We start from the raw sequence: 110,031 nt of genomic DNA, 5'->3' as shown, positions 1-110,031 counted from the left end.
GCCGCAGCGTGGCGCCGTCGCCGCGCAGCGTCACGCGCGCGCCCGGCCCGGCGGGCGCGTCGGCGCGCAGCCACAGGCGGTAGCCGTCGTCGGCGCGCGCCGACGCGGTGCTGGCGAGGAGCAGCGCCAGAGCCGCAAAAGCGTGATTGATCCCTCGCTGACCCACCCTGAACACTCCCCGGAGCCACTTAACAGCCGCGGCGATCCGCGTCTGACTGGCATCGTCATAAAACGTAAGAATAGGATTGCCAGACCAAAAACTAATTACCGACTTGACGATAGAGCCTCAACGACATACCAAGATGATGATAGCGCTAACGGCGCTACTCAGCCTGCCGGCTCGAAGCAGGCGTGATCAAATTGGAGGAGAGGCTTCGTGTCAGTGCGTCGTCGCCACAAGAATCGCGTGCAGCTGCTGGTAGCTGCCGCTGGATTGGCTCTCGTTGCCGCCGAAGCCCAGGCGCAGAACACCGCGCAACCCGGACCTGGTGGCCAACAGCCCTCTCCCGCGACGCAGGTCGACACCGCCGCCAGCCCGAACGCGCAGGTTCCACCTGCCGCCGTGCAGAGCGTCGAGCAGGTCACTGAGAGCGGGCAGCCCGGCGCGGACATCGTCGTCACCGGCATCCGCGCCTCGCTTCAGAGTGCGACCAACGCCAAACGTAACTCGGTCGCGTTCGGTGACTCGATCTTCGCCGAGGACATCGGCAAGCTGCCCGCCACCAACCTCGCCGAGACACTTAATCGCATCCCGGGCGTGCGCCTCAACCGCGATATCAGCGGCGAGGGCACGCAGGTCTCGATCCGCGGACTTGGTCCCAGCTTCTCCAAGGTGCTGCTCAACGGCACGCAGTTCGCGGTAGCATCGGACGGCGGGACCAACGGGTCGGGCGGCGGCAACCGTGAGGTCGACCTGGACTTCTTCCCGTCCGAGCTGTTCACCCGCCTCGACGTCGCCAAGACGCCGACTGCCTCGACGCTGGAGGGCGGCATCGCCGGCACAGTCAATCTGCGCAACGCCCGGCCGTTCGACAAGCCGGGCACGCACATCACCGTGGTCGCGCAGGGTGCCTATACCGACAGTAACGACAAGGTCGGGCCGCGCGGCGCGCTGGTTGCCAGCCACACCTTCGGCGACACGTTCGGCGTACTGCTCGGCGTGGCGGGCGTCCGCCAGAAGACCCGCGTGGACGGCTATGACACGGTCGGCTTCACCGATGCCAACCTCGCCTGCGGCACCGGCTGCAACGTCTCGCCGCCCGAGAGCAACGGTTTCAGCTTCGCCTCGATCACGCCCGCCAACGTCGGGCGCGGACTGGTCGCCGGAACGCCGGTCGATCTCGCGGCGACATCGGGCTTGACGCTGTCCCAGCTCTCCAAGGCGATCATCCCGCGGCTGGGCCGACCGGTGCTGACCGAGGGCACGCGCGAGCGCATCTCGGTGGTCGGCGCGGTCGAATGGCGCCCGTCCGACGCGCTACACTTCGCGCTCGACGGGATCTGGGCGCGATCGAAGCGCGATTACCTGCGCTCGAACATGAACTGGCAGGTGCGCAACTCGGGGCCGGGTACGTCGCCGCAGTCGACCGGCGGCATGGTGCCGTTCGACATCGAGGTCGACTCGAACAACGTCGTCACGTCGGGCGTGTTCGCCAATTCCTCCTTCTTCTCTGAGAACAGCATCTTCAACCAGGACACCAAGTTCTGGAACGTGACGCCGAGCGCGTCGTGGAAGCCGAGCGAGACGGTCAAGGTCGACCTGTCGGCCAACTTCGGCAAGAGCACCTTCTTCCGGGAGCAGCCGACCTTCGCCTTCCAAACGGCGCCGAACTCGGGCGTCGAGGTCGCCTACGACAACACCAACGGCAACCCACAGCCGATCATCGGCGCCAACGTCGACCTCGGAGACCCAAACCTCGGCTGGCAATGGTACCGCGTCAACGTCCAGAACGTGCGTCGCGAGACTGAGACGCGCGGCGCGCACCTCGACATCTATGTCGGCGACGACGCGCTCAACGTGAAGTTCGGTGCGGCCTACGACCAGGCCAAGCGCAGCGTCCGGGCCTACGACAACACCAACCCGTTCCAGCTGTCGGTGTGCGGCAGTCCGTGCACCGGCAACACCGGCAGCGTCCCCACCAGCGCGATCCCGCAATATCTGATGCGCACCGCCGCGACCAACTTCGGCCACCTGTCGCGCGGCTCGTTCGGCGTGACGAGCTTCATCGTCCCCGACCTCGATCGCCTGAAGGAAGTGACCAACTATGCGCAGTTCCGCGACACCGCGCCGGAGACGCGCGGTGCCGTGACGGGCGGGTCCACCGGAGACATCGACGAGAAGGTGTACGGCGGGTACGCCGAGATCAACGGCACGTCCGAGCTGTTCGGCCGCGAGCTGCGCGCGAACGCGGGCTTCCGCTACACCTATACCAAGCAGCACGTCGTCGGCCCCAGCCAGATCGGCACCGCCATCGTCGATATCGTCGCCGACTCGAACTACGAGGAGGTCTTGCCGTCGGCGAACCTCAGCTACGACGTGCTCGACAACCTGAAGCTGCGCTTCGCCGTGTCCAAGTCGCTGACGCGGCCCGACGCGGGCTCGATCCTGCCCGGCGTCACCTTCTCCGACCCGAGCGCGCAGATCGCCACGGCGGGCAACCCCGCGCTCCAGCCCTACACCTCCGACAACATCGACGTCGGAGGCGAGTTCTACACGGGTGGCGCGGGCTACATCGGCGTGGCGCTCTTCCGGAAGAGCATCAACGGATTCACGGCCACGATCCAGCAGGCGACGCCCTTCTCCGAGCTCAACATCCCGGTCGACGCGCTGCAGGCGACGCAGCGCCAGGCGCTGCTCGACCGTGCCGCCGCCTCGGGCGTCGCGGTGTCCGCGGTGCCGATCACGGTCAACCTACCGGTCAATCTCAACAACCTCGTGATCAAGGGAGTCGAGGGCACATGGAACCAGCCCCTCGACTTCGTCGTCAAGGGGCTCGGCTTCCAGGCAAACGGCACGCACATCACGCAGAAGTCCGACAGCGGGCTCGTGGCCGCGGGCGTTCCGCGCTGGCAGTACAACCTCCAGGGCTATTACGAGAACTATGGCCTCTCGCTGAGCCTCAACTACGTCTGGCAGGGCGGGGTGATCGCGGCCAACGCGCCGCAGAACAACCTGCCGCTGGGCCTGCTGGCGGACGCGCGCGGCCAGCTAGACCTGTCGGCGGGCTATCAGCTGCCCTTCATGAACAAGGCAGTGCGGCTCACACTCGACATGCTCAACCTGACCAATGCGCCGATCCGCACGACCTTCGGCTACGACAATGCCGCGTACAGCGTCTACTATCCCGGGCGGCAGGTCCTCTTCGGCCTGCGCGCAAGCTTCTAAGCGGTTGCGGCGCGTCTCGACTCCTTCTCCGAGACTCGCCGTTGCTAGGCCGGCCTCCCACAAGAGGCCGGCCCCTTTGTTGATTTGCGAGACCCACTTAGGGAGCTGCGATGTCCAGCCTGTTCTCCGTCACCCGAATAATCCTGACTGGCGTCGCCTTGCTCGTAGGCACGGTTGCCCAGGCGCAGTCCGCGGGCGCACCGCACCTTGAGCGGCGCGGCAAGGCAACGCAGCTGATCGTCGACGGCAAACCCTTCCTGGTGCTGGGCGGCGAACTCCACAATTCGAGCAGTAACGACCTCGCCTACATGGCGCCGATCTGGCCCAGGCTGAAGGCGATGAACCTCAACACGGTGCTCGCACCCGTCGCGTGGGAGACGATCGAGCCGCAGGAGGGCCGTTTCGACTTCAGCAATGTCGACGGCTTGCTGAAGGGCGCGCGCGCGCAGAACCTTCGGCTGGTCCTCCTCTGGTTCGGAGCCTGGAAGAATACGTATTCGAGCTATGTGCCCGCATGGGTGAAGCGCGATCAGACGCGGTTCGCGCGCGCGCAGACCAGCGACGGACGTGGAACCGAGCGACTGTCGCCGTTCTCGACGACCACTAGGGGCGCGGATGCGCGCGCGTTCGGCGAACTGATGCGGCACCTTCGTGCCGTCGACGCGGCGCAGCACACCGTTTTGATGGTCCAGGTCGAGAATGAGGTGGGCGTCATTCCGGAGTCGCGCGACCATTCGGCGGCCGCCGGTGCAGCGCTGGCCGCACCGGTGCCCGAGCCGCTCTTGCGCTACCTCGCGGCGAACCGGTCCACGTTGCATCCGACGTTGCGCACCGCTTGGGAAACTGCTGGCGCCCGCACTGCGGGATCGTGGCGCGAGGTTTTCGGCGATCAGTCGATGACCGACTCGCTGTTCATGTCATGGGCTTACGCGACCTTCATTGAAGGCGTCGCTTCGGCGGGGAAGGCGCAGTACCAGCTTCCCATGTTCACCAACGCGGCACTGATCCGGCCCAATTACGAGCCAGGCCAGTACAATTCTGGCGGTCCGCTGCCCTTTGCCATTGATGTCTATAAGGCGGGCGCACCATCGCTCGACTTCCTGGCACCTGACATCTACTTCGAGGATTACGCCAGCTGGGCGTCGCAATACACGCGACCCGATAACCCCCTGTTCGTGCCGGAAGCTCGCGGCGGTCCGGTCGGGGCGGCGAACGCGCTCTATAGCTTCGGTACGTTGGGCGCCGTCGGCTTCTCGCCATTCGGGATCGATGGGGAGGGCGTCGTGTTGCAGGGAGACGCGAGTATCGGGCTCAGTGCGGCGGGCGAGGGCGACCCCGCGATGACGGCGCTCTACGGCCAGCTTGCTCCTCTCGCGCCCACGATCCTGCAGAAGCAGGTGGAAGGTGGGCTCACGACCGTGCTGATGGAAGGCGGAGCGCAGCGCGCGGGACGCGGCCGCATCGGCGACTACATCGTCAACATGACTCGCGCCGGCGGGGCAAAGGGCGACGTCGATCAGACCAGTCGGGTGGCAGCGATGTTCCTGCAGACCGCCCCGGACGAGTTCCTGGTCGTGGGCAGCGGCGATGTGCAGCTCAGTTTCACCACGGATCGCCCCGGCCTTCCGATCGTCGGCGTCGACAGCATCGACGAGCAGCTCTTCCAAGACGGCCAGTTCGTCACCGGTCGGCGGCTGAATGGTGATGAGACGGGCCAAGGACAGTCTCTGCGATTGTTCTCAAAGGATGCTGGCGACAGGAAGGTTTATCGTCTTCGGCTCTACCGCTATCGCTGAGGCGGCCGCCATCCTGCATCGATGTGGGCGGCGAGTGGCCCGCCTACGTGCTGCGAGGTCTCGAAGCCGACGCGCGCGCGCTTGTTGCAGCTACGATGCAAGGGCTTGATCGTGGGAGCTTTCCGCGTCGTTCGTAGATGATCGGGCGCGACCAATCAAGTGCGCTCCCCTGATCCGCTCGCTGCGGGCGGATCCCTCGGATGCTGAAAGTGCGTGGGCTCCGCGAGCGATCCCATCCTATGCCGGCATGGTCATTCTGCCGGCTCGGCCACTCCCGCGCGCCGCGCGAAAACGTGACGACGTTCGTCCATCTTCAGTCTCGCTCGCTCGCGGGCATCGTGCTCTGTCGCGCGGTAGAGACTTTCCGTGACGCGTGTCAGGTGAGCCTGCATTGCCTCACGAGCTCCATCCGGATCGTGAGCCCGTAGCGCGGCGAGGATGCGCCGATGGTCGTCCACCGGCGGCTGGATTCCAATCTGCCTCGCGAGCGAAAAGAGATAGACGCACAACGGCGAGCTATACCTCTTGTCCCAAAGCGATTGTACTACACTGACGATGGCCTCGTTGTGCGTCGATCGAGCTAAGGTCAGATGGAAATCGCGATCTGCTCGCTCGCGTATCGTGGGGTCTAATCCATCGTCTGCCATCTGCGACAACAGGCCCTCCAGTTCAGTCAGCTCGGCCTCGCTGATCGTACCGGCGGCCAAGGCCGCAGTCTCACCTTCGAATAGGCGTCGTGCCTCAGTTACCTCGAAGGGGCCCACATTGTCCGTCAGGTCGGGAGTCGTCGTCTCCGGCTCCGCTGCGATGACGTAGACGCCTGTGCTGTGACGCATCTCAACCACGCCGCGCAACTCGAGAACGATGATAGCTTCACGGACCGTCGGTCGGCTAACGCCGAGGAGATCCGCGAGCTCGCGCTCAGAGGGCAGCCGACTGTTCACCGGGTAGTGACCCAAGCGGATCGACTGCTGCAGGCGACGTGCGACTTGCATGTATAGTCGCTCGGGAACAATCTTCGATCCTTCCGCTGTCAAAGTCTCTTTGTCCCATTCGCTACGGAGTGGCGTGCTCCGGATGTCAGCTTCACGCGCGCTGTTATCCGCCATTTGCCTGCCTTACCACGTCGTCCGACAATCTCTAAGCCGCTTTGAGTTGCAGGCATGCCGCTTTGCTCCCGTTTGCCGCGTGAGAGTCGCTTGCGCAGTGGATGCGAACGCGTCCGAACGGCGGGCCTCTGCAAAACGCAAGCCGGACTTGCAGCGCTACAAGCGGGCGGTACCTTGCCGGCCGGTGAGAACGAGTGTCCTAGGAGAGTAGCGGATGCGGCTAGGTAGTTGGCGATCGGGCGGGCTGCTGCTTGCGGCTTTGCTTCTCCCGGCGGCCGGTGACGCACCAACGGCGGCCGAGCAGGACCATCAGGGCATGATGCGACAACTGGGCATCGTGCAATTGCGACCGGGCCCCAGCGGCGACCCGGAGGCGGCGAACGCGGCCAACTACGATCCTCTTAAGGCGAACCCCTATCCGGTCTGGCCAGATCTCATGACGATGGCGGATGGGCGCCCGGTGACCAGCGCGGCCATGTGGAAGCGTGAGCGCCGCCCTGAGCTGGTGGAACTGTTCGAGCGTGAGGTCTACGGTCGCGTTCCCGCCGCTGCGCCAACGGTCACTTGGCGCGTCGACAGCACCGATCGTGAGTTCATCGGAGGCCGGCCAGCGCTCGCGCAACAGCTGGTCGGCCACCTCGACAACCGAGGGGCGCCGCAGATCGCCGTTAATTTGAGGGTCACGCTCGTCCTGCCAGCCAACGCAAAAGGGCGTGTACCCTTGCTCATCATGTTCGCGCCGGCTCGTTACCCGGCGCCCTCGCAGCCCGACGCGCGCGACGCCGCTCGCCTGGACGGGGCGATGAAGGCGCTGCTGCTCCAGCGGGATCCATCGCTCGGCGCGATCTTTGCCGCGCATCCTGGGCTGGCGTTCGTGGAGCCTGGCAACTTCCCGCCGATGCCACCCCGCGACGATCGGGTGGCCAAGCTCATAGCGGATGGTTGGAGTGTCGCTCTGCTCGACACCGCAAGCATCCAGGCCGACGATGGCGCCGGCTTGCGCGAAGGCGTGATCGGCCTTGCTAATCAGGGGCGCGCTCGGACGCCGGAGCAATGGGGCGCGTTGCGGGCTTGGGGCTGGGGCGCAAGTCGGCTCCTCGATTACCTGACCATACGGCCGGAGATCGACGCGGCGCACGTCGGCGTCGAGGGCGTGTCGCGGTGGGGTAAAGCAGCGCTGGTCGCAGCGGCCTTCGATGAGCGGTTCGAGATGGTCCTGATCGGCTCCTCAGGCGAGGGTGGCGTGAAGCCACATCGCCGCAACCTGGGCGAGCAGGTCGAGAACCTCACCGGGGCCGGCAGCTACCACTGGATGGCTGGCAACTTCCTCAAATACGGAACGGAGCAGGGGCAGCTTGGTCGGAAGACGGCGGCGGACATTCCGGTCGACGCACATGAATTGCTCGCGCTCGTCGCCCCGCGCCTCGCGTTCGTGAGCTACGGCATTCCCGCGCAAGGCGACGCAGAGTGGCTCGACCAGCAAGGCAGCTACATGGCGACGATCGCTGCCGGGCGTGCCTGGACCCTGCTTGGCAAGCGGGATCTCGGCCGCGGAAATGACTATAGGGCGGCCGTTATCCCGCCTCCAACCACCGAGCTGATCGATGGCGAACTCGCTTGGCGCCAGCACGAGGGCGGGCATACGGACGCACCGAACATGGAGTCCTTCCTGCGGTGGGCTGACCGAAAGATCGGGCGGCGGTGACTTTTGCGTCCGCAAGCGCCCGAAGCGGATGCCGAGGAGGAGGAGAGCTAATGCGAAGTCACCCGCCAAACTACCTCTAGCTGCCGACTACAAGGCCAAACGGACGCCGTCACGGACGCTCAGTAGCGTCGATCGTACAAATGAACGAGCGACCGGAGTTGGGGATTGGTTGGGGCGCCGGGAATGACCGCTATCGGGTCTCCGCTCGGCATCGAAGCAGAACCAGGAATGGCGCCAGAGCTGCAGTCCGTCGCTGGAGGGCTCGACCTCGGTCTACTGGCTTAGCTACGAGGTCGGCCTCAAGAACCGGTCGGCAATCAGTGCGCGGCGACCCGGTCGGCGCTTGGGCGCGGTCCGACAGGAAAGCCGTGCTCGACCGATCGCAACGCGATACTGAGAGCGAGCATAACAAGTACGGCGACCGCGTACGGAAAGGATGAGACGCCCGCCCACTCGAGCAGGAGGCCGCCGGTGACACTGCCACCAGCGATGGCCAGGTTCCAGGCGACCACGTTCATCGACAGCGCGATCTCTGCTCCCGCTCCTGCGGCATCGGCGAGCGCGGTTTGCAGCAGCGTCGCGGCTCCGCCGAAGCTCAAGCCCCAGATCGCGACGCCGGCAATGACCCATGCTGGCGACTTGGCCGCAACCGCGAAACCGAGCGCGACCAGCGTGAACACCGCCAGGCTAACGATTACGGTATGACGCAGCGCGCGGTCGACGAGCCTGCTGCTCAGCCAGATGCCGCCGAGCGACGCCACCCCAAATACCAGCAGCACAAGATCGACCCGCTCTCCCAGCCCGGCCTGTGCGACGAGGGGAGCGATGTAGGTGTAGATGATGTTGTGGCCCAGCATCCAGGCGAGCACGACGAGCAGGATTGGCCGCACGCCGGGATGAAGTAGAGTTCGGAGCAGCGCGGGCCGCTGACCGCGCGGCTGACCCGGGAAGCTCGGCACCACACAGAGGATCCATATCGCGAGGACTGCCGCAATCGCGGACATGATCGTGAAGGCATGTCGCCAGCCAAAGCTCGATCCTAGCCACGTCCCCAGCGGCACCCCGATCGACAAGGCGATCGGAGTGCCGATCATTGCCACGGCGACGGCTTTGCCCTGCAAGGACGACACGACCATGCGCCTCGCATAGGCCGCGATGAGACTCCACGCGAGGCCTGCCGCGCATCCTGCCAGAAAGCGAGCGACGAGGATGATGGCGATGTTCGATGACAGCGCCGTCACGGAGTTAAAAAGCAGGAAGCCGGCGACGGTAAGGAGCAGCGCTCGCCGTCGCGGCCAGGTCGCGGTCGCGAGTGTCAGCGGGATGGCGGTCATGAGTGAACCGAGGGCGTAGGCCGTGACCGTCTGACCGGCGAGCGCAGGTGACAGGTCGAGGTCGCTCGTCATCTGAGGGAGCAGTCCGGCGGGCAGCGTCTCCGTGGCGATGCAGAGGAAGCCTGTCAGCGCCAACGCGAGCAGCGCAGGTAGTGGAAGCTTCGCGACGCGGCCGTCGCCGTCGGGAAGGGAATGGGACATCGAACCCTCACATATGGACCGTTGGGTCTGTAATTGCGGCCGATGGCGTGCCATTGTCAACGACTTGTAGACCGCCTATTCTAAAAGGGAGGAGATCAGGCTATGCCGCGCACCGGCCGTCCGCGTGAATATGACCGGGATGCGGCGCTGCGCGCCGCGACACATCTGTTCTGGGAGCATGGTTTCGACGCTGTCTCGCTTGAGCAGCTGCTCAAGGCCATGGGTGGCCTATCGAAAGCGAGCTTCTACGCGGCGTTCAAGTCGAAGGAGCAGCTGTACCGGGACGCTGTCGCTTATTACCTCGTCGAGCACGGTCGCGTGTCCGACGATCTCGTCAACCCCGCACTACCACCACGAAAGCGGCTTGAGGTCGCGCTGCGACGAACGGCGGCGATGCAGTGCGATCCGTCGCATCCAAGCGGCTGCCTCATCGGTCTGTCTGCGATGACGGCGGCTACAGGGGGGTTAAACGCGCTGACCGCTGACGAGCGCGCCCGCAACCGGGCGCTGATAGGCCAATGTGTCCGGGAGGCGCTCGCCAGTGGCGAGCTTAAGCCGGGGGTCGAGCCGGACGGTGTCGCCGCGCTGCTTGACGGCTTGCTCCTGGGTATTTCGATCATGGCACGCGATGGCGTGCCAAGAGACACGATCGATGCGGCGATCTCCAGCGGGTTCTCGGACTGGCGATCAGACCTATAGGATTTATCCAGCACGCTCAAAGGTTGGCGAAATCAGGCGCGACGGGCGTCGCGCGTGCATTGGTGAGCGGGCCCACAAGGCTGCGGGCCCGTCTGGTTGCCCTAGCTCGCCTGTGACCAGGCGACCGCGTCGGCACCTGCCGGCAAGTGCGCGCGTCCCCCCTTCTCGGTCACCGCGCGCCAAATTGCATCGGCGACGTCCTCAGATGAGGTGGTCGGCCCCGTGTCCTGCTGCCAGCCAGCCATCACCTGTTCTACCAGCGGCAGATACGGTTCGGGGAAGCCGCCGGGCATGGCGGCGCGGGCATTATCACCAAAGCGCGTCGTCGGCGCACGGCCTGGCAGCACGACGCGAACGCGAACGTTGAACGGCTCGAGCTCCAGCGCGACGCTGTCGGAGAAAGCGTTCACCGCCGCCTTGCTCGCGGCGTAGACCGACAATAGCGGCAGCGCGCGATAGGTCACCGACGAGGTCACGTTGACGATCACGCCGTCGCGCCGTTCTCGCATCTGCGGCAGCACCGCCTGCATCATCGCGATCGTGCCGAGCGTGTTGGTCTCGAAGATCTGACGCGCAACCTCGATCGGCGTGCCTTCCAGCGCGTTGAGGAAGCCGATGCCGGCATTGTTGACGAGAGCGTCGATCGGACCCGCCTCGGCGATCGCACCCGCGATGCTGGCGGCATCCGTCACGTCGAGCGGCAGCACGCGAAGGCGCCCTGACGGGGGCAGCACATCCTCCCGCGGATGCCGCATCGTCGCGATCACGTCCCAGTCGCGCGCCGCGAAGTGGCGGGCGACTTCCAGCCCGAAGCCCGAAGAGCACCCGGTGATCAATATGGTCGGCATCAAAGCTCCTGTCGTTATGCACTGCACCAGATGGCGTTCACGCACGGATCTGCTACGTTTGTGCGTCCGCATCTGTTTGGCGAGCGTCCGAAGTTGACTGATCCTCTCACGCAGGTCGTCGGCCTGCTCCAGCCCGACCTGTCGTTCGCCAAGCTCGTCGAGGCGGCAGGGACGTGGCGGATCCGCAGGGCGGCGGACGGCCGCGCCTTTTTCTTCGCCGCGCTCGAAGGCGCCGTGCGGCTCGACATCTCAGGGCATGCGCCGCTCCTGATCGAGAGCGGCGACTTCGTGCTGATCCCCGCCGCCTATGACTTTACCTCGTCCAGCGTGAGCGACCTGCCCTCGACGGCCCGCGACAGCCTGCCAGTGGAGATCCGGCCTAACGTCTTCCGCCTCGGCGACCAGCTTGATGAGCCCAGCGTTCGCATGTTGGTCGGCTCGTGCGGCTTCGGGTCACCAGATGCCGGGTTGCTCGTTTCGCTCCTCCCCTCATTGATCCACGCGCGCGGCGAGCCGCGCCTCACCACCCTGATACAAATGGCGGTTGAGGAATCGAGGGGCGGGAGGGCAGGGCGTGACGTTGTGCTCGCTCGGCTCATGGAAGTGTTGTTCATCGAGGCGCTCCGCTCCTCCGGTCCGCATCACCCTTCGGGCATCCTGCGTGGACTGAGTGATGAGAAGGTCGCGGGAGCGATCCGTGCGATCCATGAACAACCGAGCGCCACGTGGGACGTGCCCCGGCTAGCCAAGACCGCAGCGATGTCGCGTTCGGCCTTTTTCGAGCGCTTTCGGCACACCGTAGGCATGGCGCCGATGGAATATCTGCTGCACTGGCGGATGGTGCTCGCGAAGCGATCGCTCGAGGAGGGTAAGCTCGCCGTCGCCGAGATCGCCCGGAAGGTCGGCTATAGCTCCGCCAGCACCTTCAGTGTCGCCTTCTCGCGGCATGTCGGTGCAACGCCGACCATGTACGCGCGACGACAGCTGTTCGAGAACGAGCCTGCGGGTGACCCGCAGCGTCATCATGAACCAGCGTCCGCTTTCGGTTAGCGATCTAGGAGCGCGGAACGGCGGCTATTGGGTCTCACTCAGCTGTGGTCCTTTGAAGGCATGCTAAAATCAATGTGCGGATTGTTGGAAGCTGGCTGGCGCGGTCGACCATCCTGAAGGTGGGTGCGAGGCTCGAGAGTTTGAGTTTCGTGCGGAACCTGCATCCAACCTTGCGACGCGGAGATGCCCGGCAAAGATCGCGGGCGTGTCGTTGCCCTATTAGCATTCCACGCTGGCTTTATCGAATGCGATCGATGCCGAGAGCGTCAGCCCTGTCGCGTAGGTATTACAACGCTTGCATGCGCGGTTATGCATGGTTGGTGCACGATATGCAATACTACCTGTTCGGGGGGCACGAATAGCCCTGCGTTGGCATGGCTCGAACCAGCCTTTTAGAGCCTGCCTCGCATGGTGTTGCACGATAATGCCTGATCTATCTTGCGCAAGAGCTTGCTGGCGTTAGATCAGGAGCATGCCAAGCGACCTGCCTTTAGCCCGCCGTGATGCGATCGCAGCCCGCCTTGCCGCCGGTCAGCAGGTGAGCTCGATCGCGCTCGCCACTGAGTTCAACGTATCCGAAGATGCGATCCGGCGGGATCTGCGTGCCTTAGCCGCAGCCGGGTTATGTCGCCGGGTCTACGGAGGTGCTCTCCCGCTTGCCCCCGGAACCACGCCGATGAAGGATCGCGTCCAGAGCGATCTGGCGCAGAAGCGCGCCCTCGCCAAGGCGGCTGCGCCTCTCGTCGCGCCAGGCAGCTTCGTTTTCCTGGATAACGGCAGCACCAGCCTCATCATCGCCGACGAATTGCCCCGTGACTCCGACCTGATCGTCGCCACCAGTTCGATCGAGATAGCCTCAAGGCTCGCGGCGCGGGGTGATGTTCACATCCACATGGTAGGCGGCCAGGTCGATGCGGTGATCGGTGGAGCCATCGACGGCATCGCGCTGGAAGCGGTCGCGCGGCTGAACATCGACACGTGCTTCCTGGGCGTATGCTCCCTGTCCGCTGCGGGCGGGGTGAGTGCGCTCGATCCAGCCGACGCTACGTTCAAGCGAGCGCTAGTATCACGAAGTCGCCGCACCCTCATCCTGGCGACGACCGACAAGATGACAGCCCGTGCGCCGCACCGTGTCGCCGAGTTAAGCGCTGTCGGTAGCATCATCGTCGAGCATGACGCGCCAGCCGAGGCCGTCGAAGACCTCCGCCTGGCTGGCGGCAAGGTTGTGCGAGCCGAGTCACACGCCAGCCCGAGTATCTGACAGACTGGAAGCCTCCGTGACAAAGCAAGCCGCCGGATCGCGCCTCGCGACGCGCATAGCCTTTTTCGTCTCCGGCTTCGGCCTGGCGTGTTGGGCGCCGCTGGTCCCAGTCGCCAAGTCGCGCCTCGGCATCAGCGATGCGTCGCTCGGGCTGCTGCTTCTCTGCCTGGGCCTCGGATCCGTCGTCGCGATGCAACTCGCAGGTCCGCTGACGTCTCGGCTCGGCGCTAAGCCTGCCGTCCTGGCAGGAGGCGTCGGGATGACGGTCGCCCTGCCATTCCTCTCGCTCGCGCCGAGCATCTGGATCATGGGCGCGGTCCTGCTCGTCTTCGGTGCCTCTCTCGGCGTGATCGAGGTCGGCATGAACGTCCATGCCGTGGAGGTTGAGAAGCGAGCCGGCAGGCCGCTGATGTCGGGTTTTCACGGGCTCTTCAGCGTAGGTGGTTTCGTCGGCGCCACGCTCATGACGCTCGCGCTCTCGGCCAGGGTAGGGGCTGTTCTGGGTACTGTTCTGGCCTCGGCTCTGATGCTCGCCGCGTTGCTGTTTGCCGCATCGCGGCTGATCGTCACCCCGAAGGTCGATGACGCGCCGGCGTTCGTCGTGCCTCGAGGCATCGTGGTGCTGCTGGCGCTGCTTACCGCGATCACCTTTCTCACCGAAGGAGCGATACTCGACTGGGGAGCGCTGCTGCTGACCAGCCAAAATCTCGTCGAACCGGCTCAAGCCGGCTTCGGTTACAGCGTCTTCGCCGTCGCCATGACCGCCGGCCGTCTCACCGGCGATGCCGTTGTCTCGCGCCTTGGCGATCGGAAAACGATGCTCGTCGGTGGTGTCCTCGCGATCGTCGGCTACCTTGTCCTACTCACCGCGCCGATCGCGCCGATCGCCCTTCTAGGCTTTCTCCTGATCGGACTAGGAGCCTCCAACACCGTACCTGTGCTGTTCCGACAGGCCGGCGCGCAAAGCGCGATGCCGCCTAGCCTCGCGGTCGCCTCCGTGACGACGATCGGCTACGCCGGCATCCTCGCTGGACCTGCCGGGATCGGCTTCGTGGCAGAGGCGGTCGGCTTGCCTGGAGCGTTCTGGATGTTGGCCGGCCTCGTCTGCCTCGTGCCTCTGAGTGCCGCTGCCGCGACCCGTTCGTCAGATCGTGCAGGCTGACCCATGAGCTTCATCGACATGAACTGATGGCCTGAGTTAGGCTCCGAGCAGTTGGCTCCGGATGGCCGACATTGGGTCTCCCTGATCTGAGCTCATACCAATGCGTTCGAGCGAATTAGCTTTCATGGCGCCGTTGCGGGGACGATAGCGTGTGAGAGCACACGGCAGCCGGCGTTGACATCGATCAAGCCGTGCAACACCACGCCAACGTGATGATGGCATGATGCGCCTGCGACATATTGAGGTATTCCACGCGGTCTACTCGGCCGGGTCGGTCAGCGCGGCGGCTCGCGCGCTCCACGTGTCGCAGCCATCCGTCACTAAGGTGCTGCAACACGCCGAGCAGGTGCTCGGCTTTCCGCTGTTCGAGCGGATCAAGGGCAAGATGGTGCCCACTGCCGACGCGCACGCGCTGTTCGACGATGCAGCCGCGATCCAGGAAGGCGTCCATCTGATGCAGCAGCGCGCGCACAATCTGCGACGCGGCCGCGACACCACGCTGCGACTGTCGACCTTGCCCTCGCTCGGGCTAGGCGCGGTCCCGCGAGCGGTGGCGCGCTTCCTCGAGCGCCATCGCGAGGTGCGCTTCGAGCTCCACACCATCCACACTGCCGATATCGCGCGCAACCTGCTCGAGGCCGAGAGCGATATCGTGATCAGCTATCACCGCCCGCGCGGTGCGGCGTTGCAGAGCCTGCGAGTCGGCCGCGGCGAGATGGTGCTCCTCTACCGCGCCGGAGCGCTGCGCGACCCGCCCGCGCGCGTGCCACTCGACCGGCTCAGCGGCCTGCCCTTCGTCTCGACCGTCGACAGCGGTCCGCAGGGACAGATGCTGCTCGCAGCCCTGGAGCAGCACGACGTGCAGCTCGACGAGGTCGCCGCGGCGCGCACCTTCTTCGTCGCCGCCGCGCTCGTCGAGGCAGGCGTCGGCGTGACCGTGGTAGACAGCTACACTGCGCGCACCGCGGTGGCGCAGGGGCTGGAGAGCCGTCCGCTCGATCCCCCAGTCGCGTTCGACGTCTACGCCCTCTATCCCGAGAACCGACCGCCTGGCGCGTTGGCGGCGACCTTCCTTGACCATCTGGTTGCCAGCCTCGCGACAGACCTAGGCCTATAGCGCGCGGCTATGGCGTGCGACCAGGAAAACATCGGACAATAGTCTTTCCCTTTCGACCCGATCGACGCAAGAACGTGTCACACAGATCGGGAGCGGTGACAGATAAGCTCGTCCGAGCATCTCGCGATGCGGTCGGGCACGCCGTCACCATGCCCGGCCGCGCGCCGCCACGCGGCCGCACCGCCCGCCACCGGGCTTTCCGCAGGGAGAACGACGACGCGCCGCGCAAGCGGCCACGCGAAGGGGTTTGTTGATGTTGTACGTGAATTTGTTCCGCCGCGCGCTCGCGGCGGGCGGCAGCGCGTTCGCGCTGTCCGCCACGCTTGTCGCGCCGGCTCTCGGGCAATCGGCCGTTCCGGCGGCGACCGCCGGCGATGCCGGTATCGATCCGGCCGCCACCTCGGCCACCGCCACGCCCGACCAGGCGAGCGCGCTTGACCAGCGTGATGCCGCCGGGCAGGACGTGGTCGTCACCGGTTCGCGCATCGATCGCGCCGGCTATGACGCGCCCACGCCCACGCTGCGGGTCACCGCGACCGACCTGAGCGTCGGCGGCCGGCCCAACGTCGCGGCAGCGCTCAACGACCTGCCGCAGTTCCGCGCCACCACCTCGGCGCAGACCACCGGCACCAACACCGGCGCGGGCACCGCCCCGGTCGACCTGCGCGGCCTCGGTACCAGCCGCACCTTGGTGCTGCTCGACGGGCGCCGCTTCGCCAGCGACAACGACCTCAACACGATCCCGACAGTGCTGATCAAGAGCGTCGACGTGGTCACCGGCGGCGCCTCGGCTGCCTGGGGCTCCGGCGCGGTCGCGGGCGTGGTCAACGTCAGCATCGACGATCGTTTCAACGGGTTGCGGCTCGGCGCGCAGGCGGGCATCTCCTCGTTCAACGACGCCGCCGAGCGCCGCTTCGAGGGCGCGTTTGGCGCCGCGTTCGCGGGCGGGCGCGGCCACGTGCTGGTCGGCGGCGAGTATCTCGACAATGACGGCGTGGTGCCCAAGGTCAGCCGGCCGCGGATCGGCCGCTGGGCCACCGTGGCCGACGGCGCCGGGCGCTTCGTGCTCGCGCCCGACGTCGGCTTCTCGAACGCCGCCTATGGCGGGCTGATCATGTCGGGCGTGCTCGCCGGCAACGCCTTCAACCCGGACGGCACGCTGCGCCGCTTCGACGGCGGCACCGTGCGCGGCACCAACTCCATCGGCGGCGAGGGGCCGTCCAACGACGACCTCAGCCCGCTGGTGACGCCGCAGCGCCGCTACAATGGCCTGGCGCGCGTCAGCTACGAGCTATCGGACGCGGTAAAGGCCACCGCCGAGGTGCGCCACTCGCGCATGTACAACGACTATATTTGGTTCGGTGATCACAACCGTAGCAGTGCCACCAGCGGGCTGCGGATCGGCAGGGACAACGCCTTCCTCCCGGCGGCGGTGCGCGAGCAGATGGCCGCGGCGGGGCAGACGAGCTTCTTCCTCGGTCGCTTCAACAACGACTTCGCCTACTCGACCATCGACTTCGAGCGGGAGACCACGCAGGCGACGCTGGCCCTGGACGGTACGATCGGCACCCGGCTGCGCTGGAGCGCCTATTACACCCACGGCGCGTTCCAGAACAACATCGACACGCCCGGCTTCATCCTGACGCAGAACTATGCTCAGTCCGTCGACTCGATTGTCAGCCCGACCACGGGCCAGGCGATCTGCCGCGTCGCGCTGACCGACCCGGGCACCGCCTGCGTGCCGATCAACCTGTTTGGCGAGGGCGCGCCGTCCGCCGCGGCGACGGCCTATGTCACAGGCACGCCGATGTCGCGCTCGACCACCAAGCTCGACGTCACCGGCTTCTCGCTGCGCGGCGAGCCGTTCGCGCTGCCCGCGGGGGACGTCTCGTTCGCCGCCGGGTTCGAGGCGCGCAAGGAGCAGATCGACACGCGCGTCGGCGCGCTCGACCTGGCGCGCGCCTTCACCTCGTTCAGCTTCTCGCCGCTGGCGGGCGCGTTCACGGTGAAGGAGGCGTTCGGCGAGCTGCTGGTGCCGCTGATCCACAACACGCCGCTGCTGCGCCGGCTCGAGCTCAACGGCGCGGTGCGCGTCAGCGACTATAGCACCACCGGCTCGATCTGGTCGTACAAGCTGGGCGGCACCAACGAGTTCTTCCCCGGGCTGCGCGGACGCGCGACCTACTCGCGCGACATCCGCTCGGCCAGCCTCTCCGAGCTCTTCACCCAGTCGACGATCGGCTACAACAACCTGACCGACCCGCAGACCGGGCAGAGCGTCTACGTCCAGAACGTCGGCGGCGGGAACGTCGCGCTGCGCCCGGAGGTGGCGAATACCTTCACCGGCGGCGTGACCTGGTCGCCCGCGTCGGTCGCCGGGCTCAACCTGACGGTCGACTATTACGACATCAGCATCGACGACGTGATCACCACGATCGCGCCGCAGGACCTGGTGACGCGCTGCTTCGCCGGCAACCTCGACCTGTGCTCGCGTATCGACCGCGACGCCGCGGGCACGTTGGTCCGTACCCGCTCCACCTTCGTCAACCTGTCGCAGTACCAGACCAATGGGATCGACGCCGAGCTGTCGTACCTGCTGCCGCTCAGCCGGCTAGGGGTCGACAGCGGCGGGCGGCTGCGCTTCCGCCTGCTCGGCACCTGGGTGGACGGGCTCAGCACCGACGACGGTGTCAGCCAGATCGAGTATGTCCGCTCGCAGGGCTATTCGTTCGGGCTGGGCGTGCCGAAATGGCGGGTCAACGGCGCGATCGGCTATGACGACAAGACCTATTCGGCCGAGCTGCGCGCGCGCTACATCTCGCCGGGCGAGTATAATCTGACGCAGGACATTACCAACGGCCATATCGGCGCCTACACCTATGTCGACCTGCAGCTCGCCGCGCGCATACCGGTGACGAGCGGGCCGTCGCTCGAGGTCTACGCCAATGCGAGCAACCTGTTCGACAAGGCACCACCGGTGGGCTCGCTCTACTCGCCTTACTATGACGTGATCGGCCGCTACGTCACGGTCGGCGCTCGCGTCCGCTTCTGATCCCCTAACCGTCGCCGTGCTCGGCGGCGACGGTCCTCTTCCTGGAGACCTGCCATGCGGCCGCTGCGCCCAGTCCTATCCGCCACCTCGCTCCTCCTCCCGCTCGCAGCCGCCGCGCAGGCGGGCGATCCCGGCGCGATCCCCGCCGCCACCCTGGCCAAGCCGGCGGCGATCGTCGCGGACGGTGTCCCCGCCATCCCGGTTGCGCTCGCCGACGCAACCCGCCCCTATCTCCAGTCGCGCCGCGCGCAGTTCCTCGGCTGGAACGACGCCGACCGCTCGATGCTGATCCGCACCCGCTTCGGTAGCACCGATCAGGTGCACCGCGTCGCCGCGCCGCTCGCGTCGCGGCACCAGCTGAGCTTCGAGGATGAGCCGGTTCTCGCCGCCACGCTGGCGCCAGGCCGCGCCGACGCGCTGGTTGTGCAGAAGGACGTAGGCGGGGGAGAGTTCTACCAGCTCTACCGCCTCGCCGACGGCCGGCTCGAGCTACTGACCGACGGCAAGAGCCGCAACTGGTTCGGTGCGTGGAGTCGCGATGGCGCGCTGGTCGGCTATTCCTCGACGCGGCGCAACGGCGTCGACAGCGACCTCTACGTCATCGACCCACGCGACCGCGCCAGCGACCGCCGCGTCGCGCAGGTACGCGGCGGCGGCTGGAACATCGCCGATTTCTCGAGCGACGGGGGCCGCGCGCTGGTGCTCAACCGCCAGTCGATCAACAAGGCCGATTTGTACGAGCTCGACCTCGCCTCGGGCGCCCTCCGCGCGCTTACCGACGTCAAGGCGCAGGTGTCGTACGAGCATCCGCGCTACGGCGCGAACGGCACCATCTGGGTCGTGTCCGATGCCGGCGGTGCCGACTTCCTGCGGCTCGGCCGGCTCGACGCGCGCGGCCGCTTCACAGCGGTGTCGCGCGAGCCGCGCTGGGACGTGAGTGACTATGCGCTGTCACCCGATGGCGCGACGATCGCCTACGCCGTCAACGAGGCGGGAATTAGTCGGCTGCGCATGCTCGACGTCGCCGGCGGGACGGTGCGGCCGGTGACCGACCTGCCCGAGGGCGTCATCCCGTACAGCATTGGCCCGGCGCTAGAGATCTCCCCCTGGGGCGTGATCGGGCTGAGCATCGGGTCGGCGCGCGTGCCCGGCGACGCCTTCGCGGTGGATGCGAAAACGCTGGCCGTTACACGCTGGACCGACAGCGAGGCGGGCGGGCTTGATCCAGCCAACAACGCGGCGCCGCAGCTGGTCGAAGTTAAGAGCTTTGACGGCCAGACCGTGTCGGGATTCCTTTACCGGCCCGACGCACGTCGGTTCCCGGGCAAGCGGCCGCTGGTGGTGGACATTCACGGCGGCCCCGAGGGCCAGACTCGGCCCGACTTCCTGGGCGCCGACAATTACCTGCTCAACGAGCTCGGCGTGGCGCTGTTCTACCCCAACGTGCGCGGCTCGACGGGCTTCGGCAAGCGCTTCGTCAATCTCGACAACGGCCCGGACCTGCGCGAGAATTCGGTGCGCGATGTCGGCGCCTTCCTCGACGCGCTCGAGCGTGACCCGGCGCTGGACCCGGCGCGCTTCGCGGTGACCGGCGTTTCGTACGGCGGCTATATGTGCTACGCCAGCGCGATCCGCTACGCGGCGCGGTTCAAGGGCGCGAACTGCTACGTCGCGATTTCAAACTTCGTCACCTTCCTCGAGAATACGCAAAGCTATCGCCGCGACCTGCGCCGCGTCGAATATGGCGACGAGCGCGACCCGCGCCAGCGCGCCAAGCTTACCGCGATCTCGCCGCTCACCAGCGTCGACAAGATCACCATGCCGCTGCTGGTGGCCACCGGCGGCAACGACCCGCGCGTACCGAAGTCGGAGGCCGATCAGATGATCGCGGCGGTGCGCGGCCGCGGCGGCACGGCCTGGCACCTGATCGCGCAGAACGAAGGACACGGCTTTCGCAAGAAGGAGAACAGCGACTATTACTTCAACGCGTCAATGTTGTTCTGGCAGACAACTTTACTTGCAGGGGCTGCCGATCTGACACGTTAAGATGCACCTGCGCGATAGCGCCTGACTGTCCGGCCGCCCTTCCAGGTCTCAGGCATGAAGGCGAGAGTGCAGGGAGCGACCAAAGTATCTCAGGGCGCGAGCGTGAACTCCTATTCCAGTATCACGCCTCACATGAACACGGAGGAGGCAGCCGTGGCATTTTGCCGGTCGGCAAAGCGCCACGAGTGCTCAAACGGCGTCGGATCGAAGAAGGGGATTCACTCGCGAGTCCGACTGTTCTTGTAAAGTTCCATGTTCCAGCACGAGCTGTTCCCGTCCGAGCGGTGCGACGAGCAAGCCAAGGGTAGCGCCTCCCGCCCACTACTTGACCTACCCGCAATCCTCGAGCGATTGACCGAGTCTTGCGAGCGGCCGCGCTACAGCTTCATGGTTCTGAACCTATCGCTCAGGCGGGCGCGCGCAGCGGCTCGGCGGGACCGCACATCCGCGAAGGCGATACGATCATCCCGATCTGCGACTGGCTTCGCGACGCCTTGTTGCCAGTCGCGCAGCGCGATCCTCGGCGGCTCGCTCTCTCCCAGATGGTGCGTCGCGAGCTTGAGGCCGAGCGGGTTCTCCCGGCCGGACCGGAGCTTGCGCAACGCCTCGTGGACGAGAAAGTGGGCGAACGTCTCCGTCGGTCAGGCCGTACCAACGTCAGTCGCGCCGTGTCAGAGCTCGTCCGCGCCGGCCTCGTCACGCGGCACTATCAGGGGTACCGTGTCGATCATCGAAACCGCGGCGCTAAGCGGCAGGCGGTCTACACGGTCGTTCCAGAGGTACGGCGCGCGCTCGGATCTGGCAAGTGATCGAGCAGCGATCGATTGGCCGGAAGAATCGGCGTCCGCTTCCCTTGTTGAATCAGTGCCAGAGGGTGGCCACTCACGCCGAAGCACGACTGTTGCAAGCCGGCTGAACGAATGGCGGGAACTGGAAGCCGGGTAGTTGACGCTGAGTGACCGATAATGGGTCCTCGGGACGAGAGGGCAGAGGGCGGCAAGCGCCCAAAATTAGCCATTTGGTTGGTTCGTCGCTCGACCGAAAGCCGATGTTCGTTCATCTACCTGCGCAAGCGGCCGCTGCGGATCGATGTGAGCCGCAAGACGAGCCTTCTCAGATCTTGGCCCGTCCGTTTGCCGAAGCTAAGGCAGATTGGGCGATGCCATTTGTGAGCAGACTTGCTACACCCAAATCGTACATGGCAGGTTTCCTTCAGCACGCGTTCGGAGCTCAGATCCCATGACCGCTCCACGCGGATGCCGAATCTCTATCGTAGCAGCAGCCACGATAATTATAAGCGGTTGCTCCGGGCCAACATGGCCAAGTGATCAAATCCCCGCCGGAATGGAGATCAAGCGGACGCTTTTTACAGCAGGCGGCTCTGGACTAGATGAATGCATTGCCTTGGTAGTAGAGCTTACAAATGCATCGATGACTCGCCTGGAAACGGCTAAGAGAACCGAAAACGGCTTCGAACGTACGCCTCCAAGTGGAGGATGGCGTATGACTCCCGTTCGTGAGGTCCCTGGCATTCACGGTTACGAGCTCGCCTTCAACGGCTGCGGCGAAAGAGGAGATCGCGAGATTCCGCCGGGGGACATGGGTGGAGCGTTAACTCGGCCTGGAAATTTCTACAAAGTGCTACGCGGTGACGACGCTATTCTGATCGTTGCCCCTCGAGCGAAGCTCGCAGGGTACTTCGCTATAGGGTAAGTTGGCGAGCCTGCTCTTTGCGAGAGGCTTTTATGGGTGTATCTGCCAGCCTCGCCTACGAAGATATGACAGGCTTCTCGCTCGATAGCGGACCAGCAGCTTTCCTGCCAATCGGGCCAGCCGGACAGCGGCGCGAACGTCCGGGAGGCCCGACTGGCGAGATGAACAAGCGACCGGAGTTGGGAGGGCGCCAGGTGGCCCTGAGTGACCGGCATTGGGTCCTTGCCACGTGTGAGCAGAGGCACCTTCGCGATTGTGACGCTGCCTCCCATCATCGCGCCCGCTCAACAAGGGAGTAATCGAAGGCTTTTGAAGGCGGCATTTGACCCGGCGGCGTTCGTGCATGCTCATCCTTTCCTAACCGGAATCGTGACAAGCGGGCGAAGGCAAGAGGGATGGTCATGAACCGGGTCAGATGGTGGGGGTTCGCTTACTGCTTCGGCTTCATGCTCGTGGTCGCGATCGGCTACGTGCCAGGCTTCCATGATGCGGATGGCAACCTGTTTGGATTGTTCAAGCTCGACCTGTATGATGACAGCCTTCACTTCTTCTCCGGGCTCTGGGCCGGCGTCGCTGCATGGTGGTCGTACGGCGCTGCACGAAGCTACTTCAAGCTGTTCGGCCCGCTCTACTTCGCCGATGGCGTCATGGGATTGTTCCTCGGTAGCGGCTATCTGGACGGTGGCATCTTCCTCTATGGACCGATCCGCCAGTCGCTTTACGCGCATGTCTTCGCCAATCTGCCTCACCTCATCATCGGCGGAGCCGCGATCTGGGTGGGATATCGCCTGGCGCGATCGCCTGGGCTGGCTGGTGCCGAGGCGTGAAGCGGCGTTGGCGGCTTCTCATCGCGGCGGGGGCGCTGCTTGTTGCCGGGGTGCTCGTTCCTATGGCCGGTATCGAGCTCGGGTGTCGTTCGCCTGTTGACGGGTATTCACCCGACGCGGCTTACCGTCGACTACTGCCGATCGGCGAAGGAAGGCCTGAAACCAGAACCTGGCTGACCTATCCCGAGTGGCACATCGTCTACTCAGCTGAGAGCCTCGGCCGTCATCTTTCCGCCGGACGACCGCCGAGCGCTTACCCGTACGGTGGCGACATAACCGGCTTCTGGCGCAGCTTCTGCGCCATCAATCGAGTGAGCAGGGGCCGATCCGGGGCATCGGACGCGAAGGTCATGATCTACACCATCGGTGTGAGCTTCACCGCCGAGATGGCGATCAAAGCGGCCTATGAGCGAACGATAGGCCGGCTGTCGGAGTGGATAGGTGGTTGGCGAAGCGCGGACGACCGCTACGCTGCCACCGTGCAGCAGCGCTACGCCACCTTCATGCATGAGACGCCCTGGTACCGCTTCCCGTTCAACGAGGCGTTACGCGGTGAGTGGCGAACGAGGGATCGCGGCATCCGTCACCTCGAACGCCGTTTCGCAACGACTGCCGAATATGGCATGAAGGGGATCTATGCGAAGCTGATCGGCGCTGCCGGCGCGGCGGCGATGCAGCCCGACCAGGTTCGCATGCGCTTCGTGGCCCGCTCGACGCCTGACGAGATCGTCGTCATCGATCCGCGTTTGCGCGTCGTGCGCTCCGCCGGGGGCGGACTGACCGTGGTCGACACTCCGCGGTACGCGCAGTTCACCGATCTTGTCGCGAAGATGGCGTCCGCGCGCTTGCAGCTGGTCGAGATCGCGGGGAACGACGACGTGTTCGTGACCCTGCTGGCGCCCGATGGCGCACGGTGGCAGGGCACCACCCTCATGACGATGAGGCTGGCGGAGCGGTCAGGCTGGTCGCGCTATGGCGTCGCGGTGAAGGTGCCTGAGCTCCTGCCGATGGTAGCAGCCGCGCGAGCGCACGGAGCGGCTCTCGAGCATGTCTACGACTACTAGGGCCGCCGTTCGCGTGGCGCTGGTCCTGCTGCTCTGGAGCTTTGTCATGCTCGCGATGCCGTTCATAGGTCCGGCGGGCCGGCAGGTCGCGGTCGTCGGTGATGCCAGCATGGCGGTGCGTGCCATCGCCGCCGCTGGTGGTCAGGTCGTGGAGGTGCGCCGCGGCGCAACGCTGGCGCGCGCCCGCGATCCTGGATTTGTCCGGCGCCTCTACGCTAACGGAGCTTGGGCAGTAGTCGAGGGCCGGATTGCGGGGGGCTGCTTCGCGAAAGCCGGGGCATAGCGTGCATACCAGGTGTTGCTGAGGAGCTCCTGCGGATCCCACTGGCGCTTGGCTGCGAAGAAGCTGCCGATCTCCGGATAGGAGCGCGCGAGCTGCTCGGGACTGTAGTGGAGCTGGTATGGCAGGAAGAAGCGTCCGCCCTGTCGGGCCGTAAGATCGATCAGGTCGCTCGTGAGCTGCCGCATCGCCTCGGTGCCCTTAGGTGTCGTTGGCTGGTTGAGGTAGAGTACGACGGAGAAGGCAGGTGCGGGTGCATAGCTGAGTGCGTTGTCCTCGCGGCCCACCGCCCGGATGGACGCGTTGACGAGATTTGCTCCTTCGCGCTGGAAGATCTCGCGCATGCCGTCGATGAAGGAAGTGATGCGCCCGCGAGGTACGAAATACTCGTGGAGGATGTCGGTTTCGGCCGGCAGGTCGTTGAACAGGTAGGCGACGGAGTCGTGCATCGGATCGTTGCGCGCGACCAGGCAGGCCTCGCCGGATCCCTGGGCCTGGCTGCGGGTGATGGTGCAGCTCTCGAAGCGATGCTCCAGGTGCTTCTCGCTCCACCATTTCACGCGCTTGAACGTGTCGTTCCGCTTGGCGAGGTTGACGGTGAGGCGGCGGATCTTGGTCGAGGCGACCTCGCCGAGTGCCGCGCGGCTTAGCCCCTGGTCCTCAGCATGTTTCGCATACGTGTAGACGAGCGCCTCCCGCAGCAGGCTGTCAGGTGAGGTGGAGAGATGAACGTAGCTGAGGCCGATGCTCGGGTCGGCTGTGATCCGCTCGAAGGTCGCCGGAAAGGCTTGGTAGTCGATGATCTCGCGCCCGGAGCGATAGACGTCGTTAGGCACCACATCGAGAGTTGCCGAGAGGATCACGCCGAACAAACCATAGCCGCCGACCACGTGCCGAAAAAGGTTAGCATTCTCGTTCCGCGAGGCGGTCACGATCTTGCCGTCCGCGAGCATGAGCCGGAGGCTCCTGAGAGAACCCATGACCGCGCCAGCCTGGTGATCCATCCCATGTGCATTGACGCTGATAGAGCCGCCTACCGAAAAGATGTCGGTCGACTGCATGGCTTTCACCGCGAAACGAGGGTGAAGGGCCATCTGGATCTGGTGCCACGTAGCGCCCGCGCCCACCTCGACAGTGCGAGCCTTCGGATCGAGCCGGATCGCATCCATGCTTCGCATGTCGAGAACGACGCCGCCACGCTTGAACGCTTGGCCGCCCATCGAGTGCTTCACGCCCGCGGCCGACACGGTCAGCCCATGTGCGCTGGCGTATCGTAGCGCAGTCTCGACATCAGCGTCGGTTCGTACCCGCACAACGCCCGCCACGGATGTCCGGCTGAGGCAGCTCGCATCGTTGACGTGCCCTCCACGCTGAGCCCAGTTCGGTTCGGGCGCGTCAGCTGCCCGCGAGTGTGCGTCTGGCAGCTCAGGCAGGATCGAGGCGCAGTCCTTCGGACCTCTCGGGTCAGCTGCGAGCGGCGCGACGTAGGCGGTTGCTCCAGCGGCGACGAGCGCCAGCAGCGAGGCCCCAACCAACAAGTGCTTGCGCGTCACTGGGCAGGCTCCTCAAGCGCGGCGTCCAGCGCCGGTAGGAAGTGGGTCGGGTCTTCGATATGAGGCACATGCCCCACGCCCGGCAGTCGTGTGATCGGCGCGCGCAACAGCCTCGCCAGCGCGAGCCCCTGCAAGATCGGGGTGACGTTGTCGGAATCTCCCCAAATTAGCCGTACGGCGGGCTTCAAGCCGAGCAGCGCTTTGGTACGGCGGCTTGGCGCGCCATCATCGGCTGCCAGCAAAGAGGGCAACCATGCTGCGTACGCCGCAGTGGTGCCGGGGCGGCGCATGGGAGCGCGCAGGGCCTCTCGCCATTCCGCGGCCGCCTCCTCGCGCGCGAGCATCGACCGGGACAGCGGGCCAATCGCATGCGGATTGGTGAGCGTTGCCGCGACAAGTGGCTGCGCGATAAAAGGCAGCCAAACCAATGCGTTGCCGCCTGACCCGGTGGGATCAAGCTCGCCGAGTGCGCCGTCGATAAGTACCAGACGGGCGACCCTCTTTGGATCGTCGAGGGCGAGTTCGGTCGCGGGCCCGGCTCCGAAGCTGTGCGCCACCACGATAGCTGGCATCGGAGACGTCGCCGCCAGAACCGCTCGCAGGCGTGCAGCCTGTGATCTTCGGTCGTATCGGGCGCGAGCATCGTGCTTCGAGTAGCCAAACGGCGGCAGATCCAGCGCCACCACGTGGTAGCCGCGTGCGACCAGATGCGCGGTCACGTTCCTCCAGAAGCCGCTCCAGCCGGCGGTGCCAGGTACTATCAGGACGGTTCGACCAGATTGAGGACCTTGTTCGTCGACTGCTACTTGGCCGAGCGGTGTATCTATCATCCGAAGTCCGGCGGGAACGTGCGGGTCACGCTCCCGTACCCAAGCAGCTGCGCGGACAACGGCCAGGACGCTCGCTGCCGTTAGCAGCAGAAGCAGCGACCATCGAAGAACAGTGCGGAGTAACACCCGACAGGTCCTAATTCGATTATCTTACTGAGCCGCTACCGGCACGACAGCCACCTAGAAGAGGTGCACGTCCGCCGCATCAAGCCGCCCTGGAGACGCTCCAGCGCGTTGCCGGCGGTCCTCAGCTGCGAGCAGGATCTCCCGGGGCGTCCAAACCGAGCTAAAGCGACCGCTAGGCTTCCACTCAAGCCATCTGGTACCTACGCGAGGCGCTCGGGAAGGCTTGAACACCGAGATGAACAAGTGCCCGAAGGTGGGACGGCGCCAGGTGCTCCTGAGTGACAGCTTCTGGGTCCTCGCCACGAGCGGGGAAGGGGTGCGTTCGCCCACTTTCAGACTCTCGCCAAATCATGCAGAGTGAGCTCATGGACGCGCAAAGCCCATGCTGCTGCCGCGAGGTAGGCGATCTTGTGGTGATCGGCATGGGCGATCCAGACGGGCTTGATGTCCGCGTCTTCGCTACTCTCGATCGTATCCGAATGCATGGCGGCCAACGATGGTGGCTGTACGCGTCCACGTGCAACGCGTGCGGACAAGATTGGCTGATCGCGCAGGAAGAGCGCATCCATGATAATTATGTGCTAAAACGCGTTGACCCCATCACCATGGAAAATATCGCCAAGGCCTCAGACTGGTCGGGCGATTTCTTGACCTTCGAGCGGGTACTCCGCCTTGAGCGGGAATCTGGAAAGATAGCTCGGTTTGTGGACCCTTGCAGCCCGGCGCTTGTCGAGACCGTTGTCGATCTACGGCGCGAACGCGCTGACATATCGATCGACGATATCGCGTTGGCCCTCGCGATATCGACGGAATCAGCAGCGCGTATCGCTCGACTGTAAGATCCGTTCGCGCTCAAAAGCAGCCGTCACGCTGATCTCCCACCCGTGATCATAGGGGTTCGATCCGGATATCTTCAAGATCGGGGTAGTGGATCAGTCCCGCCTGATCATCCCTGACCAGGATACCCATCCCAAGAAAATCTGCCCAATCGTCGACAGCATATTCTTCGTCAAACTGACGGTCGGCAACGATGCCAATCAAGGTCGCTAGATACCCATCGATAAGATACCGGCCGCCCACGCGGATGTCTGTCACTGGTTAGATCCATTCCCAAGCCGGGCAGTGTAGTCAGCTTCGCGACCAACGCCAATGGAAAGCTGTCCTCCGCCAACTTACAGTCAGGGCAGCGGGACAGCTGGGAGCAATACGCGGACGGTCTCAGCGGCGAGGTGAATAGCAGCCGGAGATGTGGGGGGCGGCAGGTCGCCCTGAGTGGCCGATCTTGGGTCTCGGCGCCATAGGGGAGGAGGCCGCAAGCGCCCGATTGCGGACGATGCCTTTGCGTGCGAGCGTGATGGCATGAGCGATGGCGAAATCGTGGTAGTGACCGCAGAGGGCGATAGCGGGTTCAAACGTTGGCGCTTGCTCCTGAGGCCGCACGGCTTTTTTCTCTTCGAAGAAGTGACGTTGCAGGATGAGATCTATCGTGTGAATCATGGCGGCAAAGAAGAAGTAACCGTCGCTGAAGCTTATTGGATGCCGACGCACGTATCCGGCCTGTTTAAAACGAGAGAGGCAGCCCGCCAGGACGCTCTCGCCTCGCTACCTTGGCTGCGCGAGGCTTTAACGAAGGGCAGCTAACCTGCCAGACCCGATCAGGGCAACGGCTTTGCAGCGCGTCATGCGTGTCGGCTGCAGAGATGAATGGGTGTCTGAAGTTGGGAGCCGGGCGGGGCGCCGGGAGTGACCGTTTCTGGGTCGTCGGCACGAGAGGTCAGGGCCGCAATGCGCCCATCCATGCCTCAGCACCGGTCGTCGCGGAGATGTAACGATTGTTGCGCATGTTCCCGGATCGAACTTTCGAGGCTGCGGGAGGCGTGTACGGATGCCGGTACTGGTGGGACTAGGCATGGCCTTGGCGGCGCAGGCCAGTGTCGAGGCATCTATCCTGGAGCCCGTCGGAAGATGGTCCCTCGACTACGGGGAAAGTGGCTGCTTGCTGGCCCGAACGTACGCAGCCGGGAGCAGCAAGGTCCTGGTCGGATGGCGCGGGATCCCGTTCGACGACAACTACGAGCTGGTCATTCAAAGCGCCGCCAAGGAGGAAGAACTGAGGCGGGGCGTCGTCACGGTCTCCGTCGACCGCGGCCGCCGCAGCGAGGCACTCTATCGGACTTTTCCGCTTCGCGGGCAGTCGCAGCGCAGGCTTGAGGCTCGTCTGGAGAGCGCCCTCTTCGACGGCGTCGAGGACGGTGCGATCATGTCTATCGCGCCCTCAAGCGATCCGGCGGTCTCGATACGAATGCTGAAGGCGAAGGACGCGTTTGCCGCACTCAGACGCTGCGGCGACGAGACCCTCGTCAGGTGGGGCATGGATCCATCCGAGCGCGCCAGAGTGGCGTTCGCGCCTGTCTGGCTGAACATGGGCGATGTCATGAAGACCGACTCGTACCCGCGCGGTGCGATCGAGGGCGGAGCGGTCGGCTCCGCGACGGTGCTGCTCGCAGTCGACGCGGCCGGGAAGGTAGCCAGCTGTCGCGTCGTGCTCTCGAGCGGTACCGCTTCGCTCGATGCCGTCGCTTGCAAGCATATGCCGAGGGCGCGCTTCAGTCCCGCTAGAGATGCTCTGGGTCGTAGTATCGCCTCCCACTTCTCTACCAGGATCAACTGGGAGATGGGAGGATGGCACGACGATGGCCCTTACCGGACGCTCTCGGCGGAGAAGGAGAGGGAATACCAGGCCAGGAGGAGGACGTCTGTCAGGTAGCTGCGAACGGCCCGCTCAACCAGGAGAAGCAAGCAGCGCTGGCGACATTCGCTGCCGAACAAAGCGACTAGGCAGCGGCGGTGAAGCGACGGTGACAGTTGCGCGGCATGTCGGTGACAATCGCCAACAACGGCCTATTGAGCTTGTTGCTGGAATTGAACACTGAGGCGTTATCTGCTGGCACTGCCCACACGCCCCATCCGCGATCACCAAGCCGTCATCATCTCGTAAGCTGACCGACGCCAAGTCGTCATCAAGCCACCCTAGCTGCTCCCGTGCAATCCGGGGAGCACCGATGAGAACTCGAACGAGGGGCGTTTCGCCGCTGGCTCTGCTGCTGTGCAGCGTGGCCACGATAGAGCCTGCCGCCGGGCAGGATTTGACTTCGCGCGATGCGACACCGGGTGAGCCGCAGCTGGAGGCCGACGCAGATATCGTCGTGACCGGCCAACGACGTGCGCAGCGAGAGTCGATCGCGACCAAGCGGGACTCGTTCGCCGTCGTCGATGCGATCTCGTCGGACGACATCGGCAAGCTGCCGGACCACAATACCGCTGCGGCGCTCCGCCGCATTCCCGGCGTGTCGGTCCAGGAGGATCAGGGAGAACCGCGCTTCCCAGTGCTGCGCGGGTTGCGCTCGACGTACAACCGAACGACGGTGGATGGTGCGATCGTCGCAGGCGTGGACGAAGAGGGGCGCACGGTGCCGCTCGACATCATTCCGTCGGTGATGGCCGGACGCGTCGAGGTCATCAAGACCGTGACGCCGGAGAACGATGCCAACGCGATCGGCGGCATCATCAACATCGAGACGCGCAGCGCCTTCACCGCCAAGCGGCCGTTCTTCAACGGACTGGCTTCCTACGGTGTCTACGAGCAGCATGGCGACGTGCGGAACGACCGTCCCTCGCTGCGTCTCGCCTTCGCGACCGGCCGGACGTTCGGCGCTTCCGACGAGTGGGGCGTCGTCGTAGGCGGCAGCTACGAGCAGCTCGACTATGATATCCCGCAGGTCGAGGTGGCCTCACCGTCGGTGCGCGAGTACACCGCGGCAGGTGCCCCGGTGGACTCGGGTAGCCCGCGCGGCAACGGGATCCAGGTGCCCACGCAGCTGCGCCTCTTCTGGTACAACAACAGCAAGAAGCGGTACGGCGCCAACGCCAAGCTCGAGTATCGCGTCGCCGACGCCTTCCACTGGGAGCTGAGCGGCATCTACGCCAAGACCCAGGACGACGAGGAGCGCATCGAGTTTCGCACCGAGCCGCTCGGCAACGTCTCCGGCCAGACGCCCACCAGCGGCAGCTTCGCGCGCGGTCGCAACATCATCCAGCTCAATCAGCCGATCACCAACCGCGAGATCGTCGTGGGGCGCACCGCCTTCGACTGGAAGGCCGCCGATGCATGGACGCTCGACGGTGACGCCATCTACTCGCAGGGGCGGCTCTACACGCCGAACACGTCGGTCGAGTTCCGAACCCGGGATGCGCAGGGATCCAGCTACGCCTTCAGGTACGACACCTCCGACTTCTATCCGATCTTCACGCCGGCGGACGCGACGCAGAACCGAAATCCGGCGAACTTCTACCTGCAGCAGCAGCGCGATGCTTCGGTGCGGACGCTCGAGAAGAGCGGTCAATTGCGGCTGAACGCGACCTATGACGACGGCGCAGGCGTAAGGGTGAAGGCGGGCGGCGTGGCCCGGACGACGCGGCGCAGCTATCGCAACAGCCAGACCAACTACACGGCCGCGAGCGGCTTTACCTACACGCTGGACGAGGTGGACGCGGAGGGTCCCGACAAGCTGATCCGCGACCGCTACCTGCTCACGCCCCGGATCGACGCGGATAGGGCGATGGACTTCTTCGCGGCCAATCGCGACCGCTTCGTCACCTCGGTTGCGCTGCCGACCGGCGACTACCGTGTGCAGGAAGACGTGTATGCCGGCTACTTCCAGGCCAGCTACAAGCTCGACACGCTGACCCTGCTTGCGGGGCTGCGCTACGAGCGCACCGACGTGTCCTCGCTCGCCGTTCGAGCAGTCGGGCAGGCCCTCACGCCGGTCATGAACGAGGGCGGCTACGGCAACTGGCTCCCTGGCGTGCATCTGCGCTGGGACGCGCTGCCGGACGTCGTCGTCCGTGCCGCCTACACGAATACCATCGGTCGCCCCGACTATGCACAACTGGCGGCCAGCGAGAACCTGACGTTCGACGGCAGCCAGCCGACGCTGACTCGCGGCAATCCCGATCTGCGACCGCGCAAGAGCCGCGGCTTCGACGGCTCGCTCGAGTGGTACCCGCGCGACGGCGTGGTCTCGATCGCGCTCTTCTCGAAGGACATCAACGACGAGATCTTCTCGCTCACGAGCGTGGAGACGCTCGATGTCGGCCGGGGCGCCGAGCCGGTGATCGTCACCGCGCCGCGGAACGCGAACACGGCCAGGATCCGCGGCGTCGAGCTAAACCTGCAGCAGGCGCTGACCTTCCTGCCGGGTGCGCTGTCGGGCCTCGGGATCGCCGCGAACGCCACTTTCCTGGACACGCGATTCACCTTCCTGACCACAGCCGGACCACGCGAGACGGGGCTCTACCTTCAGCCGGACGCGACGGCGAACGCGACGGTCTACTATCAGCGAGGACGCTTCGAGGGACGCGTCTCGTGGAACTACATCGGCGGTTTCCTCGAGACGATCAACGACACGATCCCCAACGCCGACCAGTACTGGAAGGAGCGCTCCACCTTCGATGCGAACGTAAGCTTCCGCATCACGCCAAGGCTGACGCTCTACGCCGAAGGGCAGAACCTCTCGAACGCAGGACGGCGCGAGCTGACCGGTCCCGGTCGGTCGTACCTCCAGGAGTCGGCCGAGTATGGGCGGACCTTCTGGGCCGGCGTGACGGCGAGCTTCTGATGCGCCTCTTTCTACTGCTCGCAGCTGCAACGACAACCATTGGCGGCAGCGCCGAGACCGTGCGCAGGCTGCCCGCACCCGAGGCCCGCCAGGGCGCCGCTGTCGGGCCGCGGGACCTGTATGCGATCGCGAACTACCGGATCGCGCGCTACGACAAGCGCACCGGCGAGAAGCGCGCGAGCTGGGAAGGGGACAAGGCGCGCTTTCCCCATCTCAACAGCTGCGCGGTGATCGGCCGCGATCTCGTCTGTGCGCTGTCGAACTTCCCGGGCGTGCCGCAGTGGAGCTCCGTCGAGTTCTTCGATCCCGTCACGCTCGCTCACCGACGAACGGTTTCGCTTGGTCAGGGTATCGGCTCGCTGACATGGGTCGATCGTCATGCCGGTGCCTGGTGGGCGATGTTCGCGAACTACGACGGCAAGGGCGCGGAGCCTGGTCGTGATCACCGCCACACCATTCTCGTCCGCTTCGACGACGGTTGGCGACGCACGCAGAGCTGGGCTCTACCGGCCTCGATCCTGGAGCGGATCGCACCGATGAGCATCTCGGGAGGCGGCTGGGGCCCTGACGGGCGCTTGTACCTGACAGGTCATGATCGGCGGGAACTCTACGCTGTGCAGCTACCGAAGGGCGGCGCAGTGCTCGACCATGTCGAAACGATCGGCATTGAAGCAGCCGGGCAAGCCTTTGACTGGGACGAGTCCGCACTCGGGACACTCTACGGGATCGATCGAGGAGGAAGCAGCATCCTCCAGATGAAGGTAATCGGTAACGCGAAATGATTGTAGGATCGGTCCGCCGCAAAGACTATTGTTCTGAACAAGCGTCTGCATTTGGGAGCTGGGCGCGACCCTCTGAATGGCTGCTTTTGGGTCCACGGGTCGACGCCGAGAGTAGGTCGGGCTAGCGTCAGCCGCATGCTCGGAACCCTCTGCCGCTCCGCTGACCTCACCCTCAACGATGACGGAGCCCAACTGTTCGCACAAGTTTTGGACGAAGCTGCGTGCGGTCGCCTAGAGATTGCCCTGTCTGCGCTTCCGGCAAGCAGGCCGGGAGTGCGGATTGAGGAAGGGCGGCAATCGCTGTCCTTCCTTGATCGCTCGGGACCTATCGGCGCGATCGCGGCATCCGTGCTCGGAGGAGATGTTAGGCCCGTTCGTGCGATCCTGTTCGACAAGACCGCAGAGCGGAACTGGGCGCTCGGCTGGCATCAGGACCGTACAATCGTGGTCAAGGAGCGAGTGAACACCGACGGGTACGGGCCGTGGACCGTCAAGTCCGGGCTGATCCAGGTGGAGCCGCCTTTCGAGATCGTCGAGCGCATGGTGACGCTGCGCGTGCACCTGGATCCGGTCGACGAGACCAACGCGCCGCTGCGCATCGTCCCCGGCTCGCATAGGCTGGGCCGCCTGCCCGAAGCCGAGATCGAGCGCGTCGTGGCGACCATCGGCGAGCGGCTATGTCTCGCCGAGCGCGGTGACATTTGGCTATACGCCACGTCGATCATCCACGCCTCGCTCGCCGCTGATCCGCCGCGCCGGCGCCGCGTCCTCCAGGTCGACTTCTCAGCCGATGCCGCGCCAGGTCCACTCGCCTGGCGCGGCCTGTAGGGGCTAAGGTTGAAGCGCCCCCGCGTACAGACGGTGCTGTTCGTGTGCAGCCAGAACAAGCTGCGCAGCCCTACGGCCGAGCAGGTGTTCTCGCGCCGGCCGGACCTGGAGGTGGACTCCGCCGGCACCAACCACGATGCCGAAAATCCGCTTACGGCCGAGCTCGTCACGTGGGCCGATGTGATCTTCGTCATGGAGAAGGCGCACCGCAGCAAGTTGCAGCGGCGCTTCCGAGCGGTTCTTGGGGGCAGGCGCGTGGTCTGCCTCGACATACCAGACGACTACGCCTTTATGCAGCCCGAACTGATCCAGCTACTGGAGGCCAAGGTGAGCCGTCACCTGCCTGCATCGCCACCGACGCAAGAGCCAGACGCGTGATCGACCGGCTCGAAATCGCGAGTGAGCTGCCTCGATCCTCGCCCAACGAATGACCGATGTGAGCGGACGGGACGGGCAGGCTGAACGGCCGAAAGTAGGTCCTCGGCACGGGAGGTAAGAGGGTCGCAACCGCACTTCTCGGCCATGTGAGGTACGCGGCCATGCTGATTGCCGCCTATCGCTCAGGTGCTAGAATGCGTGGAGTGCGGGAGAGTAGTGGCGATGATAGGCGTCCTTCTAGCTGCGGCAGCGTCAGCAGCTTCTTGTCCCATCGAGCGAGCAAGGTATGTGTTCCGGAACGACCCAAGCGTGACTGCCTACTTCCGCCCGGTCGAGAGCGGGCCGGATTGGCCGAGCCGCATCGCTCTAGCAGTGCATTACAAGAAGACGGGCCGAACATGTTGGTGGCTCCCATGGAATGGTGGATCGGACAGTCTGCAAAACGTAGCGTCGACGGAGGATGTTACGGCAAGGGGCTGGACGGCTCCGAGCGCTGACGGCGGTCCTCGCCCATTTGGCAACAGGCAGTACATCGCAACCGATGCGGCCTATAACATTGCAGATCACGTGCCTGTGCGAGGAGATCCTGCACCAAGCCATATGCTTTTCCCTGACTCGGCGAGATCCGGAGATACGGCGTTCTTAAATAGACAATTCTTCGATTTCGTCGGGTGCCGTAAAGCCGGCGAGTGACAGTATCGGTTTGAGGCCGGTTACCGCAGAGTTTGCGGTGCCCCTTCCTCCCACAAGGCGGACTTACGTCTTCCCTTCCAATCTGGTCCGCCGGACAGCTGCCCGGTTCGCTGCGAAGGCTCGCGCGGCGAGATGAACGAGCGTGCGAAGTTGAGCGGCTGACAGGCGGCCCTGAGTGACCGTTTCTGGGTCTTTGCCGATGTCGGGATATTATGCTCAGGTCCGCTCGTCTCGAGCTATCGGGAAAATCAGCAGTGTCGAGGTGGCGGTAGCGCAGAGTCTGCCTTTCACGTCTACCAACTTGGCCTCCGAGAAGCCGACACGCCGGCCGAGCGACACGATGGTGCCCTCTGCGCGGACCGGCCCGCTCGTCTCGCTCAGCGCCCAGTGGTAGGCGATCTTGAGTTCGAGCGTCGTGTAGCCCAGGCCCGCGGCGAGCGCGGAATGCACCGCGCAACCGCATGCGCTGTCGAGCAGGGTCGCAGCATAGCCACCGTGCACCGAACCGATCGGATTGAAGACGCGGCGTGTCGGATTGCCTTCGAATAGCACTCGTCCACGCTCCAGCTCGACGAGATAGAATCCGAGCGTCTCGCCGATCGGCGGATGCCGGTCCGCCGCCATCAGCGCGGCGAGCTGGCCATGCCCGTCGAGTGTCGCCAGTTCTTCGCTGATGTTCATACCACCGATCCCGTTGCTTCGGCGAGCCAGGCCCGCGTTTCTGCCAGTATTTCGTCGGACAGGGGCGTGTCGGGGATCGCCCGCGACAGGATGAGCGCCCCTACCATCGCCGACCATCGACCGATCGCGGCGCGTCGTCGCTCGGCGTCGCTGCCCTCGGGCATCAGCGACGACAGACGCTCGATCTGCGCCGCCAGCCCCTCCGCCATCGCCTGCTGCGCGGCCGATTGCTGCGCGGGCAGCAGGCCCGCCAGCGCCGCCGTCGGGCAACCGCTTGCCGCCGTATCGCGGTGGCGGGGGGCCAGATAGGCGTCCAGAAACGAGGCGAAGGCGTCGGTGCCGCCAGAGTCGTGCCGGACCATCGCATGCGCGATAGTGGCGGCGATCAGCGCGTCCTTGGAGGCGAAATGACCGTAGAAGCCGCCATGCGTCATGCCGGCGGCCTTCATCACGTCAGCGACGGTGACGCCCTCGAACCCGCGCTCGCGAAACAGGCGACCGGCCTCATCCAGGATGCGAGCGCGGTTGGACGACATCTGTTCGCGGGAGACGCGCATGGTGGCCTTTCATACCGGTTGACTCATATCATGACGATCATCATATATCTAATGATGACAAACGTCATGTAAATTCGATACGAAAGATTGTCCATGTCCAAGCCCAGGGTTCTCGTCACCGGCGCTTCCTCCGGGATCGGCGCGGTCTATGCCGATCGTTTCGCGCGGCGGGGGCACGATCTGGTCATCGTCGCGCGCGATGCGTCGCGGCTCGATGCCCTGGCGGCACGCCTGACTGCCGAAACGGGCGTTGCGGTCGACGTGCTGCGCGCTGACCTTGCCGAAGATGCAGACGTAGCACGGGTGGAAGCGCGGCTGCGCGACGACGCGGCGATCGGCATTCTCGTCAACAATGCGGGCGTCTCCTATGCGGGCGCCTTCGCCGATCAGGCGCCGGCGGATCTTGCCCGGCTGGTCGCGGTCAATGCGACGGCGGTGATGCGGCTTGCCCATGCGGTAGCGCCGCGGTTGGCAGCCGCGGGCGAGGGTGCGATCGTCAATATCGGATCGGTGGTCGGGCTGGTGCCCGAGTTCGGCCAGACCGTGTACGGCGCGACCAAGGCATTCGTCCTGTTCCTGTCGCAGGGACTGGCGCACGAGCTTGGCCCGAAGGGCGTCTATGTCCAGGCGGTCCTTCCTGCCGCGACCGCGACCGAAATCTGGAGCCGCGCCGGTGCGAATACCGATCAGCTCCCGCCGATGATGGCGGTAGATGCGCTCGTCGATGCCGCGCTCGCTGGCTTCGACCGGCGCGAGGGCGTGACGATCCCGCCGCTGCACGACGGCGCTTTGTGGGACGCATATCAGCTCGACCGCGTCGCGATGATCCCCAGCTTCGGCGCGAGCGTGCCGGCCCCGCGTTACACGGAGACCGCGCGGTGAAAGCCTATGTCCTCGATCGCTATGGCAAAGGCCAGCCGCTTCGCCTGACGGACGTGCCGGACCCCTTGATCGGCAGCCGCGACGTGCTCGTTGCGGTCGGGGCGACGGCGCTCAACCAGCTCGACAGCAAGATCCGCGACGGCGAGTTCAAGGCGCTGCTGCGCTACAAACCGCCCTTCGTCCTAGGCCATGATGTCGCCGGCAGGGTGATCGCGGTAGGGCAGGGTGTCCGCCGTTTCCGGCCGGGCGATGCGGTCCATGGCCGCCCCCGTGACGGCCGGATCGGCACGTTCGCGGAGAGGATCGCGATCGACGAGGCCGATCTTGCGCACAAACCTGCTGGCCTCGACATGGCAGAGGCGGCGTCGCTGCCGCTGGTCGCGCTCACCGCGTGGCAGGCGCTGGTCGAGGTGGCGGCACTGCGCGCTGGCCAGAAAGTGTTGATCCACGCCGGTTCCGGCGGGGTCGGGACGATCGCCATTCAGCTGGCCACACATCTGGGCGCGACAGTCGCGACCACGACCAGCGGCGCCAACGCCGATCTGGTCCGCAGCCTCGGCGCCGATATCGTCATCGACTACCGGACGCAGGATTTTGCCGAGCAGCTGTCGGGCTATGACCTCGTTCTCGCCAGCCTCGATGCGAAGACCCTCGAGCGGTCGCTGACGGTCCTCAAGCCCGGCGGACGGCTGATCTCGATCTCGGGACCGCCCGACCCTGCCTTTGCCAAGGCGCAGCGGTTGAACCCGATCCTCCGGCTCGCGATGCGCGTGCTGAGCGCCGGCATTCGCCGGAAAGCGAAGCGTGCGGGCGTCGCCTATTCCTTCCTGTTCATGCGCGCCGACGGTGACCAGCTTGCCGAGGTCGATGCGCTGATCGAGCAGGGTGCGATCCGGCCGGTGATCGACCGGACCTTTCGCTTTGGTCAGCTCAACGACGCGCTCGCATATGTCGACAGCGGCCGTGCCAAGGGGAAGGTAGTCGTAAAGCTGACCTGAAGCCGGTGGCGGATCGCCGATCGCCCACTTGTGAGGCAAACGTCGGAGGTGCACGAGGACCGGCACTCAGGAGGAAATCTATGTCGGTCAAGGTCGTCGCATTCGTCAGCGTCAAGCCGGGGCAGGAGGACGCATTCGCCGCCGCCGCGCGCGACTGCGTCGCCGCTTCGCGCGCCGAGCCGGGGGTGCTTCGCTACGATCTTTGGCGGGAATCCGAGGGTGAGCGGCGCTTCATATTCGACGAGCTCTACGTCGACGACGCCGCCGTCCAAGCCCATATGTCGTCCAACCACTTCAAGGCGTTTGGCATGGCGGCGCGCGACCTGGCGGCGGCGCGGCCGAACATCGCCGTCGCCCATGGCGTCGCGGTGGCCGACTGAGATGACGCCGCGGGTACTCGCCTTCGACGTGTTCGGGACAGTGGTCGACTGGCGGACCGGGATCGCGCACGGGTCTAAACCCTTCCTTGCCACGATCGGGCGGCCCGACATCGAGCCCGCCGGCTTCGCGGACGCATGGCGTGCGCTATACCTGCCGGCGATGGCGGTGGTCCGCGATCGGATGCGGCCGTTCGTTGCCCTGGACGTCCTCCATCGCGAGATGCTGAGTCGGCGCTGACCGCTCACGGTGTCGATGTCGCTGCGCTCGATCCGCAGATGCTGGAAGACTGGACCTACGCCTGGCATCGGCTCGATCCGTGGCCGGATGCGGTCGAGGGGTTGACCCGCCTCAAGGCGCTTTCCGATCGTGACACTGTCGAACGGCAACATCGCGCTGATGCTCGCGATGGCGCGGCGCGGCGGGCTGCCTTGGGACGCGATCCTGGGCGCCGAGGTAACCCGCGCCTACAAGCCCGCGCCCGAGGCGTATCTGGCGACGGCGCGCAGCCTCGGCATCGCGCCGGGCGAACCTTGCCTGGTGGCGGCGCACCATAGTGACCTTGCCGCCGCCCGGCGTTCGGGCCTGCTTACCGCCTATGTCGATCGGCCGATGGAGCGCGGCGGCCCGGCGGCGTCGGACCGCGATCAACGCGAGGAATGGAATTGGTCCTCCGATAGTCTGACCGACTTGGCCAAACAGCTTGGTTGCTAGCTCTCGCGCCAGTCTTTGCATCAACAACGGCGCTTCGACCTCTTCCTGGAGCCGCAACGGCAGGATTGGTTACGGCCGAGCTTAACGGGCGTACGTGTCGCTGCGACAGCAACGAGGCCGCCTTTCGCGCACGGGTGGCTGACCGAGCATACTTCAGAATACCGCAAAGATGAACGAGTGGCCGCTATCAGAGGGTGGCGGAGCATCTCAAAGCGTCCGTATCTGGGTCCATGCGGCGATTGAGCGCCCGACTGCGATGAAATCGGTTTTGGCCGTATACTATGCGGACCGCGTTCCCGAAACGCGCCGCCGGGGACGAGCGCACCTTCCCCGTTTCGCCACCTTAACCCGGCGGTTTCGGGAGGATGCAATCGGGAGCAGGTCTGGGGAAAGCGAACCTCGCGGGCTGCCGCCAGCACGATCGGCGCGGCCGGCTTCCCGTCGCTAATTCCTCAACGTGAAGCGCCTCCGCGATGGAACTTGGGTAGCCCGCGTTGTCTTGGAATCATCGCGCCCGTAGCACTTTAGTATATTGCAGCAAGGGACCGCTCGATATGAAACGTCGAGAGCTGATCGAGACAATCGCCGGCATCATGGCTGTAAGCGCCTGTGCGCCGGCGGCCTTGGCCGAGGCCGGCCATTCCGGCACGCTTTTGGCCATCAACGGCAGGCAGCTTTGGGTCGACGACAGCGGGCCACGCGATGCACCCGCGCTCCTCTATGTCCATGGCGGGCCGGGCATCGGCGCGTTCGACTTCGAACACTACATGAAAGGCCCGCTTCAGGGGCGGTTGCGGTTGATCAGTGTCGATCAACGCGGCGTCTTGCGATCCTCCCCGCTGCCTGCAGACACAAAGGTGACGGTGGACGACCTCATCGCCGACTTCGAGGCGATCCGGTCCGCGTTGGCGATCCCCCGTTGGCAGATCCTGGGGCACAGCTTTGGTGGTATGGTCGCGCTTCGCTATGGCCTCGCCCATCCGCAGCGGGTGGAGCGGCTGATACTGGAAAGCCCTGCGATCGATCTGGCCAGCTCGTTTCGCTGGCTCTGCGCGGCAGCGGCGCAATCGCTCAACGGTCGCGATATCGCCGCGGCCATTCAGGCGGCACGACTGGCCGATCCGGCAATCCCGTTCGACGACACGTTCATCGAGACGATGGATCGAACGCTGGGAGCGTTGGGCGAGCGTCGCCAGGACCTTTACGTTCGCGCCGCCAAAAATCGCGACATCTTCTCCCGCTTGGCTGAGACCGCAGGTCTGCCGGAAGCCCGCTGGTCGCAAGGCGCTATTCCGGGCAAGGCTTTGCTGGCCGAACCATCGAGCCGGAAGCCGATGCTGTCGTCCATCGTCCAATGGAAGAAACCGCTGCTTCTAGTGCGGGGAGACGGCGACCACGTGACGAGTCCTCAGGAACTAGGGGCGGTCGAGCGGGCTGGAGGCAAGATCGTCACCGTACCGGAAGCCGGTCATTTCGTGCATGTCGAACAGCCCGTCGTCCTGGCCGACCTGATCGTGGCCGGTTATCGCTAATCCAGCGGAAGGCCGGAAGCGGCTTTCCCGAAAGTCGATCGGTTTTGAGAATGCCCGTGCCATCTCGATAGTCGTTACCAATCGAGAATGCGTCGCGCGGTCACGGCGGCGCACTGATCGGTGAGCTCTCGGACATTGGCGAATCTCATAGCCGCCGTGATCGTGGGGTAATCTCGTTGGGAGTAAGCACGTCCTAGAGCTGGCACCGCCACGCAGGACCGGCGGTGGCCCGGCATTTTCCGAATTAGCCGTACCCGGCGTGCTGAAGAAGACTTTTCTTGGCCTGGTTTACCTGTCGGCCGCTGTGGCGACGATCGGATCCACCTCATCGGATCGAACAGGCGAGCGTGCGCGAATGATCGGCTCGATCAAGGTAGCGGCTGCTGACATCCCAGCATCGCGAGATGATCCTTACTTTCGAGCAGCGGTTGCGGTGGAGGCAAGGCTGCCACGCGAAGTCTTCGTGCCCCGCGCTGCCAAGCCGCAAGCCTATTTTGGGGCGCCATTGGAAATCGGGTGGCAGCAGACGATTTCCGATCCTTACGTCATGGCGATCATGACGGCCGCGGTGCGAGTGCAGCGCGGGTCCCGCGTGCTGGAGATCGGGACGGGCTCCGGCTATCAGGCCGCGATCCTCGCCGAGTTGGGTGCAGCGGTATCCACGATCGAAATCGTCCCACAGCTGGCGCGCCAAGCGGTCAGGGCGTTGCGCCGGCGCGGCTATCGGAAGGTCCATGCCCGCGTCGGGGACGGCTTTGCCGGCTGGCCCGAGCGCGCGCCGTTCGACGCGGTGATCGTAACCGCGGGCTCTGCAAGCGTTCCAGCCCCGCTGCTCGATCAGTCGGGATCGGCGGACGCTTGGTGATGCCGATCGGCCCCTCCACAGCGACGGAGCGGCTGCAGGTTTTCACGAAACAACCTGACGGTAACGTCGTCGCATGTTCCCTAGGCTGGGCAATGTTCGTGCCCCTCACGGGCCGTGGATATGCACCCGATCGTCCGGGGATCGCCGATCACGGCAAGCCATGGTGTTTCGGCGAGTCGGTGACCTGATCGTTGGCGGAGGACAGACGGAGACCGATCCGCACACACAAGCCCTCTGTGCCGTCGGGGATGGTGCACTTCGCCTGATGGAGGCCGGCGATGGCTGATACCAGCGCCAAGCCAAGACCCGCGCCTTCCGTGCTGCGACTGGCATCCCGTCGGTAGAAGCGTCGAAACACCTTCTCACGTTCATCGGAGGGGATGCCGGGACCGTTGTCGCATATCTCCGCCACGGCTTCGGTGCCGATGGTGCGCAGGCGGGAAACGATGCGCGTTCCACTCGGGGTGTGGACGATCGCGTTCTCGATCAGGTTGGTGAATAGCTGCGCGAGAAGGTCGGGGTCGCCGATGACGGTGACCCCTCCGCTATGGTTGGCAATGAATGTCTGCCCACAGTCCTCGACCACAGGCACATAGGCCGCATGGATACGGTCTAGCAGTTCGGACAGGTCGACGGGACCGAACCGACGTCGCCCGACACCTCCCTCGATCGACCCGATCCGCAGCAGGGCCTCGAACGTCGCGAGCAGTCCGTTGGTCTGCTCCACGGCCGCATCGATACTGTCGGGATCGCCGGCACCTGCCACCTGCAGTCGTTCGAGCCGCTGATGGAGCCGGGTAAGTGGCGTGCGCAGATCATGCGCGATATCCGTCGACACCTGCCGCAGAGCCTCCATCGCCGCGTCCTTCCGCTCGAGCATGCGATTGAGGTTGCGCGTTAGGTCGTCGAACTCAGGACCGAACCCGATCATCGGCAGCCGTTCCGCGCCGTCCCCATCGATGATCCGGTCGATGGAGCGATTGACCGTTGCGAGCCGACGCAGGAAGACGCGCCCCACCAGATACCCGCCGATCAATGCAAAGGCGGCGATGGCGATGCCGCTCCAAATCGTGAAGCGTCCGAGCCGGTAACGTAACTGCTGAACGTCGAAACTGTCGGTGGCTACGACGAGCAGCAACCCGCCGGGCAGCTGCGTTACTTGCGTTGCGAGACGTTCGACGTGTCGCGAGCCGTCGAGATCCTCGGGCACCGCAACGCTTCCTTGACCGATCCTGGCGGCTTGCAGCGGCAGGTCGCCGGATAGACGGTGTCCCGTTCTGTCGATCAGGAGATATCGATAGGGGGGATCCGCGTCGCTCCCCCGATGCCGCGCGATAGCATCCGTCAGTCCCGAGAGACCCAGTTCAGCATATTCCGCGGCCAGAACCGACGATTCTGCCCGCAGCATCCCATCGCTGGCTTCTCGGGCGTAATAACCGACCTGCTGCTCCACGGTGAACAACAGGGCGCCTGCGCCGAGGGCCACGACGACCGCCAGCATCAGGGCGAAGCGAAAGGCCGCGCTTCCGAATGCGGCCGGCTTGAGCGACCTAACCCGCATCGATCCGGTATCCAGCGCCCCGAACCGTATGGATCAGTTCACGTCCGAAACCCCGATCGATCTTGGCGCGCAACCGGCTCATGTGGCTCTCGATGATGTTGGTCTTGGGATCGAAGTGAAACGACCAGACATTCTCAAGGAGCATCGTACGCGTCACCACCTCGCCCGCGTGCAGCATCAGATATTCGAGCAGCTTCAATTCCTGCGCCTGCAAATCCACTCGCTGACCTGCACGCGTCACGTGGCGGCGGATACGGTCGAGGACAAGGTCGCCAACGGCAATCGTGGCGGCGACATCCGAGATCGGAGGACGCCGTGCGAGCGCATTGATCCGGGCAAGCAGCTCGATCGCCGCGAACGGCTTCGCCAGGTAGTCGTCGGCTCCGGCCTCAAGCCCTTCGACGCGGTCCTCGACGCCGTTCATGGCCGTCAGGAAGAGCGCCGGGGTTCGTATTCCCGCCGCCCGGATGGCCTTGAGCGCAGGCAGGCCAGCAATGCCAGGCACCATTCGATCGAGGATCAGAACGGCATATTCGCTGGAAGACGCCAGGAAGATCGCGTCCTGCCCGGTCGTACAGGCGTCGACGACATGGCCGGCGCTGCTCAGGACACGCTCTAGGTCCTCACGCGTCCCGGAATCGTCTTCAAGCAACAAGAGCTTCATTGACCGATGATCCGGTTTCGAGCCTGAGACGGCAAGTTGGGCATAATCAATCTTGTCCTCACCCGCGGCCAAGGTTGCCGCACCTAGAAGGGCACCGTGTAACCTGCCTCTAGGAGTGTGTGTCATGAAAGACGTGCGATTGATGCTGGGTCCGCTGTCCGTCGTAGCGATGAGCGGGACAGCCGCCGCGGCACCAACGAAACTGAAAGGACACCATTATGCCGCTGAGGCGAAAGTCTCTCTCGCCACGGCGCGGCAGGCCGCGCTCAAGGCGCGCCCCGGCACGATTACCGACCAGGAATTGGAAAAAGAAAAGGGCGGCAGCGGGCTGCGCTATTCCTTCGACATCACCAGCCACGGCAAGCCTTATGAGGTCGGTATCGACGCGCGAAGCGGCGTGATCCTCGAGAATGTCGCTGAGAGCAAAAATCCGGACTGACCACCATCGAGAGGCCAGCGTGATGACCAGCGTCACCGCCGGGAGGCGTGACAGAAGCATGCAGATCAGGGGGATCAGGAAGGGCGTTCAGCCTATTTTACTCGCAGCGTTGCTGGCGGGCTGCGCGCATTACGCCCCCCTCCCGCTCACGCGAGACATACCGCTCGCGCCGTCTGTTGGCGCACTGCGGGGTGCCGTCGAGGATCAAGAAGCGCTGTCGGTCGGAGACGTCGTGACGTTGGCGCTCGTCAACAACCCGGACCTGCGCGCGGCACGCCTGAAGCGGGGCATCGCCGAGGGCCAGGCGACGCAAGCCTCGATCCTCGCCAATCCGTCCCTGTCGGGCGCTTTCCTGCCTCTGCTTTCGGGAGCGGGCACTGTCCCGGCCTGGAATCTAGGACTGGCACAGGACATCAAGAACCTCGTCACCTATCGTGCCCGACGCCGCGCTGCCACTGCGAGCACCCGGCAGGTCGCGGCCGATCTCGTCTGGCAGGAATGGCAGGTCGCCGGACAGGCGCGCCAGCTTGCCACCGACATCATCGTCGGCACGCGCAGCCGCCCGACCTATGTCGCGGCCTACGATCTCCTGTCCGACCGGAACGGCAAGCTCGAGCGCGCGCTGGCGGCGCGAACCGTGACGCTCGTCACCGTCGCCCCGGACCGTGTCGCCCTTCAGGCGGCGCGGACATCGCTCAACACGCTCGACCAGACTTTGCTCTCACAGCGTCACCAGCTGAACGCCCTGCTGGGCCTGACGCCGGACGCGGTCGTGCCGCTCGCAACCGCGCCCGACCTGCCGCCGTTCGACCTTACCGCGATCCGTGCCGGGCTTGCGACCCTCCCTGATCGCCGGCCCGACCTGCTCGCGCTGCGCCTCGGCTATGCCGCCGCGGACGAGCAACTGCGTGTCGCGATCCTGTCGCAGTTTCCTGACCTGGTTCTCGGCGGTTCCGCGTCGAGCGACAGTTCGAAGGTCAGAAACGGAGGGCCGAACGTGCAGGTCGGCCTGCCCATCTTCGACCGCAACCAGGGCAATGTCGCGGTCGCGCGGGCGACGCGGGCACAGCTCCAAGCCGATTATGTGGCGCGGCTAGCGGCCGCTACCGGAGCGGTCGGCGCGCTGCTGCGGGAATATGAACAGCTTGCGGCGCAACTAGCGGTCGCGCGCCGCGATCTGCCTGCCGCCCGCATCGCCGCGGCCCGGGCGCAGGCGGCGTTCGGCGCCTCCAACATCGACGAGCGCGGCTATGTCGACCTCGTCTCCAACCGCTTCGCCAAGGAAGAGGAGATCATGACCCTGGAACTGGCGCTGTTCGATCGTCAGATCGCCATCCAGACGCTGGTCGGCGACGGCCTGCCGACGGCCGACCTGCCGCCCGAGCAAACGGGGACGGTCCGATGACCTCAATACTCAAGAGGATCTCCGCTGCCCTTCTTCTACTGCCGGTTGCAGCGTGCAGTCGAACGTCCACCACGCCCGATCCCAGCGCCACACCGACACCGAGCGTCCTCGTCGGCACCGTCGCACCTCGCCAGGGTGCGTTGCCAGCGGTCGTCACCGCCTACGGTTCCGTGGCACCGTCCGAGATCGGCACCCGCACCTTCAACGAGGCGCAACCGGGCCAGGTCACGCAGCTGTTCGTCGCGCCCGGCAGCACGGTGCAGGCCGGTCAGCCCTTGGCGACCTTCGTCACCGCGCCGACCGCGCGCAGCGCCTATGAGCAGGCGGTGAGCGCCCTCGGGGCTGCGCAGAAGGCACGCGCCAGCACCGTGCAACTGCTTACCCAGCAGCTCGCGACGACGGATCAGCTGGTGCAGGCGGACAAGGCGGTGTCTGACGCTCGCACGGCGCTCGCCGCGCTGCGGGCAGAGGGCGCCGGGGCGCCGGTCCATACCATCACGGCGCCGTTTGCCGGCGTCGTCACCGCCGTGGCCGTGGCGCAAGGGGACCGCACTGCTGCAGGCGCCACGATCCTGACCGTCGCGCGGTCGGGCGGGATCGTCGTGACCGTGGGAATCGATCCTTCGCAGCGTGGAGGCGTCGCCGTCGGCGAAGGTGCGTCGTTGAAGCGCCTGTCCGGGGGCGGCACGCTCGAGGGTCGTATCGTCCGGGTCGACGGCGCGTTGAACGCCGTGACCAAGATGGTCGACGTCGACCTGTCCTTTCCGGCGGGAGCGCTCCTGCCGGGCGAGCCGATGCAGGTCGACATCCGCACCGGCGAGGTCGGCGGATGGGTCGTGCCGCACGCGGCGGTGGTCACCGCGGGCGGTCGCCCGCGCATCTTCCAGATCCGGGGCGGCAAGGCCAAGGCGGTTCCGGTCGCCGTCCGGCTCTCGTCGGACGCCGGCGACGTGGTCGACGGCGCCCTCTCACCGCGCCTCCCGATGATCGTCGCAGGCGCCTATCAGGTCACTGACGGCGACGCGGTCCGGAGCCGATAATGCTCGAGCGTCTCCTGCGCACCCAGTCGCGCGCATTCGTCCTTTTCGGCCTGGCGCTGGCGCTCGCGGGGATCGTCGCAGCCTTATCGTTGCCGATCGGCCTTTTCCCGCAGGTGTCGTTTCCAAGGGTCGTCGTCGATCTCGATTCCGGGAGCCGCCCCGCCGATCAGACCGCGCTGACCGTCACCCGCCCCGTCGAAGAGGCGATCCGCGCCATCCCCGGCGTAAACAACGTCCGTTCCGAGACGGCGCGCGGGACGGCGCAGATCTCGATCGACTTCGGTTGGGGGCGCGAGATGATCGCGAGCACGCTGCTGGTCGACACCGCGGTCGGCCGTATCCTGCCATCCTTGCCTGCTGGCACGCAGTACAATGTCCGCCGGATGGACCCGACCGTTTTCCCGATCATCTCCTATGCCCTGGTGTCCGATACAGCGGATTCGGCCCAGCTCCAGGACTTCGCGCGACTTCAGATCACCCCGCTGCTGTCCTCGATCACCGGTCTCGCCAAGGTCGGTGTGCAGGGTGGCGACACCGCGGAGGTCGAGGTACTCGCGGACCCGCAACGGCTCGCAAGCTACGGCCTGGCGATGGCGGACCTTGCGACCGCTATCCGCAATGGCAACGTGTTGAGTGCGGTCGGGCAGGTCCAGGATCGTGGTCGGCTCTCGCTTGTCATTGCCGATCGCAGTGTTGCCAGCGCCGCGCAGGTTGGTGACATCGTCGTCAAGGCGGCCCCGGCAGGGGTTGTTCGGGTGCGGGATGTCGCGACTGTGCAGACCGGTGCCGTGCCCGTCTGGCAGCGGATCGTCGAGGACGGGAAACCCGCGGTACTGTTCAACATTTACGAGCAGCCAGACGGCAACGCGGTCCAGATCGCAAGGCAAGTGCAGGAAAAGCTGGCGGGCGTGAAGCTGCCGGCCGGGGTGAAGCTGGTCAACTGGTACGATCAGAGCGAGCTGGTGACCCAATCGGTCGCGAGCGTTCGTGACGCTGTGCTGATCGGCCTCGTGCTCGCCGCGCTGGTGCTCCTCCTGTTCCTGCGCAGCTGGCGCGTGACGCTCGTCGCCATCATCGTCGTACCGGCCACACTGGCGACCACGATGCTGGTGCTGAGCATCCTTGGCATGAGCTTCAACATCATGACCCTCGGCGGCATCGCGGCCGCGGTCGGGCTGCTGATCGACGACGTCATCGTGATGGTCGAGCATATCGCCCGACGCGCGGGCGAGATGAATTCGGGCGGAGACGTCGCTGGCAACGCTGCGGTCATCCCGGCCGCGCGCGAGTTCATGGCACCGCTGACGGGATCGAGCCTGGCGACGCTGATCGTGTTCCTGCCGCTGTCATTCCTGACCGGTGTGACCGGCGCGTTCTCCAAGGCGCTGTCAGTGACGATGGCGGCCGCGCTCGCCATTTCCTGGGCGATGACCGCTTTCGTCGTACCGGTCCTCGTGCGGTGGCTGGTGGACTTCCGCACATGGCGAGACCCCGGGGTCCCCGGCGAGGGGAGCCTGGCCGTCATTCACGACAAAGGCCTTGATCGCCTGTCGGCCCGACCGTGGCTGCTCCTTGTCATCCTCGTCCCGCTCCTGGCGGTCGGCTATATCGGCTATTCCAAGGTGCCGACGGGCTTCATGCCGAAGGTCGACGAAGGCGGCTTCGTCATGGATTACTACACCGCTCCCGGCACCTCGCTTGACGAAAGCGGGCGTCAGGTCGGTCAGATCGACCAGCTGCTTCGTGCCAATCCGGAGGTGCTGACCTTCTCGCGGCGGCTCGGCACCGGCCTCGGTGGCGATCTCGGCCAGAGCTATCACGGCGACTATTTCGTCCGGCTGAAGCCGGACCACAGCCGCCCGACCGAGGACGTGGCCGCCAGCGTCGCCGACGAAATCGGGGTCAAGGTGCCAGGCGTCCAAGTCGAGGTCGCACAACTCATCGAGGATCTGATCGGCGATCTCACGGCCGTCCCACAACCGATCGAAGTCAAGCTCTACTCGGCCGATCCGACCGTGCTCGATGCCCAGGCGAAGAAGGTCGCTGCCCTGATCGAAAGGATCGATGGCGTCGTCGAGGTGAAGGACGGCGTTCAACTGGCAGGTGACGCACTCGATGTCCGCGTCGACCCGGTCCGCGCCGGCGTGGAAGGGGTCGCGCCGTCAGACGTCGAGGCACAGCTGTCGACCGCCCTGAGCGGCACTGTCGCCACAACCCTTGCCCGGCCCGATAAGGCCATCGACGTGCGCGTCCGGCTTCCGCAGGCGATGACGATCAGCCAGTTCGGGCTCGCCCAACTGCCCATCCGTGCCACCGACGGCCATGTGTTTCCGCTGTCGCGCGTCGCATCCATCGAGGCGGTCGTCGGACAACCGCAGATCGCCCGCGAGAACCTGGAACCGATGGTGGCCGTGACCGGTCGCATTCAGGGACGCGGGATAGGTGCTGCCATCGGCGACGTGACCAAGGCCCTCAACCAGCCAGGCGTACTGGCACCCGGCATCCGCTACGAGCTGGGCGGCCTCTACCAGCAGCAGCAGATCGCCTTTGCCGGCCTCATGAAGGTGTTCGGCGCAGCCCTCGTCGCCGAGCTGGTGTTGCTCCTTGTGCTTTACCGGCGGTTCTGGTTGCCCATCATCATCATCGGCTGCTCGCTGCTGTCGACCACGGCAGTATTCACCGCCCTGTGGCTCGCAGGCGTCGACCTCAACATAACAGCGCTGATGGGCATGACGATGATCATCGGCATCGGCACCGAGATGGCGATCTTCTACGTCTCCGAATTCGAGGAGCTCTGCCACACCATGCCGCCCGTCGTCGCGACGCGCGAGGCAAGCCGCAACCGCTTGCGTCCGATCACGATGACCACGCTGGCGGCAATCCTGACGCTCCTGCCTCTCGCTCTGGCGATCGGTCAGGGCTCAGGCATCCAGCAGCCGCTCGCGATCGCGATCATCGCCGGCCTGCTGCTGCAATATCCGCTCGTTCTCTTGGCGATGCCGGTTCTCGTTCGGCTGACCCTACCCCGTTCCGACCATGGTCCTGCCATTCCAGAACAGGGAACTGCACGATGAAGAGCGTACTGACGACTGCCATCTTGGCGCTGACATCCTTCGCCGCGGCGGGGGCTGCCCCGCCGATGCCAGCGTATCGCGTCGCGGCTACGATCTCCGGTCCGGACGGCGGGGGATGGGATTACGCCCGCGTCGATTCCGTCGATCACCGCCTCTACATTGCCCGGTCGGCGTCGGTCACCGTCATTGACACCAGAGGTGAGCGGGCAGTCGGATCGATCAGCACGATCGCGCACGGTCATGCGGTCGTACCGCTTCCCGGCGGGCGCATCGTGGCAACGAGCGGCGACGATGCCTCGGTTCGCTTTTTTTCGACCTCGGATGGTCGCGAGCTGGGCCGTGTCGCCATCGGCGAAAAACCCGACGCTGCGATCGTCTCGGCTGATGGCAGGACCGGCTTTGTCATGAATGCCAAGGAAGGCGCGGTATCGATCATCGACACGACAGCGATGCGGACATTGCGCACGGTGCAGCTCAAGCCCGGCCTTGAATATGCCGCACTGACGCCGAACGGCACGCTGTTCGTCAATGACGAGGACGCAAACGAGATCGAGGTCGTCGACATCCGTCGCGGCACGGCCGCTGCGCCGATCGCCTTGCCAGGGTGCACCGAGCCATCTGGCCTCGCCTACGACGCCAAAACGGATCGCCTCATCGCCGCGTGTGCCAACGGTAAGGCGGCCATCGTCACCGGCTCGAACCGCAAACTTTCGCAGCTGGTCGACATCGCCACAGGCCCCGATGCCGTCATTCTAGATCCGCAGCGTCGCTTGGCGTTCATTCCCTGCGGCAGGGACGGAGTGCTGGACGTGTTGTCTCTCGAAGGCCCCATCGTGACGCGCGTGGGGCGTATCAAGACTGCCGCGGGTGCCCGGACGGGTGCGCTCGATCCAGACAGCGGTGCCATCTACCTGCCGACGGCGTCGTTTACCCTGCCAGCCCAACCCGGCGCCCGCCCGGTCGCAACGCCCGGCACATTCAGGGTCTTGGTCGTGAAGCCGGCGTGACGGTGAGCCGGGCAAAGGCGGCTACGCGGATTTTTGCCGCAGGCGCTCTGTTCGCATTTGGCGGAGCGCTTCTACTCGTCGTGGCGGCGTTCTTCGCGACAGGCCGGATGACGGGCTTCGACCCGGCCATCCTCCTGTGGATGCGCGAGCGCACCGGCGATCATGGTCCGCTGATCGCCATCGCCCGCGATGTGACCATGATGGGTAACAATTCGACCTTGTGGATCATGACCGCGATCGGGCTTGGGTATCTAGCGATCAGGCAACGCTGGCGGCTGTGCGCCTATCTTGCGAGCACGACCGCAGGTGGGGCCATTATCATCAGCGTTCTGAAGGCAATCGTAGACCGGCCCGGGCCGATGATTGTCGCGCATCTTGTTGATGTTCGAACGGCAGCTTCCCGAGCGGGCACGCCATGAACTCCGCTCTCGTCTATGGCTCTTTGGCGATCGTCCTGGCGGCGGAGGCTGGTGGCGGTCGTCGTGCGTTTGTCCCAACCGCCGTTGCCATGATGCTGATTTCCGCGATCGGCGCTTCACGGATCATTCTTGGCGTCCACTGGCCGACGGACGTGGCGGCTGGCTGGGCAAGCGGTCTGGGCCGGACAGCCATCGTGACGCGGGTTTTCGCTTCGACCGATGACATGATCCCGCGCCAAGCGGTTGGCCGTCCATCCGCTGGCCCATGATCAAAGACCCGACGCTGGCCGGTCATTCCAGGCGGCCAACGAGCGTGTGCACGCATTCGCGCAAGAAGACTGACGCGTCGAGGACATCAAAAATGAATGGGCTAAGCAATCTCATCGCGACGCTGGCGGGCTGGATCGTCGCCGCGATCGCTGCGACCGGATATACCGGTATCATCGGCTTGATGGCTCTCGAAAGCGCCTGCATCCCGCTGCCGTCTGAAATCATCATGCCGTTCAGCGGCTATCTGGTCTCGACCGGTCGCCTCGACCTGTGGCTGGTAGCGATTGCGGGGGCGATCGGCTGCAATCTCGGGTCGGCCCTTGCTTATGAGGCGGGGCGCCGCGGCGGCCGTCCCATGGTCGCGCGTTACGGACGCTGGCTCCTGCTCACATCCGAGGATCTCGACCGATCGGAACGGTTCTTCGACCGCTTTGGCGGTGCGGCCGTTCTGATCGGTCGGATGTTGCCAGGCATCCGCTCGTTCATCGCGCTGCCTGCGGGGATCGCCCAGATGCCAGTGCTGCGCTTTCACCTCTACACGTTCATAGGATCACTGCCCTGGTGCCTGGGATTGGCCTGTGCCTGCCAAGTGCTCGGGAGCCGCTGGAACACGGACCCGCGATTGTCGGCCTTGTTTCACAAGATTGACCTGTTCCTGCTGGGCGCGGTCGTGCTGGCAGCAATATGGTTCGTGCGGCGTCACCTGACGGGGGTGCGAGCTTCACGCGTCGCAAAAACCGAATAGAAGTCGGGGATGACCTTGGGGCCCCTCGTCTTCGATCAGAGCGGGGTGCCGCTACATTGGGACTTTGTATAATCGGCTCCAGTAGCGCCCATTCTTTGGTGACTAAGCGGTCATGATGCGCCAGACCATGCTCCTGATCCCGATGCTGCTTGCCGGTTGCGGCGGGAAGACCGCGAAGCCTCCCAAGGACGTGAAGGTCGACACGACCATCTTCCGGCCGGCTACCTTCATCGAACGCTCGATCGATAATCTCACCCGCGCGCTGATGATCGGCTGCGCGCTGGTGGCGGCGGTGCTGTTCCTGGTCACCCGTGACTGGCGGCAGGCGACAATCAGCCTCGACGCGATTCCGCTGTCGCTGCTCGGCGCGGGTCTGATGCTGCTCTGGTCGGGCGCGACGATCAACGTCATGATTATCGCCGGTCTTGTCATTGCGCTGGGCGAAGTGGTCGACGATGCGATCATCGACGTCGAGAACATCGCGCGCCGGCTGCGTCTGAACCACGAGGCGGCCGATCCGAAGCCGGCGTTCGCAGTGGTGCTGGCCGCCTCACTGGAGGTGCGCTCGGCGGTCGTCTTCGCCTCGCTGATCGTGATGCTGGTGTTCGTGCCGATCTTCTTCCTCGGCGGGGTCGCCGGCACCTTCTTCCAGCCCCTCGCCATCGCCTATGTGCTGGCGATCGGCATGTCGCTGCTGGTCGCGCTGACCGTCACGCCGGCGATGTGCCTGCTCCTGCTCCCCAACACGCCGCTGAAGGCGGAACGCGACACCCGCTTCGTCGCGGCGATGAAGCGCCGCTACGTCCGCTTCCTGCCGCGCGTAGTCGCGCGGCCGGCGATGGTGGTCGGGATCGTCGCGGGCGGGCTGCTGCTCGCCGGTTTCGGCTATGCGACGTTCAAGGACCAGTTCCTGCCCGACTTCCGCGAAGCCGACTTCTTGATGCACTTCGTGGAGAGGCCGGGCACGTCGATCGAGGCGATGGACCGGATCACGATCCGCGCGTCGAAGGAACTGCGCGCGATCCCCGGCGTCCGCAGTTTTCGGCGCGCATATCGGCCGCGCGGAACAGGCCGACGAGGTGGTCGGTCCCAACTTCACAGAACTCTGGATCAGCCTCGACGAGAATGTCGACTACGATGCTTCGGTCGCACGCATCAAGGAGGTGGGCGAGGGCTATCCCGGCCTCTACCGCGACGTGCTCACTATCGGCATCGCTTTGCCAGCGCCGCGATGCGCGATCGGTTCGCCCGCTGGCTCCATACCGGCGACAACTTCCATGCGCTCGAGGGCCTCGTGCATCTCGCCTACAGTCAGGGAAGGCACTCGGCCTTGAGCTTGATCGGCTGGCGGCCGCTCCGGCCGCCGCGGCGCAGCGGCGCATGCGTCGCACACTGACGGCAGCGTGACGCCGCTTGCTTCCTCCTCGCCCGACCTACATCGGGCGAGGATAGCGGCTTCGCTGGGAGAAGGCTTCTATTGCTTGCATCTTGTTTGGCGTATTTTGCTGTAGCTGCACAGGCATCGGTATGTCGTCGATTACGTGCGATCAGCGGTGCTCGTAATGGTCCTCGTCTTGTTCAAGTGAAAGCGCGTTCTGCAGCGGCCAGATCCTGTCCCCGCAACCACCTCTGCCGACATTCGAGTCATATTCGAGTGTCAGCTAAGATCAGAAGCACGTCTCGAAACGCTCGTGAGCGCCGCTCCGGACGTTTTGTCGTTCTCCAACCTGTGCCGCGCTTCGAGTCAGGCGAGGATCGCGCCAAATTCGCCGCGCGGCGTCGGCTTCATCTCGCCGCGTCGCTTGCCAAACCGGAGCGTCACGCGCTCGATCAGGCCGCGCGGGCGTCGGGGGCCTCGTCGCGTTCCTCCAGCTGATCCAGCGACTCGGCAAGCCGCGCGACCTTGCGCCGGTAGATATCGGCGATGTTCGGGCGAACGTCGGGCGTGTCGGTCGGCAGCGCGGCGAGGCGTGTCCGGACAGCATCTCCTTTCATCTCTAGCGCCGGGAGACGGTTGAGCAGCGCCTCCGTGCCCTTACCCTCCTCAGCCAGATCGAGGATGCCGGAGATCGCCGTGTCGATGTTCGCCAGCTCGGCGCGGTCCCCGCCCTGCGACGCGCGGCGCACATGGTTGAGCCGGTTGCTTTCGTCGACATAGGCCCGGATCGCTCCCGCCGCGACCTGGGGCGCTATCAGCTGGTCGCGCGGGCGGTCCAGCACCCGTGCTTCCGGCTTCCCGCGGCGAGGCCGCACTGGGGCTGCTCGATCGCGCGCACGACGAGATCGATCGCGTCTTCACCGACGTGATCATGCAGGGGATCAGCGGGCTCGACCTGGCGCGCGGGGTGCGCTCACGCCGGCCCGCGCTGCCCGTAACGTTGATGATCGGATACAGCCACGCGGTCGTCGCGGACAAGGACCATGGCTTCGCCCTGTTGCGCGAGCCCTACTCGCTCGAGGAGTTCGCGGCGTCCTCGCCTGACGCTGGCGCGCGTCCCAAAGGGTTAACCGCTCGTAGCCGTTGACGCTCGTCGACGCGCGGCGCAGCTTGCGCGTTCCTCTTACTCGATCGCTACGGGACATGCGCGCACCAGCCCAGCTACGACGAATCGAGCCATGTCCGCGGCGGCGACTCGTCGACGCGGTCCTGTCCGCCGCCTCGGTGGTCGCGCCGCGCGATGCGGGAGTAGGCAGGTGATCATCCGCTTCGATCCGTCTCGCGGCGCGGCGCGGGGAGCACCCCGGACGATGGTCGTTCGGGCGGGCGAGTGGACGATCGCGATCATGCGGCGCGAGTCGGTGCCGGACCGGCGCGCGGCGCGATGGGTGATCGTCGAGGCGTTCGGCTATCTCGCCGGTGACGAGGGACTCGCGTTCGCCACGCTGTTCCATGCGAGATGCTGGTTCATCTGCCGCCTCGCGCAGTCGGGGCGGTCGCTGTTGCGCGGCCAAGCCGTTTCGCGCTTGCCGGACTCGTCCGGCAGCGGGGTACGCGCGCTGCACTAGCCTTACCTTCATTCGTTGCTCTACTACTTTCGGAGTACGGCTCTCATCAAAGTAGTAAGCTACAATGTTTAGGCAGAGGCGCGCGCAGTCGAATGCTGATCTGCGCGATCGCCAAACAAGAATTGGTATCGCTTACAGCGCGGCGCTTGGATTACTCCGCCTGTCCTGATTTGGGTCAATTGTAACTTTGCCACCATTCACTTGGCAATGATCAAATTATATCACGTCGAACAGGGCGCGACAGTACATACAACGATCGTGGGGGCGGTGCGGGAGACACCGGACGATCGGCTCATAGGGGGAGCAGATGAGCGGACGTATCGGCCTGTTGATCGTATCGCCGAATGAGATCGAGGGCGAGGGACTGCGGCGACTGCTCGGGGGAGAGCGGTTCGACGTGATCGCGGTGGCACGCAGCTGCGCGGCAGCATGCGATGCCGCCGTGCCGGACCTCGTCCTGCTGCGCGCGCCGCCGGGCGAGGCGACCGCCATGTGTCGTGACGCCCGGGCGCGCTGGCCGCAGGTCCGTCTCGCCGTGATGGCGCGCGCGTGCGAGAGCGCGGCAGTCGCGGAGGCGATCCAGGCGGGAGCGGACGGCTATCTCAGCATCGAGACCTCGGTCGCGGGATTGACCGAGATGCTCAAGCTGATCGTGCTCGGCGAGAAGCTGGTGCCGTCGCAGGTCGTCAACGAGCTCGCCTCGCTGCGGCTCGAGGCCGGCACGGCGGAGCCCGAGATCGACCTGGGTGACGTCAACGTGTCCGAGCGCGAGCTCGAGATCCTGCAGGGCCTCATCCAGGGCGAACCCAATAAGGTGATCTCGCGCCGGCTCTCGATCACCGAGGCGACCGTCAAGGTCCACGTCAAGTCGATCCTGCGCAAGCTGCACGTGCTCAACCGCACCCAGGCCGCGGTCTGGGCGCTGAGCCGCGGGCTGGCCCAGCCGAGCGACGGCAACGTGTCGTCGCGCGTCGCCGCGGCGGCCGAACCGCGGACGCGCGATCGCGCGCCGACACACGAGATACGGCTCTAAGCAGCCGAAGGGGGCTCCGATGCGCGAACTCAGCACGCCCGGCGCGTCGCCGGCGGTCATGCGTCACGGCGAGATCGATCCCGGTGGGAGGGGTTGGAGCGAGCGCGACGGGGCGGACCCGCGCTCGGCGCATCCTGGCACTCGATCGGGCTATCTCAATCTCGCCTCCGTGGTGCGCATCCTCTACCGGCGCGCCGCGCTGATCGCGCTGGTGGTGCTGCTCGGCGTCGCGGCGGCGCTGTTCGTCGTGCTGCGGACCACGCCGGTGTACAGCGCGACCGCGACCATCATCGTCAAGCCGGACGACGCCAGCACCAACGTCGCCGCGTTGCCGACCGCGATCGTGAGTCCCAGCCAGGAGACCGCGATCGAGACCAAGGTCGAGCTGCTCCAGTCGCGCAACCTGGCGCGCGAGGTCGCGGCGACGCTGCGCCTCGCGGGTGATCCCGAGTTCGCGCCGCCGCGCGACGCGCGGCCGGGCCTGCTCGACCGGCTGCTCGGCTGGCTCAACCCACCGGCCGTCACCGCGGCGACCACGCCGCAGGCGATCGAGCGCGCGCGCAACGAGGCGGTGGTCGATCGGCTGATCGAGCGCCTCGACGTCAGCCGCGTGGCGCGATCGAGCATGATCAACATCACCGCCTCCTCCCCCGATCCGCGCAAGGCGGCGCTGATCGCCAACCGCGTCGCGGACACGTACATCAAGTCGCAGATGGCCGAGTCGACCGACTCGCGAGTCGCGACGATCGACGATCTCAGCGCGCGGTTGGCGCAGTCGCGCGACGCGGCGGTCGCGGCGGACCGCGCGGCCGCGGCCTTCCGCACGTCGCACGGCCTGCTGGTGTCGCAACCCGAGCTCGGCGCCGCGGCGAGCGCGTCACAGCTCGCCGGACTGGTCGGGCAGACCCGCGCCGACGGTATCGCAGAGGCGCGCCGCGCGCAGGCGGGAGGCTCGGCCACCTCGCCGCTGCTTGCCGGCCTGCGCGAGCAGGAGGCGACGCTGGCGCGGCGCCAGAGCGAGCTCACCGGCTTCTACGGGCCGGGCTATCCCGAGGTCGCCAAGGTCAACGCCGAGATCGCGGCGCTGCGCACCCGGATCGACCAGGAGAGCGCGCGCATCCGTACCGACCTCGCCGCCCAGGCAGGGGCGAGCCAGGCGCGTGCCGCGGCGATGGCGGCGAGCGCGTCGGGTATTCGCGGTGCCGCGCTGGCGCAGGGCGCGGCCGCGGTGCAGCTGCGCGAGCTGGAGCGCCGGGCGGAGACCGCCAACGCGCTGTACAGCTCGGTCGCGGCACTGCTCAACGGCAAGCTCAGCCTCGACCCGCAGACCAAGGCCGACATCGCGGTGGTGTCGCGCGCGCCGATCCCCGACTCGCCGAGCTCGCCCTTGCCCAAGCAGGCGCTCGGCATCGCGCTGCTCGCCTCGGCGGCGCTCGGCGCGGTGCTGGCGCTGGTGGTCGAGATGATGGACATCAAGCTGCGCACCGCCGAGCAGGTCGAGCGGCTGCTCGGCGTGCGCACGCTGGCGATGGTGCCGGACACGCGGCTGGAGGATGGTTCGGGCGCGGCGAGCCACGATCTCGTCAACCAGCGGCCGCGCTCGCGCTTCGCCGAGGCGATGCGCAACCTGCTGATCGAGCTGGAGGGGCGCCGCACCAGCCAGTCGCACGTGGTGGTGATCACCTCGCCGCTGGAGGCGGAGGGCAAGAACACGATCGCCAAGAGCCTCGCCGCCACCGCGACGCGCGTCGACCAGCGTGTGGTGGTGGTCGACTTCGACCTGCGCCGTCCCGAGCTCGCGCTCGGCAGCGCCGCGCCGGGCGAGGTGCCGCAGACCGGCGTGGTCGCCTATCTCGCGGGCGACGCCTCGTTCGACCAGCTCAGCGTCTCGCACGAGGGGCAGCCGTTCGCCTCGCTCGGCGCGGGACAGGCGCCGCTCGACCCCGGCGCGCTGCTGAGCTCGCCGCGACTGCCGCGCCTGATCGCGCAGCTGCGCGAGCATTACAGCCTGGTGATCCTCAACGCCCCGCCGATCCTGCCGGTGCGCGACGCCAAGATGCTCGCCGACGTGGCGGACTCGACGTTGCTGGTGCTGCGCTGGGGCAAGACCGATCCCGAAGCGGCGCGGGTCGCGGTGCAGGTGTTCGGCCGCTCGATCACCGGCGCGGTGATCAACATGGTCGATATCGCCGCGCACGCCGGTCGGCGCTACGGCGACATGATCCACCATGTCGCTCGCTCGTCGAGCTACTACGACCGCGCCATGCCGCGGCGCGGCTGGCGTCGCGTGAGCGGCGGCGCACGCCGGATCGCGGCCAGCGCGGCGACGACGCTGCATCTGAACTGATCTCGCGGCCAGGGAGGAGAGGGCTGCCTCAACCTGGGACCGGCCCGGCTCAGAAGCCTTCGGGCAGGTCGATCGCGCCGACCACCTCGCGGTAGCGCGCGATCGCGTAGCGATCGGTCATGCCGGCGATGAAGTCCGCGATGTGGCGGGTGAGCCCGGGCTCGTCCTCGGGCAGCCGGGCACGCCATTCCTCCGGCAGCCGCGCCGGCTCGTCGCGATATGCGGCGAACAGGCCTGCCACCACCTGCGCCGCCGCTCCGGCCGCGGCGAGCTGGCGTGGGTGATGGTAGAGGTTGGCGTACATGAAACGCTTCAGCGCGCGCTCGGCGGTCGCCATCGCCGGCGAGAAAGCGATGAGCGGCTGCCCCGCGGCGCGTACCTCCTCCACGTTCGTCACGCCAGCGGCGTCGATGCGGCGCCGCGACTCAGCGATGAGATCGTTGACCATCGCGCCGATCTGGCTGCGGATCAGCTCGCCGGCGAGGCGCGCGCGGGGCACGTCCGCGAAGCGCGCGGCGACCCGGTCCCACCCCTCGGCGACCAGCGGCACCGCCATGATCTGGTCGAGCGTCAGCAGCCCGGCGCGCAGCCCGTCGTCGATGTCGTGATTGTCATAGGCGATGTCGTCGGCCAGCGCGGCGACCTGCGCCTCGAGCGAGGCGTGCGTGTCGAGCGCGAGGGCAGCCTCGGCGTCCGCCTCGGCCAGCGCCCAGCCCGGGCGGCGCACCGGGCCGTTGTGCTTGGCCAGCCCCTCCAGTGTCTCCCACGTCAGATTGAGACCGGGCCAGCGCGGATAGGGGCGCTCGATCCGCATCAGCGTCCGCAGCGTGTGGCCGTTATGGTCGAAGCCGCCGTGCGCGTGCGTCGCCGCGCGTAGCGCGTCCTCGCCGGCGTGGCCGAACGGCGGGTGGCCGATGTCGTGCGCGAGGCACAGTGCCTCGGTGAGGTCCTCGTTGAGCCCGAGCGTGCGGGCGATCGTGCGGCCGATCTGCGCCACCTCCAGGCTGTGAGTCAGCCGCACACGGAAATGGTCGCCGTCGGGCGCGAGGAAGACCTGAGTCTTGTGGCGCAGCCGGCGGAAGCTGATCGAGTGGATGATGCGGTCGCGGTCGCGCTGGAAGGCGTCGCGCGGCCCGCGGTCGCCCGAGTCCTCGCGGTGAAGCCGGCCGCGGCTGCGCGCCGGGTCGGACGCCCAGGGCGCGCGGTGAGGGGAGTCGCTCACTGGTCGTCGAGCCGGGATACCTTCTGGCCCGCCTCGCTGGTGAAGGTGAAGGCGGAGAGCCCCTGCTTGGCCAGCGTGTTGACCATCGCGCGTGCCTCGGCCTGGGTCTTGAAGGGGCCGGTGACGACGCGGTGGGTGGCGCGCAGCGGCGCCGTATAGGCGCGCTTGCCCGCCAGCGCCGGGGCCTTGCCCTGCGCCGTCTTCCACGCCTTGCCGAGATCGCCGGGGTTGGCGCCGCCGGCGACCTGGACCCAGATCCGCGCCGGCTCCTCGCGCTCGACCTTGGGGGCGCTTCTGGTGGCGGCCTTGGCGCCGGTCTTGCCCGCTTTGGCGGCGGAGGCGTCCTCCTCGCCATTCTTCGTGATGGGCAATTTCCTGTCGCTCGCCCCCTTCTTGGCGGCCTTGCCCTTGACCGACGGTTCGTCGTCGACCGCGACGCGGCCGCGGGCACCCTTCCTGGCGACGGGTGCTTCCTCCTCCTCCACGCGGCCGCGCGTGCCCTTCCTGGTGACGGGGGCCTCTTCCTCCTCGACGGCCCGCGCCTTTCGCTTGTCGGCGGCGGCGAGCTGTCGACCGCGCGCGCGCGCGGGCTCGGCGGGGTCCTCGGCGGCGACCTCGCGCGTGGTCACCCGCTTCGCCGCGGCGAGCCGCTGACTCTTCTGCTCGTCCGCGGCGGCGTTGCGCTCGGCCGCCTGCGCCGCCTCGTCGAGCGAGGCGCTGACGGTGGTGGAGGCGGGGGCGGGCGGGGCAACGACCGCGACGACCCGCTGGGTGCCCGGCATCGGCGCCACGCCGAGCTCGGCACCGGGCACCGAGATGCCCGCGACGATGCGCGCCAGGATCGAGTCCTCGCCCAGCCGCGGGGGCGCCGGCCGCGCGGCGGCTAACGCGGGCGTGGGCGAGGGCGCGGCGGCGGGTGCCGCGGCGGCCGCCGGCCGCGCGTGCGTCGGCGCGGCCGTGGCGACCTGCACGCCGGCGGACGAGGTCGAGGCGCTCGGCGTCGGTGCCGTCGTCGGCGTCGCGGCCGCGCTCGACATTGCGGCTGGGGGCGTACGGGTGATCGAGGGCGCGACGCTGGCGGTGCTGAGCGGCCTCGCTAGCGGGGACGTCGTCGGCGCGCTCGCCATGCTGGCGGGCGCGGCCGAGGCCAGCTGAGTCGTGCTCGCTGTCTCGGGCGTTGGCAGCGTCGGCAGCGTCGCGGCGGCGACCTGCCGAGGTGGCGTCGGCGCCGGCATCGTGGCGACGACGGGCCGCGCGGCGATCTGCCGACCGGCGGGCGTGGCGCGCGCGGCGAGCTGGCGCTGGCGCTCCGCCTCCTTGAGTCGACGGCGCTGCTCGCCGCGCGACAGCGGCTTCTCTGCTACCGCCGTCGGCATAACGGCGGCGACCTCGACGCGGCGCGGCGCGTTCGGGTCGGCGCCGAGCACGGGCAGCACCGGGACCACGCGCGCATCAGCGAGCCGCGCCGGGGTCGGCGCCACCTCGCCGAAATGCACCGCGAAGGCGCGGTCGGCGGCGTTCAGGGTTGGCAACCGCTGGAAGAAAGCGGCGAGGCCCTGCGCCATGCCGGATGGCATCATCCCCGTGGCGATGCGGTTGGCGCCCGAGACGTCGCCCCCCATCGCCAGGATGAAGGCGCGCGCGCGCCACGCGCCGCGATCAGAGCGACGCAGCAGCGCGTCGATCTCGGCCAATGCCTCCTGCTGCCGTCCCGAGATGCCGAGCGACAGCGCGTAACGGCGGCGCAGCTCGTCGAGCTCGTCGCCCTGCGCGCCGCCTTGAGCGAGCGCCAGCCGATAGTCGCGCTGGGCGCGCTCCTGCTCGCCGATCAGGTCATAGGCGAGTCCGCGATCGTCCGCGTAGCGCGCCATCACCGCGCCGTAACGCTGCGCCTCGTCGAAATAGCGCAGCGCCTCGCCGGGCCGCTCGCCGTTGACCAGGATCCGCGCGATGCCGCCCTTCACGCGCGCGTTGCGCGGATCGATCGCCTCGGCGCGCTTGTACAGCGCCGCGGCCGCGGTGGCGTCACCCAGCCTGAACGACAGCTCGCCGGCCTCGACCAGCGCGGAGAGGTCGCGCGGTGAGGCGCCGATGCGGCGCACCAGCTCCGCGAGCCGGTCGGCCTCCGGGTTGGCAGCAGGCATGATCGCCTGCGCGCGCGCCGCCGTCACGGGCGCGGCGGCGAGCGCGACGGCGAGCGCCAGCGGCGCAAGGGCGATGGCGAGCGTGCGTCCCGGTCGCGGGCGAGGGACGTCGGTCATGCGAACTTCTCCCCGCCCGCGATGCGGCGTGCGGACTGGCTGAGGCCCGTCGCCGGGCCGGGGCGCCGTCTAGACCGGGTGGCGGCTGAACCGGCAATGACGCCGTCAGCGGTGCTGCGATAAAGCGCGCCGGCCCGGCGACGAGCCGAGCCGGACGCGACGCTCAGATCTTCTCGGCCGCGGCGAGATAGTCCCACATCTGCTTGCTACCCTCGCTCGTGAGCCGCAGCAGCACGCGGCGGCGATCGACGGGATCGGCATCGCGGCACACCAGCCCGCGCTCGACCAGCATCGTGATCTGGCGCAGCGCGGTGGTGAGCGGCGCTCCGGACGCGACCGCCGCGCTGGTAGTATAGGTCTGGCGGTTCGCCAATTCCTGGACGAACAGGTCGAGCAGCAGGTCGAAGGCGGGCTCGCCGAACATCTCGCCCTGGAAAAAATGCGAGCGCAGCCGCCGCTTGGCGAGGATCCGCTCGGCCGCGACGCGGAGGAGCCGGCGCTGGTCCTCGATCCGCGGGGCCTCCAGCACCTCGACCGTGGCGAGCTGGCGCAGCTTGGTACCGGTATGGAACAGGCTGACGTGGTTGGTCACCCAGATAGCGCTACCGTCAGCAGCGATGTACCTCTTGGTGATCGCATAAGGGTCGCCGCCGGCGAGCAGCGCGTCCGAGCGCTGGCGATTGATGGTGCGATCGTCCTGGTGGGTGAACTCGAGGACGCTGCGACCGACGAGCATGTCACGCCCGAAACCCAGCATCGCGACATAATCGTCGTCGGCGTCGACGACTCGCATGTGCTCGTCGACGAGACAACTCATCAGGCTACGCGACGCCGCGCGATCCATCGCGTCCATCCCCGTGTTCGTGCCGCGGTCGCGGGCTGATGCACATCGCTAACATGAATGATGCGGGAATGGAGCGAAGAAGATTTACTATGGATCAAATTCAGGAGCTTAGCCTATGTTAGCGGCGCTCCCGCGGCGTCCTCACAGCCGCCGCTGTCCGGGGTAGGCGAAGAGCAGGTCGGCGTCGTTCGACGCGTGCAGCTGCTCATACCCCGTGACGGTGACGCACTCGCCGGCCTTCCACTCGACGCCGGCGACCACGCCCTCGCCGCGGATCGGGACGAGCCAGCCGGTCGCCCCCTCGGGCAGCGCGATCTCGCGCGCGCCGCCGGTCCAGCGCTCCAGCACGAACTTGGGTCCCTCGACGAGGATGGTGCGCCCGGGCGCGACCTCGCCGGGGGAGGGATAATCGACATAGGGCTCGAGGTCGGCGACCGCGACGCCGTCGTCGAGGTGCAGCTCGCGCGGCCGACCGTAATCGAACAGGCGATAGGTGGTGTCGGAGTTCTGCTGCACCTCGATCAGCGTCAGCCCGGCGCCGATCGCGTGGATCACGCCCGAGTGCGAGTAGAAGAAGTCCCCCGCCTTCACCGGCTTCCAGTCGAGCTTGTGCTCGAGGCTGCCGTCCTCGGCGCTGGCGCGCAGCTCCTCGCGCGTGATCGGCTGGAGCGGGCCGAGCGCGATCGTCGAGTCGGGTTCGGCGGCGAGGATGGTCCAGCACTCGTCCTTGCCGCGCGGCAGGCCGCGCTTCTGCGCCTCCTCGTCGGAGGGATGGTCCTGCACCGACAGTTTCTCGCTGGTGAAGAGATACTTGATCAGCAGCTCCGACTGTTCCGGATGGGGCGACTGGAACCAGATCTCGCCGATCGGCTCGGCATCGGGTGCGGGATCGGGGAAGCCGGGGAACAGGTGATGCCGGCCCCAGGGTTTCTCGACGCGCTTGGTGGCGAGCAGGGTGGCGGGCATGCGGACTCCTTGGGTGCGAGCAGATCGAGCGGCGAGAACGTGCCGTGCGCGCGGCGCGTTGCGTCCGCGTGAAAGCCGTTGTTCGTCGCGACCTCCTTAAGCTAAGAGCCGGGTCGATGCGTACCCCCCTTTTCCGCTCCCCCTCCGTCCGGCCGCTCGCGCTCGGGCTCGTCGCCGCGCTGGCGCTCCCGGTCGCGGGATGCGCGGGCAAATCCAACCGGGCCGATCTGCCCTATGTCGCACGCGACGTGGGCACGCTCTACTCGGCCGCGAAGCAGCGGCTCGACCAGGGGCGGTACAAGGAGGCCGCGGCGCTGTTCGACGAGGTCGAGCGCCAGCATCCTTACTCCGTGTGGGCGCGGCGCGCGCAGCTGATGGGCGCGTTCAGTTACTATCTCAACCGCGACTACACCCAGGCGATCCAGGGCGCGCAGCGCTTCCTCTCGGTCCATCCCGGCAACCGCGACGCGCCCTACGCTTATTACCTCGTCGCGATGAGCTATTACGAGCAGATCAACGACGTCACGCGCGACCAGAAGATCACCTCGCAGGCGCAGGACGCGCTGGGTGAGCTGACGCGGCGCTATCCCAACACGCGCTACGCCGCCGACGCGCGGCTCAAGATCGACCTGGTGCGCGACCATCTCGCCGGCAAGGAGATGGAGATCGGCCGCTTCTACGAGCGGCGCCGGCAGTGGCTCTCCGCCACGCTGCGCTTCCGTCGCGTCGTCGACGAATATCAGACCACCACTCACGCGCCCGAGGCGCTGATGCGGCTTACCGAGACCTATCTCGCGCTCGGCGTCCGCCCGGAAGCGGAGAAGGCCGCCGCGGTGCTCGGCGCCAATTACCCCGGCAGCGAATGGTATCAGCGCGCCTACAAGCTGATGCGGGAATATCCGGCCAAGCCGCTGACCCCGCTCGCGCCGGGCGAGCTGGTCGTGCCGGTGGCGACTCGACCCAGCGTGCCCGGCGAGGCGACCGCCGCGCCGCCCCGTGCGGAGGCGCCCGCGCCGACGACGCCGACCACTACCGGCGGCGACAATCCCTCGGGCAGCACCGCCCCCGGCGCGGTCACCGACACGCCCGCGACCACGCCGAGCGGTCCGCAATAAGCGGTCGTTGCGGAACAGAAGGGGTAAACAGGCGCACGTTTCGCCGCTAAGGAGCGCAGGCCGATGCTGACCGCGCTATCCATCCGTGACGTCGTGCTGATCGAGGCGCTCGAGCTGGAGTTCGGCGCGGGCCTCGGCGTGCTCACCGGCGAGACCGGCGCGGGCAAGTCGATCCTGCTCGACGCGCTCGGGCTGGCGCTCGGCCGCCGCGGCGAGAGCGGGCTGGTGCGCAGCGGCGCGACCCAGGCGGTGGTGACCGCCAGCTTCGACGCGCCGCCCGCGGCGGCGGCGCTGCTCGCCGACAATGGCCTGGAACTCGAACCCGGCGAGCCGCTGATCATCCGCCGCATCGTCAAGGCGGACGGCGGCAGCCGGGCCTTCGTCAACGACCAGCCCGCGTCGGCGGCGCTGCTGCGCGAGCTCGGCGCACTGCTGGTCGAGATCCACGGTCAGCACGACGATCGCGGCCTTCTCGCCGCGGCGGGTCATCGCGCCCTGCTCGACGCCTACGCCCGCGGCAACACGCGCGCGGTGGCCGAGGCGCATGCGACGTGGCGCACCGCCGAGCGCGCGCTGGCAGAGGCCCGCGACGGCATCGCCGCGGCGCAGCGAGACCGCGAGTGGCTCGAACATTCGGTCGCCGAACTCGTCGCGCTCGCGCCCGAGCCGGGCGAGGAGGAGACGCTGGCCGAGCGCCGCCGCTCGATGCAGCGCGCCGAGAAGGTCGCGGACGACCTGGGCGCGGTGACCGATCATCTCGACGGCGGCGACGGCGCGCTGACTCATCTGCGCCAGGCCGCGCGCGTGCTGGAGCGCATCGCCGAGGACCATCCCGCGCTCGCCGACGCGCTGGCGGCGGTGGATCGCGCGCTGATCGAGGGCAGTGCCGCCGAGGAGCGGCTGCGCGAGGCCGCCGCGGCGCTGCTGTACGACCCGCGCCGGCTCGAGGACGACGAGGCGCGGCTGTTCGAGCTGCGCGCGATGGCGCGCAAGCATCGCGTCCAGCCCGACGAGCTCGCCGCGCTGGCGGGCGACCTGGCCGCGCAGCTCGAGCGGCTCAACGCCGGGGAGGAAGGGCTGACCGGCCTGGAGCGGGCGGTGACGTCGGCGCGGGGGCGCTACGAGGCCGCCGCCGCCGAGCTGACCGCGACGCGCACCGCGGCGGCGACGCGGCTCGACGCCGCGGTGGCGGACGAGCTGGCGCCGCTGAAACTCGACGCCGCGCGCTTCCGCACCGTGGTCGCGCCGCTCGCGGAGAGTGACTGGTCGGCGGCCGGGCGTGACCGGGTCGAGTTCGAGATCGCGACAAACCCGGGCGCCCCCTTCGCGGCGCTCGCCAAGATCGCCTCGGGCGGCGAGCTGTCGCGCTTCATCCTGGCGCTCAAGGTGGCGCTGGCGCAGGAGGGCGGCGCGAGCACGATGATCTTCGACGAGATCGATCGCGGCGTCGGCGGCGCGGTGGCGAGCGCGATCGGCGAGCGGTTGGCGCGGCTGGCGCAGGCGACGCAGCTGCTGGTGGTGACGCACAGCCCGCAGGTGGCGGCGCGCGGCGCGACGCATTGGCTGATCGCCAAGTCGAGCGACGGGGTGGTGACCCGCACGGGCGTGCGCCCGCTCGACGCGGCCGAGCGCCGCGAGGAGATCGCGCGCATGCTGTCGGGCGCGACCGTCACCGACGAGGCGCGTGCCCAGGCGGAGCGGCTGCTCGAGACGGCGTGAGGGGGGAGTAGCAAAATCCTCCCCGGCACGGGGAGGGGACCGCCGCGCGCAGCGCGGTGGTGGAGGGGGCTTTCCGCAGACGCTGCACTGCTTGGAGAGCCCCCTCCACACCCGCTTCGCCAGCGGTCCCCACCCCCCCGCGGGCGGGGAGGATCTGATCGCTTGCCATCTTCGGTCACTCCGATCTCCACCTCGACCCAGAGCGTCACTGCGCCGCTGGCGCGCGCCGCCCCCGTGATGGTAGACGCCCCGCATGGGCCACGGTCACCACCACGCGCACGCGCATCACCACCACGATCACGGGTCGCACGGCCACCATCACCATGCCCCGCCCGAGCGCTGGGACCGGGCCTTCGCGGTCGGCATCGGGCTCAACCTCGCCTATGTCGTCGCGGAGGGAGGCGCGGGGCTGATCCTCGGGTCGATGGCCCTGCTCGCCGATGCCGGGCACAATCTCTCCGACGTGCTGGGCCTCGCGGTGGCCTGGGGCGGCGCGACGTTGGCGCGGGCGGCACCGTCGAAGCGCTTCACCTACGGGTTGAAGGGCTCGACCATCCTCGCCGCGCTCGCCAACGCGCTGCTGCTGCTGGTGGCGATCGGCGCGATCGCGCTGGAGGCGGTGCACCGCTTCGGCGCGCCGCAGCCGGTGCCGGGGCTGACCGTCTCGCTCGTCGCGGGCGCCGGGATCGCGGTCAACGCGGTCACCGCCTGGCTGTTCGCGCGCGGCCGCGAGGGCGACGTCAACATCCGCGGCGCCTATCTCCACATGCTCGCCGACGCGGTCGTCTCGGCGGGCGTGGTCGCAGCGGGGATCGCGCTCTATCTCACGGGCTTCGGGTGGATCGACCCGGCGGTGAGCCTCGTCATCGCCGCGGTGATCTTCTGGCAGACCTGGGGGCTGCTGCGCGAGACCGTGGAGATGGCGCTGGCGGCGGTGCCGCGCGGGATCGACTATGACGGTGTCAGCGCCGCGCTCGCCGGGCTGCCGGGCGTGGCCGCGATCCACGACCTGCATATCTGGCCGATGTCGACGACGGAGCCGAGCCTGACCGCGCATCTCTGCATGCCGGGCGGCCACCCGGGCGACGGCTTCCTTCATTCCGCGCAGGAGATGCTGCACGCGCGCTTCGGCATCGGACACGCGACGCTGCAGGTGGAGATCGGCGCGCCCTGCGGGCTGGCAGACGACCGGACGGTGTGAACGAGAGCGGCGCGCTCAGGGGAGAGCGCGCCGCACCGGTTCTGAGTTCAACAGATCACAGGCCGCTCATGCCGGAGAGGCGAGCGGCGCGCCCCTCAGTTGGCGGCGCCGACGATGGTCGTCGACAGCGGCTGCGCGGCGCGGAACGAGACGGGCACGCCGTTCGCCTGGCCCGAGACACGGTCGCCGTTGACGACGAGGCGGAAGCGCCCGCCGCGACCGACCTCGTGGCCCTCGATCACGGTGCGCGCCGAGTCGAGCGCGCTGGTGGTGTACACATAGGTGTGGCCGTCGCGGGTGAAGCTGCGCTCGGCCGGAGCGGCGGTGGCAGCGGCGGCGGTCAGCGTGGCGGCGGCGGCGACGAGGATCGTGGCAGTGCGCATGAACGTTGCTCCAAGCTGGGGGGCGAGTGCCCGATTGATGCGTCGCAGCATGGATGGTGCGCCGCAACATGCGCAATTGAGCGTTGCGCAAACGTGATTGCAGCGAATGCACCTGCGCCCGCGCCGCGATCGCACACGCTTTTGCGTCACCCTCGCGCATAAGCTAAGGCGCCGCGCCTATGACGCTCTTCACTCGCTTCGCCGCTCACCTCGACGCCGCGCTCGACGCGCTCACCGCCGCCGGCACGCTGCCCGCCGGGCTCGACCGCCGCAACGTCACGGTCGAGCCGCCGCGGGATCCCAGCCACGGCGATCTCGCCACCAACGCCGCGATGGTGCTCGCCAAGCCGGCCGCGACCAACCCGCGCGCGCTCGCCGAGGCGGTGGCCGGCGAGCTGCGCGCGCTGCCCGACGTGGCGGAGGTGAGCGTCGCCGGGCCGGGCTTCATCAACCTGCGGCTGCGTGACGACGTGTGGCGCGGCGAGATCGGCGCGATCCATGCGGCGGCGGCGGACTACGGTCGTTCAACCGGCGGCGAGGGCGTCACGGTCAACATCGAATATGTCTCGGCCAACCCGACCGGTCCGATGCACATGGGCCATTGCCGCGGCGCGGTGGTGGGCGACGCGCTCGCCAGCCTGCTCGAGTTCGCCGGACACAAGGTGGTGCGCGAATATTACGTCAATGACGCGGGCGGGCAGGTCGACGTGCTCGCGCGCTCCGCGCACCTGCGCTACCGTGAGGCGCTCGGCGAGGACGTCGGCGCGGTGCCCGAGGGGCTATACCCCGGCGACTATCTCGTCCCGGTCGGGCGCGCGCTCGCCGAGGAGTTCGACGACCGTTACGCCGCAGCGCCGGAGGGCGAGTGGCTGGAGCTGTTCCGCACGCGCGCGGTGGCGGCGATGCTGGTGTTGATCCGCGACGACCTCGCGCTGCTCGGCATCCACCACGACCTGTTCTCGTCAGAGGCGGAACTACAGGCGGCAGGCAAGCCCGAGGCGGCCGAGGCGTGGCTGCGCGCGCGCGACCTCGTCTATGACGGGGTGCTCGAGGCGCCCAAGGGGGAGACACCCGAGGATTGGGAGCCGGTCGAGCTGCCGTTGTTCCGTTCGAGCCGGTTCGGCGACGACCAGGACCGGCCGATCAAGAAGTCGAACGGCAGCTGGACCTATTTCGGCGCCGACCTCGCCTATCACTTTCAGAAGGCACAGGGCGCGGACCAGCTGATCGACATCTGGGGTGCCGACCATGCCGGAACGGTCAAGCGCATCCAGGCCGCGGTCGCTGCGCTGACCGAGGGCAAGACCCGCTTCGACGTCAAGCTGGTCCAGATGGTGCGCCTGCTGCGCGGCGGCGAGCCGGTCAAGATGTCGAAGCGTGCGGGCAATTTCGTCACGCTCGCCGACGTGGTGCGCGAGGTCGGCAAGGACGTGGTGCGCTTCACCATGCTGACTCGCCGCTCCGACGCGCAGATGGACTTCGATTTCGCCAAGGTGGTCGAGGCGTCGAAGGAGAACCCCGTGTTCTACGTGCAATACGCGCACGCGCGGGTGCACTCGCTCCACCGCCGTGCGGCCGAGGCGGGGATCAGCGCCGAGGCGGCCGATCTGTCCCGGCTTGATACGGAGGAGCTGGCGCTGGTGAAGCGCGCGGCGCAGTTCCCGCGCGTGGTCGAGACCGCCGCGGCAGCGCGCGAGCCGCATCGTATCGCCTTCTATCTCTACGATCTGGCCGCGGAGTTCCACGCGCTGTGGAATGTCGGCAACGATCGGCCGGAGCGCCGCTTCCTCGTCCCGGAGGACGCTCAGGTCACCGCCGCGCGCTTGTCCTTGGCCGCGGCGATCGGCCAGATTATCCGCAACGGCCTCGCCATCATGGGCGTGGAGGCGGTCACGGAGATGCACTGATGACGAGGTCTGGGTCGTTCGCGCGCGGCGACGCGGACCGGCTGCCCTGGCTCGAGACGGTCGAGCCGGACGAGCCCGATGGCGCCCCGGTCGGCCGGGTGGTGCTGCTCGTGCTGCTCGGTCTCGTGGTGCTCGGCGCGGTGCTGTTCGGCCTCTACCATTATCAGCGCGGCGCGAGCGGCGAGGGCGCGCTGATCGCCGCGCCCGCGGGCGACTACAAGATCCGCCCCGACGAACCCGGCGGGCTCAAGGTGGAGGGCGAAGGCGATTCAGCGATCGCCGCGAGCGCTGGAAGCAACGGTGCGGCGGCGATCGATCTCTCCGCGGTGCCCGAGGCGCCGATCGCGCGCCCCAGCGCGGTGCCGAGCGCCTCCCCGACGCCCGCCGGCGGCGCGCCCTCGGTCAGCGCGACGGTGCCGCGCGCGGCGGCGCCGCTGCGCGTGTCCCGTCCCGTCGTCGCACCGGTGCCGCGGGTGCCGGGGGCAGGGACGGGCGGCGCGCTGGTCCAGCTAGGCGCCTTCCCCACGGAGGCGGCGGCGAACGTCGCCTGGAGCGCGATCGCCAAGCGCTTCGGCTATGTCGCCGCGCTCGGCAAGGTGGTGCAGCCGGCGACCGTGAACGGGCGCAGCGTCTATCGGCTGCGAGTCAACGCGGGCAGCGCGGGCGCCGCGGCGAACCTGTGCGGTCGGCTCAAGGTGGCGGGCGAGGCCTGTTTCGTCACGGGGTGAGGGAGAATGGTGCGATCGCCGGCGCGATAGCGCCCAGGACGATCATACCTCCCTAAAGGATGTTCTCGCGCGGTCCGCGATCCTGTCTGCTCTGAGACCCGTTTACCCGAGCGAACGTGGCACGACGTATACCGAGCCAAGACCGGCATGCGGGACGAGGATGGCGGACCTCGCCCCCTTCAGTGAAGTGCCTACGGTTCGCTCCCCTCGCTGCCGGCATGATGATGGCCGGCCCGCGCGACCAATATCGCGCGCCGACCGCGTGCAGGGGTTGCCGGTCGTCCGATGCCTCCGCCTACCGCCCGAGCAGCACGCGCGCCTGGCTCGCGATCTGCGCCAGCATCGCCGCATTGGGCGCCTGTGCGTTGCGCGCGCGGTCGATCACCGCGCGGAACTGCGCGACTCGCGTGCCATTGCGCGCGAGCCAGTCGGCGACCAGCGCCTCGGGATCGCCCGCGCCGCCGCGGCCGAGGAAGTCGAGGCGGAGTTGCTGGAAATCGCGCGCCAGACCGGCGATCAGCAGCCGCTCCCATGGGTCGCTCGGTGAGATGCGCGTCGCGGTCGACTGCGCCCAGTCGAGGCCCAGCGCCTGGCCGAGCCGGGTGAAGGCGCGCGCCAGCCGCGTCTCCTCGATCCCGGCGCGCTCTCCGAGGTCGGCGAGGCCGATCGCGCCGTCCAGCTCGAAGAGGCGCACCACCTGCTTCGCCAGCTCGTGCGGCGCACCCGCCTGCTCGAGCGTGTCGGCGATCCGGCGCGAGTGCGCGCGCGCCTCGTCGAGCAGCAGCTCGCCCGCCGCGACGTCAAGTCGCTCGATCCCGGCGGAGAGACGCGCCAGCACCGCGGAGGGTGGTGTCGCCGGAGCGGTGGTGCGCAGCAGGTCGGCGACCTGCGAGCGCACCGCCACCGCGGTCTCGTCGAACAGCGCGATCCGCCCGCTCTCGGGCATCGGCGCGGTCTCGATCGCGTGCCATAGCGCGGCGAGGCCGAACTGGCGCTCCACCACGACGAACATCGCGGCGATATCGGCGAGCGTCGCGCCCTCCTCCTCGGCCAGCTCGAACGGGTGGAGGATGCCGATCCGGTTGATGATGCGGTTGGCCAGCTTGGTGGCGACGATCTGCGGACGCAGCCGGTGCGCGTCGATCGCCGCGGCGAAGCGCGCGCGCATCGCCGACGGGAAGGCGGCGTGGAGATCGTCTGCCAGCGCGGGGTCGTTCCCCAGCGCGGAATGCTCGATCGCGTCCTGCAGCGCGAGCTTGGCGGTGGCGAGCAGCACCGCGAGCTCGGGCCGGGTCAGCCCGCGCGCGTCGCTGCTGCGCCGGAGCAGGTCGGTGTTGCTGCCGAGCCCCTCGACCCGCCGGTCGAGCCGGCCGCTCTCCTCGAACACCTCGATCAGGCGGACGTAGCTGGGCAGCGCCTGCACGCCGCCGCCCTCGGCGATCGACAGCGCGAGCGTCTGGAGCCGGTTGTCCTCCAGCACCAGCCGCGCGACATCGTCGGTCATCGCGCCGAGCAACGCGTTGCGGTCGTCGAACCCGAGCCGGCCCTCGATCATCTCGCGGTTGAGCGCGATCTTGATGTTGACCTCATTGTCCGAGCAGTCGACGCCCGCCGAATTGTCAATGAAATCAGTGTTGATCCGCCCGCCCCGCGCGGCGAAGGCGATCCGCGCCGCCTGGGTGACGCCGAGATTGGCGCCCTCGCCGATCGCTGTGGCGCGCAGCTCCTCGGCGTCCACGCGGAGCCGGTCGTTGGCGGGATCGCCGACCGTGGCGTTGTTCTCCGCCGCGGCCTTCACATAGGTGCCGATGCCACCGAACCAGATCAGGTCGACCGGGCTCCTGAGGATCGCGGCGATCAGCGCGGTCGGCTCGAGCCGCTCCGCGGTGACACCGAGCGCGGCGCGCGCCTCGGGCGAGAGCGGGATCGACTTCATGTCGCGCGCGAACACGCCGCCGCCCGGTGAGATCAGCGCGGTGTCATAGTCCGCCCAGCTCGACCGCGGCAGCGCGAACAGGCGATCGCGCTCGGCCCAGCTCGCCGCCGCGTCCGGATCGGGGTCGAGGAAGATATGGCGGTGGTCGAAGGCGGCGACCAGCCGGACCGCCTTGGACAGCAGCATGCCGTTGCCGAACACGTCGCCCGACATGTCGCCGCAGCCGACGACGCGGATGGGCTGCGTCTGCACGTCGAGCCCACGCTCGGCGAAGTGGCGCTGCACCGAGACCCAGGCACCCTTGGCGGTGATGCCCATCGCCTTGTGATCATAACCGTGGCTGCCGCCGCTGGCGAAGGCGTCGCCCAGCCAGAAGCCGCGCTCCAGCGCGATCGCGTTGGCGACGTCGCTGAAGGTCGCGGTGCCCTTGTCGGCGGCGACGACGAAATACGGGTCCTCGCCGTCGTGGACGACCACGCCGTCGGGATGCACCACCTCCCCGCCGACGATGTTGTCGGTGATCGACAGCAGGGTGCGGATGAAGATGCGATAGGCCTCGGTACCCTCCGCCAGCCACGCGTCGCGATGGCCCGGCGAGGGTAATTGCTTGGCGTAGAAGCCGCCCTTGGCGCCGGTCGGCACGATCACGGCGTTCTTGACCCGCTGCGCCTTCATCAGCCCGAGGATCTCGGTGCGGAAATCGTCGCGCCGGTCGGACCAGCGCAGCCCGCCGCGCGCGACCGGGCCGGCGCGCAGGTGGATGCCCTCGACCCGCGGCGAATAGACCCACACCTCGCGCCACGGCAGCGGCGCGGGCAGGCCGGGGATCCTGGCGCTGTCGAGCTTGAAGGCCAGGGCCTCCTTCGCTGCCTCGGTATAGGCGTTGGTGCGCAGCGTCGCGTCGATCACCGCGCGGAAGGCGCGCAGGATGCGGTCGTCGTCGATGCCCGTGACCGCGTCCAGCCCGGCATCGATCGCCGCCGTCGCAGCGGTGACGTCACCGGTGCGCGCGGGGTCATGGCGTGCGGCGAACAGGTCGACCAGCGCCTTGGTCACATCGCGCGCGCGCGTCAGCGTCTCCACCACCGTGGCCATGCCGTAGCTCATCCCGGCCTGCCGCAGGTAGCGGAACCAGGCGCGGAACAGCACCACCGCCGATGGCGACAGTCCCGCCTCCAGCATCAGCCGGTTGAAGCCGTCGTCCTCGGCGCGGCCCTCGAGCACCTGCGCGAGCGCCTCCTGCAGCGTGTCCGCCGCGGCGAGCACCGAAGGCACGTCGGCGGCGGTCTCCAGCGTGAAGTCGTGGATCGACGAGCGTTCCTCGTCGGTCAGCCCGGTCGGCATCTCCTCGATCACGCGGAAGCCGAAATGCTCGAGCGCGGGCACCGCGTCGGACAGCGCCAGCGGCCCGCCCTGGCGATAGACCTTGAGGTGGAGCATGCCGTCGCCGCCCGCGGTGAAGCGCACCTCGCGGTCGGCGTCGTCGACCAGGTTGGCGATCGCGACGATGTCGCGCGCCGCCTCGTCGGGAGTGGCGCCGGTGCGATAGCGCGGCGGGAAGGCGGCGGCGTGGCGCAGCGCCAGCCGCGCCGCGCGCGCCGGCCCGACCTCGTCGGCGAGCGCCGCCTCGATCGAGGGCGCCCAGCCGCGCACCATCTTCTCCAGCCGCGCGTCGAGCAGCGTGGCGTTGGGCAGGCGGCCAGCGCCGCGCAGGTCGATGGTGTAGCGCAGCAGCGCGGTGCGGCTGTCCTCGACGCTGGTGTTCCAGTTGAGGATCTGGCCGTTGGCCTCCTCCGCCAGCATCGCGCCGATCGCGACGCGGCGCGCGGTGGTCATCTCGTCGCGCGGCAGCCAGACGAAGGCGTAGAGGTGGCGTCCGAGCGGTGAGGGGACGAGCACCAGCTTGGGGCGCGGCCGGTCGGCGAGGCTCATCGCGGTGAGCGCCAGCTCCTCCATCCCCGCGGCACTGACCGCGATCATCAGGTCGTGCGGCAGCGTGGCGATCGCGTGGGTCAGTGCCTTGCCGGTATGGCCCGCGGGGTCGAAGCCGAACTTGGCCTCGCTCGCCGCCAGCCGCTGACGCAACACGGGCACGCTGCGCGGCGGCGCGTTGAGCGCGGCCGAGGTCCACAGGCCGGCGTGGATCGACAGGCCGGTCACTCTGCCCGCCGTGGCGAGCGGCACCACGAGCAGGTCGAGCGGCACGCGGCGGTGCACGGGAGAGATCAGGCTCGACTTGAGCAGCAGAGGCGCGGCGTTGCCGGCAGTGAAATACTCCACCGCGAGGCGGCGCGAACGCTCGGCGAGCAGCGGCACCTCGTGGTCGTTGCGCGCGATGCCGAGCGGCGGGGCGGGATCGGCGTGGCCGTCGAGGTGCCAGCGCTCGTGACCGAGCAGGGTGAAGTGGCGGTCGAGGAACCAGCGCAGCAGGTTGGCGCCCTCGGGATCGTGACCGGTATCGTCGAGCATGCCCGCGTCGGCGGCGAGCGCAGCCTGCATCTGACGCCAGTCGCCCACCGCGACGCGCACGTCGCGCAGCAGCCGCTCGATCTCGTCGGTCAGCGCGCGACGGTCCTTGGCGTCGACGCGCTCGAGCTCGACGTAGATCATCGACTCGGCTTGTCCGCCGGCCTCCTCGATCGCGGTGAGCGTGCCGTCGGCGTCGCGCGAGACGCGGATGACGGGGTGGATCACGCGATCGACCGCGATGTCGCGGTCTCCGATCGCGGCGGCGACCGAATCGACCAGGAAGGGCATGTCGTCGTTGACGATGGCGAGCCGCATGCGACGGCGCGCGCCGTCGCCGGGCAGCTGTTCCAGCGCGAGCGCGGCGGTGCCGGGCGCGCGCTGCGCCGCGGTCTCGGCCAGGAAGGCGGCGGCCTCGGCCTGCTTGTCCTCGCCGAAGCCGGCGATCTCTCCTGGGAGCGCGCGATGGGTGAGCCGCGCCGCGAGCGCGGCAGACAGTTTCTGCAGAGACTTCTCGACCATGGCGGCGCTATGCGCCGGGTGACGACGCGGCTCAACCCCGTGTGGAACCCAGGAGATAGCCGATGGAAAGCGCGAGGGGCGTCGCCCACCTCCGCCGTCATCCTTAGCGTGTCTCAGGATCCACCGTGCCGCGCGCTCATCGTCGCTGAGCCCGAGGAGCAGAGGATCCTGAGCCACGCGAAGGATGACGCCATCTATCGAAGCGGTGGCGTTATACGCCGAAACCGGGTCAGACGAGGCGCCGCAGCGACGCCGCGGTCGCCGGCTCACCGGCCTCAGCCGAGCCGGCGCAGCACCTGCTCTGCCAACCTGGCATCGTCGCCGACGGCACCGACCACCACGATGCCACCCGCGACGGCGCGACCGAGCAGCACCACCGGCTCGCCCTCCGCCAGGCCGCTGTCGAGCGCGAGCTCGGCCAGGGGCGCGCGCGCGGCGATCGCGGGCGCCAGCCGCGGGGCGGGGCGCGACACCGGCCGGCGCGATGCGCGCTCGTCGGCGACGAGGCGCTTGATCCCGCCCTCGGTCGAGTCGAGCACGCCGGCCAGCTCGCCCTCGGTGACGCCGGTGCGCGCCGCCCAGGCGAGCACGGTGGCCAGCTCGGTCAGCCGCGTCTTGTCGTGGTCCGTGCCGAAGATCAGCTTGGCGATCGCGGTCATCGGCGCGCGCGCCTGCACCTTGATCTCTGCCTCCTCGAGGATGGCGGCGAGCCGCTCGGGCGCGTCGGTGGCGGCCAGCGCGAAATCGTGCGCGCGGCCGAGCGCGCGGTACAGCGCGGCGTGGCTGCGCGTCGCCGCGGCGCGTGCCGAGGCCGCGCTCTCGCGCGCGGCGGCGAGCCGGTCGTCGAGGGATGCGGCGGGGGCCGCCTCGGGCCAGGGCAGCGCGTCGAGCTCGGCCGCGGCGTGCGGTCCGTCGGCCCAGGCGGCGGCGGGGACGGGGTCATGGCGCGGTGCGGGCGCGACCCCGGCCAGCTCGCGGTCGAGCGCGGCCTGGTGATCGGCGGTGACCAGTTCCTTCCAGTTGATCACGCCGTAGATGAAGTCGATCGACGCGCCGTCGGAGGAGAAGGGCATCAGGATGCCGCGGTACAATGTGGCGTGGCCGCGCGTGCCGACGAACTCCGCCTCGAAGCCGATCGGCGCCTGATTGGCGATGATCTGGAGGTAATGGTCGGTCAGCCGCGACAGCAGCGATCGCGCGGGCACGTCGCTGATCCGCGCGATCGCCTGATCGGCGCCGCACTCGTCGCGCAGCGCGCGGCCTATGAACTGGACCGAGGGATCGTCCACCCCGGCGGAGAAGTCGAGCAGCACGCTGTTGGCGCCGAAGTCGGCGATGCTGGCGGGCTCGAGGTCGGCGATCGCGGGATAGGGGCGCTCACCGAGCAGCGACACCCAGTGATTATAGGCGCGCACGTGCATGCGCCGCTCGTCGCCGCCGACCGCGAGCACCGCCTCGCCGACTCCGCCCTCGGTCGGGTCGAGGTCGTGGCGGGGGTCGTCGTAACCGCGCGGCGTGTCCATGCTCATCGTCCCAGTGAGGCCTGCGGAGTCGGCCTGTCACGCCCGATCTGCACCATGGATGGTAAACTCCGCGTAAAGCCCGGAAGCGCTTGCCACGCCCGAGGGCCGCTGCTAAGCGCGCGCTCCACGATGCGGTGCCCCCGGGCGCGATCGGGCCGCTTTAGCTCAGTTGGTAGAGCACATCATTCGTAATGATGGGGTCACAGGTTCGAGTCCTGTAAGCGGCACCAACAAAATTGGCGGTTATCCAGGCATTTTGACCTCCCTGAGGTTGGGTGCGGGTCGACTGGCTCCGGTGTGACTCCGGTGTAAGGCTCCTGGAGCCAGTCGATCTAACTCTGCGATGACGCTGCCCAGGGCGGTCACCACCGTTGGAAATTCGCCTATCGCGTAGGTCTCGGTCTGGCTGGGCGCGCGATGGCCCATGAAGCCCTCGAGATCCCAGCGTGCTGCTCCGCGATTGCGGACGAGCGTCGCGAGGCTGTGGCGCAGCAGGTATGGGCGCCACTCTCGGCCGGTCGGCATCTTCAGCGCGGCGAGCATCGTCGCCCAGGCGCGATCAACGTCTTTCACCGGCCGGCCGTAATAATTCACGAGCCAGCCGCGGCCGGCTCGAGCCTCTTCGGGAAGCGCCAGGTACTCCACCAGCTCGGCCTCAAGCCATTCGGCAAGGAGCGGCAGCACCGGGAGGAGCGGACGGCGCTTCTTGTTCTGGATCCGCCCTTTCGGGTTGAGGTCGATCGTGTCGGCGCCGTGGCTCCACTGGTGGCGATCGGGTGCGACCGATATGTCGCAGACGGCGCTCGGCCGCGCGATCGTGCAGATCGTGGCCACCAGGAAGCGGTGGAGCGAGCTGCGGCGCCTGCTCGGCTCAGCCGCATAGCTCAGCATCGCCGCGAGCTGGTCTACGCCGATCCGGTGCCGGCGCGCGCTGCACCTGGCTAGGGGGGAGGGGGCGGTACGCCGGCCGCTTGTCCGAACGCGCCGGGTCGGCATTGGCGGCGTGGTTGAGCGCGGCGATCAGCTGCGCCACTGAGGCTTCGGTAGACGACGGCGCGCGTGGGCGCTCCACCGTTACCTCGCCTGCCTTGTTGCGCCAGCGCGCGGGTGTTGCCTGAGACCAGGCGCGAAATTCGGTGATGAACGCGCTCGAGCACGCAATCGCGCAGCTCGTCCCAAGGCCAAAGCCGCCACCTGATTTGTCCTGCACGCCAAGGAAGTCGAGCACGTGGTTGAGCCGCGTCTCGATCGCCTCGGCCGAGGTGCGCTTATCGCCCCACTCTAGTCGGTAGTCGGCAATCGCGTCGGTGAGCAGGTAGGCGCTCGCCTGCGCGATCGGCTGGCCGCATGCGTGGCAGAAGGCCGCGGCTTCCGTAACATCGGAGAGGTAGCGTCGATCGAGGATCAGGGCTGCTTTGCCCTCTTCCGTCGTGCCCGTTGATGCGCTTCGGACACGTCGCGTGGCGGTGTCGTACCAGAAGACGGTGAGATAAGGCGAACGGAGTGATCCGTCGCGCTTCCGGTCCCAACCAAGCCAGTATTTTCCGCGGCGATAGAGCGGCGCCTCTTGTCCCGACACTTGGCTTGTTCCCTCAAATACTCTTGGCTGGCGTTGTGAATGACTGGCAGGACGCCGTGGGTCACGAGGAGGTCTATGTCAGCGGCTTCCAGGCGAATGCCTTTGCCGTTCTCGACCGCCTTGCAAAAGCGACGATCAAGCTGGGCGATGCTGGCGGGGGCGTTCACGGCAGTGCGTCCTCCGGTGGTTCGAACCTGACGACGGTGGTGGGGCAGTCCTGGTCGGCCAGGATGACGAAGCGCCGGGCGAGAAGCTGGTCCACAGCCGCAGAAGGCGACGAGCTCTTCGAGGTGCTCGGGCCCTCGATCGCCCGTGCGCCAGCCGCAAGGATAGCGGTGGCGCGCCAGAGTCCGGGGGCATGCTGGACAACGAGGATCGCGGGCGGCTCTTCGAGCTGGCTGACGATCGCGGCCTCGGTTGCAGTGTGCACCGCGCCCTCGAATTTCGGCGATTTTGACGTGGCGGCCTGACATGCGGCAACCAGCAAGCGGAGTGCGTCGAGAGCCTCGTCGTAGGTGCCGTCGCCCTCGCCGCGAAGCACGGCGTTGCCAGCCTGAGTAGCCGCGGCCGCGTCAACTGGCATCACTGCCCCCCGAACATGACGGTGACGCTGGTCCAGCCGAAGCACCAGTGCCCGAGCTGGATGAACGGCAGCGGCGAGATGAAGCCGGTGATGATCTGGACGGCTACGAGATCGAGCGAACTGAGACGGCACGTCGGCGTCGCGGCGCGAGACAATGGCGGGAGCAGCGGCACGGCGGCGCGAGCGCGATCGTGGCGGCGAGGCGGGGTGGCGGCGTGAAGCATCAACGATCTCCCGAGATGACCAGCTCGCGTAAGATCGCGAGCACGACGGCGAAGACGAGGACGAGGGTCGCGTAGGCGAGGCGCGGATGGCCGAGCAGCACCAGCAGCAGCCCGAGACCGAGCAGGACGCCGGCGATCAGCAGCGCAAGGCTGTAGGAAGGCGCCGGGCGGCGGGTCACGGCGAGCAGCTCGGACAGAGCGTGGCGGACGGCCAAGCGGTTGACCCTCTAAGTTGGCGCGGCGTGACACCGCAGCGGTGGCAGTGGACCGGCACTTTGACGCCATCGTCGCTGCGCGCTTTATCGAGTGCCTGCAGCAGGTCGATATCGAGGCGGATGTGCTCCGAGATGGCGACTATGGTGGTCTCCCGTGCCGGCATCAGATCGGCCTCGATCGCCAGGAGCCAGCCGGTGCGATCGGTCAAGCCGAGGTGCGGCAGGCACTCGAGTTGCTCCGCCAGCTGCTCGGCGGTGAAACGGTGCGCAGTGCGGCGCGCGGCAAGATAGGTGCCTGGGGTCATGGGGGCGCTCACCGGCCGCTCTCGTTCGTAACCGAGCCGCGCTTTGGCGAGGCCGCGTCCGTCGGAGTGTCGAGCGATCTGGTAACCAGCAGCTGGGCGACGCCGATGAGCCCGCGGGCACGATCCAGGAGCATTCGCGCCAGCATGGACGGCAACTGCAGCTTGCAGGCTTCGATCGCCCGATCGGTATCAACCAGATCTTCGCGAAGGCGGATGAGGGTGTCGCGGTACCACATCGAAGGTTTCCGGGCTGCAAAGGGCCGTTCCCGAAAGCTCGTGCGATCGGGGCAGCTGGGCAGATTTTTGATCGAGGTCTGATCGGCTGGAGCGGCTTACCCGGTGTCGGGCGGAGGCCGCGTTTCGCGGTCGTGCGACGCTCTCGAACGCGTCGACGAGCTAGAACGTCGGGAGGAGATCGCGCTAAAATGGGACGGCAATCGTGAGCGACGCGCTGCGTCCAGACTGCCATAAGTAAAGCTGTCGATCGCGGCTCTCAGGCACCACATGAACGAAGGCGATCTTGCCGCTTCCGGCGTAACAGGGGGAAAGATTGAGCGACCTTCGGGGGACGGCGACGCCGACCGGCAATTCCGATCGGCCGACGGCATCCGCCCCCGTCCAGTCTGCGCGCGCCTATCGCGGGAGCACGCGCGAAGCTGTGGGCGCCAACCTAAGCGGCTCATCGCACTACCTCGCGGTCGATGCTGGCTGCGGCAGGCGACGGCGCATAGTCGTGCGGGAACAGATCTGGCCGGAGGTCATGCCAGGTAAGCCCGGTCGCAAGCGATACCTCGCGGACGTATTCAGCCGGAATTTCTTTGTCGCCCTTGAGCCAAGCGCTCACGGTGGATTGGCGCCGGCGGATCAGCCGCGCAAACTCCGACTGCGATCCAGCCGCCCGGATTGCGCGCGCCAGCCCCGTGTCAGAGTCGTGTTCCAAAGCCATGCGCGTAGCTAACGAGTAGTCGTTATGTTATTCAACAGGCAAATCGAACTAGTGGCTAACGACGGGTCGTTAGATAAGGAGTCGATGACACTTGGCGCCCGTATCGAGCAGCGGCGGAAGCAGCTGAAAATTTCCCAGGCCGAGCTGGCCCGGCGCGTCGGCGTTCGTCAAAGCACGATCAACTCACTAATCAACGGCAGCTCGCGGTCGTCTCGCTCAATCGTTCAGATCGCGCGAGAGCTGCAGACAACGCCCGCTTTCCTCTATGGCGAGATTGACGATCCCGACCAAGGTGCGCCGCCACCTACTCCGGCGCCGAGCACGCAGGTGCTCATTATGCCTGTCGTCTTACCAAGCGAAGATGGTCTGGCTCGGGCGTTTGAAGGCGTGTTGGCGGCGTCGCGGGGAATGAACGAGGCCGAGCTTGCTCGTGAGCTTGCCAAGCGACTTCCCACGATGTTTTCGCTGCTGCGAGGCGCGCTGACAGCGGATCATGGCTCTGCCGCTGCCGCTCAAAGTCCGCCCATCGCTCCCGCCGAACGGCAGCAAGCATAGCGCATCGGACCTCACAATTCTCACACCCATGCCCGCACGCGGGCGCGTCCAGGTAGACGCTGGCATTCACGACTCGCCTTTCCGTTCTCGTTGTGTTCATAATGCCGGAACGGGAAGCCATGATGCCACATGTAAATTTCTCGTCCGAGTTGGCGAGAGGCCTTGAAGCGTGACGGGTCTGATTTAGCCGATTGTCACGGCCGGCCTGGCGGCCAACGTGCGGCGCCTGGGTGCGGGTACCGCGCGGGTACCGGGAGCATCGACAACGCGAAACCTCTAGCTCTTCTGCCGGACCGGCAGCATCGCGGCGGAGGTCACCTCCGCCGCGATGTCCGCTTATGGCAGGAAAACGGACGTTGCTTAAGGCGCGAACCCGCCGACGATGCGCTGCACACGAGCCCACAACTCGTCCGACATCCCGTTCTGCCAGACACACGCTAAGGTCCAGAAGAAGCGGCGATCTGCTCGTGCCTCCGCCTCGACATCAGCGATCACTCGGTCACCATTTTCGCCAAGCAGATCTTCAAGTGGCCCAGCGCCCAGCATGCCGAGGATTTGCTTAGCGCCGGTCTGACCTTCCGTGAACAGGTCTGACCCTGCATACCTGCTCACAACATCCTTAATCACGCTTAAGGCGAGTTCCGGCTCATCGTAGGCAAGGTTATCTAACCGGAAGCCTTTCTCAAAGACATCATCCGGTGCGTCATCAACGCTCTGATAGCGCTGCAACGCGATCCAATTGTCACCGTGTTCTTTGGCCGAAAGCTGCATCAGCGACACGGTGCCAGCGACTCCTGATGTCTGCAAGTGGGCGCTAACGGCCCGGCCGCTTGTGGCAGGTAAGCCGCCGTTCAAGCGACAGGCTCACTCCCGTCGCCCAAGTGTAGTTGACCCGCTCGAACGGTGAACCACCGCGGCGCATCATCGCGCCGATCCACCAGATGCCATTGCGGCTGCCCGTCTGTGGTCGAGAAGGACAGGAACCGGATTCCACCGTCCGTCGTGATGGTCACTTCAGGCAAGGCGCCATATAGCTCGACTCTCGCGATCCGGGCCCCGCGTAAGGCGTCGAGAGCTGGTTCCCATAGGTCTTCTTCGCTCCAGCTTCCGCATCGGATCGCCGTCGCATCCTCGATGCGCCAACTCCACTCGACCCCTAACGATACTTCACCTTCGGGATGGCCCATCGAGCCATCTCGATTGGCTACAGGTCGCAATTCGCCAAATTCAACGAATATCGCAGACCCGTAGCCACGCCAGACGTGGCTGATCGGCAAGCCGACGAGGGAGGCAGCAAAAGGCCCAAAGGCTTGGAGGGGTGTCATAGACCCTGATCGTACCTCGGCGCTACGATATCGGCTATTAGGCGATAACGGACATGCCGGTGGGTGACCGCGGCGGAGGTCCCCTCCGCCGCGATGTCTGCTTATGGCAGGGAAGCGGAACGTCTGCTTACAGGAACGCCGAGGGCGATACCAACATGGCGCGGCATCACCGTTTCCCGAAAACGATCGAATATCGGGAAAGGGTTAGCCTTCTCAAATCCCGCCGACAACGTCCGAGTTGATACGCCGGCAACGTCAATCTGCAACGCGAAGGCCGCTGCCGGCGCAGCCGCTTAGCCTCGCAGTACCCCCATCACGATCTCTTGGCGTTCGAGCGGCGCGCTATGCGGATTGCCCGTTCCGAAGGGTGGTTTTGGATCATATTCCATCGCCAGCTCGACCGCTGCCGCCATGTCGTGGCCAGCGATATAGGCACAGAGTGCGAGGCCGAGGTCGATCCCTGCCGTGACGCCGGCAGAGGTCCAATACTTGTCGTCCTGCGTCACCCTTTCTCCGGTGTACTCAGCGCCAAAGCGAGCAAGGTAGTCCTTCGCACGCCAGTTGGTGGTAACCTTGCGGTCACGAAGCAAAACGCGAGCGCCAAGGATCAGCGATCCCGCGCATACAGAAGCCGTCAGCTCCGTGCCTTGATCGAGCCGCAACACATTCGAGCGCACGAGTTCGCTGGCCATGCACTGCCGTAATCCCTCGATGCTGCCGCCCGGTATGAGCAATATGTCGGTTTTGCCAATGTTAGCGATTGCAGCGGAAGGCGCTAGAGAAAGAACGCCATCGCCGGTCCGGCAGGGACTACCTGTTTCGCTTACAAAGGTAATTTCGGTATCGGGTAGTCGCGCCAGCGGATCATACGCGCCAATCGGATCAAGAGCCGTGACACCATCGAACAAGAATACTGCTATCTTCATGCAGCTTCCTTCCGTGGAGCGGCCCAGGCGAGCGGCCTTCTGTAGAACCGCGCTCCCCGTTGGTTGCCCATCTACGTCGCCAGTCACGCAGCGAGGACAGCCTACCGCTAACGTGGCCTGATGCAAGATCGGGAACGAGGGGCAGCCGAGTGACCTTCCCACAAACGAACCCGTAGCGGGATGGCTGCCCTGGCGACCGCGCCAACGATCGTCCGGCTCGCCTGCTTTCCCAAAATCTGTTCCCGATTGCTCTTTCCCGAAATGGACCGTTGAAGATGGGAAAGCGGGAAACATCGCGCTTAACGAGCGGCCGTTATCGGCAGCCCGAGATGCCGGCCTCAACGTCTAAGTTTGGGCGTTAGCGGACGTCCACGCCGGCTGACCGCGGCGGAGGTTACCTCCGCCGCGATTAATAGTGCGGACCATCCACCGTAGAGCTGCTGAGATCCATGCTCTTGCGCACCATGACCAAGTCGAAGCGCTTGTAAAAAGACAGCAGCTTAGCCGGTGTGATCCTGGTCTCGACTGCTCTGACCTCGGAAGGGCGCTCCTCAAAGCTGGCAGCGGAACAAAGGTAGGCGACGAGAGAGCAGTCCTCGACATCGCCGGGTGACAACGAGCTGGCCGTCAAGCGCACGGCTGCGATCCTCTCGCCCTGCTGAGCGAGACCAAGTTCCTCAAGGTGCCTCAGCAGATCGCTGTTTTCGGCGATGTCGGCAGCGACGGTTCCTTCGAAGTCGTCATATTGCACGCCGGCCACGAAGATATTCATTCAGCTTCTCCCGATAGAGAAGCCGATGGTGAGCGCCTCGCCGTCCGCGAGGCAACCGCAATCCCATCCATCTTGAGGTCGACCATGCTGACCAACGCTGCCGTTAAGGCGGCGCGCCCACGCGCGTCCGCGTATAAGATCGCCGACGAGCGCGGTCTGCACCTGTTCGTGGCGCCGACGGGCCGCAAGTCATTCCGTTGGCGCTTCCGCTTTGCCGGGCACGAACAGCTGCTGACGATCGGCCAATGGCCCGAGGTGTCGCTCGACGCAGCGAGGGCGCGAGCCGAGTCAGCGCGCGAGCAGCTCGGCCGCGGTGTCGATCCGCGGACGATCGCGACCGCCATGACCTTCGAGCGCGCGGCGCGCGCCTGGCACGCGCAACAGGTCGCCGGGTGGACGCCGGTTCACGCGGCCGACGTGCTCGCCAGCCTCGAGGCCGACGCCTTCCCCGAGCTGGGCGCACTCGAGCTGGACTCGATCGACGCGCCGGCGGTGCTCCGGATCATCCGCGCGATCGAGCGCCGCGGCGCGATCGCGACGGCCAGGCGCGTCCGGCAGCGGATCTCCGACGTCTTCGCCCTAGCGGTGAGCGAGGGTTGGGCCGCGACCGACCCGGCGGCCGTCGTCGGCCGCGCGCTTGCGCCGGCGCCGGCGGTGCGGCGGCAGCCGGCGGTTACGACGATTGCCGAGGCGCGCGAGCTGCTCGCCGCGGCCGAGCTGGTCGACGCCGGCGCCGCGGTGAAGCTCGCCTCGCGATTCCTGGCGCTCACCGCGGTTCGCCTGGCGGTGGTGCGCGGCGCGAGCTGGTCCGAGATCGAGGATCTCGACGGCGCCGAGCCGCTCTGGCGCGTGCCGGCGGCGCGGATGAAGCTGGCGGCCGCGAAGAAGCTGGACGCGGCCAACGACCACTTGGTGCCGTTGGCGCCGGCCGCGGTCGAGGTCCTGCGCGCCGCGCGCGCGCTGTGCGTTGCCAATATGCATTCTGACGATGCAAATATGCATTGTGCATATGCGGATATGCGCGCCGGCGAGCTGATCTTCCCGGGTCGCGGCGGCGCGGCGCCGATCGGCGAGGGCGCGATCGGCGCGCTCTACGATCGGGCCGGCTTCGCCCGGCGCCATGTCCCTCACGGCTGGCGCGCGACCTTCTCGACGATCATGAACAAGCGTCAGCCGGCCGATCGGTTCGTGATCGACAGCACCCTAGGCCATGTCCTCAAGCGGGAGGACGGATCCGCGGCGAAGGTTGAGCGCGCGTACAATCGAGACGATCAGCTTGAGGGGCGACGTCGCGTGCTTGAGGCCTGGGCCGAGTTCCTGACGAATTAGTCGCGCAGCCGCCATCAGACCGCGGACATGCGCTCGATCTCGCAGAAGTCACACGGCTCGCCCCTCTCAGACGGCGCGGACTTGCACTCGGGGCATAGATCGTCCTGTTTCGCCGTCGGCGCACTGGCGGCCTTAATCACGCCGCGCCCAAACGACGGAGCTACGAACGCCATAAGAGTGGCCGCCGAGATCATAAGAGGTCCTCCTTTATCCTTATGCAGTGACAATAGCTTAGCGGAGCGAACAGCGACAGCGCGGCGCACGAAACATTTGAGCCAGATTGGCACCGTTCGTGCTCCATCCCAGGCAGCATCGGGGCGGCGCAAGCCGCCACGCTCGACCGCCGACACTTGGCAATCGATTGGAGAGGCCGGGGCCTGTCCACGCGGGGGGATGATCAAATCTAGCGCATGAGACCGCCTAAGCGGTCTCATTACTTATTCATTTGAAGCCCTGGTGGTGGATAGAGGACATTTCATGTCCTCGCGTTATGGATCGAAGAGCCCAGGCTGGCGACCGCGCTCCGGAGTTCGGAGGCGCCCGGCATCGCGGGCACTGCCGCCGACAGAGACGCTGCGGGAGCGTTAGTGAGCGCGGCGACCGCTCGACCGATCCGGCTCAGTTTCCGCGCTAGGATCTGGGCGTAACGGTGCCAGAGCCGCGACGGCATCTTCTGGCGGTGCTCGAAATGGTAAGCGTTGCTCGTCTGCTCGCGCTGAGGGCCGCGCTCGTGCTCGTTCCCGGTGCGTATGGTCCGACGCACCCAGCTGATCAGTCCGTGATCCTTGAGCCGGCGTAGGGACGCCTTGACGCTGTTGACGTGGCATCCGGCGACGTCGGCGATCGTCTCATGCTCCGGAATTAGCCGACCGCTCGCGAAGTCCAGGTGCTGCAGCAGCGCCTTGAGCACCGATACGTCGATCCGGCGAAGGCGGCGATCGCCGCGGTCGATGACCTTCTCGAGGACGCATAGCTCCTGGCGGATGGTCGCTGGTCGACCTGGTGGCACGTCCGCGGGCGACGCGGCGGCGAGCGTCTCCAGCTCGGCCTCCAGCTCGGCGTGCTTGGAGCGCGCCGCGCGGACGTCGGCCGCTGGCGTTTCTCTCCACCCTTGGTGGTACCACTGTTCCGCCGCTTGCAGCAGCGCCTCGATGTGCGCGATTCCCTGGCCGACCGACCCGTCTCCGATCCGCGCCCATGGTCGCGCTCGAGGATCCGCGACGTCGAAACTGTCGCGATGGGGCACGCGCCGACCCTCCCCATGATCGGGGCCGCGCGTCGCGGTGCCGGTGAGGTGAGCGGTGGCTTTCTTAGTGAGCTGGGCGATCTGGCGCGCCGAGTAGGTCTCGGTCGAGCTGGGGTGCGACATAGGGGGCGTCCCGAACGGGCAGTCGACGGACGCACGAAAGCGCCGGCATAATCGCGTTCGATCGCCGTGCGCTCATCGTGCAGTGGAAGGCGCCGTCAGGCGCCTCGCGTTGGCTGTCGCAGGTCCCGCGAGGGTCTCCGGTGTGACTCCGGTGTTAGCCGGAGCGACGCACGGAAATCCGCGGGATTTCAGAAGGTCTCGAGAGTGCCCATCTAGTCTCTAACCCGCAGAAAACCGGGCTAGGGGGATCGTTCGTAATGATGGGGTCACAGGTTCGAGTCCTGTAAGCGGCACCACCTTAAATCCAGATGTTGGCGGTCGCGCTGGTGTTTGCGCGCGTTGCGCGGGAACGGTGCCCCCGATGCGTTCCCTCATTCGTGCGCGGCTTGGCGCGATTATCGGCGAGCACTTCAGTTTCACAGCCCTGTGCAGACGCCATTTCTTGCACGATCTCGGATGCAGGCAGCAGGGACGCAGGAGGTCGTCGTTGACCGCCTCTCATCTCCTCCGATGGAACTGGCAGCGCATGCTTCGTCCCGCGTGATGTACGCGCCTGGGAGGATGTCAGACCAACGCCTTGAGCGCCGGCCCGTGCGGCGTCCCGCGCCCCGTCTCCGCCGCGGTCCAGAACGTCTCCAGCAACCCGCGGTCGGGCAGGTAGGGGCGCAGCACGCGGAGTACGAGTCGGGACGCGGGCACGCAGACCTCTCGCCCGCTCCCTCGCGGCGCTGTCTCTGCCGCCGACGTTGCGGGCGCTTTCGCGAGTTCGTCTGGATCAAGCCGATGAGGATCTCGGCTCTAGGACCTGCGTCGGCTGCGCTTTCGTCCGCGTCCTTGCTGTACTCTAGGCGGAGCCTAAACGAGTCTAGGATTGGGACAGGGTGACCGGAACACGGCTGCGGCCTTGATCTAAGTTCTTCCTCTGAGAACGCTATCTTCGTATCAACAGACCGCTCGACCACGGGCGCGGGATGTTGCAGCTCTGCCGGCTGCGCATGGCGGGATTCCAGCCGTCGGCGGTGTGTTCCCTTTCACATCGCCCCCGCTTGGCTTGGCTTCATCATAGCATGGCTGAGCCCAGCCACGTGACGATCCGATCGGAAGAGAAGCGATGTTCGGCCCATGGTGAATAGCCATGTCATCCTGCGCCGATCACTCCTCTTTGAACAGAGAGAAGAACACATCATCCGCCAGCCGGCTGCGTCAGATCGAGTGCCGGGCAAGTCAGGCCAGCATCGTTCGATACGGCCACCATCGCGATCCCAGCTGGCGCCATGTCAAAGCGTCCATCACATCTTGCCCGCCAAGCTCCCGACGACGGTGAGCGTAAGGGAAGGGTCGGCCGGATCAGGCAGTGTGAATGAGAAAACGCCTGCCGCCTCCTCGACCTTCGGACCAGAGACAAACCCATTCATCATCCCATCGCCGGCCGTGGCGGTCCAATTGCTCACGACGCCCGACTGAGCGCCCCGGAGCGATATGCTGCCGAGCTGGTATTGCGTAGCGGAACTGCGGGTGCTGTCGGTCGCGGTCAGTAGCAACGCGCCCGAGATATCGTGTGTCGCATAGTTGATGGTCAGCCGGACTGTGCCCGTGATGTCGTATTCTGCCCTCTTGGGCCGGATGGATTGATCGCCGCCGGCCGCGTGCCCGAGCACCAAGCCCTCGTAGAATATGCTCCCGCTGGTTGGCACAGCGTTTGAAGCGACAGGAAGGCCAAACGCGATCGAGCGCACATCTTGTGACGTTCCGCCAACGAGAACATTCGACCGAGCGAACCGGAAGCTGCCGATGGTGGCGTATGTCAGCGCAAGCTGATCGTTCGCAGGCCCGGCATTGAACAACCTTAGATCATACTCGCCCGGCGACATCCCAGCGAATGGCCCGCTTTTTCGGTACAAGGTGAAACGCGGCGTCGATTCACCTGTCACGATCTCGTCGGGAGTGAAGGTCACCTGACCGTCCGCCATGTACGAGCTGCCTTGATGGCGGAAGGCATACGCCCGTTGCGCACTGGCATAGGTGAGCGCCCCGTCGGTGACGGGAGGGCGCTGCGCATCGATCTGGATGCCCGTGCTGGTTGACTGGTAACTCAGGCCGACCGACGAGGTGACGAAGACCTGATCGGCGACAAGCGATACGAGATCGCTGTTCATGGGTGTGGGCGTCGGGATCGGGGTCGGAACGGGCGTGGGTGTCGGGCCAGGGCTTGGAGTCGCTATGGGAGCGGGTGTCGTGTCGCTACCGTCAGCGCCGCCGCAGGCGGCAACAAGCAGACAAGCGGCTAGCCCTGACATCGAGCAGAGCGATCGCCCGGTAAGCCCACGCGCCAAGCCGGCTTCGCGTGACGCCAGCGAACCGCTCAGTTCCGGAGTAGGTCGGGCTATGTGACGGTTGAACAAGACATCTCTCTCCTAAGAAAAGGCGTGATGCACGGATCGCCATGTGTCCAGCCCGATCGCCCTTGTGCGAGGCATGGACGGCCGGAGATACCTCCACGGCGGTGCAGTCTCCGCTTGTCGTGAGGCGATGCCCTTCGTTTCCGCTCCACCCCCTCGAGCGATCGGTACTTGTCGGTGGCAACCGACACGGATCTGTTGCTGGTAGCGAACCCGGCCGCCCCGCCGCTGACTGGTTCAGACGGCGCTGATGTGCTCGCGGGCGTCTTCGCGAATGAGACGCTGACGGGCGGGAGCGGCAACGATTGGCTGAGCGGCGGTGGGGGCAGCGACATTCTCATCGGGGGGCCTGGTCGTGACACGTTCCGCGACACGGCCGCCGGGCTGAACGGCGACACGATCACCGACTTCCAAGTGGGTGACCGTATCGTCATCAGCGATGCGTCACCCTCGCAGTTCGCGTTCTCGCTCAGCGGTCATACACTGACCTACACCGGAGGGGCTGTCACACTGACCAACCTGCCTTCCGAGGGGATCAGGGCAACCGCCTTGGCTGGCGGTGGCGTGCAATTGACCATCGGCGCGCCGACCTCCTTCGAGACGGTACGGCATGATTTCAACAACGACGGTCATTCTGACGTGCTCTGGCGCAATGCCGACGGATCGCTCAGCAACTGGCTCGGTCAGCCTAATGGTGGTTCCCTCGGCAACGACAGCAATGCGTTCGTACAGGTGACGAAGGACTGGCACGTCGCTGGAAGCACGGATGTGAACGGCGACGGGCACGCTGACCTGGTATGGCGCAGTGACGCCGGGGGCTTCAGCACGTGGCTCGGCACATCAACCGGAGGATTCGTCGGCAATGACGCCGCCGCGCGGACTCAGGTCGACACGGCCTGGCAGGTCGTTGGCGCGGGGGACTTCAACGGAGATGGACGAGGCGACGTGCTTTGGCGTCACGCTGACGGCACGCTATCGGATTGGTTGGGCCGTGGCGATGGCGGCTTCACGCCGAACCATGGCAACGCTCGCGCACAGGTTGGCACTGAGTGGCGCGTAGTCGGCACCGGTGATATCAACGGCGACGGTCGTGCCGACATCCTTTGGCGTCATTCGGACGGCAGCCTCTCCGACTGGCTGGGCAGAGCGGATGGCGGCTTCACCGGCAACGATGCCGCTGCCTTCGTTTCGCGGGTCTCCGCCGCTTGGTCGATCGTAGATACCGGTGACTATAACGGCGATGGTCGCGACGACATTCTCTGGCGAAGCCAGGACGGTGCACTCAGTGATTGGCTCGGCCGGGCCGACGGCAGCTTCGTCGCAAACGACGCTAATGCCTACGTCCCTGTTCCTGTGAGTTGGCAGACCCAGCACGACGGCATGCATATCGCCTGAGGGGCTTCGCTGGTCTCCAGGCTGCGTACTTCGAAGAAGTGCAAAGGTGCCCCGCTGTCTGTTCTGGCAGCGGGGTGCTCACTGTCGCATCGGCGGCGAGTAGGAGCGGTCGTGGCAGAGCTTGGTTCTAAGTTTCCAGTGATTTCTCCGTGACGACCTGGCGTGGCGCATCCGGGCGCAAGCTCATCTGAACGCAACAGCCGCCTGGCGCGTGCCTCTCGAGCGAAGTAATGATCTTGATGTGCTAGAATACGTGCCTGTTGGCACGGTCGCTCGCTGTGCCGGCCAGAGCATCGAGGTAAATGTACGCTCTCGAGCCCCGCGCGGCCGCGAGCGCCGCGGCGAGGACGGCTTCGTCGCCATGCGGGAGCAGCTTGACGCGGGACGTTCGGTGCCCAAGCTCCTGCTGGCGTCGATCCAGGTCAACATTCGCGCCAGGCGCTTCGAGGAGGCGCGGGCCAACGGCGTGACCTATCTGCGGAAACCCATGAAGTGGTCTGATAGATAAAGGAGCTTCGAGACTGCGGCCATGTTACTATCTGCCTGCTATAGCTCGCCGCTGCGGAGCGCGACGACCGCCCAGTTGTACTGACGTTACCGGCGGGGTGGCGAAACTTTTAGATGATTTGAGCGCCTAATTTGTCCCCCTACGCGGCATCGTCTCAGATCGTCGGGCACGAGCGCCCGATCGATGATTTGGCCGCCGATCTTCGCCGCGGAGGGGCACGAGACCTTCCTAGCCCGCCGCGCCAGTCGAACGAGCGCGCTTCACCACGAGTCGTCCAGGCAATTCGACGCGTGAGCCCATCACTCCTTACCCTCGACGTAACTGCCGCTGTCGCCCTCGATGCGATGCACCGCGTTGCGCCCGTGCGAGGCCGCGGTCGCTACCTTGCGCGCCGAGGTCGAGGCGGTGTGGAGCACGCGCGTGCGGCCGTGCACCAGCAGGTTGTAGCTGACGAACCACAGCGCCGCCGAGACGAGCAGCGCGGCGGCGAAGAAGACCCGCTTGCGGCGCCGCTGCCGCCCACCGTGGGTCAGCGCGCGCGTGCCGCACCAGGCGCAACGATGGACGGTGGTGCCCGGACGTAGGGTCGGATGGCTCTGCCAGCGGTGCAGGCCGAGGCTACACAGGATAGTCATGGGAACGAGACTTATGCCTCGCTGACCCGGCTCGGCAACGCCGCGCCGCGCGCGGTCGCCCCATAACGCTACGCCCCCTCGGCGCGCGCCGTGGCGAGATGGTGGAGCACGATCCCCGAGGTGGTCGCGACGTTGAGCGAGTCGAAGCCTGCCGCCATCGCGATCCGCAGCGTGCGCGCGCGCGCCATCAACGCCGGCGCCAGCCCCGGTCCCTCGGCGCCGAGCAGCACCGCGCTGCGCGGCGCGGGCCGCCACGCGGGCAGCGACATCGCGCCCGCGGGGCTGAGCGCGACCGCCTCGAACCCGTGGTGCGCCAGGAGCGCGAGCGCGTCCTCGTCGCGCCCGAGCCGCGCGAACGGGACCGTCAGCGCGGCGCCCACGGAGACCCGGATCGCCTTGCGATAGAGCGGGTCGCAGCAGTCGGCGTCGAGCAGGATCGCGCCCACGCCGAAGGCCGCGGCGTTGCGGAAGATCCCGCCCATATTGTCATGGTTGGCGATGGCGCTCAGCAGCAGCACGTCGCGCGGCGGCGTCGCGCCACCGAGCAACGCGCCGGCGGACAGGTCGGCGCCGCGCTGCCCGATCGCGAGCACGCCGCGGTGGAGCGGGAAGCCGGCGATCGCGTCGAGCACGCGCGGCGCGGCGAGATAGACCGGTGTGTCCGCTGGCAGCCGCGCCAGCAGCGGCGACAGGGCGTCGGCGCGCTTATCGGCGATCAGCAGCGAGGCGACGCGGTGCGTCGCGCTCTCCACCAGCTTCTCGAGCACGACCACGCCCTCGGCGACGAACAGCCCGCGGCGCCCGACCAGGTCGCGCTCGCGGATGTCGCGATAGGGCTCGACGCGCGGGTCGGCGGGGTCGACGATCGGGATCAACTGGGGCACGGCGATGTCCGTAGAGCATTGAGCGCGCCGTGCCATCCTGAGCCGGCGCCATGGCGGAGCGACGGCGGATGAGTGACGAACACGCGCGCGGCCAGCGCGACGGCCTTCGGCTCGCGCTCGCCATCCTGGCCGCGGAGGAGGAGAAATGGGCCGCGCTGCTGGGCGAGAGCCGATCGGGGCGGACCAACCAGGTGCGCGCGGTACGCCACAAGACGCTGCAGGTGGCGCAGCGCCGCGTGCAGACCGCGCTCAACCGGCTGACGCCGCGGCAGGGCGAGACGATCGACGCGGAGCTCGCCGCCGCGCTCGACACGATCGGTTTGTAAGGCGGGCTGCGGGAAGGGGCGCACGCCTCCATCGTCGCACCGCCGCTTCGTCTGGCGATAAACAAGGGAACATGCGGTCGGCGTCACTCCCGGCGCACCATGGTGTCGCATCTTCGACCACTCACCTGCGCCGCGTCCCGCGCCCGCGCGTCATCGGGTCGGGGCGCGGCGGGGGCGTCCAGCCCGGCGGCGGCGTGACTCGCTGCTGGCTCGTGCCCAGGCCCATCGCGCCGGGACGCTGGCGCTCGATCCCGCCGAGGTCGGCGGCCGCAGCCTCTTCCGCGCTCGCGCCACCGCGCAGCAGGGTAATGCGATCGCGCAGCCGACGCGCCTCCTCGAAGTCGAGCGCGGCGGCGGCCGCCTCCATCGCGGCGTGCAGGTCGGCGATCGTCTCGTCCATGTTTCTCTCACAGCCCCATCCGGGTCAGCCGCGCGTCGGCGAGGTCGAGCTCGCGGCCGAGCTGTTCCGCCAGCGTCAGCCCGATCTCACGGCGGCGGCCCAGCTCGAACAGCGCCTGGCGCTCGGCGCGCACCGCGGCGAGGCGGAGCTCGCGCTCGATCTCATTGTCCTGCGAGCGCTCGTCGCGCGCGCCGCTGTCCTCGTCGAGATGCGCGATCCGCTCGCGATACTGCGCCATCAGCCGCGCCGCCACGTCGGTGTAACGGTCGGCGTCACCGCGGTCCTGCGCCATGGCGTGCTGGACCCGCTCGATCGCGGCGATCGCCGCCTCGGCGGTGACGACCCTCGCGCGGTCGCGCTCGCCCGCGGCGCCCTCCTCGGCGGGGAAGGTTAGCCCGCGCAGCAGTAGCGGCAGTCCGCCCGCGGCGATCGCGAGCGAGGCCAGGATCACGCCCGAGGCGAGCAGGATGACGAGATCGCGTGCGGGGAAGTCGGCGCCGCTCGGCAGCGCCAGCGGCAACGTCAGCGCGCCCGCCAGCGTGATCGCGCCGCGCGCGCCCGCGACCGACATGGCCGCGATGACGCGTCGCGGCGGGCTCCCCTTGGCGCCGTCGCCGCGCTGCTTGGCGCGATAGAGCGTGAACTGGAGCGACACCCACACCCAGGAGAAGCGCAGCGCGGCGAGCACCGCCACGATCGCGGCGACATAGCCGAGCAGCCACCAGGCGCTGTCGTGTCCTGTGCCCGCCACCGCGGCCCTCGCGCCGGCGAACAATGCGGGCAGCTGCTCGCCGAGCAACACGAAGATCACGCCGTTGAGCGTGAACTGCAGCATGTCCCATACCGCGCGCCGGCGTATCCGCGTCGCGGCGCTCACCGCCACGCCGCTGCCGACGAAGGTCATCGCGATCCCTGCCGCGGCGGCGGCGAGGACGCCCGAGGCATGGACGTGCTCGGCGGCGAGATAGGCGCCGAACGGGATCAGCAGGCTGACGAGGATGTTCGAGCCGGCGTCGTCGCCGCCGGTCCGGCGCGCCACCAGCACCTTGCCGCCGATCGCGAGCCAGGTGACGCCCGCGCCGATCGCGACCCCGGCGAGCGCCATCCAGGCGAAGGTGCCGAGCGCCTCGCCGAGCGAGAAGGTGCCGCTGAGCGCGGCGGCGATGGCGAAGCGCAGGCAGACCAGGCCCGAGGCATCGTTGAGCAGCGACTCGCCCTCGAGGATATGCATCATGCGCTTGGGGATCGTCACCTTCTGCGCGATCGCGCCGACCGCGATCGGGTCGGTCGGCGACACCACCGCGGCGAGCGCGAAGGCGACCGCGAGCGGCATCGCCGGGATCAGCCAGTGGACGAAGAGGCCGAGGCCCAGCACGGTGAGGAACACCAGCCCCAGCGCGAGCCCGAGCACGGCGCCGCGATCGCGTAGCAGCTCGTCCTTGGGGATGCGCCAGCCGTCGAGGAACAGCAGCGGCGGCACCAGCAGCAGGAAGAACAGCTCGGGATCGAGCTCCACCCGGATGCCCGCGAAGGCGCCGATCAGCGCGCCGAGCGCGATCTGGACCAAGGGACGGGGTAGGGCGGAGGGAAGAAGTCGCGAGACGGTGCCGCTGACGACCACCGCCAGCAACAGGAACAGGCACAGGGTGACGACGTCCAACTTCAGGCTCTCCCGCTGAGACTCTTTTCTAAGACGCGCGCGGCGGAGGGGTTCCGTTCACGGGGCAGAAGATGGGGGATGGCTGCTGGAGCGCCCGCGCCACGCGCAATTCCCGACGCCAGCATCGCGTGGCTGACTGTCGCACGAGCGTGACCCAATCCCCGGCTCTCGCCGGGGGAGAGCGCAGGCGGTGGAACGGCAGCGAAAACGATGACAGCCTACCCCGCCGCGCGTCGCTCACAAACGCGGCAGCGTCACCCCGCGCTGGCCCATATATTTGCCCGCCCGGTCGGCGTAGCTGATCTCGCACGGCTCGTTGCCCTCGAGGAACAGGAACTGGCAGGCCCCCTCGTTGGCGTAGATCTTGGCGGGCAGCGGCGTGGTGTTCGAGAACTCCAGCGTGACATGCCCCTCCCAGCCCGGCTCCAGCGGGGTGACGTTCACGATGATGCCGCAGCGCGCGTAGGTCGACTTGCCCAGGCAGATCACCAGCACGTCGCGCGGCACGCGGAAATATTCCACCGTCCGCGCCAGCGCGAAGCTGTTGGGCGGGATGATGCAGACGTCGGTCTTGCGATCGACGAAGCTGTTCGAGGCGAAGTCCTTGGGATCGACGATCGCGTTGTCGACGTTGGTGAAGATCTTGAACTCGTCGGCGACGCGCGCGTCATAGCCGTAGCTCGACAGGCCGTAACTGATACAGCCGTCGCGCCGCTGTGCTTCGACGAAGGGCTCGATCATGCCCTCGCCCTGCGCGCGCTCGCGGATCCAGCGGTCCGACAGGATCGACATACAGGCTCCCCCAGGTGAGGCGGACGCTTTCGACGCTGCGTCGGGTGAGCGCAAGGGGGCGGTGGCGCTTCCTTCTTCCGCCTTCGCGTCGAGACGGCGTGTCGAGAAGGGGCCGCAGGTGCCGCGCTCTCGATACGCGCTCTCGACAAGTTCGATCGCTAGCCGAGCCGAACGGGTAAGAAGAAGAGTCGGGCGGCGAAGGCGCGCCGAACGAGACCGACCAGCTCAGCGGCAGTGCTTCCCCCACTCACTCCCGCGGCAGCGTGATCGTCGCGACCAGGCCGCCGCCGTCGCGCGCGGCGAGCACGATAGCACCGCCCGCCTCCTCGACGATCGCGCGGGCCAAGGCCAGCCCCAGGCCGATCCCGCCGGTCTCGCGGTTGCGCGAGGTCTCCAGCCGGATGAAGGCGCCGAACACGTCGTCCAGCCGGTCCGCCGGGATGCCGGGCCCGCGGTCGGCGACGACGATCGCCGCGCGCGCCGGCTCGGCGCGCAGCGACACTTCCGCGGCGCCGGCATATTTCACCGCATTCTCGATCAGGTTGCGCACCGCGCGGCGGATCAGCGACGGGCGCAGCCGCATGCGCAGCCGCTCGGCCTCCTCGAAGGCGACGTCGTCGCCCAGGTCGCGGAAGTCCTCCACCACCGCGTCCACCAGCGCGGCGAGGTCGACCTCGGTCACGGGCTCGCTCGGGCGGCCGAGCCGTGCCAGCGACAGGATGTCCTCCAGCGTGCGGTTCATCTCGGCGATCGTGTCGGCCATGCGCGCGCGGTCCTGCTCGTCCTCGACCGACTCGATCCGCACGCGCAGCGCGGCGAGCGGCGTGCGCAAATCGTGGCCGATCGCGCCGAGCATGCGGTCCTTCTCGTCGAGCATCGCGGTGACGCGCAGGCTCAGCGCGTTGAACGCGGCGATCACCGCGGCGACGTCGGGCGGGCCCTCCTCGTCGAGCGCGCGCGGCGGGGTGCGCGGTGAATAGGCGCGCGCTGCGGCGGCGAGCTCGCGCAGCGGGCGCGAGATACGGCGCGCGACCCACAGTACCGGCAGCAGCACCATGCCGTAGAGGATCAGCGTCTGCGCGAGCAGCCGCCAGAACAGCCGCGTGTCGCCGCGCGGCAGCCCGCCCGCCAGCACCAGCCAGCGCCCGCCGGGCTGCTGCGCGGCGACCACGATCGTCTCGGGCGGCGGCTCGGGGCCGTGGCGCGCGGCCATGCGGCGCTCGAAGCGGCTGAGCGGTACCTGATAGGTACCCGGCGGCGCGATCGCCACCTCCACGCGGCGCATCCGCACGCCGAACTCGTCGAGCTGCGCGCGCACCTCGCGCGCCATCTCGGGCTGCGGCGCCATCGACGCGGTGATCGGGCTGCGCGCGGCAACGCGGACGCGGCCGCGGTCGGGCGTGATGCGGCGCCCGCTCGCCTCTTGGTCGAGCGCGTCGGCGAGGCGGAAGGCGGCGGGGCGCGAGGCTTGCGCGACGCGGAAGCTGCTCCGCTCGCGCAGCAGCAGTGCGAGGTTGATCGCCTGCGCCACGAACAAAGCGAGCGCGACCAGCAGCGCCATCTGCCCGGCGAGGCTGCGCGGCCAGGGCAGGCGGCGCCAGGTCACGCGGCGCTCACAGCCGCGTCACGTCGGTGGAGAGCGCGTAGCCGCCGCCCCAGACCGTCTTGATGATCTCGGGCGCCTTGGGATCGGCCTCGATCTTGCGCCGCAGCCGGCTCACCTGATTGTCGATCGCGCGGTCGAACGCCGCCGCCTCGCGCCCCTGGGTGAGGTCGAGCAGCTGGTCGCGCGTCAGCACTTGGCGCGGGCGCTGCACCAGCGCGAGCAGCAAATTGTACTCGCCGGTCGACAGCGGCACCGACACGCCCTCGCGGTCGACCAGCGCGCGCTCGCCGGTCTTGAGCAGCCAGCCCGCGAAGGCATAGGCGCCGCTCTCGGGCGCGTGCTGGCGCACCGCGCCGCCCGCGGTGCGGCGCAGGACGACCTTGATCCGCGCCGCCAGCTCGCGCGGCGAGAAGGGCTTCACGACATAATCGTCCGCGCCCATCTCCAGCCCGACGATGCGATCGGTCTCCTCGCTCTTGGCGGTAAGCAGGATCACGGGCGTCTCGCCGGTGGCGCGGATGTGGCGGCACAGCGACAGGCCGTCCTCGCCCGGCATCATGATGTCGAGCACGACCAGGTCGATCGCATAGGCGGCCATGCGCGTCCGCGCGCTCTCCGCGTCGCCCGCCTGGGTGACGCGGAAGCCCTGCTTGGTCAGATAGACGGCGAGCGGCTCGCGGATCGAGCGCTCGTCGTCGACCAGCAGCAGATGCGGAGTGTCGGCCATGTCGTCGGGGCCTGCCATAGCTGATGCCTCGAAGGGAAGGGCCGGGTGTCAGTCGCGCTCGGGCGCGGCGCCGTCGCGTAGATCACCGCGCTCGCCCTCACGCTCGCCGCGGCGCGGGCCGGGGCCGCGCAGGTCGCCGTCGGGGCCGATGCGGCGCGCGCGCATCATCAGCCGCATCGCCTCGCGCTCCTGCTGATCGACGCGGCCGTCATGATTGGTGTCGGCGCGATCGAACATCCGCAGCGCGCGCTCGCGGAACTGCTCGCGCGTCATCTCGCGCGGCGCGCGGCGATGTTGGCGGCCGCCGCGGTCGCCCCAGCCGCGCCGGTCGCCGTCCCGCTCGGCACTTGGCGGCGGGGGAGGGGGCGGACCGTCCGTGCCGCGCGGCGGAGGAGGCGGTGGGCCGTCCGTGCCGGGCGGCGGAGGAGGCGGCGGCCCGACCGCGCCCGGCGGCGGGGGCGGGCCGTCCATGCCCGGTGCCGGTGGCATATCGCCGCGGGGCCGGTGCGGCGGGCGGAAGGCGCGGCGTTCCTCGCGGTCGATCTTGCCGTCGCCGTCGCGGTCCAACGCGGCGAAGCGGCGGTCGGCCTCGGCCGCGGCCTCCTCGCGGGTCACCACGCCGTCGGCGGCGGCGAGCGGGTCACGGGGCTCCATCGGTCGTGGCGGCGGCGCGTCCGCGCGCGCGGCGGGCAGGTCCTGCGCGAGGAGCGGCGCGGCGCCGGCGAGCGCGGCGGCGCCGAGCGCCGCGGCGGAGAGCAAGGTCTTCATCGGATATACCCCTCGACACGTTCGACGGGGCTCGGACCCCGTCAGTGTCGCGGTGCTACGCCGCGCCTGTCGCGCCGGGATGTCGGACCCCCGGAATATTGTCGCGATTTGTATCAGCCGAAGATCGCGACCGACTGGATCTGCTCGGCGACTGCGCGGCCGTCCGCGTCCCAGATCGCCATCTGCTGCGACGAGGCGCCATCGCGCGCGTGATCGGTGGCGGAGCGCAGCAGCCACCAGCCGTCCCGCGTCGCCGGGGCGGGGGCGAGCAGGTTGAGCTGCCAGGTCATCGAGCTCACCGGCACGCCGACGCCGAGCAGCCGCAGCGCCGCGGGGGGCAGGCAGTCGGCGATCGTCAGCAGTTCGATCTCGCGGTGGAGCCCGTCGCGCTCGGGCAGCCGTGCCCAGCGCAGCCACGCCGCCGGATCGCTCTGGCCTGGCGGATCGACGAACTCGAAATGGCGCGTGAACGCCACCTGGGGGTGACCGCCGCGCAGCACGCGGTTCTCGGGCGCGGGCGGGGCGACCGCAGGCGCGGCGCCGCGCGCGTGCGCCAGCGCCTCGGGCAGCGCGCGCATGAAGACGAAGGTGCAGCGCACGCCGAGCCCGGCCTCGCCGCTCACCTCGGCGGCGACGAACGCGGCGTTGCGCCCGCGCCGCAGCAGCGTGACGGAGACCGTCACCCCACCGGCGAGCGGACCGACGAACGCGACCTGCGCCGAGCGCAGCGGCGGCAGTCCCGGCTCGAACTGGCGCACCGCGTGCAGCGCCAGCGCCGCCGAGAGGCCGCCGAAGGTGGTGCGCCCCTGCTGCCAGTCGGGCGGGATCGTGCCGTGCCAGCGCGCCGCGCTGCCGTCGCGAGCGAGCGCGGCGAGCAGCTGGACGAGCGGGGTGGCGGAGGCGGGCTCGGTCATCATCCCAGGCTAGTCGCGGATCGCGACGGATCAATGCCGTGCGCCACCGCGGGGCGAGAAGAGTCGGCCGCGCGGCACGTCGGCACCGTCACGCGCGCTATGAAGGAGGCTGCGACGACAAGGAGATGACATGAGGCGGACACTGCTGGTGATCGACGTCCAGAACGCTTACTTCGCCCGCGGCGCGCTGCCGCTGTGGCGCGCGGAGGCGGTGGAGGAGCGGATCGTCGCCGCGATCGCCGCGGCGCAGGCGGCGGGTGACCAAATCGTGCTGGTGCGCCACGTCGCCGCGGGTGGTCCGTTCGCCGAGGACGAACCCGGCAGCGTGATCCGCCCCGCGATCATGGCGGTGGCGGAGGGCGCCGCAGTGATCACCAAGAGCTATCCCGACGCCTTTCAGGAGACCGACCTCGGCGCGCATCTGCTCGACACCGGCGAGCTGTTCCTCTGCGGCATGATGACGCAGAATTGCGTGACCTATACCGCGCTCGCGCCCGAAGCGACGGTGCTCGACCGCCGCGTCATCGGCGACCTGTGCACCGCACCCACCGATTTCGTGCATCAGGTCGCGCTCGCCGCGCTGGGTTCGAAGATCCCGGTGGTCACCGCGGCAGAGGTGTGGCCGACGCGAGAGGGGTGAGGACAGGCGTTCTGGCCCCCGCAAGGGGCAGTCATGACGAGGCTCCGGGCTCGTCCGTCCGCGTGTCGGCACGCGGGGCGAGGCGCCAGGCTCGTGAGAAGCGCGACGTCCACCACTTCCGTCATCCCGGACTTGGTCCGGGATGACGGACGAGGCGGAGCGACGGGCAGTACAGACGAGCATCGGCATGTCCGCCTGCGCCTAGCTCCCGCCTTCTCACGGGATGATCAACCCGCCGTCACCGCGCGGTCTGGCCGAACAGCACGCGCCGCTGCTCCTCACTCATCTCCGTGGGCTGCGCCTGCACCCGCGCGCCCTGCTCATAGGCGCGCACCACCGCTGGCCGCGCCTTGATCCGCGCGTGCCATGCCGCGACGTTGGGAAAGTCCCCGATGTCCTGTCCCTGCGCCTCGGGGAGGATCCAGGGGAAACAGGCCATGTCGGCGATGCTATACTCACCCCCGGCGACATAGTCGCGCCCCGCCAGACGCCGCTCGAGCACGCCGTACAGGCGGTTGGTCTCCTTGACGTATCGATCTATAGCATAGGGCAGGCGCTCGGGCGCGTAGCGCGTGAAATGATGGTTCTGCCCCAGCATCGGGCCCAGCCCGCCGACCTGCCACATCACCCACTCCAGCACCTCGACGTGCGCGCGCGGCGTCGCCCCGCCGAACTGCCCCGCCTTGTGCGCGAGATAGAGCAGGATCGCACCGCTCTCGAACACGCTGACCGGCGCGCCGCCGTCGCTCGGTGCGTGGTCGACGATGGCGGGCATGCGGCTGTTGGGCGAGATCGCCAGGAACTCGGGGCGGAATTGCTCCCCCTTGCCGATATTCACCGGGAGAACGGTGTAGTCGACGCCGGCCTCCTCCAGGAAGATCGTGATCTTGTGGCCGTTCGGCGTGGGCCAATAGTGCAGGTCGATCATCGCGCGTCTCCGTCGTGTGCGCGAAGGGTGGGGACGCCGACCGCCACGATCAATGCCGCCGCGACGATCAGCGTACCTGCCTCGATCACGGCGAGCTCATCGAAACCGTGGCGCGAGGCGAAGGTGAGGCGTTGCGTCGCGATCAGCAGCTCGGTTATCGCGACGATCATGGTCACGCGGCCACCTCGAGGTGCCCGCGTCTCACCGCCCCAATACGCTGATCTAAGTCAAGAGAACATGGATCAAAACGGTACCACGGCTTGCCTCGTTCGATCACCGCGGTAATGAGATGTAAATAAGGGTTGCTGGGGGGCGCCGGTGGGGGATCAGGAGAGCGTCGGGGTAGCGTATCATCGCCCGAGCGACGCGCTGACGCGGTACGTCACGGGCTATCACCGCTTCGCCGCGCCGGTGGTGCCGGGGCATGTCTTCCACGACGCCTTCTTCCCGAGCGTCGCGACGATCCGGGTGACGCTGGCGGGCAGCCCGCCCTGGGCGCTCCGCATCGGCAGCCGCACCTATGATCCGGTGCCGACGGTCGCGCTGACCGGACCGACCAGCTACGCGGGCTATGTCACCGGCTCGGGCGGGATCCTGGTGGGCGCCGGACTGCTGCCTTATGGCTGGGCGCAGCTGTTCGGCGGCGACGTGTCGCGGCTGTCGAACCGGGTCATTCCGCTCGACGAGCTCGACCCGGGCGCCGAGATGCTGCGCGCCGCGCTGGAGACGGGTGAGCCGGTCCAGCAGGTGTTCGACGCCTGGCTCGAGGCGCGGCTGCAGCGTCGCGCGCCGGCGGACCCGCGGATCGATCGGCTGTGCACCATGCTGCGCGATCCCGCCACGACCCGGATCGAAGCCGTGGCCGAGTCGCTCGACATGACGCCGCGCGCGCTCGCCGCGCTGACTCGCTTCAACTTCGGCTTCACGCCCAAGCTGCTGCTGCGCCGCACGCGCTTCCTGCGCGCGCTCAGCGCGGTGCTGACCCAGCCCGACGCCGCGCCGATGGCGCTGGAGGAAGCGGGCTATTGGGACCGCTCGCATTTCCTGCGCGACAGTCACTTGTTCCTCGGCTGCTCGGTGCGCGAGTTCTCGCGCCGGCGCGGGCCGCACAACCAGCTCGCGATCCGCGCGCGCACCGAGGCGCTCGGCGAGCCGGTGTAGCGGCGCGGGACGTTTCGCCGCAAGGGCAGCAGCCGGGCTCCTGCGCACGCAGGAGCCCAGAGCCAAGAGCGTTGCCCTTGCCACCCTGGGCTCGGGCGCGCGCCCGAGCACGGCTACATTCGCCCGCTCACTCCCCGAGCAGGCGGTTGTCGAACATGCCGAAGAGCAATGTCGAGGCGTACAGGCCCACGGCGCGCTCGTGCGCCATGGTCGATGCCCATTTGCGCATGTCGAAGGCGGCGTTGAGCAGTGCCATGACCGCCTGGCTCGCGATCAGGCTGTCGACCGCGCGGATCGTCCCTTCCGCGGCGCCGTCCATCAGCGTGCCGGCGAACCGCCGCGCGATCCGGGTGGAGCGGTCGACCATCTGCTGACGCTCGGCGGGTGGGAGGCCGCTCAGCGCGGTGGTGCGAAGCAGCGGGCCGCTGTCGGAGAATTGCACCCCCACCAGCGCCGCCACCGCGTCGCACAGCCGTTCCCAGTGCGAACCACCGCGCGCGTCGGCGCTGCGCTGCGCCGCCGCGATCGTGTCGAAGCTGCGGCGATAGCAGGCCGCGACCAGATCGTCCTTGGCGTCGAGATGGTGATAGAAGCTGCCCTTGGTGACGTTCAGCTCGGAGGCGATCCGCTGCACCGAGGCGCCGCGATAGCCCAGCTCGTTGATCAGCCGCGTCGCCGCCAGCAGGAAGGCGTCGCGGCCCGGCATCGCGTCGTCGCGCTCGAACGTCAGCGGGCGCGGCGCCCAGCACGCGTCGGCGCCGGCTAGCCCGTGACGGAACAGGCCCATCAGCCGCTCGGCCGCGCGCGGATATTGGTCGGCGTCGTAGCGCGGCAGCCAGGCCGGCAGCCAGAACATGTTCTCCAGCAGCACGTGCGCGCGCGCACCGGCGAGGTCGACCGCGCCGCGCCCGCGCTGCTCGCCCCATAGCGCGCGGGTACGACGGAACACCTCGCGCCAGCGCGCCATCAGCCGCGCGCGCACCGGCTCGTCCATCGCGCGCAGGTCGGAGAGCACCGCGAAGGCGCGTTCCTCGCCGCGCTCGATCCGGGCGAGCCGCGCGAGGTTGAGCGTGACGAGCTTCTCGACCCGATCGGACGGCGTCGCCTCGGTCGCGGCCTCGTCGAGCATCGCCAGCAGATAGTCGAGCGTGTGCTCGAACGCGGCGGCGGCGAGGTCCTCCTTGCGCTTGAAATAATAAGTGACGCTGGTGGTGTTGAGCCCGACGCGGCGCGCCACGTCGGCGAAGGTCATGCCCTTGGCGCTCTGCTCGTTGATCGCGTCCGCCGCGGCGGCCAGGATCGCCTCGCGCTTCTCGCGGAAGCGCCGCGTCGCGGTGGCGTCGTCGGTCCTCACATCCCCCATGGCGCGATGGTTAGCACGTCGCTTTCGAAGATACAGTCCCCTTTTCATCCACCTGGATCGTAGCTGCGACGGCGCGACGAAGCGTGCTTTACCGAATACACGGTATGGCCTAAGCCCGTCGTAACCGAGGAGGAGAGGGTGGCGATGGACTTCACGCTGAGCGAGCGCGAGACCTATTTCCGCGACCGCGTCCGCGCCTTCATCGCGCGCCACATCGCACCGCGCGACCATGAGTATGAGCAGCAGCTGACGAGCGGCGAGCGCTGGAAGGTCATTCCCGTGATCGAGGAGGTCAAGCGCGCCGCGCGCGCGGAGGGCCTGTGGAACTTCTTCATGCCACCGCACTCGGGCCAGCAGCACGTCGACGACAGCTTCGCGTTCCAGGGCACGCAGCTGACCAACCTCGAATATGCGCTGTGCGCCGAGGAGATGGGGCGGATCGGCTGGGCGAGCGAGTGTTTCAACTGCTCCGCGCCCGATACCGGCAACATGGAGGTGCTCCACCGCTACGGCACGCGCGCGCAGAAGGAGGCGTGGCTCCGACCGCTGATGGAGGGCGAGATCCGCTCGGTCTTCCTGATGACGGAGCCCGCGGTCGCCTCCTCCGACGCGACCAACATCGAGACGCGAATCGAGCGCGACGGCGACCATTATGTCATCAACGGGCGCAAATGGTGGTCGTCGGGCGTGGGTGACCCGCGCTGCAGGATCGGCATCCTGATGGGCAAGACCAGTTTCGAGGGCTCGCGTCACCAGCAGCAGAGCCAGGTGCTGGTGCCGCTCGATACGCCGGGGGTGAAGATCGAGCGACTGCTCTCGGTGTACGGCTATGACCATGCCCCCCACGGCCACGGCGAGGTGAGCTTCACCGACGTGCGCGTGCCGGTGGAGAATGTGCTGCTGGGCGAGGGGCGCGGCTTCGAGATCGCGCAGGGGCGGCTCGGGCCGGGGCGGATCCACCATTGCATGCGCACGATCGGGGTCGCCGAGGTGGCGATCGAGAAGATGGCGCGGCGGCTGCTCGCGCGCGTCGCCTTCGGCAAGCGCATCGCCGATCACAGCGTGTGGGAGCAACGGATCGCGCGCGCGCGGATCGACATCGAGATGACCCGGCTGCTCTGCCTCAAGGCCGCGGACATGATGGACCGGGCGGGGAACAAGGCGGCGCAGCAGGAGATCGCGATGATCAAGGTGCAGGCGCCGACGATGGCGTTGCAGATCCTCGACGACGCGATCCAGGCGTTCGGCGGCGCCGGCGTGGCGGAGGACGCGGGGCTGGCGCACGCCTGGGCCTCGGTGCGGACGCTGCGCTTCGCCGACGGGCCGGACGAGGTCCACTGCCGCGCCATCGCGCGGCACGAGTTCGGCAAGTACGGCGGAGGCGACGGACGGGGGGCGCCGTCGAGCGGCGACGTCGGGGCGGGGCGGTGAGGGGGATGGGGGCTGGCGGTCTCCCGTTCTTCTTCCGTCATCCTGAACGTGTTTCAGGATCCACCTTGCCGCGAGAGCCGCAGGGTTCGGGTGAGCGGCACCGTGGATCCCGAGACGAGTTCGGGATGACGCTGAAAGTGTCGGGAGGTGGCGCTTCCCTTCCCCCCGTTCATGCTGAGGGGAGGCTGAGCTTGTCGAAGCCTCGTCTCGAAGCACGGCCACGAGGGTCCGGACGGAGCTTCGAGACGGCGCTTCGACTTCGCTCAGCGCCTCCTCAGCACGAACGGGCGGCGTCGCGGCCGCACGTGTCTCGATGAAGGCCGCCGTCCTCACCGCCGTGCGCGAACCGCTCACGATCGCCGACGTCACCGTGAGCAAGCCGCTCGCGCACGAGGTGCTGATCCGCACCGCCGCGGTGGGCGTGTGCCGCTCCGACCTGCACTTCGTCGACGGCCTCTACCCGCACACGCTCCCGGCCATCCCCGGCCATGAGGCCGCGGGCGTGGTCGAGGCGGTCGGCAGCGAGGTGCGGACCGTGCGACCGGGCGACCATGTCGTCACCTGTCTATCGGCCTTCTGCGGCCACTGTGAATTCTGCCTCAGCGGTCGCATGTCGCTGTGCGTCAGCGGCGAGACGCGGCGGCCGCGCGGCGCCGAGCCGCGGCTTCGCTTCCCCGACGGCGACGCCGTGGCGCAGATGCTCAACCTCTCCGCCTACGCCGAGCAGATGCTGGTGCACGAGCACGCCTGCGTCGCGATCGACCAAGACATGCCGCTCGACCGCGCCGCGCTGATCGGCTGCGCGGTGACGACCGGCGCGGGCGCGGTGTTCAACACCGCCGACGTGTCGCCGGGCGAGACGGTGTGCGTGGTCGGATGCGGCGGGATCGGGCTCGCCGCGGTCAACGCCGCGCGGATCGCGGGCGCGGGGCGGATCGTCGCGCTCGATCCGGTGCCCGAGAAGCGCGCCATCGCCGAGCGGCTCGGCGCGACCGACACGTTCGACAGCGCCGCCGAGGGCGTCGCCGCCGCGGTGCTGGAGGCGACGCGCGGCGGCGTCCACCACGCGATCGAGGCGGTCGGCCGGCCGCAGTCCGCCGCGACCGCGGTGGCGGTGCTGCGCCGCGGCGGCACCGCCACGATCCTCGGCATGCTGCCGCCGGCCGAGTCGGTCGGCCTCTCCGCGCTCGACCTGCTCTCGGGCAAGAAGCTGCAGGGCGGGCTGATGGGCTCCAACCGCTTCCCGATCGACGTGCCGCGGCTGGTCGACTTCTACCAGCGCGGCCTGCTCGACCTCGACACATTGATCGCCGAGCGCCTCCCGCTTGAGCGGATCAACCACGCCTTCGACGAGCTCCGCCGCGGTGACTCGACTCGCAGCGTGATCGTCTTCGCGTGAGCGACGATCCCTCGCTTCAGCGCGATCTCGCCGAGCGCGACCGGCTCGACACCGCGCGTCTGGGCGCGTGGCTCGCCGAGCATGTCCCCGGCTTCGCCGGCCCGTTCGATTTTGCCAAGTTCGCGGGCGGTCAGTCGAATCCGACCTATCGGCTCGACACGTCCGAGCGGCGCTACGTGCTGCGGCGCAAGCCGATGGGGGAGTTGCTCCCCTCGGCGCATCAGGTCGAGCGCGAGTATCGCGTCATCGCCGCGCTCCACCCCATCGGCTTCCCGGTGCCGCGGCCCTACGTGCTGTGCGAGGACGCCGCGGTGATCGGCTCGGCCTTCTACGTCATGGAGATGGTCGAGGGGCGGACGATCTGGGACGGCGCCATGCCCGAGCTCGCCCCCGCGGCGCGCCGGGCGCATTATCACGCGATGATCGACACGCTGGCCGATCTCCACAACATCGATCCGGGCGCGATCGGGCTCGGCGACTATGGGCGGCCCGGCAACTACTTCGAGCGCCAGGTCGTGCGCTGGACCAAGCAATATCGCGGCGCCGAGACCGAGACCTTGCCCGAGATGGAGCGGCTGATCGAGTGGCTGCCGCGCACCGTGCCGCCGCAGACCCGCACCGCGATCGTCCACGGCGACTATCGCGTCGACAACATGCGGTTCGCGCCGGGAGAGGCGCCGCGCGTCGCGGCGGTGCTCGACTGGGAACTGTCGACGCTGGGCGACCCGGTCGCCGACCTGACCTATTATCTGATGAGCTGGGTCACCGAGCCCGAGGGCCGCTCGGGCGTGATGGGGCTGACCGGCGATGCCACGGGCATCCCGACACTGGAGGACATGCTGGCGCGCTACGCGGCGCGGACGGGACGCGACGAGCCGGTCGCGATCGACTGGTATTTCGCCTTCAACCTGTTCCGCTTGGCCAGCATCGTTCAGGGCATCCGCAAGCGCGTGCTGATCGGCACCGCCGCCAACGCGCGCGCGCAGGAGACCGCGGCGCGGCTGCCGCTGCTCGTGAGCGCGGCCCGGCACTTCGCCGGGCGCGCCGGGGCGTGAGCGGGGAGCGGGAGCGGATGCGGTTCGCGGGCAAGTCGATCGTCGTCACCGGCGCGGGCTCGGGTATCGGCCGCGCCGCCGCCCTGCTGTTCGCGCGCGAGGGCGGCCGCGTCGTCGCCGCCGACGTCAGCGAGGGTGCCGACGCGACCGCCGCCGCGATCGCCGACGCGGGCGGCACCGGGCTGGCGTTCCGCGGCGACGCCGGCGACGAGGGCGATGTCGCGCGGCTGGTGGCGCTGGCGGCGGAGCGGCACGGCGGGCTCGACGTCATGTTCGCCAACGCGGGGATCTCGGGCGGGCTCGCCAATCTGTTCGACACCGACGTGGCGCTGATCACCGAGGTGCTGCGCATCAACCTGATCGGCCCCTTCCTCGCGATCCAACACGCCGCGCCGCTGATCGCCGCGCGCGGTGGCGGCGCGATCGTGCTCACCGCCAGCGTCGCCGGGCTGCGCTCGGGCGCGGGATCGCCGGCCTATTCGGCGAGCAAGGCAGGGGTGATCAACCTCGCGCAGGTGGCGGCGCAGCAGCTCAGCGGCAGCGACGTGCGCGTCAACGCGATCTGCCCCGGCCTGACCGAGACGGGGATGACGCGCCCCACCTTCGACTACGCGCGCGAGGCGGGCAAGCTCGACCGGCTCGGCCGGCTCAACCCGCTGCGGCGCGGCGCACAGCCCGAGGAACTGGCGCGCGTCGCGCTGTTCCTCGCGAGCGAGGAGGCCAGCTACGTCAACGGCCAGGCGATCGTGGTCGACGGGGGCCTGTCGTCGAGCCATCCCGTGACTCGGCAGGACTATGGCAGGACCGCGGTGTGAGGCCGGCGTCGTAGCGGCGTCGCGCGCTCCGGAGCGGCGGCTCGTGAGGTGACGCGCCGCAACGCCCGGGCGCGCGCCACGCCGGCGCCGATCGCGGCGCGGAAGGCCGGGCCGACCACCGAGCCTTCGTAGAGGATCGTCGTCGCCCCTACGGCGAGGTGCGAGTGGAT

The 110,031-nt window shown here is 67.6% G+C and carries 102 protein-coding genes, 1 tRNA gene and 1 riboswitch (1 of these 104 running past the window's edge); of the genes, 59 read left to right on the top strand and 44 right to left on the bottom strand.

All coding sequences use genetic code 11. From position 1 onward, the window contains the following. The first annotated feature begins 376 nt into the window (after positions 1–376). Both K7957_RS06215 and K7957_RS06210 read left to right on the top strand, forming a co-directional pair. Positions 377–3,385, top strand: a complete 3,009-nt coding sequence (locus tag K7957_RS06215; protein ID WP_425517158.1) for a TonB-dependent receptor — start codon at positions 377–379, stop codon at positions 3,383–3,385. A 110-nt stretch (positions 3,386–3,495) separates the two neighbouring features. Then, complete coding sequence (locus tag K7957_RS06210) at positions 3,496–5,181, top strand: GH35 family beta-galactosidase (RefSeq protein WP_223011032.1); 1,686 nt, start codon at positions 3,496–3,498, stop codon at positions 5,179–5,181. Between the two features lie 251 nt (positions 5,182–5,432). Here K7957_RS06210 and K7957_RS06205 read toward each other — a convergent pair whose 3' ends face one another. Then, on the bottom strand, positions 5,433–6,290 hold the full coding sequence (locus K7957_RS06205; protein ID WP_223011031.1) for a FadR/GntR family transcriptional regulator: 858 nt from the start codon (positions 6,288–6,290) through the stop codon (positions 5,433–5,435). Positions 6,291–6,504: 214 nt separating this feature from the next. Between K7957_RS06205 and K7957_RS06200 the strand changes: the two genes are divergently transcribed. Further along, positions 6,505–7,995, top strand: coding sequence for a glucuronyl esterase domain-containing protein (locus tag K7957_RS06200; RefSeq protein ID WP_223011030.1), 1,491 nt, complete (start codon positions 6,505–6,507; stop codon positions 7,993–7,995). A 317-nt stretch (positions 7,996–8,312) separates the two neighbouring features. On the opposite strand, the gene K7957_RS06195 is transcribed toward K7957_RS06200, so the two are convergent. Then, positions 8,313–9,530, bottom strand: coding sequence for an MFS transporter (locus tag K7957_RS06195; protein WP_223011029.1), 1,218 nt, complete (start codon positions 9,528–9,530; stop codon positions 8,313–8,315). 102 nt (positions 9,531–9,632) lie between these two features. On the opposite strand from K7957_RS06195, the gene K7957_RS06190 reads away from it, so the two are divergent. Continuing rightward, positions 9,633–10,229, top strand: a complete 597-nt coding sequence (locus tag K7957_RS06190) for a TetR/AcrR family transcriptional regulator (RefSeq protein WP_223011028.1) — start codon at positions 9,633–9,635, stop codon at positions 10,227–10,229. Between the two features lie 101 nt (positions 10,230–10,330). Here the strand turns inward: K7957_RS06190 and K7957_RS06185 are convergent, their stop codons facing one another. Continuing rightward, positions 10,331–11,077, bottom strand: coding sequence for an SDR family oxidoreductase (locus tag K7957_RS06185; protein ID WP_223011027.1), 747 nt, complete (start codon positions 11,075–11,077; stop codon positions 10,331–10,333). A 30-nt stretch (positions 11,078–11,107) separates the two neighbouring features. Here K7957_RS06185 and K7957_RS06180 point away from each other — a divergent pair, with 30 nt between their 5' ends. The 9 genes from K7957_RS06180 (at position 11,108) to K7957_RS06140 (ending at position 24,369) form a co-directional block, all read left to right on the top strand. Further along, entirely contained in the window at positions 11,108–12,127 is a 1,020-nt protein-coding gene (locus K7957_RS06180; RefSeq protein ID WP_246616663.1) for an AraC family transcriptional regulator, read from the top strand. A 472-nt stretch (positions 12,128–12,599) separates the two neighbouring features. Then, on the top strand, positions 12,600–13,388 hold the full coding sequence (locus K7957_RS06175; protein WP_223011026.1) for a DeoR/GlpR family DNA-binding transcription regulator: 789 nt from the start codon (positions 12,600–12,602) through the stop codon (positions 13,386–13,388). Positions 13,389–13,404: 16 nt separating this feature from the next. Beyond that, a complete protein-coding gene (locus K7957_RS06170; protein WP_343228316.1) occupies positions 13,405–14,550 on the top strand; it encodes an MFS transporter in 1,146 nt (381 codons plus the stop codon). 223 nt (positions 14,551–14,773) lie between these two features. Further along, the gene (locus K7957_RS06165; protein ID WP_223011024.1) at positions 14,774–15,667 is read left to right on the top strand and encodes a LysR family transcriptional regulator; all 894 of its coding nucleotides are present in this window, start codon (positions 14,774–14,776) and stop codon (positions 15,665–15,667) included. A gap of 253 nt (positions 15,668–15,920) precedes the next feature. Further along, positions 15,921–18,719: a TonB-dependent receptor domain-containing protein gene (locus K7957_RS06160; protein ID WP_223011023.1), complete on the top strand. Its 2,799-nt coding sequence runs from the start codon at positions 15,921–15,923 to the stop codon at positions 18,717–18,719. A 54-nt stretch (positions 18,720–18,773) separates the two neighbouring features. Next, positions 18,774–20,765, top strand: a complete 1,992-nt coding sequence (locus K7957_RS06155) for a S9 family peptidase (RefSeq protein WP_223011022.1) — start codon at positions 18,774–18,776, stop codon at positions 20,763–20,765. Positions 20,766–21,127: 362 nt separating this feature from the next. Next, the gene (locus tag K7957_RS06150; RefSeq protein ID WP_343228315.1) at positions 21,128–21,574 is read left to right on the top strand and encodes a hypothetical protein; all 447 of its coding nucleotides are present in this window, start codon (positions 21,128–21,130) and stop codon (positions 21,572–21,574) included. A gap of 1,305 nt (positions 21,575–22,879) precedes the next feature. After that, a complete protein-coding gene (locus K7957_RS06145; RefSeq protein ID WP_223011021.1) occupies positions 22,880–23,305 on the top strand; it encodes a DUF4383 domain-containing protein in 426 nt (141 codons plus the stop codon). After that, on the top strand, positions 23,302–24,369 hold the full coding sequence (locus tag K7957_RS06140; protein ID WP_223011020.1) for a hypothetical protein: 1,068 nt from the start codon (positions 23,302–23,304) through the stop codon (positions 24,367–24,369). Before K7957_RS06145 ends, K7957_RS06140 begins: the two co-directional genes overlap by 4 nt. A 210-nt stretch (positions 24,370–24,579) precedes the next feature. Here K7957_RS06140 and K7957_RS06135 read toward each other — a convergent pair whose 3' ends face one another. Further along, positions 24,580–26,202 carry an FAD-binding oxidoreductase gene (locus tag K7957_RS06135; protein ID WP_223011019.1) on the bottom strand — a complete coding sequence of 541 codons (1,623 nt, stop codon included), beginning with the start codon at positions 26,200–26,202 and terminating at the stop codon, positions 24,580–24,582. Then, entirely contained in the window at positions 26,199–27,032 is an 834-nt protein-coding gene (locus K7957_RS06130; protein WP_223011018.1) for an alpha/beta fold hydrolase, read from the bottom strand. The genes K7957_RS06135 and K7957_RS06130 overlap by 4 nt, the downstream gene beginning before the upstream one ends. Positions 27,033–27,523: 491 nt before the next feature. Between K7957_RS06130 and K7957_RS06125 the strand changes: the two genes are divergently transcribed. Beyond that, entirely contained in the window at positions 27,524–27,997 is a 474-nt protein-coding gene (locus tag K7957_RS06125) for a hypothetical protein (protein WP_223011017.1), read from the top strand. Positions 27,998–28,046: 49 nt separating this feature from the next. Here the strand turns inward: K7957_RS06125 and K7957_RS06120 are convergent, their stop codons facing one another. Continuing rightward, a complete protein-coding gene (locus K7957_RS06120; protein ID WP_223011016.1) occupies positions 28,047–28,253 on the bottom strand; it encodes a hypothetical protein in 207 nt (68 codons plus the stop codon). Between the two features lie 264 nt (positions 28,254–28,517). On the opposite strand from K7957_RS06120, the gene K7957_RS06115 reads away from it, so the two are divergent. The 6 genes from K7957_RS06115 (at position 28,518) to K7957_RS06090 (ending at position 34,824) form a co-directional block, all read left to right on the top strand. After that, positions 28,518–28,799: a hypothetical protein gene (locus tag K7957_RS06115; protein ID WP_223011015.1), complete on the top strand. Its 282-nt coding sequence runs from the start codon at positions 28,518–28,520 to the stop codon at positions 28,797–28,799. Between the two features lie 244 nt (positions 28,800–29,043). Further along, positions 29,044–29,925 carry an energy transducer TonB gene (locus K7957_RS06110; RefSeq protein WP_223011014.1) on the top strand — a complete coding sequence of 294 codons (882 nt, stop codon included), beginning with the start codon at positions 29,044–29,046 and terminating at the stop codon, positions 29,923–29,925. Between the two features lie 439 nt (positions 29,926–30,364). Continuing rightward, positions 30,365–32,836, top strand: a complete 2,472-nt coding sequence (locus K7957_RS06105) for a TonB-dependent receptor (RefSeq protein WP_223011013.1) — start codon at positions 30,365–30,367, stop codon at positions 32,834–32,836. After that, positions 32,836–33,618: a hypothetical protein gene (locus K7957_RS06100; protein ID WP_223011012.1), complete on the top strand. Its 783-nt coding sequence runs from the start codon at positions 32,836–32,838 to the stop codon at positions 33,616–33,618. Before K7957_RS06105 ends, K7957_RS06100 begins: the two co-directional genes overlap by 1 nt. Positions 33,619–33,753: 135 nt before the next feature. Continuing rightward, positions 33,754–34,446, top strand: coding sequence for a phytanoyl-CoA dioxygenase family protein (locus K7957_RS06095; RefSeq protein ID WP_223011011.1), 693 nt, complete (start codon positions 33,754–33,756; stop codon positions 34,444–34,446). A 9-nt stretch (positions 34,447–34,455) separates the two neighbouring features. Further along, positions 34,456–34,824 carry a low molecular weight protein tyrosine phosphatase family protein gene (locus K7957_RS06090; RefSeq protein ID WP_223011010.1) on the top strand — a complete coding sequence of 123 codons (369 nt, stop codon included), beginning with the start codon at positions 34,456–34,458 and terminating at the stop codon, positions 34,822–34,824. 909 nt (positions 34,825–35,733) lie between these two features. Here the strand turns inward: K7957_RS06090 and K7957_RS06085 are convergent. Together K7957_RS06085 and K7957_RS06080 are read right to left on the bottom strand one after the other, a co-directional pair. Beyond that, complete coding sequence (locus K7957_RS06085; protein WP_223011009.1) at positions 35,734–36,198, bottom strand: PaaI family thioesterase; 465 nt, start codon at positions 36,196–36,198, stop codon at positions 35,734–35,736. Further along, complete coding sequence (locus tag K7957_RS06080; RefSeq protein WP_223011008.1) at positions 36,195–36,755, bottom strand: TetR/AcrR family transcriptional regulator; 561 nt, start codon at positions 36,753–36,755, stop codon at positions 36,195–36,197. Before K7957_RS06080 ends, K7957_RS06085 begins: the two co-directional genes overlap by 4 nt. Positions 36,756–36,848: 93 nt before the next feature. Here K7957_RS06080 and K7957_RS06075 point away from each other — a divergent pair, with 93 nt between their 5' ends. From K7957_RS06075 to K7957_RS20750, 8 genes are all read left to right on the top strand, one after another. Beyond that, entirely contained in the window at positions 36,849–37,637 is a 789-nt protein-coding gene (locus tag K7957_RS06075; RefSeq protein ID WP_223011007.1) for an SDR family NAD(P)-dependent oxidoreductase, read from the top strand. Continuing rightward, positions 37,634–38,635: an NADP-dependent oxidoreductase gene (locus K7957_RS06070; protein WP_223011006.1), complete on the top strand. Its 1,002-nt coding sequence runs from the start codon at positions 37,634–37,636 to the stop codon at positions 38,633–38,635. Before K7957_RS06075 ends, K7957_RS06070 begins: the two co-directional genes overlap by 4 nt. Positions 38,636–38,715: 80 nt before the next feature. After that, positions 38,716–39,015, top strand: coding sequence for a putative quinol monooxygenase (locus K7957_RS06065; protein WP_223011005.1), 300 nt, complete (start codon positions 38,716–38,718; stop codon positions 39,013–39,015). Position 39,016: 1 nt separating this feature from the next. Continuing rightward, on the top strand, positions 39,017–39,253 hold the full coding sequence (locus K7957_RS20305; protein ID WP_246616661.1) for an HAD family hydrolase: 237 nt from the start codon (positions 39,017–39,019) through the stop codon (positions 39,251–39,253). Positions 39,254–39,382: 129 nt separating this feature from the next. Beyond that, entirely contained in the window at positions 39,383–39,727 is a 345-nt protein-coding gene (locus K7957_RS20300) for an HAD family hydrolase (protein ID WP_246616660.1), read from the top strand. Between the two features lie 554 nt (positions 39,728–40,281). Beyond that, positions 40,282–41,259 (top strand): alpha/beta fold hydrolase, encoded by a 978-nt coding sequence (locus K7957_RS06055; RefSeq protein ID WP_223011004.1) that lies wholly within the window; start codon positions 40,282–40,284, stop codon positions 41,257–41,259. A 259-nt stretch (positions 41,260–41,518) separates the two neighbouring features. Next, the gene (locus K7957_RS06050) at positions 41,519–42,124 is read left to right on the top strand and encodes a protein-L-isoaspartate O-methyltransferase family protein (protein WP_223011003.1); all 606 of its coding nucleotides are present in this window, start codon (positions 41,519–41,521) and stop codon (positions 42,122–42,124) included. Further along, positions 42,124–42,312, top strand: coding sequence for a hypothetical protein (locus tag K7957_RS20750; RefSeq protein WP_223011002.1), 189 nt, complete (start codon positions 42,124–42,126; stop codon positions 42,310–42,312). Before K7957_RS06050 ends, K7957_RS20750 begins: the two co-directional genes overlap by 1 nt. Here the strand turns inward: K7957_RS20750 and K7957_RS06040 are convergent. After that, positions 42,273–43,625, bottom strand: coding sequence for a HAMP domain-containing sensor histidine kinase (locus tag K7957_RS06040; RefSeq protein WP_246616659.1), 1,353 nt, complete (start codon positions 43,623–43,625; stop codon positions 42,273–42,275). The genes K7957_RS20750 and K7957_RS06040 overlap by 40 nt on opposite strands. Before the next feature lie 49 nt (positions 43,626–43,674). Next, the gene (locus K7957_RS06035; protein WP_223011147.1) at positions 43,675–44,349 is read right to left on the bottom strand and encodes a winged helix-turn-helix domain-containing protein; all 675 of its coding nucleotides are present in this window, start codon (positions 44,347–44,349) and stop codon (positions 43,675–43,677) included. A 124-nt stretch (positions 44,350–44,473) separates the two neighbouring features. Between K7957_RS06035 and K7957_RS06030 the strand changes: the two genes are divergently transcribed. From K7957_RS06030 to K7957_RS05990, 9 genes are all read left to right on the top strand, one after another. Further along, entirely contained in the window at positions 44,474–44,788 is a 315-nt protein-coding gene (locus tag K7957_RS06030; RefSeq protein WP_223011000.1) for a PepSY domain-containing protein, read from the top strand. 58 nt (positions 44,789–44,846) lie between these two features. Further along, positions 44,847–46,193 carry a TolC family protein gene (locus K7957_RS06025; protein WP_223011146.1) on the top strand — a complete coding sequence of 449 codons (1,347 nt, stop codon included), beginning with the start codon at positions 44,847–44,849 and terminating at the stop codon, positions 46,191–46,193. After that, entirely contained in the window at positions 46,190–47,233 is a 1,044-nt protein-coding gene (locus K7957_RS06020) for an efflux RND transporter periplasmic adaptor subunit (protein WP_223010999.1), read from the top strand. Before K7957_RS06025 ends, K7957_RS06020 begins: the two co-directional genes overlap by 4 nt. Beyond that, complete coding sequence (locus K7957_RS06015; RefSeq protein ID WP_223010998.1) at positions 47,233–50,307, top strand: efflux RND transporter permease subunit; 3,075 nt, start codon at positions 47,233–47,235, stop codon at positions 50,305–50,307. Before K7957_RS06020 ends, K7957_RS06015 begins: the two co-directional genes overlap by 1 nt. Continuing rightward, entirely contained in the window at positions 50,304–51,314 is a 1,011-nt protein-coding gene (locus K7957_RS06010; RefSeq protein WP_223010997.1) for a YncE family protein, read from the top strand. Before K7957_RS06015 ends, K7957_RS06010 begins: the two co-directional genes overlap by 4 nt. Continuing rightward, complete coding sequence (locus K7957_RS06005; RefSeq protein WP_223010996.1) at positions 51,311–51,733, top strand: phosphatase PAP2 family protein; 423 nt, start codon at positions 51,311–51,313, stop codon at positions 51,731–51,733. Before K7957_RS06010 ends, K7957_RS06005 begins: the two co-directional genes overlap by 4 nt. Continuing rightward, on the top strand, positions 51,730–52,002 hold the full coding sequence (locus tag K7957_RS06000; RefSeq protein WP_223010995.1) for a phosphatase PAP2 family protein: 273 nt from the start codon (positions 51,730–51,732) through the stop codon (positions 52,000–52,002). The genes K7957_RS06005 and K7957_RS06000 overlap by 4 nt, the downstream gene beginning before the upstream one ends. After that, positions 51,999–52,748: a DedA family protein gene (locus tag K7957_RS05995; RefSeq protein WP_343228314.1), complete on the top strand. Its 750-nt coding sequence runs from the start codon at positions 51,999–52,001 to the stop codon at positions 52,746–52,748. The genes K7957_RS06000 and K7957_RS05995 overlap by 4 nt, the downstream gene beginning before the upstream one ends. A gap of 115 nt (positions 52,749–52,863) precedes the next feature. Beyond that, positions 52,864–54,144 (top strand): efflux RND transporter permease subunit, encoded by a 1,281-nt coding sequence (locus K7957_RS05990; protein ID WP_246616658.1) that lies wholly within the window; start codon positions 52,864–52,866, stop codon positions 54,142–54,144. 434 nt (positions 54,145–54,578) lie between these two features. On the opposite strand, the gene K7957_RS05985 is transcribed toward K7957_RS05990, so the two are convergent. Continuing rightward, on the bottom strand, positions 54,579–54,968 hold the full coding sequence (locus K7957_RS05985) for a hypothetical protein (RefSeq protein ID WP_223010994.1): 390 nt from the start codon (positions 54,966–54,968) through the stop codon (positions 54,579–54,581). Positions 54,969–54,970: 2 nt separating this feature from the next. Here K7957_RS05985 and K7957_RS05980 point away from each other — a divergent pair, with 2 nt between their 5' ends. From K7957_RS05980 to K7957_RS05965, 4 genes are all read left to right on the top strand, one after another. After that, positions 54,971–55,273, top strand: a complete 303-nt coding sequence (locus tag K7957_RS05980) for a hypothetical protein (protein WP_223010993.1) — start codon at positions 54,971–54,973, stop codon at positions 55,271–55,273. 223 nt (positions 55,274–55,496) lie between these two features. Beyond that, a complete protein-coding gene (locus tag K7957_RS05975) occupies positions 55,497–55,754 on the top strand; it encodes a hypothetical protein (RefSeq protein ID WP_223010992.1) in 258 nt (85 codons plus the stop codon). Positions 55,755–56,061: 307 nt separating this feature from the next. Continuing rightward, positions 56,062–56,787: a LuxR C-terminal-related transcriptional regulator gene (locus K7957_RS05970; protein ID WP_223010991.1), complete on the top strand. Its 726-nt coding sequence runs from the start codon at positions 56,062–56,064 to the stop codon at positions 56,785–56,787. Between the two features lie 19 nt (positions 56,788–56,806). Continuing rightward, a complete protein-coding gene (locus K7957_RS05965) occupies positions 56,807–59,134 on the top strand; it encodes a GumC family protein (RefSeq protein ID WP_223010990.1) in 2,328 nt (775 codons plus the stop codon). A 49-nt stretch (positions 59,135–59,183) separates the two neighbouring features. Here K7957_RS05965 and K7957_RS05960 read toward each other — a convergent pair whose 3' ends face one another. The 4 genes from K7957_RS05960 to K7957_RS05945 form a co-directional block, all read right to left on the bottom strand. Further along, positions 59,184–60,356: a deoxyguanosinetriphosphate triphosphohydrolase gene (locus K7957_RS05960; protein WP_223010989.1), complete on the bottom strand. Its 1,173-nt coding sequence runs from the start codon at positions 60,354–60,356 to the stop codon at positions 59,184–59,186. After that, positions 60,353–62,617: an SPOR domain-containing protein gene (locus K7957_RS05955; protein ID WP_223010988.1), complete on the bottom strand. Its 2,265-nt coding sequence runs from the start codon at positions 62,615–62,617 to the stop codon at positions 60,353–60,355. Before K7957_RS05955 ends, K7957_RS05960 begins: the two co-directional genes overlap by 4 nt. A gap of 163 nt (positions 62,618–62,780) precedes the next feature. After that, positions 62,781–63,461, bottom strand: a complete 681-nt coding sequence (locus K7957_RS05950) for a PAS domain S-box protein (RefSeq protein ID WP_223010987.1) — start codon at positions 63,459–63,461, stop codon at positions 62,781–62,783. A 141-nt stretch (positions 63,462–63,602) separates the two neighbouring features. Continuing rightward, positions 63,603–64,427: a class I mannose-6-phosphate isomerase gene (locus K7957_RS05945; RefSeq protein ID WP_223010986.1), complete on the bottom strand. Its 825-nt coding sequence runs from the start codon at positions 64,425–64,427 to the stop codon at positions 63,603–63,605. 116 nt (positions 64,428–64,543) lie between these two features. Between K7957_RS05945 and K7957_RS05940 the strand changes: the two genes are divergently transcribed. The 3 genes from K7957_RS05940 (at position 64,544) to K7957_RS05930 (ending at position 68,462) form a co-directional block, all read left to right on the top strand. Continuing rightward, positions 64,544–65,542 carry an outer membrane protein assembly factor BamD gene (locus K7957_RS05940; RefSeq protein ID WP_223010985.1) on the top strand — a complete coding sequence of 333 codons (999 nt, stop codon included), beginning with the start codon at positions 64,544–64,546 and terminating at the stop codon, positions 65,540–65,542. A 63-nt stretch (positions 65,543–65,605) separates the two neighbouring features. Next, positions 65,606–67,261: a DNA repair protein RecN gene (gene recN / locus K7957_RS05935; protein ID WP_223010984.1), complete on the top strand. Its 1,656-nt coding sequence runs from the start codon at positions 65,606–65,608 to the stop codon at positions 67,259–67,261. Positions 67,262–67,514: 253 nt separating this feature from the next. Further along, entirely contained in the window at positions 67,515–68,462 is a 948-nt protein-coding gene (locus K7957_RS05930) for a cation diffusion facilitator family transporter (protein ID WP_223010983.1), read from the top strand. Between the two features lie 95 nt (positions 68,463–68,557). Here K7957_RS05930 and K7957_RS05925 read toward each other — a convergent pair whose 3' ends face one another. Continuing rightward, positions 68,558–68,845, bottom strand: coding sequence for a hypothetical protein (locus tag K7957_RS05925; RefSeq protein WP_223010982.1), 288 nt, complete (start codon positions 68,843–68,845; stop codon positions 68,558–68,560). Positions 68,846–69,024: 179 nt separating this feature from the next. Here K7957_RS05925 and argS point away from each other — a divergent pair, with 179 nt between their 5' ends. Further along, positions 69,025–70,752 (top strand): arginine--tRNA ligase, encoded by a 1,728-nt coding sequence (gene argS, locus K7957_RS05920; RefSeq protein ID WP_223010981.1) that lies wholly within the window; start codon positions 69,025–69,027, stop codon positions 70,750–70,752. Continuing rightward, complete coding sequence (locus K7957_RS05915; RefSeq protein WP_223010980.1) at positions 70,752–71,480, top strand: SPOR domain-containing protein; 729 nt, start codon at positions 70,752–70,754, stop codon at positions 71,478–71,480. The genes argS and K7957_RS05915 overlap by 1 nt, the downstream gene beginning before the upstream one ends. A 295-nt stretch (positions 71,481–71,775) precedes the next feature. Here the strand turns inward: K7957_RS05915 and K7957_RS05910 are convergent, their stop codons facing one another. Both K7957_RS05910 and K7957_RS05905 read right to left on the bottom strand, forming a co-directional pair. Then, positions 71,776–76,404, bottom strand: coding sequence for an NAD-glutamate dehydrogenase (locus K7957_RS05910; protein ID WP_223010979.1), 4,629 nt, complete (start codon positions 76,402–76,404; stop codon positions 71,776–71,778). A 275-nt stretch (positions 76,405–76,679) separates the two neighbouring features. Continuing rightward, complete coding sequence (locus K7957_RS05905) at positions 76,680–77,927, bottom strand: PAS domain-containing protein (protein WP_223010978.1); 1,248 nt, start codon at positions 77,925–77,927, stop codon at positions 76,680–76,682. A 154-nt stretch (positions 77,928–78,081) separates the two neighbouring features. Between K7957_RS05905 and K7957_RS05900 the strand changes: the two genes are divergently transcribed. Beyond that, positions 78,082–78,157, top strand: a tRNA-Thr gene (locus tag K7957_RS05900). A 13-nt stretch (positions 78,158–78,170) separates the two neighbouring features. Here K7957_RS05900 and K7957_RS20295 read toward each other — a convergent pair. Further along, the gene (locus K7957_RS20295) at positions 78,171–78,818 is read right to left on the bottom strand and encodes a site-specific integrase (protein WP_246616657.1); all 648 of its coding nucleotides are present in this window, start codon (positions 78,816–78,818) and stop codon (positions 78,171–78,173) included. After that, complete coding sequence (locus K7957_RS20290; RefSeq protein ID WP_246616656.1) at positions 78,799–79,506, bottom strand: hypothetical protein; 708 nt, start codon at positions 79,504–79,506, stop codon at positions 78,799–78,801. Before K7957_RS20290 ends, K7957_RS20295 begins: the two co-directional genes overlap by 20 nt. 35 nt (positions 79,507–79,541) lie before the next feature. Here K7957_RS20290 and K7957_RS05890 point away from each other — a divergent pair, with 35 nt between their 5' ends. After that, entirely contained in the window at positions 79,542–79,976 is a 435-nt protein-coding gene (locus tag K7957_RS05890; protein ID WP_223010977.1) for a hypothetical protein, read from the top strand. A gap of 112 nt (positions 79,977–80,088) precedes the next feature. Here the strand turns inward: K7957_RS05890 and K7957_RS05885 are convergent, their stop codons facing one another. From K7957_RS05885 to K7957_RS05865, 5 genes are all read right to left on the bottom strand, one after another. Next, a complete protein-coding gene (locus K7957_RS05885) occupies positions 80,089–80,313 on the bottom strand; it encodes a hypothetical protein (protein ID WP_223010976.1) in 225 nt (74 codons plus the stop codon). After that, positions 80,313–80,492: a hypothetical protein gene (locus K7957_RS05880; protein WP_223010975.1), complete on the bottom strand. Its 180-nt coding sequence runs from the start codon at positions 80,490–80,492 to the stop codon at positions 80,313–80,315. Before K7957_RS05880 ends, K7957_RS05885 begins: the two co-directional genes overlap by 1 nt. Next, positions 80,489–80,833 (bottom strand): hypothetical protein, encoded by a 345-nt coding sequence (locus tag K7957_RS05875; protein ID WP_223010974.1) that lies wholly within the window; start codon positions 80,831–80,833, stop codon positions 80,489–80,491. Before K7957_RS05875 ends, K7957_RS05880 begins: the two co-directional genes overlap by 4 nt. An 8-nt stretch (positions 80,834–80,841) precedes the next feature. Then, the gene (locus K7957_RS05870) at positions 80,842–81,069 is read right to left on the bottom strand and encodes a hypothetical protein (RefSeq protein WP_223010973.1); all 228 of its coding nucleotides are present in this window, start codon (positions 81,067–81,069) and stop codon (positions 80,842–80,844) included. A 443-nt stretch (positions 81,070–81,512) separates the two neighbouring features. Beyond that, positions 81,513–81,779, bottom strand: a complete 267-nt coding sequence (locus K7957_RS05865; RefSeq protein WP_223010972.1) for a transcriptional regulator — start codon at positions 81,777–81,779, stop codon at positions 81,513–81,515. 24 nt (positions 81,780–81,803) lie between these two features. Here K7957_RS05865 and K7957_RS05860 point away from each other — a divergent pair, with 24 nt between their 5' ends. Next, positions 81,804–82,334: a helix-turn-helix domain-containing protein gene (locus K7957_RS05860; protein ID WP_223010971.1), complete on the top strand. Its 531-nt coding sequence runs from the start codon at positions 81,804–81,806 to the stop codon at positions 82,332–82,334. Between the two features lie 360 nt (positions 82,335–82,694). Here K7957_RS05860 and K7957_RS05855 read toward each other — a convergent pair whose 3' ends face one another. The 3 genes from K7957_RS05855 to K7957_RS05845 form a co-directional block, all read right to left on the bottom strand. Continuing rightward, positions 82,695–83,105, bottom strand: a complete 411-nt coding sequence (locus tag K7957_RS05855; RefSeq protein ID WP_343228323.1) for a DUF6869 domain-containing protein — start codon at positions 83,103–83,105, stop codon at positions 82,695–82,697. Between the two features lie 847 nt (positions 83,106–83,952). Beyond that, positions 83,953–84,585, bottom strand: a complete 633-nt coding sequence (locus K7957_RS05850; protein WP_223010969.1) for a DJ-1/PfpI family protein — start codon at positions 84,583–84,585, stop codon at positions 83,953–83,955. Between the two features lie 14 nt (positions 84,586–84,599). After that, positions 84,600–84,682, bottom strand: a riboswitch (ZMP/ZTP riboswitch). 312 nt (positions 84,683–84,994) lie between these two features. Next, positions 84,995–85,357 (bottom strand): hypothetical protein, encoded by a 363-nt coding sequence (locus K7957_RS05845; protein WP_223010968.1) that lies wholly within the window; start codon positions 85,355–85,357, stop codon positions 84,995–84,997. 84 nt (positions 85,358–85,441) lie between these two features. On the opposite strand from K7957_RS05845, the gene K7957_RS05840 reads away from it, so the two are divergent. After that, on the top strand, positions 85,442–86,686 hold the full coding sequence (locus K7957_RS05840; protein ID WP_223010967.1) for a tyrosine-type recombinase/integrase: 1,245 nt from the start codon (positions 85,442–85,444) through the stop codon (positions 86,684–86,686). A 475-nt stretch (positions 86,687–87,161) separates the two neighbouring features. On the opposite strand, the gene K7957_RS05835 is transcribed toward K7957_RS05840, so the two are convergent. From K7957_RS05835 to K7957_RS05830, 3 genes are all read right to left on the bottom strand, one after another. Further along, on the bottom strand, positions 87,162–88,055 hold the full coding sequence (locus K7957_RS05835) for a helix-turn-helix domain-containing protein (RefSeq protein ID WP_223010966.1): 894 nt from the start codon (positions 88,053–88,055) through the stop codon (positions 87,162–87,164). Between the two features lie 564 nt (positions 88,056–88,619). Continuing rightward, a complete protein-coding gene (locus K7957_RS20525) occupies positions 88,620–88,754 on the bottom strand; it encodes a hypothetical protein (protein ID WP_281422799.1) in 135 nt (44 codons plus the stop codon). A 590-nt stretch (positions 88,755–89,344) separates the two neighbouring features. Further along, positions 89,345–90,211 (bottom strand): hypothetical protein, encoded by an 867-nt coding sequence (locus K7957_RS05830; protein WP_223010965.1) that lies wholly within the window; start codon positions 90,209–90,211, stop codon positions 89,345–89,347. Between the two features lie 420 nt (positions 90,212–90,631). Here K7957_RS05830 and K7957_RS05825 point away from each other — a divergent pair, with 420 nt between their 5' ends. Both K7957_RS05825 and K7957_RS20745 read left to right on the top strand, forming a co-directional pair. Beyond that, a complete protein-coding gene (locus K7957_RS05825; RefSeq protein WP_343228313.1) occupies positions 90,632–91,849 on the top strand; it encodes an FG-GAP-like repeat-containing protein in 1,218 nt (405 codons plus the stop codon). Between the two features lie 241 nt (positions 91,850–92,090). Continuing rightward, positions 92,091–92,357: a hypothetical protein gene (locus tag K7957_RS20745; RefSeq protein ID WP_425517156.1), complete on the top strand. Its 267-nt coding sequence runs from the start codon at positions 92,091–92,093 to the stop codon at positions 92,355–92,357. A 299-nt stretch (positions 92,358–92,656) separates the two neighbouring features. On the opposite strand, the gene K7957_RS05815 is transcribed toward K7957_RS20745, so the two are convergent. Both K7957_RS05815 and K7957_RS05810 read right to left on the bottom strand, forming a co-directional pair. Further along, positions 92,657–92,992, bottom strand: coding sequence for a hypothetical protein (locus tag K7957_RS05815; RefSeq protein ID WP_223010963.1), 336 nt, complete (start codon positions 92,990–92,992; stop codon positions 92,657–92,659). A gap of 68 nt (positions 92,993–93,060) precedes the next feature. Further along, the gene (locus K7957_RS05810; protein ID WP_223010962.1) at positions 93,061–93,876 is read right to left on the bottom strand and encodes a TrmH family RNA methyltransferase; all 816 of its coding nucleotides are present in this window, start codon (positions 93,874–93,876) and stop codon (positions 93,061–93,063) included. Positions 93,877–93,944: 68 nt separating this feature from the next. Here K7957_RS05810 and K7957_RS05805 point away from each other — a divergent pair, with 68 nt between their 5' ends. After that, complete coding sequence (locus tag K7957_RS05805; protein WP_223010961.1) at positions 93,945–94,202, top strand: hypothetical protein; 258 nt, start codon at positions 93,945–93,947, stop codon at positions 94,200–94,202. A gap of 121 nt (positions 94,203–94,323) precedes the next feature. Here K7957_RS05805 and K7957_RS05800 read toward each other — a convergent pair whose 3' ends face one another. The 7 genes from K7957_RS05800 to K7957_RS05770 all read right to left on the bottom strand — a co-directional run bounded on the left by K7957_RS05800 (position 94,324) and on the right by K7957_RS05770 (position 101,069). Continuing rightward, positions 94,324–94,602: a UvrB/UvrC motif-containing protein gene (locus K7957_RS05800; RefSeq protein WP_223010960.1), complete on the bottom strand. Its 279-nt coding sequence runs from the start codon at positions 94,600–94,602 to the stop codon at positions 94,324–94,326. Between the two features lie 7 nt (positions 94,603–94,609). Beyond that, positions 94,610–96,262 (bottom strand): Na+/H+ antiporter, encoded by a 1,653-nt coding sequence (locus K7957_RS05795; RefSeq protein ID WP_223010959.1) that lies wholly within the window; start codon positions 96,260–96,262, stop codon positions 94,610–94,612. 237 nt (positions 96,263–96,499) lie between these two features. Beyond that, positions 96,500–97,054 (bottom strand): dCTP deaminase, encoded by a 555-nt coding sequence (gene dcd, locus K7957_RS05790; RefSeq protein ID WP_223010958.1) that lies wholly within the window; start codon positions 97,052–97,054, stop codon positions 96,500–96,502. A gap of 247 nt (positions 97,055–97,301) precedes the next feature. Further along, positions 97,302–98,615: a sensor histidine kinase gene (locus tag K7957_RS05785; RefSeq protein ID WP_223011144.1), complete on the bottom strand. Its 1,314-nt coding sequence runs from the start codon at positions 98,613–98,615 to the stop codon at positions 97,302–97,304. Positions 98,616–98,667: 52 nt separating this feature from the next. After that, positions 98,668–99,387 carry a response regulator gene (locus tag K7957_RS05780; protein ID WP_183943522.1) on the bottom strand — a complete coding sequence of 240 codons (720 nt, stop codon included), beginning with the start codon at positions 99,385–99,387 and terminating at the stop codon, positions 98,668–98,670. 48 nt (positions 99,388–99,435) lie between these two features. Then, positions 99,436–100,155, bottom strand: a complete 720-nt coding sequence (locus K7957_RS05775) for a hypothetical protein (RefSeq protein ID WP_223010957.1) — start codon at positions 100,153–100,155, stop codon at positions 99,436–99,438. 113 nt (positions 100,156–100,268) lie between these two features. Next, on the bottom strand, positions 100,269–101,069 hold the full coding sequence (locus tag K7957_RS05770) for a thioesterase family protein (protein ID WP_223010956.1): 801 nt from the start codon (positions 101,067–101,069) through the stop codon (positions 100,269–100,271). 130 nt (positions 101,070–101,199) lie between these two features. Here K7957_RS05770 and K7957_RS05765 point away from each other — a divergent pair, with 130 nt between their 5' ends. Next, the gene (locus tag K7957_RS05765; protein ID WP_223010955.1) at positions 101,200–101,709 is read left to right on the top strand and encodes a cysteine hydrolase family protein; all 510 of its coding nucleotides are present in this window, start codon (positions 101,200–101,202) and stop codon (positions 101,707–101,709) included. Positions 101,710–101,947: 238 nt separating this feature from the next. On the opposite strand, the gene K7957_RS05760 is transcribed toward K7957_RS05765, so the two are convergent. After that, positions 101,948–102,637: a glutathione binding-like protein gene (locus K7957_RS05760; RefSeq protein WP_223010954.1), complete on the bottom strand. Its 690-nt coding sequence runs from the start codon at positions 102,635–102,637 to the stop codon at positions 101,948–101,950. Next, positions 102,634–102,813 carry a hypothetical protein gene (locus K7957_RS05755; RefSeq protein WP_223010953.1) on the bottom strand — a complete coding sequence of 60 codons (180 nt, stop codon included), beginning with the start codon at positions 102,811–102,813 and terminating at the stop codon, positions 102,634–102,636. Before K7957_RS05755 ends, K7957_RS05760 begins: the two co-directional genes overlap by 4 nt. A 142-nt stretch (positions 102,814–102,955) precedes the next feature. Between K7957_RS05755 and K7957_RS20650 the strand changes: the two genes are divergently transcribed. Continuing rightward, the gene (locus tag K7957_RS20650; RefSeq protein ID WP_223010952.1) at positions 102,956–103,798 is read left to right on the top strand and encodes a helix-turn-helix domain-containing protein; all 843 of its coding nucleotides are present in this window, start codon (positions 102,956–102,958) and stop codon (positions 103,796–103,798) included. A 127-nt stretch (positions 103,799–103,925) separates the two neighbouring features. Here the strand turns inward: K7957_RS20650 and K7957_RS05745 are convergent, their stop codons facing one another. Beyond that, positions 103,926–105,161: a TetR/AcrR family transcriptional regulator gene (locus K7957_RS05745; protein WP_223010951.1), complete on the bottom strand. Its 1,236-nt coding sequence runs from the start codon at positions 105,159–105,161 to the stop codon at positions 103,926–103,928. A gap of 144 nt (positions 105,162–105,305) precedes the next feature. Between K7957_RS05745 and K7957_RS05740 the strand changes: the two genes are divergently transcribed. The 4 genes from K7957_RS05740 to K7957_RS05725 all read left to right on the top strand — a co-directional run bounded on the left by K7957_RS05740 (position 105,306) and on the right by K7957_RS05725 (position 109,861). Next, positions 105,306–106,592 (top strand): acyl-CoA dehydrogenase family protein, encoded by a 1,287-nt coding sequence (locus K7957_RS05740; RefSeq protein ID WP_223011143.1) that lies wholly within the window; start codon positions 105,306–105,308, stop codon positions 106,590–106,592. A 313-nt stretch (positions 106,593–106,905) separates the two neighbouring features. Beyond that, positions 106,906–107,991, top strand: a complete 1,086-nt coding sequence (locus K7957_RS05735) for a Zn-dependent alcohol dehydrogenase (RefSeq protein WP_223010950.1) — start codon at positions 106,906–106,908, stop codon at positions 107,989–107,991. Further along, a complete protein-coding gene (locus tag K7957_RS05730; protein WP_223010949.1) occupies positions 107,988–109,046 on the top strand; it encodes a phosphotransferase family protein in 1,059 nt (352 codons plus the stop codon). The genes K7957_RS05735 and K7957_RS05730 overlap by 4 nt, the downstream gene beginning before the upstream one ends. Positions 109,047–109,063: 17 nt before the next feature. Continuing rightward, positions 109,064–109,861: an SDR family NAD(P)-dependent oxidoreductase gene (locus K7957_RS05725; RefSeq protein ID WP_223011142.1), complete on the top strand. Its 798-nt coding sequence runs from the start codon at positions 109,064–109,066 to the stop codon at positions 109,859–109,861. On the opposite strand, the gene K7957_RS05720 is transcribed toward K7957_RS05725, so the two are convergent. Next, positions 109,840–110,031: the final stretch of an AMP-binding protein gene (locus tag K7957_RS05720; protein ID WP_223010948.1), read on the bottom strand. 525 nt of this gene lie beyond the right edge of the window; 192 of the gene's 717 nt are visible here — the last part of the coding sequence; its start codon lies beyond the right edge, outside the window — the gene reads right to left on this strand; it ends in the stop codon at positions 109,840–109,842. The genes K7957_RS05725 and K7957_RS05720 overlap by 22 nt on opposite strands.

This window comes from Sphingomonas yunnanensis, assembly GCF_019898765.1.
Taxonomy (GTDB): domain Bacteria; phylum Pseudomonadota; class Alphaproteobacteria; order Sphingomonadales; family Sphingomonadaceae; genus Sphingomonas; species Sphingomonas yunnanensis.
Note: the sequence above shows the minus strand (reverse complement) of the source record. Positions and strands in the feature narration are given on the sequence as shown.

Bases quoted from the DNA above. Each gene is read 5' to 3' on its own strand.
- K7957_RS05855 (WP_343228323.1), bottom strand. From the start codon at position 83,105: ATGCAGCTTTCGGCCAAAGAACACGGTGACAATTGGATCGCGTTGCAG.
- K7957_RS06115 (WP_223011015.1), top strand. From the start codon at position 28,518: ATGAGCGATGGCGAAATCGTGGTAGTGACCGCAGAGGGCGATAGCGGG.
- K7957_RS05725 (WP_223011142.1), top strand. From the start codon at position 109,064: ATGCGGTTCGCGGGCAAGTCGATCGTCGTCACCGGCGCGGGCTCGGGT.
- K7957_RS06025 (WP_223011146.1), top strand. From the start codon at position 44,847: ATGCAGATCAGGGGGATCAGGAAGGGCGTTCAGCCTATTTTACTCGCA.
- K7957_RS06035 (WP_223011147.1), bottom strand. From the start codon at position 44,349: ATGAAGCTCTTGTTGCTTGAAGACGATTCCGGGACGCGTGAGGACCTA.
- K7957_RS05955 (WP_223010988.1), bottom strand. From the start codon at position 62,617: ATGACCGACGTCCCTCGCCCGCGACCGGGACGCACGCTCGCCATCGCC.
- K7957_RS05885 (WP_223010976.1), bottom strand. From the start codon at position 80,313: ATGCTTCACGCCGCCACCCCGCCTCGCCGCCACGATCGCGCTCGCGCC.
- K7957_RS05745 (WP_223010951.1), bottom strand. From the start codon at position 105,161: ATGGGGGATGTGAGGACCGACGACGCCACCGCGACGCGGCGCTTCCGC.
- K7957_RS05740 (WP_223011143.1), top strand. From the start codon at position 105,306: ATGGACTTCACGCTGAGCGAGCGCGAGACCTATTTCCGCGACCGCGTC.
- K7957_RS05840 (WP_223010967.1), top strand. From the start codon at position 85,442: ATGCTGACCAACGCTGCCGTTAAGGCGGCGCGCCCACGCGCGTCCGCG.
- K7957_RS05875 (WP_223010974.1), bottom strand. From the start codon at position 80,833: ATGACCCCAGGCACCTATCTTGCCGCGCGCCGCACTGCGCACCGTTTC.
- K7957_RS06175 (WP_223011026.1), top strand. From the start codon at position 12,600: ATGCCAAGCGACCTGCCTTTAGCCCGCCGTGATGCGATCGCAGCCCGC.
- K7957_RS05735 (WP_223010950.1), top strand. From the start codon at position 106,906: ATGAAGGCCGCCGTCCTCACCGCCGTGCGCGAACCGCTCACGATCGCC.
- K7957_RS06185 (WP_223011027.1), bottom strand. From the start codon at position 11,077: ATGCCGACCATATTGATCACCGGGTGCTCTTCGGGCTTCGGGCTGGAA.
- K7957_RS05990 (WP_246616658.1), top strand. From the start codon at position 52,864: ATGCGCCAGACCATGCTCCTGATCCCGATGCTGCTTGCCGGTTGCGGC.
- K7957_RS05860 (WP_223010971.1), top strand. From the start codon at position 81,804: ATGTTATTCAACAGGCAAATCGAACTAGTGGCTAACGACGGGTCGTTA.
- K7957_RS06030 (WP_223011000.1), top strand. From the start codon at position 44,474: ATGAAAGACGTGCGATTGATGCTGGGTCCGCTGTCCGTCGTAGCGATG.
- K7957_RS05945 (WP_223010986.1), bottom strand. From the start codon at position 64,427: ATGCCCGCCACCCTGCTCGCCACCAAGCGCGTCGAGAAACCCTGGGGC.
- K7957_RS20295 (WP_246616657.1), bottom strand. From the start codon at position 78,818: ATGCTGAGCTATGCGGCTGAGCCGAGCAGGCGCCGCAGCTCGCTCCAC.
- K7957_RS06015 (WP_223010998.1), top strand. From the start codon at position 47,233: ATGCTCGAGCGTCTCCTGCGCACCCAGTCGCGCGCATTCGTCCTTTTC.
- K7957_RS06130 (WP_223011018.1), bottom strand. From the start codon at position 27,032: ATGATAGATACACCGCTCGGCCAAGTAGCAGTCGACGAACAAGGTCCT.
- K7957_RS05865 (WP_223010972.1), bottom strand. From the start codon at position 81,779: ATGGCTTTGGAACACGACTCTGACACGGGGCTGGCGCGCGCAATCCGG.
- K7957_RS05835 (WP_223010966.1), bottom strand. From the start codon at position 88,055: ATGTCGCACCCCAGCTCGACCGAGACCTACTCGGCGCGCCAGATCGCC.
- K7957_RS05930 (WP_223010983.1), top strand. From the start codon at position 67,515: ATGGGCCACGGTCACCACCACGCGCACGCGCATCACCACCACGATCAC.
- K7957_RS06155 (WP_223011022.1), top strand. From the start codon at position 18,774: ATGCGGCCGCTGCGCCCAGTCCTATCCGCCACCTCGCTCCTCCTCCCG.
- K7957_RS06095 (WP_223011011.1), top strand. From the start codon at position 33,754: ATGCTCGGAACCCTCTGCCGCTCCGCTGACCTCACCCTCAACGATGAC.
- K7957_RS05800 (WP_223010960.1), bottom strand. From the start codon at position 94,602: ATGGACGAGACGATCGCCGACCTGCACGCCGCGATGGAGGCGGCCGCC.
- K7957_RS05950 (WP_223010987.1), bottom strand. From the start codon at position 63,461: ATGGATCGCGCGGCGTCGCGTAGCCTGATGAGTTGTCTCGTCGACGAG.
- K7957_RS05760 (WP_223010954.1), bottom strand. From the start codon at position 102,637: ATGATCGACCTGCACTATTGGCCCACGCCGAACGGCCACAAGATCACG.
- K7957_RS06160 (WP_223011023.1), top strand. From the start codon at position 15,921: ATGTTGTACGTGAATTTGTTCCGCCGCGCGCTCGCGGCGGGCGGCAGC.
- K7957_RS06110 (WP_223011014.1), top strand. From the start codon at position 29,044: ATGCCGGTACTGGTGGGACTAGGCATGGCCTTGGCGGCGCAGGCCAGT.
- K7957_RS06080 (WP_223011008.1), bottom strand. From the start codon at position 36,755: ATGCGCGTCTCCCGCGAACAGATGTCGTCCAACCGCGCTCGCATCCTG.
- K7957_RS05780 (WP_183943522.1), bottom strand. From the start codon at position 99,387: ATGGCCGACACTCCGCATCTGCTGCTGGTCGACGACGAGCGCTCGATC.
- K7957_RS05910 (WP_223010979.1), bottom strand. From the start codon at position 76,404: ATGGTCGAGAAGTCTCTGCAGAAACTGTCTGCCGCGCTCGCGGCGCGG.
- K7957_RS05870 (WP_223010973.1), bottom strand. From the start codon at position 81,069: ATGTGGTACCGCGACACCCTCATCCGCCTTCGCGAAGATCTGGTTGAT.
- K7957_RS06000 (WP_223010995.1), top strand. From the start codon at position 51,730: ATGAACTCCGCTCTCGTCTATGGCTCTTTGGCGATCGTCCTGGCGGCG.
- K7957_RS05970 (WP_223010991.1), top strand. From the start codon at position 56,062: ATGAGCGGACGTATCGGCCTGTTGATCGTATCGCCGAATGAGATCGAG.
- K7957_RS06010 (WP_223010997.1), top strand. From the start codon at position 50,304: ATGAAGAGCGTACTGACGACTGCCATCTTGGCGCTGACATCCTTCGCC.
- K7957_RS05805 (WP_223010961.1), top strand. From the start codon at position 93,945: ATGAGTGACGAACACGCGCGCGGCCAGCGCGACGGCCTTCGGCTCGCG.
- K7957_RS05765 (WP_223010955.1), top strand. From the start codon at position 101,200: ATGAGGCGGACACTGCTGGTGATCGACGTCCAGAACGCTTACTTCGCC.
- K7957_RS05830 (WP_223010965.1), bottom strand. From the start codon at position 90,211: ATGAACAGCGATCTCGTATCGCTTGTCGCCGATCAGGTCTTCGTCACC.
- K7957_RS06210 (WP_223011032.1), top strand. From the start codon at position 3,496: ATGTCCAGCCTGTTCTCCGTCACCCGAATAATCCTGACTGGCGTCGCC.
- K7957_RS05785 (WP_223011144.1), bottom strand. From the start codon at position 98,615: ATGGCGCTGCTGGTCGCGCTCGCTTTGTTCGTGGCGCAGGCGATCAAC.
- K7957_RS20305 (WP_246616661.1), top strand. From the start codon at position 39,017: ATGACGCCGCGGGTACTCGCCTTCGACGTGTTCGGGACAGTGGTCGAC.
- K7957_RS06100 (WP_223011012.1), top strand. From the start codon at position 32,836: ATGCGCCTCTTTCTACTGCTCGCAGCTGCAACGACAACCATTGGCGGC.
- K7957_RS06195 (WP_223011029.1), bottom strand. From the start codon at position 9,530: ATGTCCCATTCCCTTCCCGACGGCGACGGCCGCGTCGCGAAGCTTCCA.
- K7957_RS06075 (WP_223011007.1), top strand. From the start codon at position 36,849: ATGTCCAAGCCCAGGGTTCTCGTCACCGGCGCTTCCTCCGGGATCGGC.
- K7957_RS05995 (WP_343228314.1), top strand. From the start codon at position 51,999: ATGATCAAAGACCCGACGCTGGCCGGTCATTCCAGGCGGCCAACGAGC.
- K7957_RS05975 (WP_223010992.1), top strand. From the start codon at position 55,497: ATGGTCGTTCGGGCGGGCGAGTGGACGATCGCGATCATGCGGCGCGAG.
- K7957_RS06145 (WP_223011021.1), top strand. From the start codon at position 22,880: ATGAACCGGGTCAGATGGTGGGGGTTCGCTTACTGCTTCGGCTTCATG.
- K7957_RS06125 (WP_223011017.1), top strand. From the start codon at position 27,524: ATGGACGCGCAAAGCCCATGCTGCTGCCGCGAGGTAGGCGATCTTGTG.
- K7957_RS06040 (WP_246616659.1), bottom strand. From the start codon at position 43,625: ATGCTGGCGGTCGTCGTGGCCCTCGGCGCAGGCGCCCTGTTGTTCACC.
- K7957_RS05905 (WP_223010978.1), bottom strand. From the start codon at position 77,927: ATGGACACGCCGCGCGGTTACGACGACCCCCGCCACGACCTCGACCCG.
- K7957_RS06065 (WP_223011005.1), top strand. From the start codon at position 38,716: ATGTCGGTCAAGGTCGTCGCATTCGTCAGCGTCAAGCCGGGGCAGGAG.
- K7957_RS05815 (WP_223010963.1), bottom strand. From the start codon at position 92,992: ATGACTATCCTGTGTAGCCTCGGCCTGCACCGCTGGCAGAGCCATCCG.
- K7957_RS05925 (WP_223010982.1), bottom strand. From the start codon at position 68,845: ATGCGCACTGCCACGATCCTCGTCGCCGCCGCCGCCACGCTGACCGCC.
- K7957_RS05850 (WP_223010969.1), bottom strand. From the start codon at position 84,585: ATGAAGATAGCAGTATTCTTGTTCGATGGTGTCACGGCTCTTGATCCG.
- recN (WP_223010984.1), top strand. From the start codon at position 65,606: ATGCTGACCGCGCTATCCATCCGTGACGTCGTGCTGATCGAGGCGCTC.
- K7957_RS06200 (WP_223011030.1), top strand. From the start codon at position 6,505: ATGCGGCTAGGTAGTTGGCGATCGGGCGGGCTGCTGCTTGCGGCTTTG.
- K7957_RS20750 (WP_223011002.1), top strand. From the start codon at position 42,124: ATGCCGATCGGCCCCTCCACAGCGACGGAGCGGCTGCAGGTTTTCACG.
- argS (WP_223010981.1), top strand. From the start codon at position 69,025: ATGACGCTCTTCACTCGCTTCGCCGCTCACCTCGACGCCGCGCTCGAC.
- K7957_RS05770 (WP_223010956.1), bottom strand. From the start codon at position 101,069: ATGACCGAGCCCGCCTCCGCCACCCCGCTCGTCCAGCTGCTCGCCGCG.
- K7957_RS06055 (WP_223011004.1), top strand. From the start codon at position 40,282: ATGAAACGTCGAGAGCTGATCGAGACAATCGCCGGCATCATGGCTGTA.
- K7957_RS06190 (WP_223011028.1), top strand. From the start codon at position 9,633: ATGCCGCGCACCGGCCGTCCGCGTGAATATGACCGGGATGCGGCGCTG.
- K7957_RS06085 (WP_223011009.1), bottom strand. From the start codon at position 36,198: ATGAACATCAGCGAAGAACTGGCGACACTCGACGGGCATGGCCAGCTC.
- dcd (WP_223010958.1), bottom strand. From the start codon at position 97,054: ATGTCGATCCTGTCGGACCGCTGGATCCGCGAGCGCGCGCAGGGCGAG.
- K7957_RS06020 (WP_223010999.1), top strand. From the start codon at position 46,190: ATGACCTCAATACTCAAGAGGATCTCCGCTGCCCTTCTTCTACTGCCG.
- K7957_RS05775 (WP_223010957.1), bottom strand. From the start codon at position 100,155: ATGAAGACCTTGCTCTCCGCCGCGGCGCTCGGCGCCGCCGCGCTCGCC.
- K7957_RS06205 (WP_223011031.1), bottom strand. From the start codon at position 6,290: ATGGCGGATAACAGCGCGCGTGAAGCTGACATCCGGAGCACGCCACTC.
- K7957_RS05845 (WP_223010968.1), bottom strand. From the start codon at position 85,357: ATGAATATCTTCGTGGCCGGCGTGCAATATGACGACTTCGAAGGAACC.
- K7957_RS05915 (WP_223010980.1), top strand. From the start codon at position 70,752: ATGACGAGGTCTGGGTCGTTCGCGCGCGGCGACGCGGACCGGCTGCCC.
- K7957_RS05940 (WP_223010985.1), top strand. From the start codon at position 64,544: ATGCGTACCCCCCTTTTCCGCTCCCCCTCCGTCCGGCCGCTCGCGCTC.
- K7957_RS06165 (WP_223011024.1), top strand. From the start codon at position 14,774: ATGCGCCTGCGACATATTGAGGTATTCCACGCGGTCTACTCGGCCGGG.
- K7957_RS06180 (WP_246616663.1), top strand. From the start codon at position 11,108: ATGGCGTTCACGCACGGATCTGCTACGTTTGTGCGTCCGCATCTGTTT.
- K7957_RS05965 (WP_223010990.1), top strand. From the start codon at position 56,807: ATGCGCGAACTCAGCACGCCCGGCGCGTCGCCGGCGGTCATGCGTCAC.